Source organism: Mesorhizobium sp. M1312, assembly GCF_040318115.1.
Taxonomy (GTDB): Bacteria; Pseudomonadota; Alphaproteobacteria; order Rhizobiales; family Rhizobiaceae; genus Mesorhizobium.
Window position 1 is genome coordinate 281,990 of the sequence record NZ_JAMYLQ010000003.1, and the last position, 99,399, is coordinate 381,388.

Consider the following 99,399-nt stretch of genomic DNA (forward strand, 5'->3'; position numbering starts at 1 on the left):
GCGGGACTTGATGAAAAACTTCGGCAAAACCCGCGCGACGCGGAAGGATGGATGCAGCTTATTCGTTCCTATGTCGTGCTGGGCAAGGCCGATCAGGCGCGCGACGCGCTCAATCGCGGTATCGCCGTTTTTGGCTCCGATAGTGAGGAAGCGAAGAAATTCACCGCCTTTGCCGTCTCGCTCGGCCTGACGGCGACGGAGTAAAACATGACGCGCAAGCAGAAAAGACTGTCGGTGATCGCCGGAGGGTTGGCCTTTCTCGGTGCCGCCACCGGCCTGACCTTCTACGCGCTCGGCCAGAAGGCCTCCTACTTCTACATGCCCGCCGATCTGACCACCGCCAGCCTGCAGCCAGGGCAGCGTATCAGGCTCGGCGGCCTCGTCGAAAAAGGCACGATCGAGCGCGATCAGGGGGCCACTGTCGCCTTTTCGGTGACCGATAACCAGAAGCAGGTCAAGGTCACCTATACCGGCATTCTCCCCGATCTTTTCCGCGAAGAGCAGGGCGTCATCACTGAAGGCACGTTTCGCCCCGACGGCGTCTTCGTCGCCGACAGCGTGCTGGCCAAGCATGACGAGAACTACATGCCCAAGGAGGTGGCCGACGGCCTCAAGGCCAAGGGCGTGTGGCAGGAGAGCAAGAGTGACTAAGCAGGTTCCGCAAAAGTGTCCCACGTTTTTGCGGCAAGAAACTGCGGCAAAACAAAAACCTGGCGGGCTTGGCCACAATGGTTGAAACCGGACATTTCGCGCTGGTCCTGGCGTTCGCGCTGTCCCTGGTGCAGACACTGGTGCCGCTGTTCGGCGCGCGCATGAACAACCCCAAGATGATGGCCGTCGGCGGTCCGGTCGCGGTGACCGGCTTTGCCTTGACCGCTCTGTCCTTCGCGGCGCTGGCGATAGCCTATGCGACGTCGGATTTTTCGGTGGCCAATGTCTGGGACAACTCGCATTCGCTGCAGCCGCTGATCTACAAGGTCACCGGCACTTGGGGCAATCACGAGGGCTCGATGCTGCTCTGGGTGCTGATCCTGACCTTCTTTGGGGCGCTCGTCGCTGCTTTCGGCAGCAATCTTCCCGCGACCCTTCGAGCCAATGTGCTGGCCGTGCAAGGGGCGATCGGCGCCACCTTTTTCCTGTTCATCCTGGCGACGTCCAACCCGTTCGCCAGGCTCAATCCGGCGCCGATCGAGGGCCGCGATCTCAACCCGATCCTGCAGGATCTCGGCCTCGCCATCCATCCGCCGCTGCTCTATCTCGGCTACGTCGGCTTCTCGATCTGCTTTTCCTTCTCGGTCGCCGCCCTCATCGAAGGCCGCATCGACGCGTCCTGGGCGCGCTGGGTGCGGCCATGGACGCTGGTCGCCTGGATGTTCCTGACCGGCGGCATCGCCATGGGTTCCTACTGGGCCTATTACGAACTTGGCTGGGGCGGTTTCTGGTTCTGGGATCCGGTTGAGAACGCTTCCTTCATGCCTTGGCTGGCGGGCACGGCACTGCTCCATTCTGCGATCGTCATGGAAAAGCGCTCGGCCCTGAAGATATGGACACTGTTGCTGGCGATCCTGACCTTCTCGCTGTCGCTGCTCGGCACCTTCCTGGTGCGCTCAGGCGTGCTCACTTCCGTCCACGCCTTCGCCACCGATCCGACGCGCGGCGTGTTCATTCTCTGCATCCTGACGCTGTTCATCGGCGGATCGCTGGCGCTGTTTGCCTTCCGCGCCTCCAGCTTGACGGCCGGTGGCCTGTTCCATCCGATCTCGCGCGAAGGGGCGCTGGTCCTCAACAATCTGTTCCTGACCACGGCCACCGCCACCGTGTTGATCGGCACGCTTTATCCGCTGGCGGTCGAGGCCGTCTCAGCCGACAAGATTTCGGTTGGCGCGCCGTTCTTCAACCTGACATTCGGCCCGCTGATGGTGCCGCTACTGGTCGTGGTCCCGTTCGGGCCGTTGCTGGCCTGGAAGCGCGGCGACATTTTCGCGGTCGCCCAGCGCCTGATGGCGGCCTTCGCCGCAGCGCTTCTGGCCGTGCTGGTGACGGCCTTGTTCATCGACGGCGCGTCGGTGTTCGCGGCACTTGGCGTCGGCCTGGCCTTCTGGCTGATCTGCGGAGCGCTCACCGATATAGCCGTCAAATCCGGCTTTGGCAGTGTCGCGCCCGGCATCATGTTCAGGCGCTTCGCCGGCCTGCCACGTTCGGTCTTCGGCACTGCGCTCGCCCATCTCGGCCTCGGGCTGACGACGCTGGGCATCGTCGGCACGCTTTGCTTCGGCACCGAGAAGATATTGTCGATGCATACTGGCGAGACCGTGCAACTGTCTGGCCACACGCTGCGTTTCGAAGGGCTCTATCCGGCTCAGGGGCCCAATTACAGCGAGGATCGCGGCCGCTTCTCTCTGCTCGGCGCCGATGGAAGCACTACCGCCGTGATCACCTCGTCCAAGCGCTCCTATCCGGTCCGACAGATGACGACGACCGAGTCCGGTATCAGGACTATCGGTTTCAGCCAGCTCTATCTCTCGCTTGGCGACGAGGGGACCGACGGCTCCGTCGTGGTGCGGCTGTGGTGGAAGCCGCTGGTGACGCTGATCTGGGGGGGCAGCCTGGTCATGATGGCAGGTGCCGCGGTGTCGCTCATGGACCGGCGCCTGCGCGTCGGGGCACCGTCGCGCCGTCGCAAGTCAGCGGGCGCCGTGCCTTCCGCGAGCCTGTTATGACGGCGAGATTTTCACTGGCCTCCCTAGTCTTGCTGCTGACACTGTTGTTTGCAGGCGCCGCACTTGCGGTGAAGCCCGACGAGGTTCTGGCCGACCCGGCGCTCGAGGCGCGGGCGCGGACGCTTTCGGAGGAGCTGCGCTGCATGGTTTGCCAGAACCAGTCGATCGACGAATCGGATGCCGACCTTGCCCGCGACCTGCGCATGCTGGTGCGCCAGCGCCTCGTCGCCGGCGACACCGACCAGCAGGTGATCGACTACATCGTCTCCCGCTACGGCGAGTTCGTGCTCTTGAAGCCGCGCTTCAGCCTGCGCAATGCGCTGTTGTGGGGCACGCCGGTATTTCTGCTCCTTGTCGGCGGCGCCGTCATCGTGCTCGGCGCCCGCTCACGCCGCTCGGCGCCTGCGGCCATGCTCACCGCCGAGGAGAAAGCAGCGTTGGACAAGATGCTGGGTAACTAACTCGGCCATTCCTCCGGCGGCCAGTCCCGCGACGTGTGAATGACGTGTAAGATAACGACGCTCTCACGCCCGGCGATCGGCCGCAGCTCATAGGCAATGACGTAGGGCAGGCGGCTGATCGGCTTCTCATAGGTGCCTGTACCCGGCCAGGCCGGCCCGTCGCCATGTCGCCGAGATCGCGGCCCGCGTCACGAATGCGATCCGCAAGGCGTCTGGCGGCGGCTGGATTGTCCCGTGCGATGAAGGCGATTTGCTGTTTGATGTCGTCCAGCGCTTCTCGCGACCAGGTGACGAACCGCTTCACGCCTTGTCCGCGCGCTTGGCTTCCACTGCTTCGATGACGGCGTCGATTTCCTCCATGGCTTCGTCGTGGGGCACGACGCGGCCAGCTGCCGCGTCGCCCATGCCGCGTTTGATGCCTTCGATGATCTCAAGCTCGCGATCGACATAGGCCGATATCGCCTCGGCCGCGAGGAAGGATTTGCTGCGCTGAGTGTCGGCGGCGATCCTCTCCAGCTTCAGCTTGGTTTCGGACGAAACCCGAATCGTCATGGTGGCGCTTGCGGTCATAGTGAAAGCCTTGTGCTGAACTGTGTACAACATAAGGCAACGGGCGGGCGCAACCAAGGGTTTGTGCCGGTACATTACAAAAGTTTCATGCACCGGAAATGGCGCCGTAATGTGCGCGCCTCTATTTCTCTTGCCCGAGGATGCCGACCGAAGCGCATCCCTTGAAAGAGGATACGAGACCCATGAATATTGCCCCCAATTCATATCCCCGCACCCGCAAACGCCTGATGGCTGCCGCCGCTTCTGTGGCCGTTGCCGGCGCGATCGGCTTCGGCGCGGTTGCCACCGGGACAGCCCCGGTCCTGGCCGAGGCGGTCCGTGTCGAGGCACCGCAGGTCCCGAGCTTTGCCGACGTGGTCGAGCGCGTTTCGCCGGCGGTCGTCAGTGTCCGAGTCAAAGCCAAGATAGAATCGACCGCCGCCGACGGCTCCGACCTGCCCGACGCCTTCGGCAATCTTCCCGACGATCCGCAATTGCGCCGCTTCTTCAGGGAGTTCCGTGGCTTTGGCGATCAGGATGGCCGAGATGGAATGCGGCGTTTCGGACGCCGTGACCGCCAGCCGCGGCCGGTCGCCCAAGGATCCGGTTTCTTCATCTCCGAGGATGGCTACCTCGTCACCAACAACCATGTCGTCGGAGACGGCTCGTCCTTCACGGTGGTGATGCATGACGGCAAGGAACTCGACGCTAAGCTGGTCGGCACAGATCTGCGCACCGACCTCGCGGTGCTCAAGGTCGAAGGCGACGGCAAGTTCACCTATGTCGACTTCGCCGATGATTCCAAGGTTCGCGTCGGCGACTGGGTCGTGGCCGTCGGCAATCCGTTCGGCCTCGGCGGCACGGTCACCGCCGGCATCGTCTCGGCCCGTGGCCGAGATATCGGTACCGGCCCCTATGACGACTTCATCCAGATCGACGCCTCGGTGAACCGCGGCAATTCGGGTGGCCCGACCTTCAACCTCAACGGTCAAGTCGTCGGCATTAACACCGCGATCTTCTCGCCGTCCGGCGGCAGCGTGGGCATTGCCTTCGACATTCCCGCCTCGACCGCCAAACAGGTCGTGCAGGATCTGATGAAGGACGGCACCGTCCAGCGCGGCTGGCTTGGCGTCGAGATCCAGCCGGTCACCTCCGAAATCGCCGAATCGCTCGGGCTGAAGTCCGATAAGGGTGCGCTCGTTTCCAGCGCCCAGGACGATGGTCCCGGCAAGAAGGCCGGCATATCAGCTGGTGACGTCATCACTCAGGTGGACGGCAAGGATGTCGCGTCGCCGAAGGAACTCGCCCGTCTGATCGGCGCCTACCCGCCCGGCAAGCCGGTCGACGTCACGCTGTGGCGTGACGGCAAGAGTGAGACGGTCAAGGTCGATCTCGGCACGCTGCCTTCGAGTGACAAGCAGGCTTCGGCCGACCAGCAGCCTTCCGCTCCGCCAAAGGCCGACACGCTGGCCGATCTCGGCCTCACCGTCACCAGGTCCGACGATGGCAAAGGGCTTGTGGTGACCGACGTCGATCCCGATAGCGATGCCGCCGATCGCGGCATCCAGCCCGGCGACGTCATCACCTCGGTCAATTCGACGGAAGTCAATGGCACCGACGACGTCGCCAAGGCCATGGCCGATGCGGTGAAGTCGGGCCGTAAGGCGGTGCTGATGCAGATCACCCGCGACTACAGCAACCGCTTCGTCGCGCTGCCTGTCGCCAAGGGCTGACGTTCCAGACTTTCCGGTGCGGCGGTTTCAAACACCTGGGCCGCCGCATGGGAAAGCACGGGGCTTGAATACGTTAGTCAGTCATCGTGTTCCGCCCCAGCGGCAGCGGGCTCCCATCGCCCGCTGCCGCTCGAACAAAGCATGACGGCATGCTCAAACAACGAAGCATGTCGCCAAAGGTGTGAAGCGGTTTTGGGATGACGACATGCTCAAACAACAAAGCATGTCGCCCAAGCCGCCTCGGGCTTGATCCGAGGGTGCCGGCGGCTCGGGGTCAACGACATTCTAAAACAAAGACTTACTGCGTATCCTTGACTCACTTTGTTCGCGATACGCCCTGGTGAGGCCACGATACATATGCCGGCCACTCAATCTTCCAGCGAAATCGCGTATAACGGTCCCATGAAGATTCTCGTCATAGAAGACGATCGCGAAGCGGCCGATTATCTCCAGAAAGCCTTTACCGAGGCCGGCCACACCGCCCATGTCGCCGGCGACGGCGAAACCGGCTTCGCGCTCGCTGATTCCGGCGACTATGACGTGATGGTCGTCGACCGCATGCTGCCGCGCCGCGACGGCCTGTCGGTCATCGCCGGTCTGAGATCCAGAGGCAACACGACGCCGGTGCTGATCCTGTCGGCGCTTGGCGAAGTCGACGACCGGGTCACCGGCTTGCGCGCTGGCGGCGACGACTATCTGACCAAGCCCTATGCCTTTTCCGAGCTTCTGGCCCGGGTCGAGGTGCTGAACCGCCGCGCCAGCGCCAGGGAAGCCGAAACCGTCTACCGGGTCGGCGATCTCGAACTCGACAGGCTCTCGCATTCGGTGCGGCGCGCGGCGCGCGAGATTACGCTGCAGCCGCGCGAGTTCCGCCTGCTGGAATATCTGATGCGCCATGCCGGCCAGGTGGTGACGCGCACCATGCTGCTGGAAAATGTCTGGGACTATCATTTCGATCCGCAGACCAACGTCATCGACGTTCACGTCTCGCGGCTGCGCGGCAAGATCGAGAAGGGCTTCGACAAGCCGATCCTGCACACGGTTCGTGGCGCCGGCTATATGCTCAAGAGCGGGTAGCATGGCTCTTTCCATGCCGGCCATCATGAAGACGACGGCAGCGCGGCTTTCGGCGCTTTATCTCCTGCTGTTCGCCATCTGTGCGGTGTTGCTCGTCTTCTACATGACCTCGCTCTCGGCACGCATGCTGACCGGCCAGACGCAGGAGACCATCAACGACGAAGTGCTCGGCCTCGCCCGGGCCTACCAGCGCGGCGGCTTGCCGCTGCTGGTCCGCGTGGTCGAACAGCGCTCCCGCCAGCCCGGCGCCAATCTCTATTTGATCGCCGACACCAACGGCCAGATCCTAACCGGAAACGTGCAGAGTCTGGAGCCCGGCGTTCTCGAGGCAGAGGGCTGGACGACGGAGCCGTTTTCCTACCGGCGCTTCGGCGAGGGCGAGCTCGAGCGGCAGCGCAACCCGGTCGCCGACCCGAACGAACCCAGCCAGAGCGAAGTCCAGGTCGAAGGCGAGAAGGGCCACAACGCCATCGCGCTGGTGCTGCGCCTGCCAAACCAGATGATCATGCTCGTCGGCCGCGACCTTGGCGAGCCGGAGCGATTCCGGGCCGTCATCCGCCGCGCTTTGATGCTGGCGCTCGGCATGATGGCGCTCGGCGGCCTCCTGATCTGGTTCTTCGTCGGCCGCGCGGCGCTGAAGCGCATCGACAGCGTATCGGAGGCCAGCCGCCGCATCATGGGCGGTGATCTCTCCGGTCGGCTGCCGGTCACCGGGGCCGGCGACGAGTTCGACCGGCTCTCCGAAAATCTCAATTCCATGCTGGCCAGGATCGCGACGCTGAACGAAGGGCTGAAGCAGGTCTCAGACAACATCGCCCACGATCTGAAGACACCGCTGACCAGGCTGCGCAACCGCGCCGAGGCGACGCTTTCCCGCAAGCACAACCCCACCGACTACCGGCAGGCGCTGGAAGCGACCATCGCCGAGTCCGATCAGCTGATAAAGACCTTCAACGCCATCCTGATGATCTCCAGGCTGGAGGCGGGCTATTCCTCAGAAAGCACCAGCCGGGTCGATCTGGCTGCGTCCGTGCGCGATGTCGTCGAGCTCTACGAGCCGGTGGCGGAGGAGGCGGGTGTGACACTCGAGACCTCGGTGCGGGACGCCTTCGCCGTCGAAGGCAATCGCGAGCTGATCGGCCAGGCGCTATCGAACATCGTCGACAACGCGATCAAATATTCAACCGACTCGGCAGCCAAGCCGACCGTTCGCGTGGCGCTCGATCGCGTCGGGAGCGAAATCAGGCTTTCCGTCACAGACAACGGCCAGGGCATTCCCAACGATGCCGATCGCGCCAGGGCGACCGAGCGTTTCGTGAGGCTGGAGAAAAGCCGCTCGCAGCCGGGTTCCGGCCTGGGCCTCAGCCTCGCCAAGGCAATCATGACATTCCACAACGGACGGCTTGATCTTCTGCCCGCCGATCCCGGATTGTCCGTTGTCATGAGTTTTCCCGAACGGGAGGATCGCTGATGGCGGTGAGGGCGGCTGCGGAACAGACCCGCTGGCTTCTGAAGCCGGCGGCAATGCTCGTCCCCCTGGATCGGAACCGCGCCAGGCGGGAATTGTCGGAAACCGCTTCCGCTGCCCGGGAAGACGGGCTTCCCCGGCTCGCGAAATTTCTCGCCGGCAAGGGCACCGTCCGGGATTTCCTCGCCGCAGTGTTCGACCTGTCGCCGTTTCTCCGCGACACAGTACGCCGCCGCCCGCAGATCCTGGACGCGCTTTTCGGTGAGACGGTCGAGGCCCGGCTGGCGTCGATCGGCGCCGCGATCGACAAGGCCGCGCGGGCGGAAGCCATCTCTGAAAACAGCCTGATGATGGAGCTGCGGCAATGGAAAGCGGAAGCGCATGTTCTGATCGCGCTGGCCGACCTTGCAGGCGAGGCTGAAACTGCAATCACGGTACGGCGGCTGAGCGATCTTGCCGACGCCTGCACCCGCGCTGCTGTCGACTTCCTGCTTCGCGACGCGCACGGACAAGGCAAGCTCAAACTGCCGGACCTCGAGGATCCGGCGCGCCGGTCGGGCTGGATCCTGCTCGGCATGGGCAAGCTTGGCGCGCATGAGTTGAACTTCTCCTCCGACATCGACCTCGTCGTTTTCTTCGACCCGCAAGCGCCTGCCGTCGTCGATCCGCTCGATGCGACGGAGCTGTTTTCGCGCCTGACGCGCCGGCTGGTCCGCATTCTCCAGGATCGCACCGAACACGGCTATGTTTTCCGCACCGACCTCAGGCTTCGTCCCGATCCCGGTTCGACACCGCTGGCGATCCCGGTCGAGGCGGCACTACGCTACTACGAGGCGCGCGGCCAGAACTGGGAGCGCGCCGCCATGATCAAGGCGCGTCCGGTGGCCGGTGATCTCGCCGCCGGTGCTGCGTTCCTGAAGGACCTCCAGCCCTACATCTGGCGCAAATACATGGACTATGCGGCGATCGCCGACGTCCATTCGATCAAGCGCCAGATCCACGCCCACAAGGGCCTTGGTGAGATCGCGGTGAAGGGCCACAACGTCAAGCTCGGCCGCGGCGGCATCCGCGAAATCGAGTTCTTCGTCCAGACTCAGCAGCTCATCGCCGGCGGTCGCTTCCCCGAGCTGCGCGGCCGCGAGACCGTGCCGATGCTTGGCCAGCTTGCGGCACGCGGCTGGATCACGGCCGATGCTCGCGACGCGCTCGCCCGGCAATACTGGTTCCTGCGCCGCGTCGAGCATGCCGTCCAGATGGTCGCCGACGAGCAGATCCATATACTGCCGGACGATGACGAAGGGCTCGAACGCATTGCCCGCATGCTCGGTTTTGCCGATGCGGCGGTCTTTGCCGAGGCCTTCCGCGCCGCACTCCATCAGGTCGAACGTCACTACGCAGCGCTTTTCGAAACCGCGCCCGAGCTTTCGGCCGGCATCGGCAATCTGGTTTTTACCGGCGACGTCGATGATCCCGATACGTTGCAGACCCTGCAGAGATTGGGATTCCAGCGGGCGAGCGACATCTGCCGCGTCATCCGCGGCTGGCATTTCGGCCGCTATCGCGTCACCCAGTCGGCCGAGGCGCGCGAGCGGTTGACCGAACTGACGCCGGCGCTGCTGCAATCCTTCGGTCAGACGCGCCGGGCGGACGAGGCGTTGATACGCTTCGACGAATTCCTTGCCGGCCTGCCCGCCGGCATCCAGCTCTTCTCGCTGCTCCAGTCCAATCCGGCTCTGTTGAAGCTGTTGGCGACGATCATGGGCGCCGCTCCACGGCTGGCCGCTATCATCACGCGCCGGCCGCACGTGTTCGATGGCCTGTTGGATCCGGCCCTTCTGACCGAGCTGCCGGACCGCGCCTATCTGTCCGGCCGTCTCGCCGCCTTCCTCGAGGGCGACAGGGCCTATGAGGACGTGCTCGACCGCTTGCGCATCTTTGCGTCCGAGCAAAAATTCCTGATCGGTGTCAGGCTGCTTGCCGGCTCGATTGATCCGGCCCGCGCCGGCCGTGCCTTTTCCGATCTGGCCGATCTCACCATCGACGCGGCGCTGCGGGCGGTCATCGCTGAGTTCGCGCTGCGTCACGGTCGCATCGCCGGTGGCACCGTTGCGCTGCTCGGCATGGGCAAGCTCGGCAGCCGCGAATTGACGGCCGGCTCAGACGTCGACCTCATCCTGCTCTATGATCACGATGCGGATGCCGAAGAATCCGACGGCGACAAGCCGCTCGCCCCATCCCACTATTACTCCAGGATGACGCAGCGGCTGATATCAGCCGTGTCCGCGCCGACCGCCGAGGGCGTTCTCTACGAGCTCGACCTTCGCTTGCGGCCGTCCGGCAACAAGGGGCCGGTGGCGACCCATGTCGATGCCTTCAAGAAGTACCAGCGCAAGGACGCCTGGACATGGGAGCACATGGCGCTGTCCAGGGCCCGCGCGATCGGTGGCGATCAAGCGCTGTGCACCGAGGTCGAGGCCGAGGTGGCGGCGGTGCTTGCCCTGCCGCGCGACAGCGCCAAGGTGATGGCCGAGGCGGCCGAGATGCGCGCGATGATCGAGAAGGAGAAGCCGCCGCGCGATCTCTGGGACATCAAGCTGACCCCGGGCGGTCTCATCGATCTCGAATTCATCGCGCAGGTGGCGGTGATCACGGGAAAGATCGAAGCCGGCCGCCGGGTCACCGGGACGGCGGAAGTCCTGTCGAGGCTGGCGCCGGATTTCGCCGAGGCGCAGGTCAGGCAGCAGCTTTGCGATGCCTATGCGCTCTATCTGGCGCTGACCCAGATGACGCGGCTCTGCCTCACCGGCGTGTTCGAACGGGACGATGTTCCGCCGGGGCTTTTGGATCTGCTTCTGGCGGTCACCGACCTGCCGGATTTCGGTGTGCTGGAAGCGCACCTCAAGGAGACGTCGCAAAAGGTCAGGAAGGACTTCGACTATTTGCTTCGTGCGAAACGACCGTGACGGCGCAACGCCAATCGGCTGTTTCGAATGCATCGGGGGCGCTGTCCCTACGGCGTTTCCGAAAGTTCCGACCGCTTCACGACAACAGGGGGTCAGGCGGCGGCCCTGACCGGCTGCGTCGGCTTCCTGGTCGGAATGCGCACGGACACGATCGTGCCGGTGCCTTCGGTTGAGCGGATTTTCAAAGCGCCGCCCTGAAGCTCGGCCAACGAGCGTGAGATGGCAAGGCCAAGGCCGGAACCGGCATGGCTCTTGGAAAACTGGTTCTGCACCTGTTCGAACGGCCGCCCGAGCTTGCTCAGCGCCTCCTTCGGGATGCCGCAGCCATTGTCTTCGATCGTCAGGACCAGAGCGCTGGATGTGTTGCGGGCCCTTACCGCGATGCGGCCGCCCTGGCCGGTGAATTTCACCGCATTCGACAGCAGGTTGATGATGATCTGCTTGATCGCCCGGCGGTCGGCGAACAGTGTCAGCGAATCGGGGATGCGTGTTTCGACGGTGATCGACTTTTCCGCTGCCTGCAGCGAGATGACGCGCACCGTTTCGCGCATCAGCGGGCAGAGGTCGATTTCCTCCTGATCCATCGAGAACTGGCCGGCCTCGATCTTCGACATGTCGAGGATGTCGTTGATGACGCCCAGAAGATATTTGCCGCTGCCGTTGATGTCGGTAGCATATTCCTCATAGCGCGGCGAACCCAAGGGCCCGAACAGCGCCTGTTCCATCAGCTCCGAGAAGCCGATGATCGCGTTGAGCGGCGTGCGCAATTCATGCGACATGTTGGCCAGGAACTCGGATTTGGCCCGGTTCGCGGCCTCGGCGCGCTCGGTTTCCTTCATATATTTGTGATTGAGTTCGACCAGTTCGCGCGACCGCTCTTCCTCAGCCCGGCGGGCAAGGCTGAGATCGTGGATCGTCGCCATCAGCCGGCGTTCGCTGTCGACCAGCTTCTCCTGGTGCAGCTTGATCTGGGTGATGTCCGAGCCGACCGAAACGGTGCCGCCGTCCCTGGTCCGCAATTCGTTCACCTGCAGCCAGCGGCCATCGGCAAGCTGCCGCTCGAAAGTCACGCCGCCCTGCTGCCCGTTGGTGTTAGCAAGCCGGCGCTCCGAGGCGAAGGCAAGCATGAGATCTTCCAGAACGGCGCGCGAGGCGCCCGGCATCACGTCGCGGTCCGACAGGCCGTTGTCCTGCTGGTATTTGGAATTGCACATGATCAGGCGCTGGGCGGAATCCCAGAGCACGAAGGATTCGTTGATGTTTTCGATGGCCGTTCGCAGGCGAAGATCCGCGGCCTCGGAGCGCAGCGCCAGGTGCCGCTGCTCGGTGACGTCGACGGCGATGCCGATCAGCTGGATCTCCGGCGCTTCCGGGTCGATCACCTGCGCCCTTGCGCGCATCCACACCCATTGTCCGTCGGCATGGCGCATCCGGAACACCTGGTCGATGTGATCGATCTCGCGTGCGACGATCCTGTTGGCGAGCTGGAACAGGTCGCCGTCCTCGCGATGGATGATCTCGTCGACCTCGCCGAACGACAGCATCGTGTCGCAGGGCTCATAGCCCAGCATGTCGTACATCGAGCGCGACCAGTACATCTTGCCGCGCACCATGTCCCAGTCCCACAGGCCGCAGCGGCCGCGCACCAGCGCCTTGTCGATGCGCTGGTGCGCTTCGAGATAAATGCGGTCGGCGGCCTGGGCGCGCGCCGCCTGGCCGAAATAGGCGTAGAGGATGATGATCAGCACGCCGGCTGTCAGCACGAACAGCGTGACGTTGAGCGAAACGGTCTTGCGCCACGTGTCGAAGACCGCTTCCTGCGGAACGAGCGCTGCGGCAGCACCGTTCCTGCCGTTTGTCAGGCTCACTGCCGCATACCAGTCCTGGCCGCCGATTCTGACCTCCATCACCCCGGCGCGGTCGCCGAACATGAACAGCGGCTGACCGCCCTGCGCGATGGCGTCGAGCGACCGCCCTTCCCAGCCCGTCGATTGCGGTGTCACGGCAACGATCTTGAACGTGCTGTCGGTGACCGCAAGCACGTGGCTTCGGCCCATGGCGCCCTGCCGGCTGATGCCCTCCAACAGGTCCTGCGTCGCGCCAGGCGTTGGGGCCATGTTCGCATCGACGCTAATCGAACTGGCCAGTTGGCCCGCCGCGAGCGAGAGGATCGCCTTGGCGTCGCGTTCCACGTCGTCACGCTCGTTCATCAGCGACAAGAACCGCAGCGCCGCGATGACGAGCAGGAAAATGATGATGAGGGCCGGTATCGATCGGCGCAACAATGGCTCGGCTGCCAGGAGCCGTCGGTAGGCGGGTTCGGCGATGAGCCGCGCGTTGCCGGCGAGACCATCGCTTCTCGCCTCACGCCGCTCAAAAGCCGTCCCTCCGGGCGCGCGCCACGCGTCCGCCTTCGCCATAAATGGCTCTCCCCGATTTAAATCTGCTTGACGATCCGGTGACGCCGCACTTCCGAATCTTCAGCTAAAGAATCAAAGGTGATTCGCCTTGTCCAGAGGCGCGGCGAAAAAAGATTAAAAATCGACTAAAATAATGGTTTCCGCCCGATGATGGCGCTGCTTGCGATGAGCAGGGGAGGCTTGGGGCAAACTTACGCCAGCGTGCGCTCGACGATGTCGCGCAAATCGGCCGATAGGTTCTCGGCATTGGCAAGCGACAGCAGCGCTTCCCTTGCCTTGGCCTGCCGGGCAGGTTCGAGCGAGCGCCATGATCTGAGTGCCGTCGCCAGCCTGGCGGCCAGCTGCGGGTTGCGCTTTTCGACCTGCAGGACCGTTTCTACGAAAAACCGGTAGCCTTCGCCGTCGGCGCGATGGAAGCCGGTCTGGTTGGCGCTGGAAAACGTGCCGACGAGCGAGCGCACCCGGTTCGGATTGGCCATCGAGAAGGCCGGGTGGCCGGTCAGGGCGCGCACCGCATGAATGGTTTGAGGGCCGGGCACGCTGGCCTGGATCTGGAACCATTTGTCCATCACCAGCGGATCTGTCGCATATTTCGCTTCGAAGTCGGCCAGTGCCTTGACCGCCTCGGGCGAACCGCTGTGGCGGAGCGCAAGTACGGTCAATGCGGCGGCGCGGTCCGTCATGTTGGTCGCGGACTGGAAATGCCGGGCCGCAAGCGCCGCACCTCCCGGCAGCAGCGAGAGATAGTCGAGCAGGATGTTGCGCAGCGCCCGCCGCCCGGCGCTCGCCGCATCCGGACTGAAAACGTCCTTGTCGGCCAGTCGATCGTAGAGGTCGGAGAATACCTCGCGGTTGGCCTCGGCGATTGCAACCGTCAGCGCCTCGCGGGCTGAGAAGATGGCATCGGGGTCGATGTTCTTGCCGATGTCACGGGCGATATCGGCTTCGCTCGGAAGCGCCAGAGCCAGCGCTCGATAGGCCGGCTCAAGTGTCTCGTCGCCGGCTATTTTGCCGGCAAGCTCGGTCAACCGTGACGCGAAATCGGGCCGCTTGCCGCCAAGGACCTGGCGAAAGGCTGATATCAGGGCGTCGGTCAAGAGCGTGTTGAACGCCTGCCAGCGCGAGAAAGTATCGTCGTCGTGGCCGGCAAGAAAGAACTGATCGCCGGCCTTCTGCTCAACGGAAAGCGTCACCGGCGCCGAGAAGCCGCGGTTGAGCGACATCGCCGGGCGCTCGGCAACGCCCGAAAAGCGCACCATGTGCCGGCGCTTGCGGATGTGGATGACGCCGTCCTCGACGCTGGCGCCCTCGACGCCGCTATACGCTATCGCTTTGCCATCGGCGCCGACCAGGCTGAAGGCCAGCGGAATGTGCATCAGCCGCTTGCGGCTTTCGGACGGCGTCGGCGGCACCGACTGCTCGATCTCGAGCGTGAATTCCTGGGCCGCCGCATTGTGCGTCGAACTGATCGTCAGATTGGGCGTGCCCGCCTGATGGTACCAGAGCGAAAATTGCGACAGGTCGCGGCCGGACATATCCTCGAACACCTTGATGAAGTCCTCGATCGTCGCAGCCTCGCCGTCATGGCGCTCGAAATAGAGGTCCATGCCGGCCCGGAACGTCTCGGCGCCGAGAATGGTGCGGATCATGCGCACCACTTCCGAGCCCTTTTCGTAGACCGTCGCCGTGTAGAAATTGTTGATCTCGCGGTAGCGGCGCGGCCGCACCGGATGCGCCAGCGGTCCCTGGTCTTCGGGAAACTGATGCGCCCTGAGCGTACGCACTTCGGCAATGCGCTTCACCGCTCTCGAGCGCTGGTCGGCCGAGAATTCGTGATCGCGGAACACCGTCAGCCCTTCCTTCAGGCAAAGCTGGAACCAATCGCGGCAAGTGATTCTGTTGCCAGTCCAATTGTGGAAATACTCATGCGCGATGATCGCCTCGATATTGGCGAAATCGGCATCCGTCGCGGTCTCCTGGTCGGCCAGCACATATTTGTCGTTGAAGATGTTGAGGCCCTTGTTCTCCATCGCGCCCATGTTGAAGTCGGACACCGCGACGATGTTGAAAACGTCGAGGTCGTATTCGCGGCCGAACGCCTCCTCGTCCCATTTCATCGACCGTTTCAGGGCATCCATGGCGTAGCCGGCGAGCCTCTCCTTGCCCGGCTCGACATAGATGCCGAGTTCGACCTCGCGACCGGACAGCGTGACGAAGCTGTCTGCGACTTTGCCGAGAGCGCCCGCCACCAGTGCGAACAGATAGGACGGCTTGGGGAAGGGATCGTGCCAGACTGCATAGTGCCAGCCGTCGGCAAGTTCGCCGCTGCCAGCCGGATTGCCGTTGGAAAGAAGCAGTGGCGCCTCGTGGCGCCGCGCCTCGATGCGCACCGTATAGACGGACAGGATGTCGGGGCGATCGAGAAAATAGGTGATGCGGCGAAAGCCCTCGGCCTCGCATTGCGTGCAATAGACGTTGCTGGAGCGATAGAGGCCCATCAGGGCTTCGTTGTGTGCCGGCGCCAGCTCGGTCTCGATCAGGAGCTGGAAGCGGGGTGCTGCGGGCGGCGTGGCGATCGTCAGTTGATCGGGCGTGGCAAAAAAATCCGTCGGCCCGAGTGCACGGCCGTCGATTGTTATGCGGCTGAGCGTCAGGCCATCGCCGTCCAGCACCAGCGGCACTGACGCCGGTATGCCGTTGCGGCGTTCGACTGTCAGCACGGCGGTGACTCGCGTGGCTTCTGGCGAAAGGCGGAAAGTCAGGCTGGTTTCCGGAATGAGATAATCGTTGGGGCGATAGTCTTCGAGCTTGAAGACCTGGCCGGTGTCCGTGCGCATTCCGTGGGGTTCCTGTCGATTCCCGCAGCGGCAAGTGGGTCCGCTGGTCCAAGAAATTTGAAGCCCGCGCTCTTTACACGAAACCGTCACTCGACAAAACTGGCGCAGCGCCTATTTCAGGCACTCGTTCTCCAATCACCATCGCGAGGTATCCATGACCGTGGTCACACCGAAATTCGGCATGGGCGCCTCTGTGCTGCGTCGCGAGGACCTCGCCTTCCTCAAGGGTCTCGGTCGCTATACGGACGACATCCAACCGGCCGGCCTCCTGCACGGCTACGTCCTGCGCTCGCCGGTGGCCAAGGCAAGCTTCACCGTCGGTTCGACCGAGGCGGCCAAGGCGGCACCTGGCGTCCATCTGGTGCTGACCGGTGCGGATATTGCTCATCTCGGCAAGCTGAAATCCGGCGTCATGCAGAGGCAGCCGGACGGCACCAAGGCGCCGACCCGCGACATTCCTGTCCTTTGCCGCGACCGGGTCAATTATGTCGGCGACGCCGTCGCATTCGTCGTCGCCGACAGCCGCGCGCTGGCGCAGGACGCGGCCGAACTGATCGAGGTCGATTACGATGGCGAGGATGCCGCGTCCGGCACCGCCACGGCGCTTGACGAAGGCACGCCGCTGGTCTGGCCGGAACTCGGCTCCAACCGCGCCTTCAGCTATCACATCGGCGACAAGGCGAAGACCGCGGCGGCATTCGCCGGGGCCGCGCATGTCACCCGCATCGAATTCATCAACAACCGGCTGGTCTGCAACTACATGGAGCCGCGCTCGGCGATCGGCGAGTGGAACACGCAAGAGAACCGCTTTGTGCTGACCACGGGCTCGCAGGGCGTGCATTCGATGCAGTACATCCTGGCCGATGTGTTCAAGATCAAGAAGAACCAGCTGCGTGTCGTCACGCCGGATGTCGGCGGCGGCTTCGGACCGAAAAGCTTCGTCTATCGCGAGCATCCGCTGGTGCTCGAGGCTGCCAAGCGTCTTGGCCGGCCGGTGAAATGGGCCGGCGACCGCACCGAGCATTTCCTCACCGATGCGCAAGGCCGCGACAATGTCGTGACCGCCGAGATGGCAATGGACAAGGACGGCCGCTTCCTCGGCATGAAAGTCGATCTTCTCGCCAATATCGGCGCCTATATCTCGCAATACGGCCCGTTCATCCCCTATGTCGGCGTCACAATGTCGACCGGCGTCTACGACATCCAGGCGCTCGATGTATCAGTGACCGGCCTCTACACCAACACCTGCCCGGTCGATGCCTATCGGGGCGCCGGCCGCCCGGAAGCGGCATTCCTGCTGGAAAAGCTCGTCGACGCCTGCGCCCATGATCTCAGCCTTCCCGTCGAAGAGATCCGCCGGCGCAATTTCGTCAAGCCTGAGCAGTTTCCCTATCGCACCCAGACCGGCCGTCTCTACGACACCGGCGAATTCGAAAGACATATGAACCGCGCCATCGAGGAGGCGGAATGGCAGGCGTTCCCGGAGCGGCTGGCGCAGTCGACGGCTGAAGGAAAGATCCGCGGCATCGGCATGGCGACCTATATCGAGGCCTGTGCCTTTCCGGGTTCTGAACCGGCCTTTGTCGAACTGAACGGCGACGGCACGGTGACGCTGAAGATCGGCACCCAGACCAACGGGCAGGGACATGCGACCGCTTATGCGCAGTTCCTCTCGGAAAAACTTCATCTCGATATCGACAAGATCCAGGTCCGCCAGGGCGACACCGACGAGCTGAAGGCCGGCGGCGGCACCGGCGGCTCGCGTTCGATCCCGCTCGGCGGTGTATCAGCTTCTCGCGCGGGCGAGGATCTGGCCAACAAGATCAAGCGTATCGCCGCGGATGAACTGGAAGCCTCGGCCGGCGACATCGAATTGTCGAACGGCGTCGCCCGCATCGTCGGCACCGACCGCGCCATTGATTTTTCGAGTATCGCCAAAGCCGCCAAGAACCCGGACGATCTCAAGGGCTTTGGCGAGTTCGTTCAGGACGAATGCACCTATCCGAACGGCACCCACATCTGCGAGGTCGAGATCGATCCCGACACCGGCAAGACGGAGATTGTCCGCTATACGATCGTCGACGATTTCGGCGTCACCGTGAACCCGATATTACTGGCGGGCCAAGTGCATGGCGGCGTCGTCCAGGGCATCGGCCAGGCGCTGACCGAGAACACGGTCTATGACGAGGACGGACAGCTGTTGACGGCGAGCTTCATGGATTACGCCATGCCGCGCGCCGACGATTTCCCGTTCTTCCATTTCGAGACCCGCAACGTGCCCTCGACCACCAATGCACTCGGCATCAAGGGGGCAGGCGAGGCAGGCACGATCGGAGCGACGCCGGCCGCCCTCAACGCGGTGACGGATGCACTCTATCGCGCCTACGGCATCAAGCACATCGACATGCCGGCGACCCCGGCGCGCATCTGGGCAGCGATCCAGGAAGCAACTGCTAAGTGAGCCCTGCGGATCATTCCGGCGGGCACAACACGCTCACCGGGATCATGCTCAAGATCGTGTCGGTGGCGGTCTTTGTCGGCATGTCGTCTTGCATCAAGGCGGCGGGCACGGTGCCGGCAGGCCAGATCGTGTTCTTCCGCTCCTTCTTTGCCATCTTTCCGATCATCGTCTTCCTGGCCTTCCAGAAAAAGCTTGGCACTGCGTTTTCGACCAAGCGCCCGCTCAACCACATTGCGCGCGGCGTTGTCGGCGTCTGTGCCATGGGCCTCGGTTTCTTCGCGCTGACACGGCTGCCTCTGCCCGAGGCGATCACGCTGAACTACGCGCAGCCGCTGCTGGTGGTGGTGTTCAGTTCGATCTTCCTCGGCGAAGCGATCCGCGTCTATCGCTGGAGCGCGGTTGCGGTCGGATTGGTCGGCGTGCTGGTTATCTCATGGCCGGAACTGACCCTGCTAAGCTCGGGCGAGGCACTCGGCGATCAGGAGGTGCTCGGCGTCATCGCCGCTCTGGTCGCGGCCGCCATCTCGGCCGTCGCCATGCTGCTGGTGCGCAATCTCGTCCAGAGCGAGCCGACGGCAACCATCGTGCTGTGGTTTTCGGTGACGGCGAGCATACTGGCGTTGCTTTCGCTGCCGTTCGGCTGGCAGGCGCTGACACCGGTCCAGGCGGCTCTTCTGGTTGTGTCAGGCTTTTGCGGCGGGGTCGCTCAGATTCTGATGACGGCAGCCTATCGCCACGCCGAGGCCTCGGTCGTGGCGCCCTTCGAGTACACGTCTATGATACTCGGCATAGCCGTCGGCTATCTCGCTTTCGGCGACGTCCCGACGGTTCATATGCTCATCGGCGGCCTGATCGTCGTTGCCGCGGGCATCTTCATCATCTGGCGCGAGCGCCAGCTTGGCCTCGAACGTGCCCGCACCCGCCAGGCGACCCCGCCGCAAGGATGATCAGGGGGGCTCGGCACGCTCTTTCGCCAATCGCACCAGCACTGTCCGCGTTTGCTCATCGGCGGGGAAAAAAGATTCGATCGCCAGTTCCGACAGCGTCACGTCGAGCGGTGTGCCGAACACGGTGATGGTGCTGATGAACGACAGTACAGTATCGCCGTGGGCAAGCCGCAGCGGGTGCACGATCGCGTTGGGCTCGACCGGCACCGGCCGTGCGCCGTTCTGGCCAGACGGATAGGTCCGAAGCTCGCGTTCCAGTTCGACCAGAACCGGGTCGCCTGAGGCGTCGTTTTGGTGTTTCAGCCGGTCGAGAAGATGCGCGCGCCATTCGGCGAGGTTAACGATACGCGGCGCGACGCCACCCGGGTGCAGGCTGAGGCGTAGCACGTTGATCGGGGGCTTCAGCAAGGACGCCTCGGCGACGTTGGCAAGGAACGGGCCGATGGCGGCGTTCGCCGACACCAGGTTCCAGTGCCGGTCGACAGCGAGCGTCGGGAAGGGTTCGTGCCCCTTGAGCACCATCTCGACGGCCGCCATCGCCGGCGCCAGCGTCCTGTCGGTTAGCGAACGCTCGCTGAAACTAGGGGCAAAGCCCGCCGCGAGCAGGAGCTGGTTGCGCTGCCTGAGCGGGATCGAGAGCTGCTCGGCCAGATGCAGCACCATATCGCGCGAGGGCGCTGCACGGCCGCTTTCCACGAAGCTCAGATGCCGCTGTGAGATTTCGGCTTCCATGGCGAGATCGAGTTGGCTCATGCGCCGGCGCGTGCGCCATTCGCGAATGAGGCTGCCGGCGGAAGTCTGGGTTGCTGTCATGAGCGCATGACTAGGCCGGCAGCGGATGCATTTCAATTACCCGGGAGGTCATCGTGCGGCGCTTCCTTCTCCCACTTGTGGAGAAGGGAAGGTGCGCCTAGTCGTCAACCCAGCGTCCGCAGCTTCGCCTTCACCTCGAGAAAATCCCGCCACGCCAGCTTCTTGTGCGCGGGAGTTCTCAAGAGATAGGCAGGGTGGAGGGTCGGCATGGCGGGAATGGCAACGCCGGAGGAGGTCGTGTGGATGCGCCAATTGCCGCGCAGCCGCAGAATCCCCTCGGTGGTGTTGAGAAGCGTCTTTGCCGAAGGGCCGCCCAAATTGACCAGCACCTTCGGATTAACCAGCTCGATCTGCCGTTCGATGAACGGCCGGCAGATCTCCGTCTCGTGCGGTGTCGGCGTGCGATTGCCCGGCGGCCGCCAGGGGATGACATTGGCGATGTAGGCCGACGTCCGGTCGAGGCCGATCGCGGCAAGCATCCGGTCGAGCAGCCGGCCCGAGCGGCCGACGAACGGCAATCCCTCGATGTCCTCGTCGCGGCCGGGTGCCTCGCCGACCAGCATTACCGCGGCATTCGGATTGCCGTCGGCGAACACCAGGTTCTTGGCGGTGAATTTGAGGTTGCAACCGTCGAATGCCGCCATGTGCTGGCGAAGCTCGTCCAGGGTTGCCGCCGTCGTCGCCAATTGGCGCGCCAGGGTCGCTTGCGCTTCGTCGGGCACCGTCGCCGTGCCGGACGGCGCGCGCACCGCCGGTGCCGCAGCTTGCCTTTCGCCCATTTCAGCGCGTGAGACGCTGGTCGAGCGAGGCGGCGCGGCGTTTTCACCAGTTGGCGACGCAACCGTCGCTGGCGCCCGCTCAGGTGGCTTTGACGCCTCGGCAAACCTGTTCACCGGCTCATCTTCAAGCGCTTCATCGACGCCCGCGCTGGCGTAGAAGGCCAGAAGGTCGGCGATGTCAGGTCGGTTGTCTCGGGGAACGGCAGTCATGCCTTCACATTCGGCCGCGCGGCAGGAATTTGCAAGTTCAGCTCGACGGTATACGCGGATCCTGAACCAGATAGAACGTCCAGCGCGGTGTGTAGTCGGTGATCAGATAATCGAATTTTGCTGTCTTCAGCGGGTCGATCTTGCCGCTCTTGAACAGCAGCCGGTCATAGGGTTCGAAGTCGCGGTCGAAATCGGCAAAGCTGCTCGACCAGATGTTGTCAGGCGTCTTGTTGCGCTGGTCGAATGACAGGCCGTCGCCGAACACGCTCGGCCGGTGGAGCACCTCCTGGAGCTCGAACTGGAACTCGACCCAAGCCTGGCCGCTGTTGTTGAGCACGTCGATGCGCATATACATGAGGCCGTTGGCAAATTGGCCCGCGGTGCCGAACGGCTGGATCGGCTTTGTCGTGCGGATGGTCAGCGTCACCGGTGTTGCCGAATTCAGCTCTTCGGTGATGACAAGCGGGTCCTCCTTTGTCCCGACGCCCGAGGCGCTGGTGATGCGGAAGCCGCCGAGCTCATCGGAAAAGGAGTAGGCTCCGGCCGCCCAGACCTTTTGCGGCTCGGCATGGGCGCCAATGGGCATCAGCGGCAAAAGGGCCAAAACGAGCGCCCGGCAAATCCGTCCGGGCGAGGAAAAAAAGCGCGTCCATGAAAAGCCAGTTGGCCCGTATATGCGCATGGTGCGAAGTATGGACGATAAGCAAGCCGTCGAACAATTAAAAACGTGAGGGCGACGGCTCTCCTTGGAATGGGCTCGGCCCGGATCGATGTTCCGGTGGACCCCAAATCGCGATTTTGTAGTACGATGCGCGACTTTTTGACGAAATCAGCATTGTCACGTCAGCGCCGGTTTCGCGTCGCGAATTGATGCGCTATGCAGCGGATAAGCCAGCAAGATGCGCAAATGCGGCAGCCAGTGAGGGGTTGATGAGCGAGATCGAACGCGAAAGCATGGAATTCGACGTGGTCATCGTCGGCGCCGGTCCGGCCGGCCTCGCCGCCGCGATCCGTCTCAAGCAGGTCAATCCCGAGCTTTCCGTCGTCGTCCTGGAAAAGGGTGGCGAAGTCGGCGCCCACATCCTGTCCGGCGCCGTCGTCGATCCGATCGGCATCGACCGGCTGTTGCCGGGCTGGCGTGACGAAGAGGGACATCCGTTCAAGACGCCGGTCACGGCAGACCATTTCCTGGCCCTCGGCCCCGCCGGTTCGTTCCGTCTGCCTAACATCCTGATGCCGCCGCTGATGAACAATCACGGCAACTACATCGTTTCGCTCGGCAATGTCTGCCGCTGGCTGGCGACCAAGGCCGAGGCGCTGGGCGTCGAGATCTATCCGGGCTTTGCCGCCGTGGACCTCATTTACAGTGACGAGGGCGCGGTCACCGGCGTTGTCACCGGCGATATGGGCGTTGAGAAGGACGGCACGCATGGCCCGAGCTTCGCGCCGGGCATGGCGCTGATGGGTAAATACGTGCTGATCGGCGAGGGAGCGCGCGGCTCGCTGGCCAAGCAGCTGATCGCCAAATACCATCTTTCCGACGGCCGCGAGCCCGGAAAATATGGCATCGGCCTCAAGGAGCTCTGGCAGGTCAAGCCGGAGAACCACCGGCCGGGCCTTGTCCAGCATTCCTTCGGCTGGCCGCTCGACATGAAGACCGGCGGCGGCTCCTTCCTCTACCATCTGGAGGACAACCAGGTGGCGGTCGGCTTCGTCGTCCACCTCAACTACAAGAATCCCTATCTGTCGCCGTTCGACGAGTTCCAGCGCTTCAAGACCCATCCGGCGATCAAGGGCACATTCGAAGGCGGCAAGCGGCTGGGTTATGGCGCCCGCGCCATCACCGAGGGCGGCTGGCAGTCCGTGCCGAAACTGTCCTTCCCCGGTGGCGCGCTGATTGGGTGTGCTGCCGGCTTCGTCAACGTGCCGCGCATCAAGGGCTCGCACAATGCCGTGCTTTCCGGAATGCTGGTGGCCGAGCATGTCGCCGAGGCGATCGGTGCCGGTCGGGCCAATGACGAACTGGCTTCTTACGAGGCTGCATGGCGGGCGACCGACATCGGCAAGGATTTGAAGAAGGTGCGCAACGTCAAGCCATTGTGGTCGCGCTTCGGCACCGTCGTCGGCGTCGGCATTGGCGGCCTCGACATGTGGCTGAATTCGCTGTTCGGCTTTTCGCCCTTCGGCACGCTGAAGCACGGCAAGGCCGATTATGCGACGCTGGAACCGGCCGCCAAGCACAAGAAGATCGCCTATCCGAAGCCGGACGGCGTGCTCACCTTCGACCGCCTGTCCTCGGTGTTTCTCTCCAACACCAACCACGAGGAAAACGAGCCTGTCCACCTGCTGGTCGCGGATATGGATCTGCAGCAGCGTTCCGAACACGATGTCTTTGCCGGGCCCTCGACACGCTACTGCCCGGCCAGCGTCTACGAATGGGTCGACAAGGATGGCAACGCCGCCGCCGATCCCGCGGCGAAGGACGTGCGCTTCGTCATCAACGCGCAGAACTGCGTCCACTGCAAGACTTGCGACATCAAGGACCCGAACCGAAACATAACCTGGGTGCCGCCACAAGGTGGAGAGGGACCTGTCTACCAGAACATGTAGTCTGCCAGAACCGCGGTGCCGGCCGTCTCGACCGTCGACCAAACGAAACCGGGGAAAGCCCGTTATATTTGCGGCGTCTAAAAGAAGTTGAAGCCGCGCTGCGCTTGTGGTTCCCTTCTCTCCTGACCCGGAGAGATGACCATGCGCCTGGCGGTTCTGACGTGCCTTGCGGCGATTGGTGGCTTGTGCGGCTTCGCACCGTCGGCATCGGCTGACACGAAGGTGCTGGTCAAGACCAGGACCTACGACATATCAGGAACCACGGGCGCCGCCCTGATCGAGGCTATGGACCGCAACGGTCCGAAGCGGCACGGCTTCATGACGCACGCCATCGCGCTGACCGCGTACACCGTAAATTGGGACCTTGATGTCACCAGGGAGGGTGGTGTCTGCCGGCTGCGGCGGGCCAATGGGACACTCGATCTCACCTACACCTTACCCCGCATGGTCTCAGCCGCGACGCCGGCGCTTCAGAAGCGCTGGAAGCGGTTTTTCGCAGGCGTTCGTACCCATGAGCATAACCACGGCCGTATCGCCAGGACAATGATGCGGGCCACCGAGAAATCGATCACGGGACTGGAACTCGCCGACAACTGGGTTTGCAGCAAGACGCATCGCGAGGCGAGGCGCCGGATCAAGGCCGTCTATGCCCAATACGAGGCGAAACAGAACGCCTTCGACGCGCGCGAGCATCGCGCCGGCGGCCATGTCGAACACCTAATTGGTGCCCTGTTGCGCAAGCGCTAGGCGCTCAGCTTCGCGTCCTGCCGTTCTGTGTCACCGATGCGGTTGCGGTTTCATCTTCATCGACCGGCTTTTTCTGTTCCGGCCTGAGCGAGAATTCCACCATCAGCGGAAGATGGTCGGAGCCTGTGCCTTCCAGCCTCGACACCGAGTGGATGAGAACCGCGCCCTTGCTGAAAACCAGGTCGATCGGCAGTCCGGCGAAGCGCAAGAAATCCGGCAGCTCGATATAGAGCCAGGTCGGCCCCGGCGAAGGCGCTACGGTCAGCCTGCCAAGATCTGCGACGCGCCGGACGGCGGCGCTCCACGGCACTGCATTGCAGTCGCATGCCATGATCGATGTCTCGCCAAGCGAGGCGAGCTCCCCCGACAATCCGCCGATCTGCCGTGACTGGTTGCGCGGCCATGGCCAGGTCAGGTGCATGGCGGCGACGTCGACTTCGGTTCCGCCGAAATCGACCGTCGCGATGGCCATCGCACCGCGGCCATCGCAGCGCGGTTGCGTGCCGGCGGCAAACGGCCGTCTGGACAGCAGCGCAACGCCGAAAACGCCATTGGGGTAGGGGCAGAGGATCCGGTAAGGATAGGCACTGGCGAGAAGGCCAAGCTTCGCCTTCCACATGTCGGACACCTCATTGAGGGTGATTACATCAGGCTGGGTCCGGCCGATCAGCGACAGGACCTTTTCAGGCGTTGAATTGTTGAACCGCAGATTCATCTGCAGCAGGCGGTAGACCGCCTGGTCACCGAGGTAGACCGCCTGGTCGCCGGCCTCGGCTTCGTAGGCTGCCTGGACCGGCCTCAGGCGGGGCACCGACAGGGCGTTCGAGGTGGTGGCAAAGGCGGCCACCGCAAAGAGCAGCGCTGTGGCCGCCTCCAGGCGAAACGAGGTCGCCAGCAGCGGCAGCGCGCAAAGCGCCATCAGCACGGCAAGATGAGCGCGGAAATGAGAGAAGGAATCGAAGGCCGGATGCAGCGTTCCGAAAAACCCGGCCACCAGCGCGACCGAGAAGACGAGCATTGCTACGAATGCTGCCGAGGCCATCATGTTTCGAACGCGTGCCATCTCGTTTGCTTATCGGCAGAAATGCAGCCCAAATCAAGATTACGAAATGCCCTGCCGCGCGGTTACCAAGGTCCAGTCGATGCAAGCCGATCGGTGCTACTGGAACGCCGTCTCGGAAAAGCTTCTGAGCTTGCGCGAATGCAACCGTTCCATCGGCATCTCGGCGAGCTTTTCCATCGCCCTGATGCCGATGGTCAAATGCTGTGCCACCTGTCGCTTGTAGAACTCGGTCGCCATGCCGGGCAGCTTCAATTCGCCATGCAGGGGCTTGTCCGAGACGCAAAGCAGGGTGCCGTAGGGCACGCGGAAACGGAAGCCATTGGCTGCGATCGTCGCCGATTCCATGTCGAGCGCAATCGCCCTTGACTGCGACAGCCGCTGCACCGGCCCCCGCTGGTCGCGCAACTCCCAGTTGCGGTTGTCGATGGTGGCGACGGTGCCGGTGCGCATGATACGCTTGAGGTCGTAGCCGGAAAGGCCGGTGACTTCGGCGACCGCCTCCTGCAGCGCCACCTGGATTTCGGCCAGCGGCGGGATCGGCACCCAGACCGGAAGATCATCGTCCAGAACATGATCTTCCCGCACATAGGCATGCGCCAGCACATAGTCGCCCAGTGCCTGGGTGTTGCGCAGCCCGGCGCAATGGCCGAGCATCACCCAGGCATGCGGCCTGAGCACCGCAATGTGGTCGGTGATCGTCTTGGCGTTGGAGGGGCCGACGCCGATATTGACCATCGTGATGCCGCCGTGGTTCGGCTTCTTCAGATGATAGGCCGGCATCTGCGGCAGGCGCGGCGGCGCCACGCCATTGCCAGGCGCGCTTTGTCCAGCCTTGGTGACGACGTTTCCCGGCTCGACGAATTCGACGTATCCACCGCCGCCTTTCGCCATCAGCTCGTGCGCACGGGCGACGAATTCGTCGATGTAAAACTGGTAGTTGGTGAACAGCACGAAATTCTGGAAATGCTGGGGACTGGTCGCCGTATAGTGCGACATCCGGTGCAGCGAGTAGTCGATGCGTTGCGCCGTGAACGCCGCCAGCGGCCTGGCTTCGCCCAATGCCACTTCGAACGTGCCGTTGGCGATCTGGTCGTCGGTGCCGTCGAGATCCGGCACGTCGAACAGGTCACGAATCGGCCGCCTGATGCGCTCGGCCGCCGCGCCGTCGACATGGGAGCCTTCTAGGAACGCGAAATGCAGCGGGATGGGCGTCGTCGATTCCGAAACCGTGACCGGAACGCCGTGATTGCGCATGATCAGGCGAAGCTGTTCGATGAGATAGCGTTCGAAAAGGGCCGGCTGGGTTATGGTGGTCGAGAAATGCCCAGGCGTCGGCATGTGGCCGTAAGCCTGCCGCGAGTCGATCTGGGTGAATGAAGTCGTAGTGACGCCGACCTCGGGATAGAAGGCCCGGTAGCGCTTGTTGTTGTCGCCGCCCGCGGCGAGCGCCGTGAACGAATCGCGCAGAAATTTGGTGTTGCGGTCGTAGAGGACCTGCAAGGCCGCGACGGCCTTTCCGGCATCATTGAAGCTCTGCCGGCCAAACGGCTCCGGCATCACGACTGAGTCTATGGCTTGAGGATAGATTCGCTTTTCCATGACCCAATATAGAGGCTTGGCCATGCGGTTGGGAGGGGGCCAAGGGTCGTTTTTTATTTTGAATGGATTCGATGAAGGCCGATTGGCCTAGCCGCGCCGCAAGCTGACCAACAGCACAAAGCCGACGCCGTTCTTCTTCAACGCGGGCGCTTCGATCGTCGAGCCGGCATCGGCGCGCATCGTCGGCACGGCCAGTACCGGGGCCGCCAGAACCGTCAGGATGAGCGCCGCCCGCGGCAGCAACCGAAGGGTTTTGAGGGCATTGGCGGCGGTGCGGGTCATGGCTTTGCTTTTTCTCTCTCTCGGGTCTTTGTCGCTTCAGCGGCGAAATTGGTTCATGCAACCGAACCGGCAGGCGTTGGAGCTGGCTTCATCCCAGGCACGGGCCGGGCGGCCGGCCTCGGCAACCAGGATGGCGAACAACATGCCGAACAGGCTCATCAGCAGGCAGACGATGGTGAAGCGGCGGGCGAACATTGCGTGGTGTCTCCTTCAACACGCATGAGAATGCCCTGATGCAACTGAACCGGTTCTGATGCCGGCGTTCATCTGCGGTTCAAATTTATCGACGGAGTGTTGAGTGCGCCGCCACCGCGCGGTCGCCGGCCACGAGCGTCCCCCGATCTTGCTGCTGATAAGGACGAAGGATGCCCAAAAATTGCTGCTAAGTGCAGAAGGCTAAGTGCAGAAGGCGCGGCCCGCACGATCGATCCGGTGTCTCAAACAGACGGCGCAAGCAAAAACGGGGCCTTCGCAGCCCCGTTTTCAATCTGTGGCAGTCGAAACGATCAGAGCTTGTGCCAGATCTGGCTCCTGCAAATCAGCCCGCCAAGCACGCAGCCGCTCATCTTGAGCGAAGCGCCTGAGACCGAGGCCTTGCCCGAATAGGTCTTGTCGGTCTCCGGGTCGGTTATGGTCCCGGTATATTTGTTGGCGCCGGACACCTTGAACGAACCGATGCGCTTGCCGGCAAACTTGCCTGATTTGAGCGTGATGGAAAATGCACCGCCGCCGCTTGAGATGGCGGCAGTTGAACCGGCCTGCGTTTTCCAGTTGCCTTGGATCGGGTCGGCCCAAGCCGTGCCGGCCATGATCAATGTGGCCGCCAAGGCCATGCTGACTTTGCGAAACATGTTTGTCCTCCCTGTGGAACCCGGCCGGATGTTCCGCCTCCGGTCTGCCTCTTACGCAAACGTAAGCTAATTCACGTCCCGGCAAAACAAAAGCGGTGCCGCTGCGGAAGACTTCAGGATTTTCTGGTCGCCCGAAGCGGTCTCATCGGTGAGAAATGAAACGTTCGCAACTCCGTCTTTGTCTCCCGTGGTTAGCGGAGTCTTGATTTGCGCCTCGCAAATTTTCGTCAAATTTAGCCCAAAGCGGCGAAATTGCTGGCTTTGCATCGTTAATGAATTTCCGCGTTTACCTCTTGTTTTAGCTTTGTTTTCCTCAAATTAAGCACGCCACTTAACGACGGATTCAAGCCTCCGGCTCATTCTCGAAAGCATCGAAAGAGCGGCCACCCCCAAGGGTTATCAACAGATACCAAGGGACAGAACGAGGCAGCTCTCGGGAGCCTGACAGGGGCTAGAACAGGGGATTGAAATGGCACGTTTTGAAATGCCTGAAGCCGGGTTCGGCGCCATGGGGGCAACTGCCCAGGCCGACATTCTTTTCGAACTGGGCATGATGTATGCGACCGGCCGCGATTGCGAGACCGATGTCGTCGCCGCCCACAAATGGTTCAACATCGCGGCGATCAAGGGCTCGGTCCGCGCTGCGGAACTGCGCTCGGAATTGTCGGCCGCCATGTCGAAGGTCGAGATCGCCAGGGCGCTGCGCGAAGCCCGCGAATGGATGACGATGCACTAAGTTGGCCCTGAGCTCATCAGGCCCTGAATTCATCAGGCATTGAGATCACCGACACGGACGCTTCAGGTCAAGGCCGCTTAAGACGGCCGGACCGGCAAGAACAAGGCCGCGCAAGACGGTCGAACCAACAATGACAAGAACGCGGCAGGCCGGATACAGCCAGGCTGCGCGATGGACAGGGAAGGCGAGCGGTTTTCGGGCGCGGGAGCTTCCGGGGATGGTTCGATCGACAAAAGCCGCGACCGGCCGGTACAAGGCAGGCGCGGCTTTTGCGTCTTCGGACCATGATCCCAAAAAGTGGAAACCGATTTTTGGAAAAAGATCATGGTCAAACAGAAAGGCTGCAGGCCCAATTGAGTGCCGCCGATGCGCCTAGACAGGCTTGGCGAAGGGTGAGATTCTCCCGGCCACTCTGGAAGAGGCGCGGCCGGAGCGGACGCGCGAGAGTGGAGGAGTTGTATTACCATGAAAAAGTTGGGTATTTTGAGCGCGGCCATAGTCGGCCTGATGATGAGCGCGCCGGTTGCGTTCGCCGAAGACATCACCTTTTCGGTGGTCGGACCAATGACCGGGCAGCTTGCCACCATTGGCGACCAGTTCAAGCAGGGCGCGCAAGCCGCAGCCGACGCGATCAACGCCGCTGGAGGTGTCGACGGCCGCCAGATCAAGCTCGACGTCCAGGATGACCAGTGCGATCCGAAACAGGCGGTTTCGGTCGCCAACCGCATCGTTGCCAACGGTGTCAAGTTCGTCGATGGCCATGCCTGCTCGGGCTCGAGCATTCCGGCCTCCGCCGTCTACGCCGAAGCCGGTGCACTGATGATGAGCCCGGCTTCGTCGAACCCAGAGCTGACCGACGCGGCGGCGAAAGCCGGCTGGCCGACGATCATGCGCCTTTATACGCGCGACGATGCGCAGGGCGCTTTCATCGGCCCATGGATCGCCAAGAAATATGCCGGCAAGAACGTCGTTATCATGCACGACAAGAGCGCCTATGGGCAGGGCGTCGCCGACGCCGTCAAGGCAACGATGAACCAGAACGGTCTCAAAGAGATCCTTTACGAGGGCATCAACGCCGGTGAAAAAGACTACGCGGCGCTTGTCACCAAGCTCAAGGACCTGAAGGCGGATGTGGTCTATTTCGGCGGCTACCACCCCGAAGCCGGCCTCGTCCTGCGCCAGTCGGCGGAACAGAACCTCAAGTATCAGCTGATCATGCCGGACTCGATCGCCACGCCGGAATTCTGGCAGGTCGCCGGTCCGGCCGGCGAAGGCACCATGTTTGTCTTCCCGTCGGATCCGCAGGCGAAGCCCGAAGCCAAGGAAGCCATCGAAAAGATCAAGGCGGGCGGCTTCGTGCCTGAGGGCTTCACGCTGTTCTCCTATGCCGTGATCCAGGCCTTTGCCGAGGGCATTAAGCGCGCCGGCAGCGACGACCCGGCCAAGGTTGCCGAAGCGTTGAAGAACGGTGAGCCGATCAGCACGGTTGTCGGTCCTGTCACTTTCGATGAAAAGGGCGACCTCAAAAACGTCAGCTACGACATCAACCAGTGGCACGACGGCAAATACGCGCCGATCCAGCCGTAATGGCTAATGCATGTCGCGCAAAAGTGCGCAGCGGTTTTGCGATAACGACATGCATAAAAACAAGAACTAAAGCGCGTCACATGAGACGCGCTTTAGCGCCTAGCGACAATCGGAGATGGCCGGGACAGACCCGGCCATTTTCATTTTGGGCGCGCGTTTGTGACGCGTGTCTTCGACGTCGCCTGGTGGATGAACGGCGGTCAGCCGTGGGCTTCCTCGGCAAAACGCACCAGCACGGTCCCGTCGGTGACTTGTGCGCCTTCCGCTGCGATCTCGGCGATCGTCCCGTCATGAGTGGCGGAAATCGTGTGCTCCATCTTCATCGCTTCCAGGATCAACAGCGGCTGACCCTTGATGACGGCCTCGCCTCTTGCCGCGCGCACCAGCTTGACCAGACCCGGCATCGGCGCGCGCAGGCTGTCAGAGCCGGCGGCGATTTCGTCGGCCCTTGCCAACGGGTCCGGCACCGCGAAGCTGTAGCCGACGGCGCCCGAAAAGACAGTGACATGGCCCGGCCAGCGGGCAATCCGAGGGGCGGCGCGAAGATCAAGCGGATTGGCGCTGTCATAAGGTGCGTCCAGTGCCACTTGGAAGCGCTTGTCCGGCCGCACCGACACAAGCGCGAGAATATCATCCTCGCCATAGCGCAGCCGCGTGCGCCGCGGAATAGTGTGGAAATGCGCATAACCGGCAAGCGACGACCACGGATCGCCGGTCGGCGCTTGAGCCCCGGCGCCGGATGCCGCAAGTGCGGCCGCGGCGACGATCTCGCTGCTCGGCGGCGGGACTGCAGTCAGCGCTTGCTGATGCCTGCCGATCAGGCCGGTATCGACATCGCCTGCCGAAAAATCCGCGTCAGCGGCAAGAGCAGCGAGAAAGGCGGTGTTGACGGTCGAGCCGGCGATCTCGGTCTGCGAAAGGGCTGTGACTAGCGCCACGAGCGCCGCCTGCCTGCCCTTGCCGTGCACGATCAGTTTGGCGATCATTGGATCGTAGAAGGGCGAGATGGCATCGCCTGCCCGCACGCCGGTCTCGATTCGCATGCTAGCGCCCTCGGGCGCGGTATCCGGAAATTTCAGGTGATGCAGCGTGCCCGTCGCCGGCAAAAAACCCTTTGCCGCGTCCTCGGCATAGATGCGCGCCTCGAAGGCGTGACCGGAGAGCGCGATCTCGCTCTGCGTTTTCGGCAGCTTTTCGCCGGACGCCACCCGCAACTGCCACTCGACCAGATCGGTGCCGGTGACCATTTCGGTGACGGGGTGCTCGACCTGCAGACGGGTATTCATTTCCATAAACCAGAAGCGGTCGGCCTTCAGCCCTTGCGAGGCATCAACGATGAACTCGATCGTGCCAGCGCCGGAATAGTTGATTGCTTTGGCGGCCTTCACCGCCGCCTCCGTCATCGCCTTGCGCAGTGCCGGCGTCATCCCGGGGGCGGGGGCTTCCTCGACCACCTTCTGATGGCGGCGCTGCGCCGAGCAGTCGCGCTCGTAGAGATGCACGACATTGCCGAAGATATCCCCGAACACCTGAACCTCGATGTGGCGCGGCTTGTCGACATATTTCTCGACCAGCACGCGGTCGTCGCCGAAAGCGGCCTTGGCCTCGCGCCGCGCACCCGACAGCGCCTCGGAAAAGTCGTCGGGATGTTCGACGCGCCGCATGCCCTTGCCACCGCCACCGGCGCGCGCCTTGATCAGGACGGGATAACCGATCTCGCGCGCCTTGGAGGCGAGCAGCACAATCTCCTGCGCCTCGCCGTGATAGCCCGGCACGACAGGCACGCCGGCCTTCTCCATCAGCCGCTTGGCCGCGTCCTTCAGCCCCATGGCGCGGATCGAGGCCGCCGACGGGCCGATGAAGACGAGCCCCGCCGCTGTCACCTGATCGACGAACTCAGGGTTTTCCGACAGAAAACCGTAGCCGGGATGGACGGCCTCGGCGCCGGTAGCCAAAGCCGCCGCGACAATTTTGTCGCCGCTCAGATAGCTTTCGCCGACAGGCGAGGCGCCGATATGCACAGCTTCGTCGGCCATCCCGACATGCAAAGCCCCGGCGTCGGCGTCGGAATAGACGGCAACGCTGCGCACGCCCAGCTTGCGTGCCGTGCGGATCACCCGGCAAGCGATCTCGCCGCGGTTGGCGATCAGAATTTTGGCGAACATAGGACCTCCAAAGCCAGAGCTTGCCGCCAACGGCGCGAATGCTCTTCACGCGAGCTGTGGCAACACCCTGCTTTGCAGTCCGGCCATTGTCAAAGGATCGGTAAGCCAGCCTGCCTACTTGGAGGCAGCGATCTCGCAAGCTCCTCCGGTCGTGACCTTGTAGCGGCTGCGGGTGGCCTTGCAGGATTTCAACGCCGCCTCCTCGGCGGCCTTCTGTGACGGCGCATTCAGATGCGTGCCGCAGATGATGTACAGCGAAGTCACCCGCATATAAGGGGTCGTCGCATAGGCTGAATGGCCGTTGGCTGCCACATAGGCGTTGTAAGCTTTGGTGCAATCGGACTTCGGGTTTCCCGACAGGGCCGGCCAAAACCGGGTATCGCCCTTGCTTCCCGCCAGCGATTCTGCCGCGCCAAGCTCAGGCACCGCTTATATAAGCAGTCCCGCAAGTACCGACACAGTTGTTTTCTGAAAAAACTTCAGTCTCATCTTCGCCCAATCCCCATTGGTATTAGAAATGAGCAATAGCCGCGATTCTTTCGTCTGGCCAGATCGGTGAATGAAAATAAATAAATCTGAAAAGTATGGACGGGTTTAACTTACCTATGCAGGTCATGCGCTGCCAGGCGCAGCAACGCCTGTTGGTATAGGTCTGCCGTCTGCTGGTCGAAGCAGCAGAAGATGACGGTTTCCGGGACCGCGTGCTGGCCGATGAAGGCACTCACGGTGCTAACGGCGATCTCCGTCGCCTGGTCCTTTGGATATCGGTATACACCGGTTGAGATCGCCGGAAACGCCACCTTCCGGCAGTCCTTGGCGGCTGCGAGTTCGAGCGACCGGCGATAGCAGGAGGCGAGCAGCTCGGCTTCGCCTTTGCCGCCGCCTTGCCATACCGGACCGACCGTGTGGATGATGTAGCGCGCCTGCAGCCTGTAACCCCTGGTGAGTTTTGCGTCGCCGACCTTGCAGCCATTCAGCATCCGGCATTCGAACTCAAGCTCAGGACCGGCCGCACGGTGGATGGCGCCGTCGACGCCACCGCCACCCAAGAGCGAGGTGTTGGCGGCGTTGACGATGGCATCCACCGGCAGCTTGGTGATGTCGCCGATATGAACGCGAATTCTGTGGTCGATCTCGCTCATCTCACATCCTGAAGACGCCGAACTTTGTCTCCTCGATCCCGGCGTTCAGCGCGGCTGAGAGGCTGAGCGCCAGCACCTCGCGCGTCTTGGCCGGATCGATTATGCCGTCGTCCCAGAGGCGGGCTGACGAATAGAGCGGGTGGCCCTCATGCTCGTATTTCATCAGGATCGGCTTCTTGAATTTTGCCTCCTCCTCTGCGCTCCATTCCCCGCCTTTGCGCTCGATCCCCTCGCGCTTGACGACGGCCAGCACGGTGGCGGCCTGCTCGCCGCCCATCACCGAAATGCGGGCATTAGGCCACATCCAAAGAAAACGCGGCGAATAGGCGCGTCCACACATGCCGTAATTGCCGGCGCCGAACGAGCCGCCGATGATGATGGTCACCTTCGGCACGCGGGCCGTGGCGACGGCCATCACCAGCTTGGCGCCGTCCTTGGCGATGCCGCCGGCCTCGTATTTTCGCCCCACCATGAAGCCGGTGATGTTTTGCAGGAAGATCAGCGGGATCTTGCGCTGGCAGCACAGCTCGATGAAATGCGCGCCCTTCAGCGCGCTTTCGGAGAACAGCACGCCGTTGTTGGCGATGATGCCGACCGGCATGCCCTGAAGATGGGCAAAGCCGGTGACCAGCGTGGTGCCGTAATTCTGCTTGAACTCGTCGAACTCGGAGCCGTCGACGATCCGGGCGATCACTTCGCGCACGTCATAGGGCTGGCGCAGATCCGTCGGCACGATGCCGTAGAGCTCATCGGCTGCATGAAGCGGCGGAATCGGATCGCGAAGTGCCAGTTCGATCTCCTTCTTTCGATTCAGGTTCTTGACGATGCGGCGGGCGATCGCCAGCGCATGCTCGTCGTCCAGCGCATAATGGTCGGCAACGCCGGAAAGCCGCGTGTGCACATCGGCGCCACCCAGTTCCTCCGCGCTGACATCCTCGCCAGTGGCGGCCTTCACCAGCGGCGGGCCGCCGAGGAAGATGGTCGCCTGGTTGCGCACCATGATCGTCTCGTCCGACATCGCCGGCACATAGGCGCCACCCGCCGTGCACGAACCCATGACGCAGGCGATCTGCGGAATGCCGGCGGCCGACATTTTGGCCTGATTGTAGAAGATGCGGCCGAAATGGTCGCGGTCGGGAAACACCTCGTCCTGGTTGGGCAGATTGGCGCCGCCGCTGTCGACCAGATAGACGCAAGGCAGTTTGTTCTGCAGCGCGATCTCCTGGGCGCGCAGATGCTTCTTCACGGTCAGCGGATAATAGGTGCCGCCCTTCACCGTGGCGTCGTTGACGACGACCATGACTTCGGTGCCTTCGACCCGGCCGATGCCGGCGATGATGCCGGCCGACGAGATGTCCTCGCCATACATCGACCATGCGGCGAACTGGCCGATTTCGAGGAAGGGCGAGCCGGTGTCGAGTAGTTGGGCGAGGCGCTCACGCGGCAAAAGCTTGCCGCGGCTCTGGTGGCGTTCACGCGCTTCCTCCGAGCCGCCGCGCTCGACGGCGGCAGCTTTTTCCGCGATGTCTGCGACCAGCGCCCGCATGCGCTCGGCATTAGCGCGGAAGGTGTCGGAGGCGGGCGAGATCTGCGAGGTGAGGGTGGTCATGGCGCTACCGGATCAGTTCGATCTTGCAGCCGATATCCAGGTCACCCCAGTCGCGGTCGGCGGTGACGGCAATGGCATTCTCGCAAATTGCCAGTGCGAGGCAGGCCCGGTCGCCCAACGACAAGCCGCGATGTCGCGTCAGCTCGCGAAGCTGCCCGGCTGCGATGCCCATCGCTTCGTCGAAGACGGCGACCGGCATGCCGAGGCTGGCGAGGTCGTCCGCGGCCTCTTCCAGGCTGCGTCCCCTGTCGATCAGCTTGGCGATGATTTCGGCCGCATTGACGGAACTGCATTGTGCGTCCGGCGCGAAACCCAGGGCGATATCGGTGCCTTTCTCGTTGAGCAGGATCGCAAGCGCCGCCGAGCTGTCCATGACGTAGGGTTTCATTTCGCTCCCTTCCTCGCCGTCCCTTCGGCATGAAGCCGGTCCAAACGCTCATCGCTTCGGCGCTGTTCTTCCCGCCGCTCCTTCAGAAATTCATCGACGACACTTTCCTCAGGCTTTTTCAACGCCGACAATTCCGCCTGGACGCGCCGCAGATTCCGAAGCCACGACCTTACCCGCAGCTCGCCGTTCTCGACATGAAGGATCAAGTCTTCACCGGGCTTCACGCCCATTTCCTCGCGCATCGCAGCCGGGATGACGAAGCGTCCGCCCTCGCCAAGTCTGACGCGCTCGCGTTTCGCTGGAACCCGGAGCGGAGTTTTCCGAGCTCCGGCCTCGAATTGTGTTTGCGGATTTTCGTCAGACCCAGCCTTTCTCGTTCCGTTCGCCATAGTCTGCCTCGTTCTAGAAATGTGGCATATTCTAGGATTATGGCACGATTTTCTATATGTGGCAATTTTTTCGATAGCGCCGCTAGACCCCCTCTGCCATGATCTCCCGCCCGATCAACCAGCGGCGGATTTCGCTGGTGCCGGCGCCGATCTCGTAGAGCTTGGCGTCGCGCAAAACCCGGCCGGTCGGATAGTCGTTGATGTAGCCATTGCCGCCGAGCAACTGGATGGCGTCGAGCGCCATCTGTGTCGCCTTCTCGGCTGCGAACAGCACGCATGCGGCGGCGTCCTTGCGGCTCGTCTGACCGCGGTCGCAGGCGGCGGCGACGGCATAGACGTAGGCGCGCGCGGCGTTCATCAGCGTATACATGTCGGCGAGCTTGCCTTGCACCAGCTGGAACTCGCCGATAGGCTGGCCGAACTGCTTGCGTTCGTGCACATAGGGGACCGCCACATCGAGGCACGCCGCCATCAGCCCGATCGGGCCGCCGGCGAGCACGGTGCGCTCGTAATCGAGGCCCGACATCAGCACTTCGACGCCGCGGCCTTCCTCGTGCAGCACATTGTCGAACGGCACCTCGACGTTCTCGAACACCAGTTCGCCGGTGTTCGAGCCGCGCATGCCGAGCTTGTCGAGCTTTTGCGCGACGGAAAACCCGGCAAAAGCCTTTTCGACGATGAAGGCGGTGATGCCGCGCGAATGGAGCTCTGGATCGGTCTTGGCATAGACGACCAGTGTTTCGGCATCCGGGCCGTTGGTAATCCACATCTTGGTGCCGTTGAGCACGTAGCGGTCGTTGCGCTTTTCGGCGCGCAGTTTAAGCGACACGACGTCGGAGCCGGCGCCGGATTCCGACATTGCCAGCGCGCCGACCTTTTCGCCGCTGCACAGCGCAGGCAGATATTTTTCCTTCTGCGCCGGCGTCGCCCAGCGATTGATCTGGTTGACGCAGAGGTTGGAATGGGCGCCGTAGGAGAGGCCGACCGAGGCCGAGGCGCGCGAAATCTCTTCCATCGCAACCACATGGGCGAGATAGCCCATGCCGGTGCCGCCGAATTCCGGATCGGCGGTGATGCCGAGCAGGCCGAGCGCACCGAGCTCGGCCCACAGATGCGCCGGAAATTCATTCGAGCGGTCGATCTCGGCGGCGATCGTCGCGATCTTGTCTTGGGCGAAGCGCCGCACCAGGTCGCGCAGCGCCTCGATGTCTTCGTCAAGCCCGAAGTTAAGTGTGTGCGTGTACATGCCGTTCCTCCCGGCGCATGCCCCGAAATCGAATCGATTTTCGCGGTGGATCATGCGCAAAATCAAAGTGCTACAGCGTCCTTTGCTCGCCTGGCGCTGTAGGTCGTTGTCGCCCCGTGGGCCTTTGCTCCAACCAGGCGCATCGTCATTGAAAGATATGTGGCGGTTACCTCCGAGATCGATAGCCGCTCGCCCGGCCGGAACCAGACGATGACGCCGGTCATCATCTGGATCAGCGCCATGGCCGTCAGCCCTGTGTCTTCGACGCTGAAGTCGCCGACCTCTGCGCCGTCGCGCAGAATGGCGCGCAGCTCCTTTTCATAGATCGTGCGCATACGCAGGATCTGCGTCAGGCGGTCATGCGACAGGCTGCGCAATTCCATGTTCGAGACATGGGTGGAGTGGCGGCGTTCGATGTGGAATGCGATGTGGTTTTCGACATAGGCGGCGAGCCGCGTCGCCGGATCGGCCACGACAGGGCGCGCCGCATTCCATGCCTCAATCAGCCCTTCCATGTGCTCGCGCATCAACGTGAACAAGAGGTCTTCCTTGGTCGGAAAATAGCGGTAGAGCGCCGCGGCCTGCACGCCGACCTCGGCGGCCAGCTTGCGCATCGACATCGCCTCGTAGCCGAGACGTGCGATCAGGTTCACCGCCGCCTCGCGGACCGCTGCTTCGGTCTTTTCCCCGTCGGATCCGGTCGTGCGCGCCATGGTCGCCTCATGGAGAGGCCAAATAATAAAACGAACGTTCAATTAATTCAAGGAGTGGGTCGCATTTCCGAAACGATGGCGGTCCTTCGCGCCCCCTCTGTCCGGCAGGATGGAGGGGGCGCTGTCCCGCAGGCATCAAAAGATCCTGCAGGATCTCTGCCCGCTACGCTCCGCCCTGGATAACGACAGCGCGTTATTTTGCTCGTGCTACCGCCAGCGCGCCGGGCAACTCCTCGGCAAAAATGTCGAGCTCGTGGTCGAGGCCGACGCTGACCCGGATGCAGCGGTCGAGCACCGGCACCATCGGCTTGCGGATGAACACATCGCGCGACAGCAGCGCCTGCAGCACGTTCAGCGCGAAGGCGCCGTCGCGGCCGCAATCTATGGTGACGAAATTGGTTGCCGACGGCAGCGGCTTCAGCCCGTTCGCCTCGGCTATTTCAGCGATGCGCCGGCGGCCGGAAGCAACCCGCGTCACCACGCTTTGGAGATAGTCCTGATCGGCAAGCGCCTCGACGCCGTCGATCTGCGCCATGCGGCTGACGCCGTAATGGTTGCGGATCTTCTCGAAATCGCGGATCACCTGGGCGTCGGCCACTGCGTAGCCGCAGCGTATGCCGGCCAGCCCGTAGGCCTTCGAGAAGGTGCGCATGCGGATGACGTTCGGCCGCGCGACATCGATCGGCGGCAGCGCCGAGACCGGGCCCAGCTCGCCATAGGCCTCGTCGAGCACCAGCATGGTGGTCTCCGGCAGGACTTCGATGAAACGGATGAGCTCCGCCGCTTCCCACCAGCTGCCCATCGGATTGTCCGGGTTGGACAGGTAGACCAGCGGCGCATTTCCCCTGGCGACCGCAGCCAACAGGCCGTCGAGGTTTTCCCGGTCGTTCTCGTAGGGAACCGCGATCAGCCGGCCGCCGACGCCGGCAATATGGAAATTGAAGGTCGGATAGGCGCCGAGCGAGGTGACCACCGCGTCGCCCGGCGCCACATACATGCGCGCCACTAGGCTGAGCAATCCGTCTATGCCTTCGCCGACCACCACGTTTTCGGCGCTAACGCCGAGATGCGCGGCGACGGCCACCTTCAAATCGTGATTGTCGGGGTCGCAATACATCCACATGTCGCGGGCAATGCCGGCCATGCGGGCGATAACGCGCGGCGAGGGCCCGAAACTGCTCTCATTGGCGCCGATGCGGGCGCGAAAGGCGCGACCGCGATCGCGCTCCTGCGCCTCCGGGCCGACAAACGGCACCGTGGAAGGAAGCGCACTGATGATCGGCGTGAGGGGAGGGCGCTGGCGCATGGCAAAGGCTCGTTCGAAAAGGGCCTTCTTGCTAGCGCGGCGCAGTTGGCCGCGCAAGCTCCCGCCTTGGCTGCAACCAGCATGCTGGATTCCCCCCGCTCTTTTTGCTAGCGAGATATCTCTTTTTGCTAGCGAGATATCATGAACAATCGACTCCCACCTGCTTGGTCAAAGCACATCAAGCCCGGACCCACGCCGAAAGCGAACGTGCCGGTAGTGAAGCCTTTGGTGAACCCGCAGAAAGGAAACGCCCAATCGCGTGCGCAGGCCGACGACGCGCTGCTGAAACAGGCATATGCCTTTCAGCAGGCCAAGCGGCTCGACGAGGCTCAGGACCTATGCCTTCGGGTTCTGGCGCGCACGCCGAACCATCCGCTCGCCTTGTACATCTTGGGGACCTTATACCTTGGGTACGATGATGAGAGGGCCTTGCGATGTTTCGCACGGGCGGTCGGCGAAGAACCTAAAAACCCCTACTACCACCTCAGCCTGGGCGAGGCCTATGTGAAGGTCAGCGAGTATTCGCCAGCAATCAAGCATATGCAGTATGCCTTGGAACTGCAGCCCGGCCTTATCGAAGCACTTTGTGCATTGGGGCGCACTTACACGGCGTTTGACAAACCCGACATGGCTTTGCCGCTTTACGAGAAGGCGCTGAAAATCAACCGCGACCATCCTAAGGTGCGAGCCGGCCTGGCCGGCGCGCTCAGCGGCCTGGGGCGCATGGATGAAGCCGCCGTCTACCTGAAAGAAGCGATCGATCGCCGTATTGGTGTGCCGGCTGCCTACAACGACCTTGTACAGACGCGAAAGTTCACCGAGGAGCCCGAGGAGCTCCAATCCATCCTTCGCGAACTCGGCAATCAGAAACTTGGTTCGGAAGCCGCGCAGCAACTCCATCACGCCGCCGGCAAGGTGCTGAACGACCTCAAGCGCTATGATGAGGCATTCGACCACTTCAACCGGGCGAAACAGGCCTCAGGCCACAAGTTCGATATCGACTTGTATCGTCGGTGGATCGATTCGATGATTGAGACCTTCACGCCGGACTTTTTGGCTGCCCGGGCCGGCTATGGAAATCCTTCCGAAGTGCCTGTGTTCGTGGTCGGCATGCCCCGCTCGGGGACGACGCTCACGGAGCAGATCTGCGCCAGCCATCCCGATGTTCATGGGGCAGGGGAGCTTAGCAAACTAAGGCGGGTCGCGAATGCGATCGGCCTCAAGACATCATCGGCTGAAGATTTGAACCAGCCCACCACGTCGATCACAGAAGTCCTGTCCAAAACGCTGGCCGAAGAGCATCTGTCCTATTTGCGGGAGCGGGCGCCTGCCGCACTTCGCGTCGTGGATAAGATGCCGCACAATTTTGAACTGATCGGCCTTATCGGGCTTCTCTTCCCCAACGCACGCATCATTCATTGCCGTCGTGACGCCATCGACAATTGCGTCTCCTGCTTTGTCCTCAACTTCAGTGAGGCGCACAGCTACAACACCGACCTGAAAACACTGGGCCTGTACTATCGCGAGTATGACCGCCTGATGCGGCACTGGAACGAGGTCTTTCCGGGCCTTGTCTTCGAAAATCGCTACGAAACGCTGGTCGACGACCAGGAAGCCCAGTCACGCCGCCTGATAGATTATCTCGGGCTGCCCTGGGATGACGCCTGCCTGCGCTTTTTCGACAGGGATGGTTCGGTCAACACGCCCAGCCGCTGGCAGGTTCGTCAACCGATTTACAAATCGTCCGTCAAGCGCTGGAAGAATTATGAAAACGAAATTCAGCCGCTGATACAGTCGCTGGGCGATCTTGCCGAGATTTGACTTGAGGTCGGCAATCCACATTGCGTGGACCGCGAGACTCTGAATCGCATACGCGTGCGAACCGATTTTTAGCGTGCGGCCGGCACCGGTCAGCATCCCTCCCTTCGTCATCCCAGGGCGGAGCAAGGAGCGAAGCGACGCGCAGACCCTGGGACCCATGCCGTGACCTGAGGGCAGTGCTCCTGCGGACCAGAACCGAACGCCACCACCCTGTTCGCCAAAAACTCGAACCACTCCGGATTGGTCTTCTCCGTGGCGGAAACAAGCGCCATTCCGAACCGCTGCATTCTTCGGCTGATGTCACGGAATGGATCCCAGGGTCTGCGCTCCGCTTCGCGTCGCTTCGCCCTGGGATGACGAAGGCATGATGGCTGATGACAATCGCCGGCGTTTGAGATTTGGCAATTGAAGGCCGATTCGGCAGAGAACGACTGTGGCCGATATTGGCGGCGCCATGCATTACGCCTTTGACAGCCACGCCCATACGAAAAAACCCGGCGGTTGCCCGCCGGGTTCGAGTTCAGTCAGACGCTGCTGATTAGAACGAGCGCTGGAAGCGGAGCATGCCGCCGAGGCTGTCTTCGTCATCCGCACCGGTCCAGTTGCTGAAGCCGGCCTCGCCGAACTCGCCGGCGTGCAGGTAATCGACTTCGGCCGTGATCGTCAGGCCCGGAACGATATCATAGGCAATATTGGCAGCGATGCCGAGGTTTTCGCCTTCGTCATACGAGATCTGGGTGTTGAACGAGGTCTTCTCGTTGATGGTGTAAGTGCCACCGCCCCAGACCGCCCAGTTGCCGCTCCACAGCTTGTACATGCCGCGGCCGCCGGCGACGGGTGTTACGAAGCCGGCATCCTCGTAGTTGTCGTCAGTGCCGTAGCCGGCCATGATGAACAGCGACAGGTTCTCCATCGGGGTGACGTCGAGGCGGACCTTGCCGGAAACTTCTTCGTAGTTGGCGTCGTAAGCAATGACGCCGGTGATGGCGCCCCAGCCCTGCGTCCACTTCACGCCGCCTACGACATGCGGAACATAGCTGTCGATCGTGAAGTCGCCATAACCTTGTTCGAGCGAGACCACGGCCGAGAAGCCGTTGCCGGCGTCGAAATAGTACTGGACGACGTTGGTGTCGAAGCCGCCGTAGGGAACCAGCGTATCCTGGATGACGTTGCCGGCGTAGCCGATGAACGTATCGAAGGCCGATTCGTCTTTACCGACGCGCAGGCCACCGAGCTGGATCCAGGCGAAGTTCAGCGAAATGCCTTTGTTTTCGGCAGGGTTATTGACAATGACCGTTTCGCCTGGCAGCGGGGGCAGCGGACCCGGGCCGTCCGGATCGGGACCGGGGACGTATGTGCTGCTGACGTGTCGGTTCCGGTTGCCGAAGTTGAAGCGGGTTTCGGTGTAGGTCTTCAAGGTGCCGAGTTCGGTTTCCTGGCCGGTCCAGGTCTTCAGGTTAAAGCGGGCCTGCTTGTAGTAGGTGTCCTGAATGTCGCCGTCCTCGACGTCGAAGTTCTCAGCACCGTCGAACGAGCCGACGTCGCCGACGCCGATGTCGTAGCGGACATAGCCGCCGATGCGCAGGCAGGTCTCGGTGCCGGGGATGTAGAAGTAGCCAGCGCCGTAGACGTCACAGATGCGGACGTATTCAGCGGGTTCCGGCTCGGCAACGACGACGGCGTCGGCGGCGCGCGCACCGGAAACTGCGACCAGTGCCGCAGCGGAGCCAAGAAGAAGGCTCTTGATGTTCATTTTCTGACCTCCAGTCAAAAGTTAAAAAACGGGTCTGGGTATTCTTTGCTGAAGGACAGCGTTCCCTGCCCCATCCCCACTACCGAAAAAGATGCGCACCGCGCCGCTCCTTCGAATTCGACATTACCCATGAGGCGGCGGCGTTCAACCACCATCGCACCGGCGAAAGGTCTGTGCAGGCGCTATCCCCCTACCTTGTTGCACAAATGACACGATTTGGCCTCACTCGGAAAGCTCCCATTAATCATTGAGCCCCTTGTGAGCCCTTGCAATCCGGCCAATTCCGGCAATTGCCCCTCCCGGAATTGCGACGATGTCGTGAGTCGTCAGCCAAGGGATTGCCGCAGAATCGCCGCATGGCAAAATCGCGGTTTCGGCAGAAGCCGGTTTTTTCAACGATAATGGGTCAGGCTTGTTGATTGTGCCGGCGCTTTTCTTTATCCACCGGCGCAACGGAGAGGTGGCCGAGTGGTCGAAGGCGCTCCCCTGCTAAGGGCAAGCGGCCGACCGTTAATACCGCCAAAAATTCCATAAAATTCAATCGCTTATGTTCGGACGGCTTTGAGCCGTTTCGGCGCATTTTACGGATTTTTTACGAATCCGGTTTTCTCGCGAGCTGTTTCATGAAGATCTGAACCAGCCTCGCGAGAGCAAAACCTATCCTCAATATCGGTAGTTTGAAGGGGCCGGCGACCATGTCCGCTCGCAGCCAACAGCCGCGCACTGCTTCGCCTGCCAGGCTCTGCCAGGCACCGCTTGACCTTGTGGATTCCCTTTATCCTGATGATCACAAGTCCTGTGACGACATACGATTGCCTTCTCCTGCTCCCAGCGCGCACCAGATTCTGGGCTCGTCTTCGGAAGGTGGCAAGGGAGCGGTTCATTTATGGACGCTCGTTCCTCACAGGATGACGGCGCCCATGACTTCCTTGCTGACATCATCGACGAAGCCGGCGATGCCCCATCAAACCGACGAATAGGAGATCTCGCGGAGAAGCAGCCGCGCTGTTCCTATATTCGATGTCGCATCCCGTCATCGCCGGTCGGACGGAGAGGGTCCGCTTTTTGCAACTGCTCACCTGGACACGTCTGTTCGTTGTCAGCCCCAATGCTGCCTTGCGGCAATGTGCCTCGCTGCCGACTTTCAGCGCAAGACAATGAGCGGCCGGTTTGGGCGGTTAGCGGTCGGTCGGCTTGCGGTGCAGGGGATAACGATAGCGGACATTCAACCTGCAAGGCCCGATGTCGTGGCCTGACCCTAGGCAGACGCCTTGCGGCCGGCCGGCCAACGTCCGCTCTGGACGTGGAAGCTGACGTCGCGTTGCTCCCGCTCGAGACATAAGGCGGGAGACCGCAATCTGTTGCATCAAGCCGGCAGCGGCTCGTGGAAACGGCACCAGCCATTTGGGCTGATTGCACCGGCAACGATCTCGCACCCGTTTGGCTCGCGGAAGTGAGTACACCCACCGCAGCGTCGGCCATGATTTGGGGTGCCCTGGTAAAGCGCCAGCGCCTTGGTTGTCTTTCCGGCTGCCATCGGTCCAGTCATACAGGCTGAAAGGCCGCCGGCGCTGGCAATCGCCGCACCGGTCACAGAGACTTTCAGGAAATTGCGGCGAGACAGCACTCGACTTGAAGCTGCCGATCCGTGGTTCACATCATCATCTTTGCTCATGGTCTTTCTCCAAGAGCAGCCGCTATGAGGCCGCTCGGTTTCCGGCGGCGCATCGTCACTCGTCGCAAAAGGCTCAGGTGCTCTTGAGCGTGCCGTTCATCCCTTCCGGATAGAAGCCGCCCTTGCTCACTCCATCCCTGTCGGTGAGGTAGACGATCCGGAGCACCTCCCGCGGCGTTCTGGTGAACGCGATCGCATCGGGCGTCGACGGAACGATGTTGGCTTTGCCGTCCGCCTGGATACTCTGGTCCTTATCGTCCGATCCGTCGATTTTGTCTCGGGCATCGGAGACAGCATTGGCGGCCTTCCAGGCTTCCTCTCCCTTCCGGTATAGCGTAGATCGCGCCATTCCCATGTGGTAGGCCTCGACCGCCAGGATGCCTGCGGCGGCTGCGAGGAAGTCCTTGTTTTTCAGAACTGTCGCAGCACCGGCATAGGCGGTGACGCCGACATCCTCAAACAGCATCCCGCCGAGAACGAAGTTCGTTTCGTTGCCGAAGGGGTCGAAGTCCGCACCGAGACCAGCTGCCTCCGCAACCGCCTTGAACCCTGCATCGAAATCGATCGCCGGCCGGTCGACGGCGTTGGCTCCAAGCGTCTTGCGGTAGAAGCGAACGTGCGCGAGTTCGTTTTCCGCGACTTCCTGCATGAATTCGCCGATGGCCGGCGTCTCGAACGAGACTTGCTTTCCACCAACGACGTCGCCGGGTTTCGAACCGACATCGGCTGCTTCGATGCCCATTCCGGTGGTGCCGCGGAGGTAGTATTCAGCCTCCATGTATTCGAGGTTGAGCGCAAAGCGGAAAATGTCCTCGTCCGATATGTCTTGTGCCAATACCGGTGAAGGCCGTGCGATTCTGCCGAGTGCCGCTCCGGCACCGAGTACGACAAGTCCCTGAAGCGACTGACGCCGGGATAGGTGAAGTGCGCCCTGCATGGCGGTCTCCTATGTTTGTTGATTCAACACCGCTGTCAGCACCGCGGCGCCGAATGCATTTGCCTGACGATTAGATGGTCCGGGCCGCCAAAATATTCCCGCGTCCCGCTACAAGAGCTCCGCGAAAGAAGCCGGCGTAATCTCGGCGTGGACGGCGTCTACGTGCGCTCAGTCGCCGCGTTCAACTGATGAGTAGCCTTTCGAACCAGGCGGATTGCGAGCCGATCTAACACTGATTGCGCGAGGCGGTCACAACGGGCGCCAGCGAAGAGAAACGTATCCGTGAACACGGTGGCGAGCTCGTCCCGCAGCGCCTCGCGGAGCAGCCGGCGTGCTCGATAAAGGCGGGTGCTCACTGTCTGAGGTCGCAACTCCAAAAGAAAAGCCGTTTCCTCAATGCTCATTTCCTCAACGTCCCGCATGACAAAGACGATGCGAAAGGGCTCTGGCAAGCCACCGACGGCTCGCTCCAGAAGGCTGCGGATTTCAGCGAGAGCGGCCGCCTCTTCGGGATCAGGCTTGTGGGCGCTGAACGGAGCGACCATGCCTTCGATGGCTTTCACGTCGACGGTGGGCCGCCTTTTCCGGCGGCGTCCCAGCGCCTCATTCAGCGCGATCCGGGTGAGCCAGGTCGACAGCCGCGCCTCCGCGCGGAATTCGGCCAGATGGGTGAAGGCGTGGATATAGGTCTCCTGAAGTACGTCCTCCGCCTCGGTGTCGTCATTCAGGACGGCGCGAGCGACCCGGTGAAGCTGCTGATTGTGACGCTTGATGATTAACCAGAATGCGGCGGGGTCACGCTGTCGCGCGTGTTCAACCAGCCCCGCGTCGTCAAGGTCCTCGATCCTCACTGCCTCGGTGGATCCAGTCGGCTTCATCATAGGCGCTCCAGATGCATCAGCTTACTATGAGATAAGCGTTTTCCGGGTTTCGGTCTGCAGCCCGGTGGAGACTTGGAACTCTAGCGGACCAGAGGTCTGCTCACCAAGTAAATCGGACCTTGTTGTGGAGCAGTTCCATCTTCCGGTTTTGGCGCAACGTGCTCGTTCTGGTTGTTGAGCCGAATGGCAACTTCCCATCCATTTCGGCGTTGGCGGCGGCCAGCTGGTGGAGTTTTGACGCTGCACGTCGGCGTGCGAGATCGCCGCTGCCGGGACGGCCGGTCGCCGGCACGCGCACGGGCGGGGGTGGGGTCGAATGTGGGGCCCACCCGATATGCAGGCGGCTGGTTTCAGCGGCAGGCCCAGTCGACAGCTGGGGAGGTAATGATCACAAATACCCACCGCTCGCTTCAACAGAAGTGCCTGGTCTGCGGTCTCCCACTGCACTGATCGGCGGTGTGCGACCTGACGTGGAGCGCATCGCGTCAAGCCCTTGAGGCCGGTTCGGGGGCCGCCGCCCGCCACCTAGTTTACGCGGCGCGTCGTTTGGGCGAGGTGGAACCCCGAACGGGGTCGACGAGGATCGACGGCAGTAGCGATGCTGTGGTGGTGATCGCAATAGACGCGGTCCGGCGAGGTTGGCCCAGCACAAAAGCGGTGGCCGCCGGGCACTAACGGGTCTTCGCGAACCGGAAAGCGGCATTGACAGCAGCCCAGCCTAATGAGGGGGACGCCGCTCGTACTTACTTAGTCTGGCAATTTCAGGCATGATGTCTTTCAGGATCCTAGGGTTGGCAGTAGGCCATCGCCATGACGTACTAGTCTGCTTCCACCGTGAAGGGCAGCACGACCGTGTCGGGGCGAGCTTTCCTCGCCTTGGCTGGCTATGGACCACCATGTGGTATCGGGCGCTGCTTCAATGAAGTCCGAAGTTTGCTTTCAGAAGCCATTTGAATGCTGGAGGCCACAGCTGCTGATGGTAGGTGCGCTTGGACTTTCCAAGACAGGAAGACCGTCGGACCCGCTGCGGCTCCACCTTTGCCGTTTGTGTTTGCAGCTTCGCGGCGTTTGGCGACCATGTTGCGCCTTGCGACCGCCGAACCCGGCTGACGCGAGGTTTGGAGCTCCAATGCGTCGCTTCAACCAGCGGCGTCAGAGTCCGTGTTCCGGTACGGTGAACAGGCTCACAGGGTCAGGGATGCCGCGGATGGGGAAGTCGCCCAGTTCCTCGACGGGCTCTTCGATCAATTCAGCAACCCTGTCGGACAGGAGCAAGCGCCGCCCGGTCGTTTTCGATAGCGGTTCGATCCGCGCCGCCAGATTGACAGTGCGCCCAATGGCGGTGAAGTCGAGCCGATCCCTGGATCCGATATTGCCGAAGAATACGGGACCGCGATGCAGCGCAATTCCCATGCTGAGCGGCCGCCAGGAAAGGTCGCGCGACGGCTCGCCGGACTGAGCTTCGTTCAGGCTGTCCACCGCAACCAAACCGTTCCGAGCGGCGGCGAGTGCCGCAGCGGCGGCGGCCGGCGCCGACTGCATGCCGAAAATGGGAAAGGCCGCCAGCATGCCATCACCGACAAATTTCAGGACCTCACCGCCTTGTTCATGCACCGCATCCACGAGACCTTCGAAAAAGGCGTTCAGCAACTGGATCATCTCGGCGCTATCGATGCGATCCGAGAGGCTGGTGAAGTTGCGCATGTCGGATACCCAGATGACCGCCTCGATGGTCTCGCCAAATCCGCGCCTTATGTCGCCGGCGAGGACCCGCTTGCCAATGCGTCGGCCGAGATACGCATCGAGCACGTGCTCCGCGATCTTGCCACGCGAGACGATCTCGACATTGAGCGCCAGAGCCGGGCGCAACGCCTCGACGGCTTCGATGGTGGCGCGGGAAAAGCCCCCTGCTTGCCGTGTGGCAAGCGTCATCAGCGTAAACTGGCGGTCGTCCCGCTTCAGCGCGAAGCCCCAATAGTCCGTGTATCCGGCCTCCGCGAGGGTCTGCATGATCGGGTATGTCGACTGCGCCACTGAATCCTGGGGGTTCACCCGAATTGACCGGCCCTCCTCGATGATCGGCCTGAGGGGGCTGGTCAGGTAGTCGGTTGTTTCGCGGACATGCGCGTTGACTTCCACCTCATCACAGACACCGAGATCTCCGCGCCAGTGCGCCGTGATGCCCACAAGCTGCGGATGCAGCGTCGACATGTTGAGCGTTGCCCGCTCGATCGGCTGGCCTGCCGCGACCAGTCGGGCGATGACGCCGTCCAGCAGCTCTGCCGGTCCGGCGGATGCTGCCGTCCCCGACATCAGCCAGTCGAGCGCCGTGCCATCATCTGTCGTGACTAGCGAAATGGGTCGGCGCCGGACCAACTGGAGATCAGGCGGATATTCCAACCCCACCGGACCAGTCGACAGCGATGCTTCAGCGAGTTCGGATCGTTGAGCCGGCATCATTCCTCGCGGCGTCATTCAAACGACAGATAGGCTTCCGAGGGGCAATCGCCAAGCTCCTATCATACGGCCTTTGAGCCCATCACTGTCTACAAACGATCTTGCCGACTTCTGTTTCTCCCTACGTTCCTTTCGTAGACTTCCGTGATCGGGAGCATGAGGTAACAACATGTCCAAGCTGAAAATCGCGGTCATCATTGGTTTCACGCGCGATTCCCGTTTCGGGCCGGCGCCCGCACAGCGGATCTTCGAACTGGCCCGGAAGCGCGAAGAACTCGATGTGGAAATTCTCGACCTGAAGGCGAGAGATTGGCGGAAAGGTGACTGCAAAGCCCTGTGCCAGCAGGTGGATCTTCCGCCGAAGCAGGCGCCAGCAATGTCTGGCGCGACCTGCTCGCGCAGATGAGCCAAGGGCAACTTTTCGCTCTCTACGGTCATTCAGTTGCGAGTGTTGCATGACGCGATCTGACCCGAAGGCGACGCCCACACATCAGATTCTGAATGGCAGCTCTGCGCCGCATGGCGGCCAAAAGCGGACATCGCTATTGCGCTCCCGCCTCAACCAAATCGCTCTGACGCGATCAAAGACGATGTGTTAGGCTCTAGCGTAATTGCGAACGGATCAATGAGAGGGGAACGACGTGAGCTTCAGGATTGCGATTACCTCGGACCCACAATATCCGTGGTACGACGGCGACAAGGACGCCAACGGCAACATCACTCAACAGGGCTATCCGCCCGATTTATTCGACGAAGCGGCGTGGTCGCAAAGCTCGAAGGAGCAGATCCTAGGTCAGTACGCCGCGATTACCAGGGATGCGAATGCAGCGGGGAAAGATCCAATCGCTGCCGTCATCATCAACGGGGATCTCACGTCCACCGGCTTAGACACGGAACTGCAGGTATGGAGCGACGCCTTCGAAACGCTCCGCGTGCCCGCATACCCGGCGTTGGGGAACCACGACTACTGCAACTACGTCGATGACAGCTTCAACAACAATCGCGCCAGCCGCATGGTCGACTGGATGTGGGCATGGCTGCAGAACAACAGGACCAAGCTGCGGTCAGTCGATTTTTCGGAAACCGGCTTTGGCTTGCCGCTTGGAGCCAAGACGTTCACCGGCAGCCTGGCCTATTCCTTCAATCTCGGCTCAGTGCATTGTGTGATGCTGCACAATTATCCCTTCTACACGCGCAAATGGCACTACCAGATCGCGACGGGGGGACAGCGCAATTACATCATTACGTCCTCATGGGACTGGCTTGTCGAGGACCTTGCTCACGCGAGACAGCGCGGCGACGCAATCTTCGTTTTCACTCATGCCTACTCGGATGATCAGTTCAAGCCCGGTGCCGCTCTCGACCAGTTTAGGTCACTGATGTCGCAAACTGGCGTATCTGCAGTATTCGCGGGCCATATACATAAGGATTGCAAACTGATCGATACCATCGGACCTGGTGGCATCCCGGTGTTCCGTTCGGGTGCGGGTTCGCAGCAGAATTTCCTGATGTTGGATATCAGCTTCGAGCCGTCTCCAACCTTTACCGTTTCCGTGCTCGACTCCAAAACCGTCCCGCCTTCGAACGACAAGCAGAACTACGTCCCCACTCTAATCTACCCCCCCGGAACGCTGAATGTGGTCGTGGGCGAAATGGCAATCGTCGGTGGACGGATGAATGTCGGTGACAGCAACTACGCGCCGGGCAGTATACATGACGACCCTGAGTGCGCCTGGGGCATCCAAGGTACAGCAGAAAAAACGTTGGGGCACGGATTTGGCTTGAACTCCGCTGACAAGCGCGTTGTCGCAGATCCCTCAGATCCCTCCGGCAGCTGCTACCTCATGGCTCAGGTTCAGGCGGCCGACGCGGTACAGGACGGAACCATGGTGGTCACCGGCGGCTATGTAGCGGACACTAAGGGTGGCAGCGCTCTGGCGAACACCCAATGGGGGTCTCCAAGCGGCCGAACGCAGCTTGCAGCAAAGCTGTGGACTTGGATGAAAGACAAAGACCAGTACGCCTATCTGTATTTCTGGGTGGCGCCTTGGGGTGCCCCTGATTCAAAACCATTTGTGGTTACCGGCGGCGAACAGGTGTTATGGGAGGCAACCTCAACAAGAAAGCTTGGCCAAGACACGCCTTGGGGCTATCAAGGGCGCAACTCAAAAGCTGTGCAGATTGCGCACGCTCGCACGTTTATTGACGGCGTTCACAGGCCGATGTCTTATTTCACGCTTTATCCCGCTCAGCCTTAGTGGATCGCGAAAGCCATCTCGCAATGGAAGCAACAACGTGTCGTCGCTTTGGGCGGCCGAAGCTGCCGGACAGAATCGCACCGGATTTTGAACGACCGCATGCCGTCAATTTTGACCACAGAGCTGTCAAGCCGGTGTTGGCTAGAATGTCAAAATCAGAATGTGGATGGCAAATGCAGCGTGCTTCGAATGTCTGCATTTGGGCAATGTGACGTTGGAAGCTGCCAGTCCGCTTCCGGCCCCATTGCGGTCATTCAAGGGCTTGCTACGGAGTGACCGCTTCTGGCGCAACCGCGACCTCCGGCGTGGTCGCCGGTAACGTCCGCTTTCAGACGGTTGCAAAGGCGCCTTCAACGGCCGACATCGGCGCATTGCTGCCGTTCGTCTTCTGGCCAATACGGGCCGTGCATATATCCAGCAATCGACCGTTTCGCAGACATCAGCTCTGGTTGTATGGCGATGTCTCGTCTGCGCCGAACCCGCCTCTCACCGGAGCGAGTAGCGAACGTCCTGTTCGGGCCAGAGCGATTGTCAGTCTTCGCCGCTAGGATGGTCAAAGCGCACGTTCATCTCCACACAACCCGTGGATTATAACGTCCTGGATATCAACGATGTCTGGCGTGATCCGATGCCCCGCGTGGCAGCGTCTGAACATCGACTTACAGCAGAAGCATCGGAGCGATGATGAGGCATTTGACGCCGACCATGATGACGCCGACGATCTTGTTTCTGCTGGCGACGATAGCCTCGGTTTCATCGTGTGCGAGGGTCGCACGGCACTTTAGGATTTACGAAAGCTGAGTGAGAACCAGGAAGTATAACATGATGCGTGATCATTGGGTTTTAGGCATCTTAGCGCCGATATTAGATCAGGAGTCGTGTTAGCATTTAGAAAGTTGGAGCCAAGGTTGGAAACGAGTTCAACTGTCCAACTTTCGTAATCGATGATCCCGAACACATTTTAGGATTTTCTACTCTTGTGAGCATTTATAGAGGGAGCATGGTTCTCTTCTTGCTCCCTTCTCTGGATCCACTCAGCCGTCCTGGGATGGTCGTGTTGAGAGTCCTGTGCGGTCACTCCTTCGGATGCGGGCGAGGCGGTTACGAGCGTGCCGGTGAGCAGCGTTGCGAGATCTGTGTTGTATCCGTTGATATCCTGCGCGACGTTGGCGTCTTCGCTGATGTGGCAGAGCTTGATACAACATTGGGTAAATCCATTTCATCGCTCGGCTGACGTTTCGGATCGACGCTCTGCAGGCGTGACCAGATCGTTGCGTGCCGTCTCGGAGAACACCCTCTCGACGTTCTGATCGCGAACTTCTCGCTAGTCCCATCGTGTCAATACGCTTACCGATCGGCAGGCAGTCCAAGCGACTGTCGGTCTCGTGCCTATGTGTAGCCGCATTCTTGCCTTGTGGACGATCGGGCGTTTGATCACCGAAGATGAGGTTGCAGAAAAGGAACCGCAGCTGGGCTGTGGTGGAGCTCGGGTCTGAGAACTGGCTTCGTGCAAGAATTCTCATGGTGAGAGTACTTCCTATTGGTTCAGTGGGTGACGGTCGTTGGTTGCGCTCTGCGTTTTGACCGATCCGCGAGCCGAGGAAAGCGATGTGAGTTGGCTGCCACTCCGATCGCAGCCTTCCTGGCAGACTATCGTGCGTTCTTTCTCGACGGCATTGGAGCGCCCATTTCGAAGCCGAACGGCAGGGCCTGTGCCTGCCATCGAGGAAGTTGGCGTTGAGGGGACTGCCCATCTCCGAGGATTTCTAATTTTTGATTTGTCTATCTGAATACAAAAACCGTGATCCCACGTCCGATTTCTCCGGACTGGGATCCAGAGTTTTAGGACCAGTTTCGGTGATCAAGATTTCTGGTTAGGCTTTAGAACGGCTGAAACTGAAGACTGGATCACCGCAGATTTGCTGGCTGATCAGATCTTTCCCGCGAGCCTGCTCGGCTGAGAATACGAACTCGTTTCAACGATAAGCTGCATCTCGAGCTGGCCAAGTCGGCCTGGCGTTATCTTGCCAAAAAGGCGCGAAGCGCCGGAGCCAATGGAAAGGAACCAGGAGGATGGAACCAAGGAGAAGAAGAAGGTGGGGGAGGGTGTGTTGGTGTGAGAGGCAACACACCCCGGGGGGTATTTAAACACCGGGCAGGTGTGCCGGTGTGAATACCCCTCTAGGACATAGCTATGAGATTTCCCTCAATCCGATTATATAAATAATATTATCTACATAATACTATCTCTTTCTCTCTCTGTCCTTCAGTCTGGACCCAGAGCGAGCCAGCTGAGCCGAGCGTCCGGAGGAGGCGCAGCCGACGACGGTAACGCGGAAGGCGAATGCTGGCGAGCATAAAGAGGCAAATAAAAACAATATAAATATTATCTAGATAACACCGAGGATAACCCCGTGTGGGAACCAGTGATAATCGACCGCGATTATCATGTAAATTATCTATTAAAACCAATATAAAATGGCGAGGGATTATCTATATAATGATTATCAAATCACTGACTAATACATTAATTATTTATATTATATATGGGGGGGTTATAATCCCTTGATTTGGATCCCATAGGGATTCAAATATAGCCTCATCCGTCCGTCTTTTCCTCTATAGAAAGAGAGAAAGGCAGGGGTAGGCCGTTTTGCGGCAAATCAGGATATGGTACTAAGGTAGGAAGATAATCCTATCTTGTCAAGTCGCCAGGATTTCCAAGGGTTCCAGAAGAGACGTGTCTACCACTAATGGAAGGCAGGGCGAAGCCAGAAGCCCACGGCGATGTCGATCTCATACCAGTCGCGCTCGTGTGAGCCGGCGAGGACCTCAGTCTCACAAGGACCTGGTTTGGTTCCGGCAGTGGCTCGCCGTCTGCGCACTGAATGGCCATTCACCGCTAGCCGGCGCTGAATTATCTCGAAAATCAGAGAGGAAAAATCAGATAATATTATTCCAATAATACCATGGAAAAAGGACGTTTGATTATATCAAACCCAGAGGATGAGCGAGGGCATCCCGTGCATCGGCGGTGAAGTTGGTCGCCGCGGAATTGAGAGGCCAGGGTACGTCCGAACTGTTAGGTACGACTCAATAGCACCTGTGACCGCCGCTCGCTGGTGTTCCAACATTGCGATAGCAGCAAATTGATCACCTAACGGGCGCTTGGCAACACTGCAACGCTAGTACCGGTCGGGACGGTCGATTCCGGTCAAGTACAGAAATGGTCCAATTCCTGGCGGCATGTTGGGCGCCAAGTTCCCTGTCGCAAGCCCGGCTTTGGGAGTTGTGTCCAGAGCAAGGCGCCTACAGTGAGCGAAGATCGTCCCATCCCGCCCTGCGTGAACGGGCCGTACGGAAGAGGGGCTCATACAATAATAAAAAAGCTGGGTACTGCGATTATCTAAATAATATTATCTACATAATGGTGGCGATAATCTCCAACATGGGAACCAGTGTTAAGTGCCTGATAATATAAATTAATGATTATCTTGGAATGGTTGAAGGCTTGCCGGGAAAAGTCGATTTCCTTCCTTGGTTCGATTGCTTCAATCATCGACGCCGACACCGAATGCATAGTCGTTCTCTTGCTCCTGGTTGGAGAATGATCTTGAACGCCGTAATGGCCGCGCGTGAACCAGGGGGGATGGTAGCGTATGATTGGTGTGACACCGGGGGTATTTAGATAACGGGAGCCCTGGTATGTGTGTGAATACCATCCTGTACGTAGCTATCAGAGCGAGCCAGTTGAGCCGAGCGTCCGGAGGAGGCGCAGCCGACGACCAGTTAATGCGGAAGGCGAATGCTGGCGAGCATAAATAGAAACCAAGGAAATATTATAATATTATTTTGATAACGCTGGTGGATAATTCCTGTATCGGAGCCAGTGATTATAAACCGAGGATTACTACATAATATTATATACTAAATCTACATAAAAAGAGCGCGAGGAATGTCACAATCGTCCATGCCCCCGTGAAGCGAACGGTAGGTGGCCCCTACTTTACCGCGATGTTCACACCGCTCAGATCGGCGTTGGCAGCTTGCCTGAGAGCCCGCTGGGCATCTTGTCATTGTCTTGACGATCACCTGGGCACTTTCCTGAGCGTTCCGCAACAGACCGCCGCACCGCAGACCCCCTCACACTGGGACGCGACAAATGTGGCGAACGGTACCTTGGGAATAGCTGATAGATCCCGAAAGTGGAGCCGCCCAAGATGCCGCCGACCAGACTGGATAGTAGCGAGCGTGGACGGTCAGCTTGCCTTCGCCTCCGGATCCACCGACGAAGAAGGCCGCCTTGTAGATGGCGAAGGTGCCGCTGTTGGCATGCGAGGCATACTGCCTAACGAAAGCGGGACGGCAACAACCCGCGACCTGTGGGGGGTGGTGTTGCACAGTTCGCTGAGCATTCTAACCCTTTGCCTTGTCAGTCCGGCCTCGGTCTGCCGCGCCGCCGAAGGACAGACGGGGTTAGAGATTCCTTCCGCTCCGCAGTGCATGCCGCCCGCCTATCTCAGATCATGCCGATCATTGCCGGCTCTAGATCGCATGGGTTGCCCTCATTTCCGCAATTCCACCATTGGCCTTAAACCAGCGCAAGGTGCGCACGAGACCCTCTTCATAGGGCACTTTGCACGACCACCCCGGCAGGATTCTTCGGCACAGGGTCAGGTCAGGACGCCGGTTGGTCGGATCCTGCGGCGCCAGCTCACCATGAACAATTGTCGTTCCGGGAATGAGGCCCGCAACATATTTCGCGATCTCAAGCACCGAAATCTCCCGGTCGTTTCCTACGTTGACTGCTCCCACATGATTGAAGTTCTCAAGCCAGAACAGCCGTTCGAGCCCATCGACAATATCGTCGACATAACCCCAGCTGCGGGTTTGGAGACCATCACCATGAACGACGATCGGCTTGCCGGCCAACGCATTGGCGATAAAGTTGGAAACAGCACGCCCATCGTCGGCTCGGGTGCGCGGACCGTAGACGTTAAAGATTCTGGCAACCCGCACATCGACGCCACGGACACGGTTGCTCTCGAAGAGGAGCGCCTCGGTGCAGCGCTTGCCTTCGTCGTAGGAAGAGCGCGGGCCCGTACAGTCCACTGACCCCTGATACGTCTCGGGCAGCGGGTTGACCAACGGATTTCCATAAACCTCCGAGGACGACGCAAAGCAGATTCGCCCACCCTTTTTGAGCAGCTTCAAGAGCCGCATAGCGCCAATCAGATTTGCTGAGACGGTACGCTCGGGCTCGCGCATATAGACTGGCGGCGATGCGGGCGACGCAAGATGAAAAATCTCGTCGAATTGGAAATCGGATTTGAAATTCTCCACCTCGGAGCGGACCAGCACTAGGCGTTGATCTCGGATATGATCAATGTTTTCGGCCCTGCCGGTCCATAGGCTGTCGACCACAACCAGCATGTCCAAATCGTTTCTTTTGAGCAGCCGGTCGACCAGGTGCGACCCGATGAATCCTGCTCCTCCAGCCAGCAACAGCTTCTTCATCTCATGTCTCGAGGGGACGTAGTAGGCTGTCGGAGTTCGTGTCCTCGTTGGGCATTGTAAGCGTCCCTTGTTCAGGAAGCCGCGTCAAATAGGCTCCGGTTGGTCCAAGCTTCTCGTCCATTACTGCAAGGTTGCTGAGCCCCACGAGGTGGTTGGCATTCTCAGCGGAGTCCGCAAACTCATGAATGGAGTAGTTCCAAAAATTTCCTCCGATCTCAGAGCTGCGGTCCTGGCTTTCCGGGTGGGAAAGCGCTCGCTTCACCTTGCGCAGGAAAATGGCCGCGAAAGCGGCAACGAGTTTCGCGAACTGCACAGGTGATCGCCAGAGCATTTTGCTGCAGTGCCTGGCGACCGCAGCAAATCGGTACGTCATTAGCCCAAGCTTGGCAGTCTCGACATCGGTGAGGAACATCGCATCCAGCAGGACCGGCTTCACCGCCTCTGTGCAGCGGGCAAGTACGCTCTCGAGCACCAACCGACGCGAGATGAGCATTCGCACGAAATCTGCCGACATATTCCCTGGCGTTCGGCGATATCCGACAAGATGCTCCTCAACGACGCCGAAACGGTATTTCGAGGCAATGCTCTGTTGGACGAAGAAGTCCTCGCAACCCTCTGCACCGCTCTCGCGCAGTCGCGAGGAGTAGCCTCCCATTTCGAAGAGAACATCGCGCCGAAACATCGCCGAACTGCCGTTGCCGATGAAATTTTCTCCGAGATGCTGCATGAACACCCATCCATTCGGGTGCGTCCGCTTCGGCGTCATGATCACCATATCATCGCCATCAATCGTCCGGTAAAGTGTATAGACAAGCCCGAGATCACTGCCAGCCGCAGCGAAAACACGCAGTTGCTTTTCGAGCTTGGTCGGGTGCCAGAGGTCATCGGCGTCTACGGGCGCTATAAAGATGCCTTTGCTTGCCCGCATCCCCGCATTCCGCGCCGACGCGACGCCACCATTCTTCTGTTGGAGCAACTTGATGCGCCCGTCGTCATCAGCCAGTCGTCGAACGATCGATGCTGTTCCGTCGGTCGAACCATCGTCAACGACTATTATTTCGATATTCCTATGCGTTTGGGCGAGCACGGACGCCAAGGTACGCGCGATGAATGGCTCTGCGTTGTAGGCAGGGATGATAACCGCCACGAGCGCGTGGGCAGAGTGTTGTGAATTGCCCGGCAACTCCGCCATCCCCTGGTCGCGCCCGAACGAAGAGAACTGCGATCGCCCCCAGATTGGCCAGAAATGATTTTCGGACGATATATTAATAAGATAATCAAGCAGCCTGAAATTCGCAAAGACCTGACGAGAGATTGACGGACAGAGTGTCATCTAAACCCTTCTCCGCTGGTGTGTGCAGGCCATGCTGAAAACCAAAGAGATTCAGTGGTTTTTGCGGATGCTTCGGTTGCTGCTATCCGCCCGCAATGCTAGGCACAGAGTTGCTGGCATGGGTCGTTCACTGCACATATTAGCCGAAACTACTGTTCGCGCCAAGGAGCTGTATAGCGACGGCGGTGGGCTCCATCTCCGCGTAAGCAAAGGCGGAACCAAGTCCTGGGCCGTCGTCCACTCCAAGGGCTCTGGCGCCGGCCGCGTCTGGAAGGAAGCCGGACTCGCTCCAAGGCCCGGTGCCAAGACATGAGGGCAGCAGCTTGCAGGCTTCGTCCGAACCCCGTAGCGCCTCGCCGACCCAGCATTACGGCGACCGATCTAGGTTGAGATTGAACCGGCAAACTTGCCGACCTAAATCCGCTGCCTCACGTGGCGGGCTTCATCGTTTGTGGGCGTTAGGCACCAGGTTAGGCACTGGATTGCCAGAGCTTTGATCTCGAGAACCACTCAGGGGGGAATACCGGAAAAGCGGGCTGGTCGCCCGCTGCGCTGCTTCTCTTCGAGACCGGCCAGTCACTTGCTGATGATCTAACGCGGCGTATCCAGGCACGCGGCAATCACGTCGTTGCCCAGACCCTGAGCGGCCACCAGAATTCTCTTGGCCCGGATCACATCTCGATAGGACACCGTGTAACTGCGCGCCGCCTCTAATACAAAATTTAGTTAGTTAGTTCGCGACTGCCGCTCCTGGTGGTGCCTCCAGCGTAATTGTGATGGTGTCACCCGGAGCAAGCAGAGTATCTTCAGTCGCCTCGGTCGTCGCTGCCTGTCCGTCAGTGGAGCGGGTTACACCGATCGTAATTCCGTCCCCTTCGCCTACAAGGTCGCTGCGCATCTGCATCACGTAGGCGATTTGTTTGGTCAATGAATCCATCTCAGCGCGCATTTGCGTCATCGCCGCGCGTTCAGTCTGCAGGTCAGCCAACAGATCAATTCGACCCTGGTCGATAAGCTTATCAAGACTGCGCTGCAAATCCCCTTGGTCGCGTTCAAGTCGAGCGATCTCAGCGTTGGTTTGCAAAGCGCGGGTCGCTGACAAGAGCACTGCGCGTTGGGCGTCGTTGACCCTCGTGATCTGGATCAGACCTTTTTCGAAGAGCTTCTTGAGGCGATCAAGTTCCGCCGCATCTGCGGCAGCGCCCGCTTGATCCGCCTTCTGCTGCTCCTTCAGGAAGCCCATTCGTTCCGCCGCCTTGGTTGTGGCCAACTTAATCGAAGCGCGCTCCTTCTCCTGATCCGCATAGACAGCTTCAAGATGCTTCCCCTCCTGCTGCAAGGCTTCGTCGCGACGAGGTTGGAGGCTCGGGTCACGTTCTGCGTCCGGAAGCTCAATCGCTCTGGCGCCGCTCAGCTGCGCCTCTATGCGAGCAGCCTTGATTTCGCTTTCCTGGTACTTGATGCGCAGAATGTGGAGGCGGCCGCCAAGGTCCGCTGCTGTCATTTCAGGGTTTTCAAGCTCACCGCGACCGAGCTTGTAGCCGCCGCCAGCCGCCACAGCTTGTCGGACAGTCATTCCTGGTCTGAAGGGCTGAATCCCAGGAGAGGCAATGTCCCCGTCAATATAGACGGGTCGGTATTCCTCAATATCAACAATAATCTGATCTTGGTAAAAACCAGTCCAAGTCTCAGTGCCGTCGGCGGATCGTTGCGGAAGGGATTTTGGTTTTAAAACCTCAATTACCTCCTTGCGAACATCCTCTATTGTCTTCCCGAGAACGTTTAGGGGGCCTAGGACCGGCAACACAATTACCCCGCTTTGGTCGATCACAGCTCGCTTTTGCATCTCGGGATAGCCTATGACAGCGAAGCCGATCACGTCGCCAGTCTGCAGACGGTACTCGTCGACATTGTACTCCTCTGCTAGGGCAAGGCCATTCGACAGATTCGCGTATGCGAACAACAGAAACATACATGCAAGCAAAGCGCAGCTGCCTGCCCGCATCAAGCGCATCGATCTATTCGACATTCGCGATCACCCCGCAATGCTTGAGCATGACATCGACGCAGACCTTCTCAAACTAATTCAGCCCCTTGTCGCAACCCATTCAATGGATGGAGCAGTTACGGATCGAGCTGCATATCAGCTGCTCCAATCTGTCACGAAAATATCGAGTTCACTGTGTCCGCGGTCACAGCGCCTGTCGCCGATATGCCTCACTTATCCTAGGTAAAGCTCGGTGTCGTCGCACAAGCGGAAGAGTTGGACGGGATCGGCACAATGAACCAAATAGTCAGCGTCCTTCCCGCAGGGCCATGGCTGAAGTTCTGCCGTGTGGCGGCAGGTGAGACGGACACCTATCTCCGGCCAGGCAGAACCATGGAGCGGGACACGGCGGCTGGCGACGCAGTCCTTCGAGTTGCTGGAGGCATCGTCGTTGATCTCGACGGACACCCTCTGGTCTACAATCAGGGGGGCCAACGATCAGATGTCGATTTCGCAAACAGGCACCTTGTTGCTTACAGCGACGCAGAATTTCTGAGGTCGGAAAAAATCGGGCGCTGAGGCTCACTGTGGTCCCCGGTTGCTCCACGAGCACGCCGCGGATGGAAGCACGCCACGCTCTGTCGATGGGGGATCGTGAAGAGGGAAGCGCGAGATGCTGCACGATATGGTGGCCACGAAAGGAATCCCTTTCCTCTCCAGCGGAAGATTGACCGACCTAAGCGACTTGAGGCAGAGTCAATCCACATTTTCGGCGAGGTGGCGGCGGAGTTTCATAACCCGGTAATGCTCTATTCGATCGGCAAAGACTCGTCGGTAATGTTGCATTTGGCGCTCAAGGCGTTCTTTCCGTCGCGCCCGCCCTTTCCGCTACTTCACATCGATACGACCTGGAAGTTCAAGCAGATGATCCAGTTCCGTGACGATGCTGCCGAGTGCGCGGGCATGGATTTGATCGTCCATACCAACGTGCAGGGCTTGAAGGAGGGGATCAACCCAGGGATCAACCCATTCACTTAAGGCGCTTCCATTTACACAAACGTTATGAAGACCGACGCACTCAAGCAGGCGTTGACCAAGTATAAATTCGACGCAGCGTTTGGCGGGGCTCGACGCGATGAGAAGCCGAGCCAAGGAGCGCATCTTTTCCTTTCGAACGGAAAATCACAGCTGGGATCCGAAGACCCAGCGCCCGGAACTCTGGAACGTTTTCAACGGGTGGATTCGTCATGGGGAGTCGATCCGTGTGTTCCCTCTCTCCAATTGGACCGAGCTCGACATTTGGCAGTACATCCTGAAGGAAAACATTCCCGTCGTTCCGCTCTATTTCGCGGCCAAGCGTCCGGTCGTGTGGCGCCAGGACGTGCTGATAATGGTCGATGATGACCGGCTGCCGCTTGAGCCCGGCGAAATACCGGAAATGAGAATGGTGCGCTTTCGCACTTTGGGTTGCTACCCGCTGACCGCCGCAATTGAATCGGATGCGTCGACGGTTGCGGAGATCGCCTATGAGATGCTGTTTGCTCGAACGTCCGAGCGCTCCGGACGTCTGATCGATCATGACTAGTCAGAGGCGATGGAAAAAAGAGGCGGGAGGGATACTTCTGATGAACGCGATACGGATAGACCCCGCCGCGATCACCCAGTACCTGGAACGCCATGAAAGGAAGGACCTGCTTCGCTTCCTGACGTGCGGAAGCGTCGATGACGGTAAATCGACACTGATCGGACGCCTGCTTTACGATGCCAAGCTGCTTTTTGAGGATCAGCTCGCGGGTCTGAGACGCGGTTCTCGTAAGCACGGAACAACTGGAGATGACATCGATTTCGCGCGTCTCGTGGACGGTCTGGAAGCGGAGCGTGAACAAGGCATCACCATCGATGTCGCTTATCGATTCTTTTCGACCCATCGCCGCAAGTTCATTGTCGCTGACACGCCTGGCCATGAGCAATATACGCGCAACATGGCGACCGGCGCGTCGAATGCCGACCTTGCCGTCATTCTCATGACGCGCGGAAGGGGGTTCTCACGCAGACACGCCGCCATACTTTCATCGCGTCGCTGCTTGGGATCAAGCACCTCGTTGCCGCAATCAACAAGATCGACCTGGTGGATTACTCCCAGAAGACCTTTGATCGGATCGGCGCTGACTATCAGACCTTCGCCGCGGACCTTGGCTTCAAAATGATGGTCTCCATTCCGATGTCCGCACGCTTTGGCGACAACGTGACGGAGCGGAGCGCCAGGTTGGCGTGGTATGAAGGGCCGACGCTCATCGAGCCCCTCGAAACCGAAGCGATTACCTTGGTTCTGGAACACGAAATTGATGTTTCGCGTGGTGACGTCGTCTGTGCAGCTGCCGTCCAGGGTCAAGTCGATCATCACCTATGACGGCCAGCACGAATGGGCGGCGCCTCGTCTCAATGGGGCGGCACACATATCTTCTCGACGGTGACAACGTTCGCCACGACCTCAACCGTGACCTTGGTTTCACGGATGCGGACCGTGTCGAGAACCTGCGGCGCGCCAATGAGGTGGCGAAATTGATGGTCGACGCCGGCTTGATCGTCTTGGCGTCGTTCATATCGCCGTTCCGGGCCGAGCGCAAAATGGCCCGAGAGCTGTTTGCTGCGGGAGAGTATGTCGAGATTTTCGTGGATACACCTCTCCACATCGCTGAGAAACGGGATCCAAAGGGACTGTACAAGAGAGCGCGTCTAGGTCGGCTTAAAAATTTCACTTGCATCGACAGCCCCTATGAGGAGCCAGAGTTGCCGGAAATTGTTCTGGCGGCAGGGGTGAGCGCGCCCGAGGAGCTGGCCGAACAGGTTATCAACTATCTCGCACACCACGGCTACATCGACCGATGAACCAGGCTTTTCAGCCAAGTGCCACAAGTCCAGCGCTATCAGGAAGGCATCTTCGACCAGATCTGCAAGCCGGCAATAGGCAAAAGGGTGTCATGACGATCGCTCCCACCGTCGCTGCGCGGTGGCAATTCAGACAGCCATTCCGGGTTTCGGTTTGACGCTCGGCTTCTCGCTTGCCTACCTCAGGCTCATCATCCTCATCCCCTCGTCAGGGCTGATCTGGCGCTCGGCCGCGCTCGGCTGGGCCGATTTCTGGGCGGTCGCCACCGATCGCCGCACCATCAACGCGCTTGAAATCAGTTTTGGCACCGCCTTCGTTGCCGCCGCGGTCAATGTCTTCTTCGGCACGATCGTCGCCTGGGTGCTGGTGCGATACCGCTTTCCCGGCCGCCGTATCGTCGATGCCATGGTCGACCTGCCCTTCGCGCTGCCGACGGCGGTGGCCGGCATCGCGCTGACCACGCTCTACGCACCAAATGGCTGGCTCGGCAAATTGCTGACGCCACTCGGCATCAAGGTCGCCTACACGCCGCTCGGCATCGTCATCGCGCTGGTCTTCATCGGCCTGCCTTTCGTCGTGCGCACCGTCCAGCCGATCATGGAGGAAATCGACAACGAGGTGGAGGAGGCCGCCGCCACGCTTGGCGCCAGCCGTTTCCAGATCATCACCCACATCCTGTTTCCGGCCTCGCGCCCGCGATCATCACCGCTTCTCGCTCGCCTTTGCCCGCGGCGTCGGCGAGTACGGTTCCGTCATCTTCATCGCCGGCAACCTGCCGTTCAAGTCCGAGATCGCGCCGCTTCTGATCGTCATCCGGCTGGAAGAATACAACTATCCGGCGACCGCCGCGATCGCGGCGATCATGGTTTTGCCATCGTTCGCGATGCTCCTGGTCGTCAATCTGGTGCAGTCGTGGAGCCGCAAACGCTATGACGTCACCATCGTGTCGCGATCGGAAGCGACACCGCCGGCCAGCGAGCAGCCGGTCGCGCGCTACCTGCCTGATGGCAGTCGCGTCCTGTGGCCTGGGCGGCATTGGCCGCCTGACGCGGGGCCGCCATGTCCGCCGCTCCGCTAAACACGGAAGTTGCGCGGCGGACACACCAACGTCGAAGCCATCCCATTTTGCTCAACTTGGCGCACACACCTCGACTCAGCCTATGCCTAATCCAGATCGCATGGCATGGCCAATCCGCGTGGCAAACCTCTTCAGGCCGCCGAACGGGAGTTGGTCGCCTGGAAGCAAGCGTCCTGGCACAGGTTGGGGCGTCTTTATTCGCATATGCTAATATACTGGTCGCTCTGACCCGTTCCGATATGTTATAATGGTTAATGCGCTGAGGCCTGGATAGCCAAGGAGCGCGTCACGCCAGCGGCTGCGAGTGGGACGGCGATGTCCTTTTTGCTTTTTTTGCGAGGCCTTATCATAGTACTGTTGGCATTCGCCATCAGTATATATTTACTCACCGACTCCCTCTGGGGCACGATTGTCCAAACGTTAATTTGTGGGATCTTGATACAGACTGGGTACTTTGTTGCTGTCATGCTGCTAGTGTGGCGCTCTGTCTCCAAGGAATCCAAGGAATCGGTGACTCCGAAGTCACACATCGCGCGATGAGTCCGAAAGGGAGCAACTGCCGAGCCGCTTAGTAAGTGAGGCGGGCCATTCTCCGCCTTTAGGCTCTGGCGGCTAGAGCAGGACGATCAGCAAGATGACACCCCACACCACGAAACAAAATGTGACTGCAGCCTGTCTTATTCGGGCAGCGGAGAGGCTTTCCGCGAGGCGCCAGATGCGCGCAGGACCCTTGCCGTGATCGTTATCGCGCGTCAGTGATCGACGAGCCATTCCTATTTCCCGCAGGACAGGCTCAACCTGAGCCCGGAATCTCTGCTCAGATGTTTTGCCATTTGGCAATACGACTCAATTTCTTCCTTCAATTGGAGCTTACGACATGCAGCGGAATTGCGGCAGGCGGAAATGGGCCGTGTGAGGTCTCGTCTATTGCATCGAGGTTAGGAGTTGCGCCTTTGGCGAAGAGCGGGCTGATGCCCGCCCGAGCGGTGTGCCTGTGCTCCGTGGGCGTCGATATCTGAATTTGCAGACATTTAGTCAAATAATGTGATATGGTGTTTGTCACTACCAATGCGCTGCCAGTCTCATCCGACAGGTTTGAAGGCTTATGCTCCGCGAAGTTGAAAAACACCCGGATTCTGCCTTCACATTCGGCGATCCCCAGTGGGGAACGATTGATCTCGAAACACTCGTGGCGGCAGCGCAACGGCAGGTGAGGTTCGTCCTTACATGCGCGCTCGCGGGACTTGTGCTGGGGCTGGCGTATCTTTGGGCCGAGGTGCCCTTGTACGAGTCGACTGCCAGAATCCTGATCGACAAGAACCAGCCATCCGTCGTGACGAAGTTAACAGAGAGCGGAAGCTCCGCACAGCTTGACCCGATGATGCTGAGTCAGGTCGAATTGTTGCGTTCCGACCGCATCGGGCTAAAGGTCGTTGACAGCCTCGGTCTTGCTACCGATCGCTCTTTCTTGTCAGCGCCATATTCATTGCTCAACAGTCTCACAGGATCGGTCGCTCGGTTGGTGTGGCCATTCATCGGCAGTTCCGAAGCAAGCGGAGCACCCGTGAAATCGAGTTCCGCGCGAGGATCCGATCCTCGATGGCAGGCATTTGGCATTCTGGCTGAGAATATAACGGTAGCTCGTGTAGGGGATTCTTACATTCTGCAAGTCCAATTTCGGTCGCCTAGCGCCGAAATGGCGCAAAAAATAGCCAGTAAGTATGCAGAAATCTATATCTCTGACCAAGTCGGAGCCAAAGACGAGTCGATTATCCGAGCTCGCAGCGCACTGGCGGAAGAGCTCGAGACGGTGCGGAAGCGATCGGTCGATGCCGAGCTCGCAATCCACAGGTTCCGAACAGACAATACGCTGACCAAGGAAACGCTGGTTACCTTGCGCCAGCTCGAACTTGAGGCGTCCTCTCTCAAGTCGCAATATGAACAGGTCCTGCAGCAGTACCAAGCGAGCCTGCAGAACCTTTCGATGGCGTTGACGGAGGCGCGGACTATCTCGGAGGCACCATACCCCAGCAGACCGAGTTCTCCGAACAGCAGTCTTACGTTGGCGTTCTGCGTCGTGCTCGCCGGCATGGTTGGCGCCGGTGTGGGCGGAATTCGGGAGTACCGGGAGCGCTTTTTCCGCACGACGGCTCAAGTGCGCGATGAGCTCGGACTTCAGACGCTCGGAATGATCGCTTTGCTGGACGGGAAGCCAATTCGCCGAAACAAGCACGATCGTGCGGCCGGAGAGCCGTCATTCATCGAGGTGGGGAACAGCGCTTTCAACTGGGTAGAGCAACATCCGCGCTCGGAATTCGCTGAAGCGATGCGAACTGTGAAAGTCGCTGTTGACGTCGAGTTACCAAGGAAGAGCACCAAGGCGCTCGGCATCGTTTCTTGCCTCCCGGGAGAAGGGAAGTCTCTGGTCGCCGCTAATTTAGCGATGGTTCTTGCTATGCAGCGTTGTAAGACGTTGTTGATCGATGCCGATATCCACAATCCTGGCTTGTCCCCTATGTTAGCCAACGGCTGGGAACGAGGCCTGGCCAACTTGTTGGCTGGAGAACTCAATCCGAGAGACTTGCTGGCCCATCAGTCATTGCCATTGAGGTTCCTGCCCGGCGTGAACCAGAGCCAACAAAAGCTCACAAACACCGTGCAGCCTATCGAGAAAATGGGCGACTTTTTGCTCAAGGTGGGCCCTATGTTCAATTACGTCGTCGTCGATTTGCCCCCGTTGGCTCCAGTCGCGGACGTGAGGTCCTTTGTCCAGCACCTCGACGGCCTTGTTCTGGTTGTTGAATGGGGTGTGACCGCTCGTACGTTCGTGCGCGAAATTCTCAACAACAACCCGATCCTGGCGGATAAATGCATCGGCGTTCTGCTCAACAAGGTCGATATCAAAAGAATGAAGCGGTACCAAAAATTCGGCAGTGCCGAATTTTACAGTGAACGTTATCATCAGTATTACCAGGCCTAGTTGTGGAGAAGGCATTTTTTGTCTTGAGCAGATAGCCCAAGGAGGGCTTTGACGAACAAGCTCCGTCCGGGCCTATCCGCGCAAGACGCAGGAGATGGTGTTCGTCGGCAAGGACCGGCGATACATCGTCGCTTCCTCCAGCCGGTGGGTTGCACGCTGGCATCGGACTGTGAGAAGGGGCCAGGTCGAGAACCATGTCGGCTAGGTGGGATGCCGATCAGTCAGAATTCCCGATCGGCCTGGCTATCCTGATCGCCAGCCTTTGCCGGTCGTTACATTCCGCCTCCCAACACCGCCGTAGCGCGGACACGCAAAGCATCCTGCGAATAGGCCTCCAGCATATCGTGTCGTGCCTGTATTCCGATCTCTTTGCGAAGCGTTTCATCGCCCGCGAGCACTAACACTTGGGTCACCGCCATCTCCGCTGAGGGCACAGTAAGCTTCAGCATATTCTCTCCATGCTTGCCGTAATCCCGAATACCGCCGACGTCGGTCGCGATAATCGGAAGACCGGCAAGCATCGCCTCGGCGACGACGATGCAGAACCCTTCGGTGTCGGACAGATTGATGAACATGTCACGATCACAGGCCAGCTCGAACCAGCGTGCGACATAGCCATGGAAATGCACGCGATCTCCAACGCCGAGCTCATCTGCCTTCCGCGAAAGCGCCTGCCGTTCCGGCCCATCGCCGTAAAGATCGAGGCTTGCAGAAACGCCGCGGTCTTGGAGCATTCGGACGGCCTCGATCAGGCGGTCAAAGTTCTTTAGCGCGATAAGCCGTCCGGCAGCAGCAAGGCGCAAGGGTGTGTGAAGCGCGTAATCGCGCTTGTGGCTGGAAGCCTCATCGGCGCAAAACAAAGGCACGATATGCGAGCGGCGCCTGCGCGGCAGGAAGTATGCTTGCGTCTCCTGCAGCGTACTTTCGCAATCAGCCCAGATTTCGTCAACGCGCCAGGACAGGGCCTTGAGCACAGGGCCATAGATACCTGCGGCGCGCCGGGAGCGGTAGCGGGTTGTGTGTTCGAATGAAACGCAGTGCAGCCGAGGAGCAAACATCGCAACTAGCCGTCCCAGGAGATTGGCCTGCTTGAGCGACAACGCAACCATATCCGGCCGCCACTCCCGGATGAGGCGCAACATTACAAAGAACGTGCCCACGAAGGTGCGCAAGGAAGGCTCTTCACTCTGCGACGTCAGGATAAGATTGTGCTCTCCGATCTTTGCGGCGATTTCATCGGCAAGAGCCCCGCGACCACGGCAAAAGGCGAGAATCTTCAGCTCGTGGCCGCTGAAAAATCCTGCTTGCAGCAAGGTCAGTAGCCCATGCTCGGCGCCACCGGGATCGAATCCGTTGATGAAGTAAAGAATTCGCATGTGATAGTGAAGCACTCCGATTCTCTTGCACCTCGTATTTACTGTCGCAACTAACTGCCCGATCTTGTATGAAATTCTCCTGCGCTTGTGGTGAGGGCCCAGTGGTGGGGTCTGGAGACCTTTCAAGTTCTTACCCGCGTTAAGAGAGACTTGGCGACCCCTTTAATGCCTCCCACCAGGGGCCCATGTTTGGACCGGAGACATCGCGAACAAGTGTTCGGGGACATCGCGAACAGTTTGCCATTCTATCGAGAGAAGCCATTGAAGTCGATGGTTTCTATTTTCTGATGTCTGAACCAGGCGCCGAAGACGCCATCTGTTGCCGCCGGGCCAAGGGCGACAGACTTGCCGATGACAGCCTCGCACAGGCGTATGGAACGGCCGAGGACAGAGCTGCTGAACGCGGGGGGACGAGATCGCCGTTCCCGGTACTAGCGTTGAGCGCCCCGATATTCGTCGACAATGCTGTTTAATGAGATACTGGTTCCGGTGAGCCTTCCCAGGAAATAGGCTCCATTGCTGCCGTCAATCTTGTGATCCTCTCGGATCATGCCGTCCATGAGCGCGGCCAGCGCGAAGGGAAGACTCAAGACGTCACTAACCAGCCGGCTCCGGGTAAGGCCACGCAGGAAATATTTCGCCGCCCAGTAGAGTGACAAACCGGGTCCACCGAGCGCTCCACGACTGATCGTTTCGAAATTCCGGAACAGCCATCGATGTCCGAGCTCAGTGAAGCGCGTGAAATCATAAGCGCCCTCATGCACTTGCTGCATGAACGGCGTCTCGGCGTAGACGAGACCGCCGGGCTTGAGCACGCGAGATATCTCTGAAACGACCTGTTCCGGGTTAATCACATGCTCGAGGACCGCCTGAATGCAGACGCCGTCCACCGAGCCGCTGGCAAGCGGAATCTGATGAGCGTCCGCGATGAAATGCGTGTATGCGGACGGGTAGATGTCGAATGCAATCTGTCGAACGGTTTCGGTTTCATAAAGGCCATCGGTCCCCGCCCCCTTAGTTGCGGCGCCGATCATGAGCACGAGGGGGCGCTCAATCCCATGGGAGAGAACGTGATCGCGAAAGCTGACAACGTTGCGCGCGCTGAGATTCGCAGTTCCGAAGAGCCACCCCTTGGTGATCCTCAGCCAGTTCGGCCGCCTCTTTATGGCTGAGATGCCACTTGCCGTCAGCACATCGGCACGCACGAGACTGCAAGAGAAATCGATCAGTGCCGGCTGACCATGCACAACCGGATACTCGGCAGCTCGCGCGCCAGAGAGCTCTGATTTCGCCTCCGTGATGGTCGCGCCGCGGCGGTACAGAATAATCGGTACGGAAGGATTCCCCGGCTGCCGCATGAGATGCTCGACCTCTCGCCATTCCGCCAGCATCTTTAAGAGCCATCAGCAAAGCCGTTCCGCACGGCCCGGTAGAACAATAGCTTGGCTGCGCGGCGCACCTGTGGATCCATGCCCCTCGGGATGGCGCAAAGGAAAATGCAAACGTATATCCGCCAGGACAATGGATCGTGCCGCATCGCGCGAATGAGCAAGCGCGCTCCGCGTTTCTTTTCCCCTTTAACCACGCAATCATTGCCGGCCTTCGCGTACAAACGCGCGTTGCGCCGGCGCGCGAGGTGCGCAAGCTCCGGCCGTCGCATGATCCATTCTCGCGTGAGGCGTTCGGCTGCCGGCAGAAGCGTGTCGATTCTGCGGGTAGCGTTCGAGTCATGGCGCCGTTTATAGACGAGTGCTCCGGCTACATATTGAAATGTCCAACGCTCGGCTACGCGCATACAAAACTCTGTATCTTCGCCAAGCCATAAAGCCTCGTTGAACAACCCGATATCTTCGACAATCTGCCGCCGCATAAGGATACTGGAGGGAACAATCGGCCCATCAAGCAGAAAATATGTCGGCAGCGTATCACATTGGTCCCCACGATAGCGGCGCACGGCGACGTGTAGAGCATCGGAAATATTCGGGTCGGAAAAATCGACAAAATCACCATAGACAAGACCTGCCTTGCAGCCATTGCCAAAGACGGCCAATTGGCGCTCAAGCTTGTCCTCAGCCCAGAAGTCATCGCCGTCGAGAAATGCAATAAAATCACCGGTAGCATGTCTGATGGCAAGATTCCTCGCCGATGAAGGCCCGACACCCGCTGCTGTCAGCACATGTATGCGCGGCTCCCTGCGAGCCAGCGCCGCGATGACCTCCGCCGAGCCGTCGATCGAGCCGTCGTTGACAATGATGATCTCTTTGATTCGGCTCGACGCGGTCTGATTGATCACGCTTTCCACTGCCTGCACAATGAAGCGTTCTTCATTGTGGCATGTCAGGATAACCGAAACACTCATCTTGTGCTTCCTAGTAAGGGGCGCCTAAGAAGTCGAGGATGCCTCGTGCTCGTGGGGTAGACCCTCCGCGCCCTGTGTAATGATAGGCAAAGCCCGTGCCGCGTCAATTCAGGCAGGAGCGAGACAAGGATTAGCGTGACGAAAGCTCGTGTGCCGGAGGCTTCTGTTCCAACGTAAAAGGCGCAAGGAACAAGGAGCACGAGGGGCAGAAGCCGTGCCTGGGCCGCTCCGATCAATCCGTGAGAAAGGGCCCAGCTTAGAGTACGGCTTAAGCGAAACCATGCAGCAATCCATATGAGAATATAGAGGCTGAGCCCAATGATGCCGTTCTCGGTGAGGATGCGTTGAAACTCGCCATGTATCCCCAGCCGCAACTCGTCAGGAAGTCCGCTGAAATCCGTATCGATAATATTATTGAATTGGTTCGTTCCGACGCCCACCAGTGGATGTTCGGAGATGAGTTGTCTGGACAGAGTGAAAGCAAACGCGCGCTGGACATTGCTCGGCGTGTCACCAGGGGCATATTTCCCCGTCGCGGCCAAATATTCGTGTTGCCCCATGCTCAGCGGATTGACGATGGTCTGCAATTGCTTTTCGACATAGGCGTTGCCTACCATGATCGATAACGTGAAAAGACCCACGAAGCCGGCGGCGATCGCTGGTACCATCGCAGCGAGCCGTCCGCGCATAAGAAGCGCAGCGGTCAGAAAGAGATAGATCAAAAACGCCTTGCGTTCCCCAGATAGCACGAGCAGGGGAAGTATCCCCGCCCATACAAACCAGAGGGTGCGCCGCTTGGCCCGGTTTTCGAAGAGGAGGAGCCCCGCGAGCGCAATTGGAACGAAGGTGAACACGAGCCTCGGATCGAACAGATGCTTCCAACCGACCAAGTAGCCATGGGCGACATGCCAGGTGATCGTATAGGCGAGGATCAGCACCATGCCGAAAAGCAAGATGTTGACGGTCTTGTGCGTGTCGACCCGGCTGGCCTCCTGTGCGAAGGCGAACGCAAAGGCACCCACAGCGGACATCTGCAATAGCTCGCGCAGGCCGTTCTCCGCGTCCACGCTGAAGGCCGAGACCATGTGCCAGCCCAAAAAGGGTAGGAGCAGTAGAAAACCGGCTGAAAAAGCCAACTTTCGCCAACGCCCCGTCGCCAGGCCAATCACGAGCGCCAGCAATGTGATCAGCTCAAACGGACGCAGCAATACAAGACCTGTCTCAAGCCTGATTGGCAGGAAGAGGCTTAGTATCGCGAATGTGAGGAGATAACGCATCACAGCCCCTTCACGGCGCGATATTCTTTTAGCATGTTCTCTTTCCCGGAAACAGAACTTGTTGGATGTATCAATGCCAGCGGGCGGAGAAACACTTCACCCTGCTCCAGCCGACGACCTCATCGTTCCGCCCGCTGTGGCATCGCATATCGAAGAGGTTTCCGCCTGTTGGGAAAACTCACCCTCCTCGGCTGCGGGGAGGCTTACTGGTGGCAGAGCTCATCAGCAGTCCGACGAGAGTGATGACGCATCCTGGCGTCGCGCAGTCGATGCGTTCTAGCCGACGGTTTCGCTCTCCGGGGTCCAGGCTTCTGGCTGGTCGAGCACAGAGACCGCGCGAACATGGCAGCGAATCTTATGCCCGACATCCCGCGAGCTCAGCTCATAGCTTGTGCCGGTTTCGCCCACGATCGGAACGCCGTCACGATACCATAGACACTCTATTTGCGACGCAATAACGTTCGGTACGATGGTCAGCGCCTGGCCCGGTGAAGCCTGGCCCGAGAAGGCCGGCAATGCGCTGAAGCCCGTCGGGACCCTAGCCAGATCCGTTTCCGTCTGCCGGACCCTTACATAGTCAATAACCATGTCATACGTCTGCGACGGGTCCGGTTGAGCGCGACCTTTTTTTCCATCGTAAGCGAAATCCACGATGATGTATTTTTTTGCTGCGAGTTCCGGTGTCGTCGGAACGCGCGCCACTTCATAGCCGTCGATCACGAAATAGGTATAATCATCCTCGATCTGCGCATACCAAGTATGAAATTCGCCATCGTATACGTCGATCGTCCCCGGAAAGCCATTTGATGGATCGACTTGATAGCCGGCGATTTTCCGGTGCACGCCACGTGGCGTGATATGTGGATCTGCATAGCCGAGTCTGGGTTTGTGCACGTGCTGACTGATGTTGATATAAGCTCCATTGAGACCGTCATATTCCCAAAAGTCCGTCTCAAGACGATTGCGCGTCCGCCAGAATAGATGCTCCACGCCATACGCCCAAAACGCAGGAAAAAATCCAGGGCGCGGCGCTGCGATCTTCGGCAGTCTAGCGCGGATCTCAAAGATCCCCTTTCCCCAACACCGCCCCTGGCCATTGTTGTTCACGGAAGAGAATGCACCTGTTCTCCAACGGCGCTTATGCAAGAGCCGAAGCGCCAGCGTGTGGCTGGCGGGGTCGTGCACATATGACGAAGGCGACCCCGAGATCCGCTGGGCATTGGCGTCAACACCGACGTCCGACAGATGGCTCGGCGCATACCAGATGCTGCTTTGCGCGCCTTTGGAATCATCGACAACCGTATTGGAATTGAAGTCGTCAAGAAAAACGGTTGTGTAATCGCGGATCGGCGGCGCCGCCTCACCACGATGAGCATATCGCTCATCGCCGATGGCTGCCCAGGACGCCCACGAGGCTGAATCGAACGCATAACGTTCCGGTTTGTCGTTCGCATCCACAGCTGAAGGAGGGCTCTGGCGATAGGGATGATCGCCGGGCAGGGCGGATTGCCGGCCGACGCGCCACATGCCCCATCCCATCAGCATGTCGATCTGGGAGTCATTTAGTTCGCCTTGTCCGATGATGACGCAGTCGATCGCGACATCGGCCCTCATCGGATTGTTCACATCGCCCATGAAGCTCTGCGATTTCATCCGGTTGGGTGCCAATGCATAAATCGTCTGGCCGGCCGTCTTGACCCCATTCACCACGGCCTGCATCACGAATCCGCGGCGGTACCCGACCATGACATTCCAGTCGCCAAAATCCGTCGAGCATAGCCCTTCCTCGCTCTTGAGCTTGCCGTCATGGAGCCGCGAAACGAATGTGCCGGCCGAGGGCTTGAAACAGACCTGGGGCTGGCGATGCACCGGGCCACCCTCTGCGCCATTGACGCAAAGAACGGAAACGTTATTCGCGTCGGCGTTGACTGCCGAATTGCACCGGGCGATCACCAACCACCAGCGGTGAAGATACGGGGCATCGTTATCGGCGGGCCAAGTCAATGCCTGTTTCGTGCCCTTCTTGAAGAGAACGCCGCCGTTATTCGGAAGCTTTGTCGGGCGCAGGGAGGGCTCGGCTTGCATCGCAGCCACCGGCTTCACGCCGCCCGATTGCCACGAGGAGACTTCGCCTTCGGCCAGATCCTCCTGAAACCAGGATTTCACAATCATTTCCGGGAACAGACCAGGATGCCAGGAGTGAGCTTTCGGCTGCGAGCCTTGCGCCGGACCGGCGGCGCGAGCATCCCGTCCTGGGCGACCGGCGGCCGCCAGCACAAGGGCGGCGCATGCGGCCCGCGCCAGGTCCCGGCGAGAAAGGCGATGGGTCATTATAGTGTGCCTTACCTATCTCACATCGCGCCAATATCCGCTGGTTTCGAGCACCACGACGCCCGTTACCGACTATTGCGCTTCTCCTCGCAAAAACAATTCGCCGCTTTAGTTTGGCTTTTCAATGACGCTCTGCGGCGCCGAAGGGCAACAGAATCCTTCGAAACGGGAGTGGTCTGCGAGGATCGAGATACTATGGAACGAGCCGTTATCGTCATTCGTCGGTCGAGGAGGCTCGAACACACGGGTCAACATGATCGCTGCCTCTCTCTCGACGTAAGATGGCCGCAGACAAGTTCTGGCAATTCTGCTACAAGGGGCTTAGCTTGCTCCGAAGATCTATCCGCGCGCCGGATCCTACTTGGTCAGGTCGTCTCCCGCGAGTTCAATGTGATAAACTTCGCCCGTCCTAGTACCTCCTTTCAGAAATCGGATTTCCCATGCGTTTTCGTGTGGTACGAGTAACGCTTGCAGTGCTGTCCGGCACGCGGCGATGAAGCGGGCGCGCTCCTGACGATGGTCGACAACCAAAAACAGGCGCGCTACGGGTACAGTGACACGAGCCTTTACGACGCGAGGGTTAGGAAATACTATCGTCCAATACACTCAGACAGGTCAAATAGCGCACCGAACCGCAATCCCTGGACCCCAGAATGGATCGAGCCATTGTCATAAATTCCTTCGGCCGCGGCGGGTCGAACATTCTGGCGAATATGATCGGGTCTTCGCCCGGCGTCCTCATGACCTTCGATGAATTTTGGCAGTTCTACTACAACGGCGGCTGGAATCTTCCTCCAAAGGTCTATCGACGTCTGGGAGTCCGGGCGGGCAAGCTTGCCTCCAGGTCAGTGTTCTACGCGAAGCGATTTCAGAAGCGTCTGGAAAGAAGCATTCAAGCGTCGATCGCCGCTGACTACCAGCTGCGGAAGGAAAGGGGGCTCGATCTTGCGCTCGCGCGCCACGTCCTCTTCAAGGTGACTGAGTACGACATCTTCCTGAACTCTGAAATCGAGAAGCAGTTCGAAGAGACGATCTTCGTCGGGCTGGTGAGGAACGGCTACGGCCTTTGCGATTCATGGAAGCGCCGAGGGGTGCCGGCCATGATGGCGGGTCGAGTCTACAGCCACATTGCCGGCAAGATGCTTGAGGAACAGGCTGCCAGAGACAACTACTTGCTTGTCAGGTTCGAGGATATGGTTGCCCATCCTCTCCGCTTTCTGGATCGCCTGTACGGGCGCCTGGCGCTGCCGCGGCCCCGTGAGGACGGCTATATTCACAAGCCAAAGAGCTATGGGCCCGGTCAGGAGGCCGCCGCGTCTGCAAGTCGCACCATGCGCATAGTGGACAAAAGCTACTGGGCGTCACTCCTGGCCGAGAACATAAACGCTGCTGCGATCGAGCGACTGACGAGCGAGGACCTGAAGGACTTCAACAGGTACGGCTCCGGCGTCATGGAAACCCTGTACGAGGTTCGGTGGAGCAGCCCGGGCCCCTGAATTCGCAGAGGGTGGAGCAAACGACGAGGCCAACGGTGATAACGATGCGGGCCTGTGGCGACAGGCCCTCGCACACTGTAACTAGCGGATGGGAAATGCTCGCCGATGCGTCCGAATGAAGCCAAGCACGTTCAGACGATCTTGGCTTCGCTTCCGAGCGATCGGCTCCTCGACCGCCCACTTCCGGACGGTGGAACAGCCCCACGTCGACCTACTCGTGTTTCGGCCGCTTCGCGAGCGCGGGGTACGTATCCTCCATATCGATATGAAGGAAGAGGAGGGAGTGGACTTGGTTGGAGATGTATTGGATCTGGCCTTCCAGGCGCAACTGAGGACGCTCCATCCCAGGCTCGTCATGTGCTGCAACCTGCTCGAGCATCTGGTTGATCCGGGCGCATTTGCCGATGCTTGCGCCAGTATCGTGGAGCCTGAGGGTCTCCTGCTGGTCACCGGCCCGTACAGCTACCCCTATCACCTCGACCCCATCGATACGCTCTACCGGCCAGCCCCCGACGAAATCCGTCGCCTCTTTCCTGATTTCACCTGCCTGCAAGAGGCCGTCGTTTCGGACAGCACCTATCTGGACGATCTTTTGAGCCAGCATACATTACGGGAGCTGATCCGGCTGCTTACCCGGCATGTTCTAAGTTTTCCGTATCTCCTTCTTGCTGACTTTGAGCGTTTCAAAGCTCGCTATCATAGATACTTCTGGCTCTTTCGACCCTATTCGTCGACCGTGGTCTTACTGCGGCGCCCCGCTTGCGTTGATCAATAGATGATTGGTATCACCACGTAGAAGACCCCTTCAATCTTAGAGGACTAATATACAACGCGCTTGAATCCGTGATGACCACATCGGCAAAGTATTTTGACAAGAAGAATACCAACCGAAAAAGCTTCTATCCCCCCGCGACTCAGACCCGTGACAAACCAGAGCTGCAGATGAATATTGTTCTCATTGCATAACCGACGTGCGCCCGACTGCGCGATGTCATCGTTAAAAAAAATCTCCCGATCCCGCGAACGAAGTTATCCGGAAAGACTTGTGCTAGTCACTGCGCGATCGCCTCAAAGGTGTTTTCTAACTTGGTTTTTCCTATCACACAGGATTGGAACACGACCCATGCGCAACGCCTTAAGTAGGCAGTGATCGGCGAGAAACCTTGCAGGGGCTCGAGGTGATCCCGGCGCAGTACCGGGTGATGGTGACGCGCCGTCCCAAATATGCCTGCCGAGCCTGCGAGCAGGTGGTGGTGCAAAATTCGCGCATCTCAGACTCACATCGAGAAGGTGAGAGGAAGATCTTCGTATTCGCACGGTGGGGCGCCCCCGCACCGCGTCGCTGACCGAAACCTGGAAATTGGAAGGCGGCGATCCACGAGCCTACCTCGCCGACGTACTCACCAGGTTCGTCAACCTCTGGCCACCTCGCGTCTCGACGAGCTAATGCCTGAGCGCCCCGAGAATTCACGCAATAAACTAAACTCGCGGGCTGACACCAGCTCCGATCCAACTTCAAGACGCCGGCGCCGGGGCAAAAGAGCGCTTACTCAGGTCTTCTCGCCGATCACCTGCATAGGTGCCCGACAACAGGTGGAACGCGCCCAACCTATGCAAGCGCAAACAACGGTGCGTACGCCACTTCTATCCTTCTCAGCTGTTGGGAAATTGCGTTTGCACCAGCCGATGAAATCGAAGATCGCTCCTCCGATAGACACCGTGCTAGCTTGGCAAGGACCCGATCAGACCAACCAGCCTGCTGCATTCTTTCAGTTTCGAGCGGATAATCCAATTGGCGAAAGATCGCTGATAGTTTGAAGACCGACGGTTCGATGCTAACGACCGGGACACCCTCGCAAAGCGCCAAAATCGAAGCATGCAGGCGGCTGCTGATGACGGCATCGCATTTTCGGTAGATGGACCGAAGCTGCTGATATCGAGGCTGGTAGTTGATGACCGTGGATTTATCGATCATTCGACTCAAGCGTCTGGCGAAAGCCAAATCGCGATGCATTGCATTCGACACAAGAACGATGGGACGCCCGGTCTTATTCAGACCTTCTGCCAGGCGCGTCCATTCATCCACGCCCTGCATAGCCCCCAAGCCATTAACTGCAAGCCCGATCGCCCTGCGGGGTATGGCGCTTGCAGCCTCCGGCACCGATATCTGTGAGGCCAGAAATACCATATCCGGTGCCTCATGAATAATCGAATTCCGCACGCCAAGATCTATCGCAACTTCAACCGATTTTGCGTCGCGCACGCTCAAATAGCACAGATTCTTGTATACGTGAGCAATCAAGGCACCGAGAGCATTGTTCCCGATCTCGAGGCTGTGGTTGATTGCGACAGTCTTCTTTCCGCTTAACTGAGCGATTCGAAGCAACAAAAGCAACCGCATCACTTGATGAGGATCACCGGTTGGACAAATTTCCCCTGCGGGATTCCAAACGACTAAATCAGAAGTACAACAAGCTGTTACAGCGGTTACAGGAACTGATCTCTCGATTAGTCCCATGCCGGCCAATTTCCTACGCAACGCCAGCTTACGCTTTACTCTTTGGAAGGGACCACGAAGCTCCTTTCCCGTCTCGTCAAGCTTGACCAAATTTAACTCAGCTTTCGCTGGCAAAGGCGCGTCCTCCCTGCGAAAGCGCAATGTCAGCGCGTGAGCTAGTGCGTCAAACTCCTTGATCGAACCTCCACCGATGCTCCTCAGATCAAATTGTTCGAAAAAGCGTGGGTAACGATCAATAGCTCGAACATCCGCAGTAGGAAAACGGGATGTTACGTACCGTATGAACTCTGTAGAGAGTCCCTCATTGCCCGCATTTTGCGTATGAAGACGCGTTATAAGAAGAACACGAGGTCTCATATCAGTCCCGATCACATAGAGTAACGAGCCAACCGGCGAAAAGCAAACCTTAGCGACGGCAGCGTTCGAACTCCTTCTACACCAAACCACACCAAAGTTTTCTCTGGCAAGAGGTAGAGTAGCGCGAGCACTGAGTTCATAACAGCAATAGTGCCGATTGCGACAATGACAATGCTCGATTGCCCAACAAGCATAGCCTTTGTACCTACGCCGATGGCAACAACCACCAAGGCGAGAGACATTGGCATAACGTGAGCCCTAAGAATGGCACCGATACTCATTTCCATAACTCTGGAGACGAGTCGGACGGTGATCACAAAAGCAGCGCCGAAAGCCAGTAGCACCACCGTGCAAATGCTGGCGAGGCCATGATCGGAAGTCGTCAGGATGCCGAGTGCGAGGATAGCAACGACAGCGCAGTTATTCTTGATGATGCGATAGGGCTGCCCCAGCGCCTGAAGGACTGCGTAACTAACCCTGTTACCAAGCCGAAAATATAGGCTGGTCGCAAGAAGGGCAAAGGGCAAGACGGCCTCGTCCCATCGTGGACCAAGCATAATGTCGACAAGCTCTGGCGCGAAAACGATAGAAAATGCACTGGTCGGGATGGTGGCCAGAGCCGTTAAAGATAGGCCCTTCAGGAATCCGCTGCGCAGGCGTTCTCGGTCATTCTGAAGCTGAGCCATGGCAGGAAATGCAACAGTTCGGACGATGCCGTTGAAGAGATGCCCTGCATTTTCGCTGAGGAAAGCCGCGCGCGTGAAAAGACCGAGCGCCTCGGCGCCCATGAGCCGTGCGATAAGAAACTTGGGGGTATTGTTCACCAGGTATCCGAAGGGCTGCGTGAGCGAGAACCCAAGGCTCATCGGCCACAATTCGCGAAACGCTCGAGCTGAAAAGCCGGGCAGCACGAGAAGCTTGCGAGCAGCAACTCCGAAGGCAAGCGCACCAACAGACACTTCTGCAATCTGCATGGCGACGAGCGACCAATAGCCGAATCCGGCGAATGCCATGGGAACAGCAACGACGAAGACCGCTACGGAGAAGCTGAAGAGCGGGCGGAGAGAAACCGCCCTTATCCTCATGTTGCGCACAAGGAGCGCCTCGCAGATCAAGTTGAAGGCACCCAGCGGAGTCGTGAATGCGAGCAGTTTCACGACATCGGTTAGAGCTTCGATACGCATCAATGCTGCGACAAACGGCGCTGCAAGCCACAAGGCGGCACCGATCACGCAAGATAGAGTAAGAGAGACACCGAGCGCAGTTGCTATGTGATCTCGCTCGACGACCTTGCGCTGGACGAGCGCCTGGGCCAGGCCCAAACCATAGAGCATCGCCGCAAGCTCCACGGCGATGAGTGCGCCGCCGACGACGCCGTAATCCCGCGGCGAAAGCAGCCGCGCCAATATCGCAACCGAAATGATTTTCAGCCCCAGGCGAACGATCGAGGTTACGCCGGACCAAGCAGCGCCCTTCAGCATGCGCTCTGTCAGTTTGCGCGGTTTAGTTGTCGAGTTGCTGTCCTCAGTGTTTACCATGCACGATGCGCCGTTTGGGTCACCGGTAGCGTCTCCGCCGTCGTTTGCTGATCCAGCCATGAACATAATCCTGTTGGCGCCATCGATGACCGCGCCATTCCAGCTTGATGAAGGTTGTCGCCAATACATCCCCCTTCCGTACGAAGAGCCTCTGCTTGACTGCATTTCTGCCGGGAGCCGCCTCGACCAGCTCGCCACCGGCAACATTCAAGCGACGCCGCCCTAGGACGGAGTAAACCGCCCTTTCTGCTTTCCGTCCACTGGCCAAATATGAGCGCTCGCCTGGCAAAAGCAGCTACCAGAGGAATCTCCTCTTTGTACCGAGCATGTTGCTCTCAGACGTCACATGCTGCCGCATAAGAGTGGAGTATAGCTCCATTTGGAGCAGGGCGACGCTCTCCATGCTGAACCGCGCGGCGATTGTCTGTACTGCGTGCTGCGCCATCGCATTGCGCTCGGCTTCCGATAGGCCCAGCGCGCGAAGCAGGAGCCGGCTATACTCCACATGCGAGCGAGCCAAAAAGCCGCTGCGCTCATGCTCCACAATATCGGACGCACCGCTGACATCGGTGATGATCGGGACAACACCGCAACTCATGGCCTCGAGCAGGGCGTTCGACATACCTTCCGACACCGAGGTGGAAAGATAGAAGTCAGCCTTCCACAGGAATGGAAAGACATCTTCGACCGCGCCGGCGAATTTGACCCTGCCGGAAAGGCCCAACCGCACCGTCTGTTCCTCGAGGGCGGCGCGACACTGGCCATCGCCTAAGACGGTGAGTTGCGCCTGCGCCTCGGCGGGAAGGGCCGCGAACGCATCGATCATGTGCTCGAGGCATTTCTCCGGCTCGAGACGGCCAAGGCAGATAAAGCGTCGGGTGTCATCTGTGCTCGGCTGGCGGCGCGGCTTGTGGGGCAGATCAATCCCATTTGGAATCATGTGAATTCGATCCGCCTCGATGCCATGTCTCTTCAGGTCACCTGCGATTTGGCGGCTATTGGCGATGAAGGCCGAGACGTGCCGTTTGATCACGGACGACGCCCAGCGACCGACAATTTTCTTCTCGCGCACAACGTCGAGATCGCAACATCGTCCGCCGCGGCCCATTTTTGCGATAATGGGCTTGCGCAGGAGAGCCCCTGCCAATGCCGCCGGAAGGGCGTGAAGTCGGGCATGGATGATATGCACAACATCGAATTCGTCGCGACGCCGCAGCATCCAGATCACAAGCTGGACACACCACGACAGGAACGACAGCATATGCCGCCCGCCCAAATTCGGCGCGGCATGCAAGCGAAGGCGCTCGATGGGCACTCCGTCGATGGCGGACCGTTTCGGCGTCGAGTGTGACAATCTGGGTGCCAAAATGGTTACGGAGACGCCCCTTTCGATCAGAGCCCGAGCAAATCGCCGCGTCTGTTGTTCGCCGCCGCCATATGACTCAGGAAAATAGGTTGGGAGCACGAGCAGAACACGTGTGCTGGGAAGAGCTTCGGCTCGCGGGGTCTTCATCGGATTAGCGGCGGGAATTTCTGCTGCAATCATATCAATCCGCCGTATAGCGTTCCTGGAGCCAAGGCGGCCACCAAGGTTACAACCCCGTCCCATGTGCAAAAAAGAAGATGCCTTCTTTGGCATCTTACCGCCTTCCAGCGCGTCGATCCTCCTATCGTCTAGATCAACGCACTCCACTTCATGCCCGAAATCGGTAAAGCATGCATCGCTAACCCATCCGACAACCTGCCCGATCACTGTCAAACGCATAGGTCACACCCGTTCATCGCGGAAGCGCCACATTTCGGACAGGAGGCCTTGTTGACACTCCCTTGCTTGCCCGATGCTGGTCAAGAGCCTCGCGGTAAATGGCACCAATGCGCTTGCCCATCAGCTTGACGTCCCAGTTCGAAAGATCCGTCGCCGTGGCACCTTGGGCAAGGCAAGCCAGTCTTTCACGATCCTCCAGGAGGGCGGCCATGGCGTCGGCCATGGCTGCCAAATCGTCCGCGGGTGTAATCACACCGTTGATACCAGGGCGGAGCACTTCGCGAAGACCTGGCAGATCGCAAGCGACGCAGGGTTTGCCGCCGGCGAGATATTGCATGACCACGCGGGGCAATCCCTCCCGCATGGAACAGAGCAGGCAGAGATCCGCGAGTGCGATCAGCCGCTCGGGGTCGTCCCGATAACCGGCAAAGACCACTTGTCGCTCGAGCCCAAGCCGCTTGGCCCGCGATTCGACGGTCGAGCGAAGCGGCCCGTCGCCCGCGAGCACAAGCACCGCGTCGGGCAACCGGACGGCGACTTTGTTGAAAGCGTCCAGAAATTCCGTGTGTCGCTTGCGTGGCTCGAATGCCGCGATCATCAAGAGTACAGGCGGGCGCGGCGCGGCCGGCGTCAAGCGCAACAAATCGCGCCAATCGTCGGGCGGACCGGCGTTGCGAAAACGATCGAGATCGAATCCGGAACGGACGATATGATGTTTGTCTGGATGTCCCACTCCTGCGCTCAAGCACAAGTCACGGATGCCCTCGCTCACGCTGATGAACGCACTGGTGACTGGCGCTGCCAGCCTTTCCAAGGCGAGATAGGCAAACCGCTCGGCGACGCCGACATTGACAAAAGGCACGATATGCACGCCATGAACGATCGCTGGAACTCCCGCCCCCCATGCTGCGCAACGCCCGAGAATGCCTGCCTTGCTGGTGTGCGTATGCACGATGTCGGCATTCAACGCGCGGAATTTCTGGGTAAGCGCCAACAATGCCCGCATGTCGGAGACAGGCGAAATGGACCGAGTCAGGCCCGGGACGCCAATGAGTTCCACCCGCGGGTCCACTTTAGCTATGATTTCCGGCTGGACCGTCTCGCCATGTAGCAGGACAACATCATGCCCCCCTTGCGCGGCCCAATTGCAGGAATGGACAGTATTCTCATCAGCACCACCATTGATGAGACGGGTGATGACATGCGCGATACGCAGTCGACGCCCCAAGTCAATCTTGCCTTCCTCATCCCGTGCTTTCATATCGCCGCACCGATCGCGCTGAATTTATCCGTTGGGTGCGTTCCCACGCCCAGCCGCGCTTTTGGTCCATGCGTCCCGATATCGGTGCTACTGCATTGGAGTGACATGCCACGCCTCGGTGGGTGCATGCCGTATGGAGATGAACCCCGAATCCTAAGTGTGCCCTTCCTTCTTGGGCCATGGCACATGCAGTCCGTAGGGAGGTATTCCAACGGCTTCCAGTCGATCAGATCTAACTTGTTGGATTTAAACGTCTCAGAGAACTGCCGCTGTTACCCCGGGCACAGCGGAGTGATTATTTTGTGGTATACCTTGTACCAATACTTCTGCCTCACCGCGTTTGCGCGAAATCGGATCAGAACCGGACTCGTTCAAAAAAGTAGTGGAGGCAACGCTTTAAGGGACAACGCAGATAGAGCGTCGGCTGCCATCGACGTTCGGCTCGTGGCGCGGATTGCGCGGCAGATCGATCCCATTCGGAATCGGCTTCCAATCGGTCAGATTAGCTTGTTGGATTTAAGCGTCTTAGAGACGGTTCGCTGTTACCTCGGGCACAGCGGTGCGATTTTCTTCTGATATACGTATGTACTGGTACTTCTGCGTTTGCGCAGGAACCGGACTCAAAGAAGTCAAGGCAACGCTCTAAGGGACCGGGCGCTTTACCCGTCAGGGATGGGAGCCATGGGAGGGGGGCACCAACAGCTTGCGGATCTTTCGCGTGCCCCAAAGCTCCTTCTCGTCGATGTCCTCCGCCGGCAACTGCTTGAGGCGCGCGAGCGTGCATTGGATCAAGACATTGTCTCTTCCCTGGTCGGCGGATCCTACGGGGACTGAGTCGAGAAGCATCCTGGCTTGGTTCGCCATAGCCGGCCAGCTGGCCCTCTTCATCGCGCTGGTCTATCTCCTCAGGCTCGAGACTACTGCGCTTGTCCGCGTCCTGCTCGTTGCCCTCGCCGGCTGGTGCGTGCACTACTTCCTGCCACAGCGTTACCGGCTGCCGTTTTTCGTGCTGCTCTCGTTCGCGGCTATCGCCGCAGTCTTCGCGAACCTTGGGCCCAACTGGCACCACTGGAGATTTGAGGGCCTCATCGATGCCGCCTGGATCGCCGCCATTGGGCTCGTACTGATCGGAATTGTCCACCTACCCATCGCTTTTGGATGGAGAGTGCTGGCGCTGGTTGGCGCCGGCTGCGGGCTCGCCGCCGCACGAATGGACTGGATTGCGACCCCGTGGACGCGCGCCGTCTGGCCCGTGCTCGCTTCCATGTTCATGTTCCGTCTCATTGTCTATGCGTACGAAATGCGGCGCGACCAGAGGATGGCGACGGTTTCGGAACGTCTCGCGTATTTTTTCATGTTGCCGAACGTGTGCTTCCCGCTCTTTCCGGTCGTAGATTTTAGAACTTTCCGTAGCAGCTACTACAATGCTGACCGGCACTACATCTATCAAACGGGCATTCAGTGGATGTTCCGCGGCGCTTTCCATTTGATATGCTACCGTATCGTGTACCAGCGGTTTGTGATCGATGCTGCGGACGTACACAGTCAGATTGAGCTTTTGCAATTTATCATATGGCCATTTTTACTTTACCTGAAGGTTTCAGGAACTTTTCACATAATTACCGGAATTTTGCATTTATTTGGATTTAACCTTCCAGAAACCCACAATCTGTACTTTCTTTCCTCAAGTTTCACAGATTTCTGGCGTCGAATAAATATTTACTGGAAGGACTTCATAATGAAAATTGTATACTATCCATTGTATTTTCGTTTTCGACGCTGGGGAGAGAGCGTAGCGCTGGTCAGCGCGACCCTCCTCGCGTTCCTCGCGACTTGGCTGCTGCACAACTATCAGTGGTTCTGGCTACGTGGCACCTGGGTATTCACCTGGAACGACTTCCTCTTCTGGATGATCCTGGCCGTACTTGTGACGATCAACGCCCACTATGAAATGCGGCACGGTCGCACGCGGCGCCTGCGTGGCGGGGCACTAAGCTGGAACGGTGCGCTGCAGACTGCGAGCCGGACCATTGGCGTATTCGTCGTCATCTGCCTCCTTTGGTCGTTTTGGAGCGCGAGCTCGGTCCCGCAATGGTTCTCGGTCTTCGACACTGTGGGCGTGGAAGTCCCTGGCAAAATGACGCCCGCCCTCGTATTGGTCGCGGTGGCAGCTATCATCGGCATTCCTGCGCTTGCGCTCGCGCGCGGCGGCGCCGACCGCCAGTACAGTTTCCGACGGTCGGTTGCGTCGGTCGGTGTATGCGGGTTAATCGCGGTTTGCATCTCGCTCCCCGTGGTTCACGATCGCCTCGGGGAGACGGTCAGTACCGCAATGGCCGACATTAGAGTGCCGAACCTCAACAGCCGCGACAACGCGAACCTGGAGCGCGGGTACTACGAGAACCTCGTCAATGTCGGCGCATTTAACCCAGAACTGTGGATTGTCTACGGCCAACGACGAGACGAGGGATGGGGCAATTTACACAAGACGCCGCTGAGTGAGTTTACGGGTGCGCTTCCCACGATCTATCTGCGTCCACTCTCCCAAGCAGACTATAAGGGAAAGCGGGTCCATATCAACCGCTGGGGCATGCGAGATCAGGACTACGAGAAGATTCCTTATCCCGGCACCCTACGAATTGCAATCGTCGGCTCTTCGCACGTTTTCGGCGAGGGAGTCGCGGATGAAGAGATTTTCGAGGGCTTGTTGGAGCGGCGGCTGAATGAGCAGGCGGCCGACAGCGGGTATCGAGATTACGAGGTGCTGAACTTCGCCGTCGGGGGCTATGTTCCCCTGGACGTTCTGGCCATCACCGAGGATCGGGTGCTCGCATTCAAACCACAGTACATTTTTTACTTCGAGCACACCGCGCTTATTCCACGAATGCTAAAGCGTCTCGCGACAGCAATCCAGAATGGCTCCGCATATCGCTACGACTTCGTGAGCGACATTGTACGCGAGAGCGGGATCGATCCCAGCGCCGACCTCGAGGTGCTTCAAAGAAAGCTCACGCCCTACGGAGACAGACTTCTGCGTGCAATCTATTCTCGAATCGTGGAAGCTGCGAAGCGAGAAGGTGTCGGGGTCTTTTGGATCTATCTACCCAGACCAGACGAGAGGACCAGTCCCGAGCTGGAGAGGCGCATCGCTTCCGAGGCTGGATTCAACGTTCTCGATCTTTCGAACGTGTATGACGGGCACGACTGGCGGACCCTTCTTGTAGCACCTTGGGACGATCACCCAAACGCCGCCGGCCATCGGCTCATCGCCGACAAGCTTTACGAGGTGCTGCAGCAACACCGGGATCTAATTCCCCTGAACCTTGTGGTTGCTCCGCAAAAGGAGGAACAATGAACGCGATCCAGATCAGGACGATGGCCAGGGACTTCATATTGAAGGAATTCCTGCCTGGCGAAAGGCCGGAGAATCTGACGGATTCAACGGAGCTGATAACTGACGGCATTCTCGACTCGCTGGCGACGCTTAAGCTCGTTGCCTACCTGGAAAAATCCTGCGGTATCGAAATCGCCCCTGACGAACTCGTGCCGGAGAACCTGAACTCTATCGCCCAAATTGCCAATTTCGTTCAGTCGAAGCAGGCGTCCAGATAGAGCCCGCCATGACGGTCGCTGCCTTACACGAGTATCTGGAACAGAGCGCGAGGCGGTATCCCCAGACGTGCGCCGCTGTCGAGGTGAGCTCTGGGCGGCAGATCACCTACGGCGAGCTCGACGCGCTGTCGGACCAAGTCCGCGACCATCTGCGTCGGATCGGCGTCCGGCCGGCGGACCGCGTCGGTATTTGCCTTCCAAAATCGATCGCCTCGCTCGCTGTTCTGTTCGGCATCTTGAAGGTGGGCGCGGCCTATGTGCCCGTCGACTCTCTGGCACCGCCTGCGCGTAACGCGTTCATATTTAACGACTGCGGCGTGCGCGCGATTTTCGTGGAGGCGTCTCGAGCCGAAACTTTGCACTGTGAGTTGGCGCGCTTGGCTGCGGAACCTTGTCTCTTACCGCTCGACTGGTCTGACGGTCCCTCACCGCTCGCGACGTACCTGGCTCGCGTAGAGGCCGGCGGCTTGGCGGTGGAGGACGAATCGGCGCGGCCGGGGCCGGACAACCTCGCTTACGTGCTCTACACTTCGGGCTCGACCGGCCAGCCGAAGGGCGTGATGCTGACGCATCGTAATGGCTCGAGCTACGTGGACTGGTGCTCCGAGATCCTCGCCCCTGACGAGAATGACCGCTTCTCCTCCCATGCGCCTTTCCACTTCGACCTGTCTATCCTCGACATCTTCGTACCGCTGAAGCACGGCGCGACCGTATTCCTCATCGGTGAGGAGCTCGGCAAGAATCCAACCCGGATGGCGTCGGTTATCGCCGAGCGGCGGTTGACCGTCTGGTATTCCACGCCCTCCGTACTCACGCTTCTGGTCGAGCACGGCAGCCTTGATGCTCGCGACGACCACGCTCTTCGGTTCATTCTATTTGCCGGCGAGGTTTTTCCGGTCAAGCATCTGCGCAGGCTGAAGGCTGAGGTCCCACGCGCACGCTACCTGAATCTTTATGGCCCAACCGAAACCAACGTCTGTACCTACTACGAAATCCCGCAGACGATCGCCGAAGACCGCACGGCGCCGTTTCCGATCGGGCGCGCCTGCTCGCATGTTAAGGCACGCGTGATCGATGCGAATGGTCGCAACGTGCCGCGAGGCCAGGAAGGCGAGCTCGCAATCAGCGGTGCTCCCGTGATGCTGGGCTATTGGAACATGCCTGAGCGAACAAGCGCCGCTTTTCATGTCGATTCAAGCGGTCGCTGGTACCGTACTGGCGATGTAGTGATCGAAGGCGAGGGCGGAGTCTACACCTTCCGCGGTCGACGCGACCGGATGGTGAAGAGACGGGGATATCGGATCGAACTCGGCGAGATCGAGACGGCGCTCTATCGCCATCCAGCGATCTCCGAGGTGGCGGCGATCGCTCGCTCGGAGGAGTCGGGCGTCTCCATAAAGGTGTTCTATGCCTCGCGCGACGGCCATGCGCTGTCGCTCATCGAGCTGAAGCGGTTCTGCGCCCACAACTTGCCGGCCTACATGGCCCCGGACTGGTTCTCGCATCAGCAGTTACTTCCCAAGACATCGACAGATAAAATCGACTACCAGCATCTGATGAGGATGGAGTAGTGGATTTCGCGCTGAACGAGGAGCAGCGTATCCTGCGTGGCCAGATCCTTCGCTTCGCGCAAGATAAGCTCAATAAAAATGTCAGGCAGCGCGACCGAGACCAAGTGTTCCAGCGCGAGTTGTGGGGGGCTTGCGCGCAGATGGGCCTGACCGGCCTGCCAGTCCCCCAGGCCTACGGGGGACCCGGTCTCAATTCCCTGTCCACGGCCATTGCAATCGACGCGCTTGGCTATGGCTGCGAGGATTCCGGCTTGGTCTTCTCGATCTGCGCCCACCTTCTGGCCTGCGTGGTGCCGATTTGGAAGTTCGGCACTGAAGAGCAGAAGAATCGATATCTTCCGGGGCTCTGTGATGGCACTTTGATTGCAGCCAATGCGATGAGCGAACCGGAGTCGGGCTCCGATGCATTTGCGATGCAAACCCGGGCGGAGCCTCATGGCGACGGCTTTCTAATCAACGGCACGAAGACCTTCGTGAGCAACGGGCCGGTGGCGGATGTTGCCGTCGTCTTTGCTGTCACTGACCGCGCCAAGGGGTATTTCGGCGGCATCACGAGTTTCCTCGTGGACCGCGCGCTGCCCGGCTATCTGGTCGCGCAAAAGTTCGAAAAAATGGGACTGCGGACGTCTCCGATCGGGGAGCTTGTCTTCGAGGACGTATTTGTTTCGAAGGACGCTGTTCTCGGTGGAGTGGGCGGCGGCTCCAGGCTGTTCGCTCATAGCATGGACTGGGAGCGGGCGTGCCTATTCGCCAGTCATGTAGGCACGATGGAGCGGCTTCTGGAAAAGGCAGTGACCTATACGCGCACCCGGCGTCAGTCCGGCCAGGCCATCTCCAAGCACCAGGCGGTCGCCCATAAGATTGCCGACATGAAGATGCAGGTGGAGGCGGCCCGATTGCTCGTCTACAAGGCGGCATGGGGCCTTGAGCGCTCCCAGTCCGTATCCCTCGACGCCGCCGTTTCGAAGCTCTTTGTGAGCGAATCGCTAGTCCGCACTACGCTCGATGTCGTCCAGGTCTTCGGCGGCTATGGTTTCTTGAGTGAATTCGACGTCGAACGTGCCGTGCGTGATGCCATCGGCAGCAAACTCTATTCCGGAACTTCTGAGATACAGCGCAACATTATTGCTGGCTGGCTGGGGCTTTGATGACGGCTGTGGTCAGAATCTGTCCGTGAAGGGCGGCGTGTGCTGTCGCTGGGCCTGCCCTCCGTTCGCGAAAAAGGGCGACGCTCGATTTTGGTGAGGCAACCGCAGGGTGGTACTATCGCAACCCAAGGAGCCACCGTGGCGGAGGGGGCTTTTGTCGTTCGACTTGGGTGCGTCTGCCCGGCCCGTGGTCTCCGAACTTGCGGCTCAGAGGCGAAGAGCCAGACCAGCCGCGACGCGTGAAAGATAGGCTTTGTGGATGCGGCTTCTCTATATACATTCTGCGCACGTCCCGGCGCCGGCCGCCAATGCGGTACAAGTCGCGAAGATGTGCCACGCATTTCGGGTTGCCGGAGCGGAGGTCCTGCTAGCGCTCCCACGCGCCTCCATGAACGGGATCATTATGAAAAGATCGCGCGCGAATACGGATTCGGAACCGAGTTCCCATTCCGCGTTCTCCCTATACCCTTTTGGCCTGTGCCGGCCGGGAGCTTTTTTTGCTGTGTTGGCGCTTCTTGCTGCGGTCTGGCTGCGGCCGCATGTCGTCTTTACACGCTCGGCTACTGTAGCGCTTGTTTCTGCCGGACTTTTCGGGTTCACGACCGTTTTTGAGCTTCACGACCCGATTGGCAGTTTGAGCAGACGTCAGCGTCAGCGCCTTGCCAAAGTAATAGGCCTAGATGCATTCCGTATGCTGGTCGTCACGTCGCAACGTCTGCGGGACGACAGCATCCGCCTCTTTCCTCAACATGCGGGAAAATTTCTCATCGCGCCCAATGGCGCGGATCCTGTTCCGCCGAATGTCGAGCCATGCAGCCTCAGCGGCACGTTCAAGGTTGGTTATGTCGGACATCTGTATAAGGGAAAAGGCATGGAGATAATAAGCGCTATTGCTCCTCGATGCGGCTGGGCGACATTTCATATCGTCGGGGAACACCAGGCGATATAGAGTATTGGACATCGAAGCTGGCCAAATGCCCGAACACAGTGTTTCACGGCTACGTTCCTCACGCCGCGACATGTGCCTACCTGGCCGAAATGGACGTTGTGCTCGCGCCCTATCTTAGAAATGTAGAGGGCCAGGGCGGCGATCGAAATATCGCCGAGGGAATGTCGCCGCTCAAGCTCTTCGAATATATGGCGCATGGCAAACCCATAGTGTCCTCCGACCTGTCGGTTATACGAGAAGTTTTGAGGGATAGCGTCAACAGCGTTCTGGTGTCGCCAGACAATGCGTCCGACTGGGTCAAAGCTCTTCAGCGCCTGCGCGAAAACAACGCGCTTCGGGATCAGATTGGTCAGCAGGCGAAGGCAGACTTTCTGGCCAGGTACAGCCGCATCGCACGCGCAACCAACATTCTAGAGGAAATCAAGAGCCGGATGCCGTCGAGCGGAAGCTCATAGGACTGCACAATTTCTCGTGTTGAAGGCGGCTGCGCCGCCAAGCAAGCCTGCTTTCCGTTCGCCGCAATGAGCCCGTGGTCCGTCCTGAACCGTTGAATGGCAAGATCCGACCGCCCCCGGTTTTTTGCTGAGGTTCCGTCATGTGTTGCTCCGACCATCTCCCCGCGTCGCGTTGATATTCGCATTTGAGCCAAATTTAGCCTGCGAAATGCGCCACTGTCCGGCGACTGAACGGGCGCGAACCCGATTGCGGCGGGATCGCCCGAAGCATCAGAATCAAAATTATCCGTTCAATCGGTCGGAGGATGGACTACATATATCCACTCAGCTTCTTGAGAAGCTGGTATACATCAATAAGCGTTGCGATCCGCAAACATCAGTAGAGCAGTTTTCCAAATTATCTTAATGTCGAGAAGCATGCTCCAGGATTTTATATACCAGAGGTCGTGCTCAACGCGTTTTTCCATCCTCCAGAGTTCCTTCGTTTCCCCTCGAAAGCCGTTTATCTGTGCCCAGCCTGTTAGACCGGGTTTTACATGATGGCGATAAGCATAGCTCGCAATGGTCAAAGTATAGGTGTCGTCATGAGCGACGGCGTGAGGTCGGGGCCCAACCAGGGACATCTCCCCCCGAAGCACGTTGAATAATTGCGGCAGCTCGTCGATGTTTGACCGGCGCAATATTCGGCCAAGTCGGGTAACCCGCGCATCATTACGCTGAGCCTGGCGAATTTGTGTACCATTCTCCTGCACCGTCATCGATCGGAATTTGTAAATATTGAACGGCTTACCACCAAAACCTCGTCGCATCTGCCGGAACAGCACAGGGCCACCGCTCTCGAGCGCTATGGCACATGCGACCAAGGCCATCAACGGACACAGGAACAGCAGTAGCAGGGATGCAACAGCAATGTCGAACAACCGCTTGAGCAGGCGTTCGGCAGGCCTCAACGGCACACGCTGGACTTCGAAGGCTCGCTGCCAGCCGGTGTGCAGCGGGCTTCCAGCCAGAATTCTATCTATGTAGGCGTCGGCGAAAAGATAAATCGGCAGCGGGAGGCGGGACATTTCCTCCAGGATGCGTTCGATCAACTTCCGCTGGTCCCAAGAGCAAAAGAGATAAACTGCCCCATACGAGCCACTACGGAACGCAGCCTGTGCAGCTGCGACGGCGGCATGCACCGATCGTGCTGCGATCGTGCCATCATCGTTCTCGATGTTCGAAACACCCCAAACCGCGATGCCCTGTTGCCCAAGCTTATTAATTATCCCCTGTTCCTTTCCAGGAACGCCAGAGTAAAACAGATAAACTGTGCGCAACACGAGTTTCTCAGCCGCCAGAAGCCGTTTCAGCCCACGCGCTAGAACCGCGTGGCCAGGCAGCAGGATTGGGAATCCGACCGCAAACGCCAGCGTCAAGGAGCCGCGCGAGAACGTCGACGTCGTCTTCGTGAGAAAGGCGAGCCAGAGAATTGAAAAGAAAACAAACAGCCAGCCGCCAAAGAGTGTTTTGATCCTGCAGTGGTCGTCCAGGATGCCACTAACCGTGTAGGCGCCCCTGGCGGTCATGAATGCGACCAGCAACAGGCCGGCGGTAACACTTAGGCAGATCGAATCCCAGATATCTGGCGGCCTCACGCCGAAGGCCCTATGGTAGAACTCAATTGACGCAAGAAGTATTGTCTGTCCAAGGAGGAAATCAGCAGTTGCGAGAAACACGCAAACTGCTCCCACGGGAAGCCGTAGCGGCTCTACGCTCCGCTTCCAGAGTGCACGCGACGCCTCGGTTGGTGCATGCCGCATAGAGACGAACCCCCGAATCCTGTTGCATCCCTTCTCCTTCTTGGGTCATGGCACACGCCATCCCATAAGGAGGGGTTCTCCCAACGGCTTCCAGTCGGTCAGATTTGATTTAAACTCTCTCAGAGAGATTTAAACTCTCTCAGAGACATGTCGCTGTTACTCCGGGCACAGAGGGGTGACTATTTTCGTGGTAGCTAATGTGCTAACATTTCTGGCTTAGCGCGTTTGCGCGAGAACGGCCCGGAATCGGACTCGTTCTAACAGGTAGTCAAGGCAACGCTTTAGGGACCGGGGCGCTTTACCCTATCAGGGGGGCAGGAGCCATGGCAGTGAGTGGCGTTGAGGTTCGGGTCAAACAGCTCGGTAAAATACGCTTATTTCGGCAATTTGGGCAAGATATTCTAAGTGAACTGGCGAAAGTGGCCACTCTACGAAGGGTTCCGAAGAATAAAATTGTAACTCACGTTGGTGATATACCAAGTTATATTTACTACATAATTCAAGGAAAAGTTCGGCTTAGTGCTCCCCTGTCGGAAGGTCGAGAATTCATCTTTTCCGATCTTGGACCTGGTGACACTTTCGACCTGACTAGATTGTTCATCACGCGATGCAGTAATATGAACGCTGCTTCAGTTGTGGACAGCGAATTGCTGCAAATCGAAGTAGCTCTCATGGCTAGGATCTTCGACAAACACCCCGATCTCGCACTAAAGGTGATCCCGTATTTGTGCGAAGCAACGCACGACGCGCAAGAGCGAGTGATCCACAGTGCGGCCAGTGCCCTATCCACTCGATTGGCGAGCACGGTCTTGCGATTGACAGAGAGGCTGCGCAGCATGGCTACCGTGGATAGAGCTCTGAGCATCCACATTTCGCAGACCGACCTCGCGGCAATGGTCCCGGCTTCTCGAGCGAAAGTGAATCGTTGCCTGAGAGAATGGGAACGGCAGTATCTGACCCAATACGACCACGGCTCGCTGACGATCCTCAATCGCGCCGCGTTAGAGTCTGTTGCTCTTGGCGAGATCGCCTTTGATCGTTCAACGATGCATATCTCACGTGCTCGGGCATCTCCATGGCATGCTCCGGGGAGACAATGAACCGGTCGTCCTCGCATCCCTCGGTAAAGTCCTTCTCGTCGGCGTCGTAAGTCGCCGCACCGGACATATGCGCCTTCTCACCGTCTCGGGCACGGGGAAGATAAGTTAGGTGTCGAACCAGCGGCGTCTCCGGCGTCAGCGCCAATGAGACAGAATTGGGTTAATTGAGAGCGGAGGATTCTGAGTCGGAAACCATTGTGACCTCGACGCGGCCGCGGCGGCGTGGCGCACCCAGCGTTCAGACTGCCACGCCTGCACGCGCGTTTTGCCGGATCACCTGATGTTGGCTGCCTGAAGGCGCGCAGGAAGGCAAATCGTGCATGAAGAATTCGTCTGAGAACGAGACGTCTTACAACCGTTAGATTGCAGTCAGAAAAATCCCTGCAGGCGCCAGAAAAATTCCCTGTTGGCAGGCGTAGGGAACTACACACTAAGGCGCTGAATCTCTGTAAGGATTTCGTGCGAAAAATCCCATTCGAGGGCTCAAACATCCCAAATTCGCTGTTTTCTGGCGGTTATCAGGGAAAATCGAGCAGAGACTGGTTCGCGGTGGACCGCCAGCACCACCATTCACTCCACCCGATTTTCGGGTTTTTCACGCGTTTCAGAATAGACTCGACATATCCGTGGGTTAGCACCGTGTAGCTGACAACACTTGGCTGAGACGTCGTAGTGAGCGCCCAAGATACCTGACTTTTGGCCATCCGTCTCTGTCGGGCGAATTCCGTAGCCAAGTGTTTGGCAAAGCGATGGTTGGCTGATCCGCCAGATGCACGCCGGATTGTGTCAGAACCCCAGGGGCGTAGCTTGGCTGGTCCAGGCATGGGGCAAGTCCGATATCCGTGAGAGCCTATGCGCCGATAGTTCGACAGGTTGATCACCTGCAACAATGCTGGCCGCAATTTTCGGGGCGAGGAAAGCGAAGGGTAGGAGGCGGCTAACTCGGACGTATCGGTGCCGTTGAGCATGGCAACGTCGGTGAGGCTGCGGTGGGCTCCGTCCGTAAGTTGGTCTAGGTACAAGTGGGCTCGACGCAAAAGGTCGATCAAGCCACCATCGGGTTCTCGGCTGCTGTTAGATCCGTCTGTAAGCACGATCCGCGTTTTGACGCCGCGCCGCTTCGTGCCGATTGGACATTCGATGGAAGTTACGTGCGCGCCATCGCCGGGTGGCAGAACCCTGTCCAGAAGCAATTCCGATAGCGAGTGGCGATCCAGTTCGATAATGAATGACCCCGGCTTGAGGGTGATCCTGCGAAAACTTCTGAAGCAGAGATCGCTTCGCGTCCGCAGTGCCTGATGCCCAGGACGACCGCATCTCGCCGGCTCGCCGCATCGCCGACTGGATTTCGCCAGCGTCGACCCATTGCCGAATCCAATCAGACAGTTGAGCATGATCGCTGAGAATCCGATTCAGGCGATTCTCAACAGCCGACTCCACAGCCTGGGCGGGAAGACGCCAGCCCTCGAACCCGTTTCGCCGCCGGTCGGCGAATTGCTTTGAAACATAGTATCGGTATCGGACGCCTTGCTTGTTGGCATGGACCGATCGTAGTTTCTCGCCCGCTTCATCAAAGAGCAGACCGGTGAGCAGATGAGGTTGCGTGATATTGGCCTGGCTTCGCCGCCGCGGTGCCTGAGAGGCGTAAGTGTCTGGGCCTCTTCGAACGTGGTCGACGTAACGATCGGCTCGTGCTCACCAGAAAGAAGGTGGTAAAGGTTGCCGCGACCAAACGGCATGGTGACGGCAACTGATCCGTCCTTACGTCGTCGCGACCGTGTCGAGAGCCCGTCACTCGCAACTCGTCGACAAGATCCCGTATACTTCAGGGTGAGATAGCGGGCGAACAGGTGTTCGACTGTTTGCGCTTCAGAACCACCAGCTTACGATTCTCGACGCGATAGCCCAGCGGCACGACGCCGCCCATCCACATGCCTTTCTTCTTCGACGCGGCGATCTTGTCGCGGATACGCTCGGCTGTGACCTCTCGCTCGAACTGAGCAAAGGACAAAAGTACGTTGAGGGTAAGTCTGCCCATTGAGGTCGTGGTGTTGAACTGCTGGGTGACCTAGACAACGAGACGGAACTGGCATCGAAGATCTCGACGATCTTGGAGAAATCCATCAGCGATCGGGTGAGGCGGTCGATCTTGTAAACAACCATTCGTTTTTTTTGTCCCGGATGTGCTGCAGGAGACGCTGCAGGGCAGGGCGCTCCATCGTGCCGCCCGAAATGCCGTCGTCGTCGTAGTGATCTGGCACCAGCTTCCAGCCAAGACCTACTTGCGATGCGATGAAGGCTGCACAGGCTTCGCGTTGTGCATCGAGCGAATTGAATTCCTGCTCCAAGCCCTCTTCGGTCGATTTGCGGGTGTAGATGGCACAGTTGAGGCGAGGGGTCATCGTCATAGCCCAAAGAACCTCGGACCAGACCAATCGGCGCCGGTGATGCGGCGGGCGACAGCCGACAGCGATCCGTATGTTTTGCCGTCAAGCACGAAGCCGTTGTTGACCACTTCGACAACGTGCATCCGACCATTCCACCCTCGCATAAGGCGGGAGCCGACATTTGGCGGAAGAGATCGTGGCGACGGCTGCAATGCCCTGTCGGATAGCGCTGGCCGGAGTGATTGAACTCCGTCCTGGAGACCCGGCCCAGCATTGCTTAGTTGGATAGCATTCACGTTGCTTCGACGCGCGTTGCCTGTCCCGAGAGCTTTCTTGACGGTCAAAGGCAAGCCACCCAAGCGCTTGGCCTGGAGATGCCAGGCGGCCGACCGTTCAGGCAACCCACGTTTGACCCCTTTGGGCGGCGGGCAGCCATAGGCCTTTGTCCAGGCCGCTGTGAGTTTCCGGCGCCTGTACTGACTCCAGCCCGCTATCTCAGCGGGCTGGAGATTCTGTTGAGCGGTTCCCTGCGCCTGTTATTCTGCGGCGCTGCACCTACCAATGCTTCGTTCTGGGATGAAATCCACTCGATGTCGCTAGAATTTTCGATTGTTTCAGGACGGACTGGTTGCAGGAAGGGCGCCTGGGTGAAGGGGCTCGGCCGGCCGAACATATTTGCAGTGGTTAGAGACAAATCTCAGATCGAGAAATGAGAGTTAGTCTCGCTGCCGACGCAAAGACTGCCAATGAGCAGTAAGAGTATCTACAGCGTCTCGGCCGCATCGGGCCAGGAGTGAAATTGCCATAGGCTCTAGCGGATCAGCTGACTCCCCGAACGTCTTGAGAGCCGCCACGACGCCCGCAAGCGTTCTAAGTGCGGGTTCCATGTCCAACAGAGTGGTATCTACAGACCCGCTCGAAGTTGGGGGATGTTGGACGATCGAACGCAGTTTTCTGTTTTCACTCTTTGCTATAGCACCACGAATGCTTCCTTTGGCAAGGAAGTTCAGTCCCACTCCCAGGATAGAATGGCCGCTTTGCGCCCATCTTGGTCACTCGAAGCAATTTCGCTGTTACTCGAAAGCGGACATCGGCAGCGCGAAGCTATTGGTCGTGGTTGCGCCATAGGCGGACCTCCCTCAACACGGAACTTAGGGCCGCTTTGTCTGCTGTAGCCGGACCTTCAATGGTGCGGGCATAAGCTGCGTGTGCGGCGGGTAGCTGCAAAGGTCCTCGGCGGTTCAAATCGGCACTAGCTCTTGCGAGCCGTCGCCAACTAGCGGAGCTCCTTCCACCTCGGCAGGTCATTTCAGGTCGCGACAGCCTAACGCTGAACGCGCACGCAAGTGCAGTTCTCTCGGTGGCTGCTCTCCACAAGTACCCTATAGATCGGCCGCGGGCGGGGATCGTTTCCGTGCGTGTCTTGCGCATTCAGGCAGCGGCGACGCGGTGGTACGACCTGCTGTAGTGAGGGAATAGATGAACAAGCCCCGCATTTTCCTTGGCTCGTCGGGAGCGCAGATGAAGCTGGTGCAGGCGCTGACGCGCGGCCTCGAAGACGTCGCGCATGTCGATCCCTGGACGACATCCTTCAATCCGGGCACGACCCCGCTGACCCGTCTCCTCGAGCTTACGCGTGAGGTGGACTTCGCGGCGTTCGTGTTTGCCCGCGTGGACGACGGCCAGCCTGCCCGCTTCCCCTCCCGCTGGTTCCGGCCAGGCTTCTCCGCGCGACAATGTCGTCTTCGAAGCGGCCTTTTCAGCAGCGTCCTCGGCTTGCCCCGAACCTTCATACTGCATGCGAGCGGTTCGAAGCTTCCGAACGATCTCCTCGGATTGACGTGCGTACGACGCGGCGAAGCGACAAACGCTGCCGAGATGAGGACCATCAACCAGAAGCTTCGAAAGGCGATCGACAGCGAGGGCCGCGTCGCACGCATTGAGGGCCTGTGGTGGCAATTCTCCCTGTCAGCGCGCGGCCCTCGGGAGCCTTCCGCCGTATGCCTCCTGCGCATCTCGCGAGCCCTCGACGGTACGCTGGAGCTGCGTGGCCGCTCATGGCAGGAGGAACGGCACTCTGTCCGCCAGATACTGGAGCGAAAGCCCTGAAGGAGAGGAAGGAGCCTGCCGGCGTATTCTACGACTGGAACGGAGAACGGCCCCGCGACCCGAACGCACCGCAATTGTACGGAACGGGAGAGATCCTGCTGGAGTCCGTCGATCGCGCCGCCGGGTATTTTACGACCCGTTCGGATTTGCCCGAGGGCGTGAACGCGCGGACGTCCGGTGTCTACCTGCGCGCCGATCCGGCGGATTTGGCCATCCTGGACGGAAACGACGATCGCCAGCGCGCGGAGGTGATCGCAGAGCGGCTGGCGCGCTGAAAGTCGATCGCGAACGCCTGAAATCAGGCGTTCGGCATCTCCTTCGCCCACCACGGGACAAGCCACCAGCGGCCTTGCCGGAGCTTATGGGCGCTGTTCTCGCTAGAGCGGGATGAATTGAGTCTGAATCGAAAGGGGATTCCCAAAGGCGAGCAAATCTGATTCAACCTGCTGGCTGGGTCAGGAGGCTGGCATGGATGGGCAAGCCTTACTCGATGGATCTTCGCACGCGGGTGGTAGCGTCGGTTGAGCAGGAGGGCCTGTCGCGACGTCAG

General features: G+C 59.7%; 74 protein-coding genes and 6 pseudogenes (1 of these 80 running past the window's edge). 36 read left to right on the forward strand and 44 right to left on the reverse strand.

Features of this window, described 5'->3' with window-relative positions; genetic code table 11:
• The 4 genes from ccmI to NKH36_RS06590 all read left to right on the forward strand — a co-directional run.
• Positions 1–204 carry the end of a c-type cytochrome biogenesis protein CcmI gene (gene ccmI / locus NKH36_RS06575; protein WP_352958624.1) on the forward strand. The gene continues 930 nt to the left of window position 1, outside the view, so only the last 204 of its 1,134 coding nucleotides appear in the window; the start codon falls outside the window, past its left edge; it ends in the stop codon at positions 202–204.
• A gap of 3 nt (positions 205–207) precedes the next feature.
• Complete coding sequence (gene ccmE / locus NKH36_RS06580; RefSeq protein ID WP_352954053.1) at positions 208–651, forward strand: cytochrome c maturation protein CcmE; 444 nt, start codon at positions 208–210, stop codon at positions 649–651.
• Between the two features lie 77 nt (positions 652–728).
• Entirely contained in the window at positions 729–2,720 is a 1,992-nt protein-coding gene (locus NKH36_RS06585) for a heme lyase CcmF/NrfE family subunit (RefSeq protein WP_352958623.1), read from the forward strand.
• Positions 2,717–3,181 carry a cytochrome c-type biogenesis protein gene (locus NKH36_RS06590; protein ID WP_352958622.1) on the forward strand — a complete coding sequence of 155 codons (465 nt, stop codon included), beginning with the start codon at positions 2,717–2,719 and terminating at the stop codon, positions 3,179–3,181. Before NKH36_RS06585 ends, NKH36_RS06590 begins: the two co-directional genes overlap by 4 nt.
• On the opposite strand, the pseudogene NKH36_RS06595 reads toward NKH36_RS06590, so the two are convergent.
• Together NKH36_RS06595 and NKH36_RS06600 are read right to left on the reverse strand one after the other, a co-directional pair.
• Positions 3,178–3,485 (reverse strand): annotated as a pseudogene (locus NKH36_RS06595) (type II toxin-antitoxin system RelE/ParE family toxin). The gene NKH36_RS06590 and the pseudogene NKH36_RS06595 overlap by 4 nt on opposite strands.
• Positions 3,482–3,751, reverse strand: a complete 270-nt coding sequence (locus NKH36_RS06600) for a CopG family ribbon-helix-helix protein (protein WP_352958621.1) — start codon at positions 3,749–3,751, stop codon at positions 3,482–3,484. Before NKH36_RS06600 ends, NKH36_RS06595 begins: the two are co-directional and overlap by 4 nt.
• A 182-nt stretch (positions 3,752–3,933) precedes the next feature.
• Here NKH36_RS06600 and NKH36_RS06605 point away from each other — a divergent pair, with 182 nt between their 5' ends.
• The 4 genes from NKH36_RS06605 to NKH36_RS06620 all read left to right on the forward strand — a co-directional run bounded on the left by NKH36_RS06605 (position 3,934) and on the right by NKH36_RS06620 (position 10,971).
• Positions 3,934–5,463: a Do family serine endopeptidase gene (locus NKH36_RS06605; RefSeq protein ID WP_352960791.1), complete on the forward strand. Its 1,530-nt coding sequence runs from the start codon at positions 3,934–3,936 to the stop codon at positions 5,461–5,463.
• A 402-nt stretch (positions 5,464–5,865) separates the two neighbouring features.
• A complete protein-coding gene (locus tag NKH36_RS06610) occupies positions 5,866–6,540 on the forward strand; it encodes a response regulator transcription factor (RefSeq protein ID WP_164547000.1) in 675 nt (224 codons plus the stop codon).
• A 1-nt stretch (position 6,541) separates the two neighbouring features.
• Positions 6,542–8,011: a sensor histidine kinase gene (locus NKH36_RS06615; RefSeq protein ID WP_352960793.1), complete on the forward strand. Its 1,470-nt coding sequence runs from the start codon at positions 6,542–6,544 to the stop codon at positions 8,009–8,011.
• Positions 8,011–10,971 carry a bifunctional [glutamine synthetase] adenylyltransferase/[glutamine synthetase]-adenylyl-L-tyrosine phosphorylase gene (locus NKH36_RS06620; RefSeq protein ID WP_352960795.1) on the forward strand — a complete coding sequence of 987 codons (2,961 nt, stop codon included), beginning with the start codon at positions 8,011–8,013 and terminating at the stop codon, positions 10,969–10,971. The genes NKH36_RS06615 and NKH36_RS06620 overlap by 1 nt, the downstream gene beginning before the upstream one ends.
• Before the next feature lie 92 nt (positions 10,972–11,063).
• Here NKH36_RS06620 and NKH36_RS06625 read toward each other — a convergent pair whose 3' ends face one another.
• Together NKH36_RS06625 and pepN are read right to left on the reverse strand one after the other, a co-directional pair.
• Complete coding sequence (locus NKH36_RS06625) at positions 11,064–13,391, reverse strand: PAS domain-containing sensor histidine kinase (protein WP_352960797.1); 2,328 nt, start codon at positions 13,389–13,391, stop codon at positions 11,064–11,066.
• A gap of 191 nt (positions 13,392–13,582) precedes the next feature.
• Complete coding sequence (gene pepN / locus NKH36_RS06630; protein ID WP_352960799.1) at positions 13,583–16,228, reverse strand: aminopeptidase N; 2,646 nt, start codon at positions 16,226–16,228, stop codon at positions 13,583–13,585.
• A gap of 154 nt (positions 16,229–16,382) precedes the next feature.
• On the opposite strand from pepN, the gene NKH36_RS06635 reads away from it, so the two are divergent.
• Together NKH36_RS06635 and NKH36_RS06640 are read left to right on the forward strand one after the other, a co-directional pair.
• Positions 16,383–18,689, forward strand: coding sequence for a xanthine dehydrogenase family protein molybdopterin-binding subunit (locus tag NKH36_RS06635; RefSeq protein WP_352960801.1), 2,307 nt, complete (start codon positions 16,383–16,385; stop codon positions 18,687–18,689).
• Between the two features lie 44 nt (positions 18,690–18,733).
• Positions 18,734–19,636, forward strand: a complete 903-nt coding sequence (locus tag NKH36_RS06640) for a DMT family transporter (RefSeq protein WP_352960919.1) — start codon at positions 18,734–18,736, stop codon at positions 19,634–19,636.
• Here the strand turns inward: NKH36_RS06640 and NKH36_RS06645 are convergent, their stop codons facing one another.
• The 3 genes from NKH36_RS06645 to NKH36_RS06655 form a co-directional block, all read right to left on the reverse strand.
• Entirely contained in the window at positions 19,637–20,449 is an 813-nt protein-coding gene (locus tag NKH36_RS06645) for a helix-turn-helix domain-containing protein (protein ID WP_352960803.1), read from the reverse strand.
• Positions 20,450–20,553: 104 nt separating this feature from the next.
• Positions 20,554–21,438: a uracil-DNA glycosylase gene (locus tag NKH36_RS06650; protein WP_352960805.1), complete on the reverse strand. Its 885-nt coding sequence runs from the start codon at positions 21,436–21,438 to the stop codon at positions 20,554–20,556.
• Between the two features lie 37 nt (positions 21,439–21,475).
• Positions 21,476–22,120: a hypothetical protein gene (locus NKH36_RS06655; protein ID WP_352960807.1), complete on the reverse strand. Its 645-nt coding sequence runs from the start codon at positions 22,118–22,120 to the stop codon at positions 21,476–21,478.
• 248 nt (positions 22,121–22,368) lie between these two features.
• Here NKH36_RS06655 and NKH36_RS06660 point away from each other — a divergent pair, with 248 nt between their 5' ends.
• A complete protein-coding gene (locus tag NKH36_RS06660; RefSeq protein WP_352960809.1) occupies positions 22,369–24,048 on the forward strand; it encodes an electron transfer flavoprotein-ubiquinone oxidoreductase in 1,680 nt (559 codons plus the stop codon).
• A 141-nt stretch (positions 24,049–24,189) separates the two neighbouring features.
• Entirely contained in the window at positions 24,190–24,795 is a 606-nt protein-coding gene (locus NKH36_RS06665) for a DUF922 domain-containing protein (RefSeq protein WP_352960811.1), read from the forward strand.
• A gap of 4 nt (positions 24,796–24,799) precedes the next feature.
• On the opposite strand, the gene NKH36_RS06670 is transcribed toward NKH36_RS06665, so the two are convergent.
• From NKH36_RS06670 to NKH36_RS06690, 5 genes are all read right to left on the reverse strand, one after another.
• The gene (locus NKH36_RS06670) at positions 24,800–25,858 is read right to left on the reverse strand and encodes an endonuclease/exonuclease/phosphatase family protein (protein WP_352960813.1); all 1,059 of its coding nucleotides are present in this window, start codon (positions 25,856–25,858) and stop codon (positions 24,800–24,802) included.
• A gap of 96 nt (positions 25,859–25,954) precedes the next feature.
• Entirely contained in the window at positions 25,955–27,415 is a 1,461-nt protein-coding gene (locus NKH36_RS06675) for an AMP nucleosidase (protein ID WP_352960815.1), read from the reverse strand.
• A 129-nt stretch (positions 27,416–27,544) separates the two neighbouring features.
• Complete coding sequence (locus NKH36_RS06680; protein WP_352960817.1) at positions 27,545–27,739, reverse strand: hypothetical protein; 195 nt, start codon at positions 27,737–27,739, stop codon at positions 27,545–27,547.
• Positions 27,740–27,775: 36 nt separating this feature from the next.
• On the reverse strand, positions 27,776–27,934 hold the full coding sequence (locus NKH36_RS06685) for a hypothetical protein (RefSeq protein ID WP_164783594.1): 159 nt from the start codon (positions 27,932–27,934) through the stop codon (positions 27,776–27,778).
• Between the two features lie 311 nt (positions 27,935–28,245).
• Positions 28,246–28,590 (reverse strand): DUF2147 domain-containing protein, encoded by a 345-nt coding sequence (locus NKH36_RS06690; protein WP_352960819.1) that lies wholly within the window; start codon positions 28,588–28,590, stop codon positions 28,246–28,248.
• Between the two features lie 469 nt (positions 28,591–29,059).
• On the opposite strand from NKH36_RS06690, the gene NKH36_RS06695 reads away from it, so the two are divergent.
• Positions 29,060–29,326, forward strand: coding sequence for an SEL1-like repeat protein (locus tag NKH36_RS06695; RefSeq protein ID WP_027152750.1), 267 nt, complete (start codon positions 29,060–29,062; stop codon positions 29,324–29,326).
• Between the two features lie 465 nt (positions 29,327–29,791).
• Positions 29,792–30,913 carry a branched-chain amino acid ABC transporter substrate-binding protein gene (locus NKH36_RS06700; RefSeq protein WP_352960822.1) on the forward strand — a complete coding sequence of 374 codons (1,122 nt, stop codon included), beginning with the start codon at positions 29,792–29,794 and terminating at the stop codon, positions 30,911–30,913.
• Positions 30,914–31,113: 200 nt separating this feature from the next.
• On the opposite strand, the gene NKH36_RS06705 is transcribed toward NKH36_RS06700, so the two are convergent.
• The 9 genes from NKH36_RS06705 to NKH36_RS06745 all read right to left on the reverse strand — a co-directional run bounded on the left by NKH36_RS06705 (position 31,114) and on the right by NKH36_RS06745 (position 39,871).
• Positions 31,114–33,078, reverse strand: a complete 1,965-nt coding sequence (locus tag NKH36_RS06705) for an acetyl/propionyl/methylcrotonyl-CoA carboxylase subunit alpha (RefSeq protein WP_352960824.1) — start codon at positions 33,076–33,078, stop codon at positions 31,114–31,116.
• Positions 33,079–33,192: 114 nt separating this feature from the next.
• Positions 33,193–33,504 (reverse strand): hypothetical protein, encoded by a 312-nt coding sequence (locus NKH36_RS06710; protein WP_352960826.1) that lies wholly within the window; start codon positions 33,502–33,504, stop codon positions 33,193–33,195.
• A gap of 173 nt (positions 33,505–33,677) precedes the next feature.
• Positions 33,678–34,220 (reverse strand): O-acetyl-ADP-ribose deacetylase, encoded by a 543-nt coding sequence (locus tag NKH36_RS06715; RefSeq protein WP_352960828.1) that lies wholly within the window; start codon positions 34,218–34,220, stop codon positions 33,678–33,680.
• 1 nt (position 34,221) lies between these two features.
• The gene (locus NKH36_RS06720) at positions 34,222–35,829 is read right to left on the reverse strand and encodes a carboxyl transferase domain-containing protein (protein ID WP_352960830.1); all 1,608 of its coding nucleotides are present in this window, start codon (positions 35,827–35,829) and stop codon (positions 34,222–34,224) included.
• 4 nt (positions 35,830–35,833) lie between these two features.
• Positions 35,834–36,217, reverse strand: coding sequence for a type II toxin-antitoxin system VapC family toxin (locus tag NKH36_RS06725; RefSeq protein WP_352960832.1), 384 nt, complete (start codon positions 36,215–36,217; stop codon positions 35,834–35,836).
• Positions 36,214–36,606 carry an AbrB/MazE/SpoVT family DNA-binding domain-containing protein gene (locus NKH36_RS06730; RefSeq protein ID WP_352960834.1) on the reverse strand — a complete coding sequence of 131 codons (393 nt, stop codon included), beginning with the start codon at positions 36,604–36,606 and terminating at the stop codon, positions 36,214–36,216. Before NKH36_RS06730 ends, NKH36_RS06725 begins: the two co-directional genes overlap by 4 nt.
• Positions 36,607–36,688: 82 nt before the next feature.
• Positions 36,689–37,852, reverse strand: coding sequence for an isovaleryl-CoA dehydrogenase (locus tag NKH36_RS06735; RefSeq protein WP_352960836.1), 1,164 nt, complete (start codon positions 37,850–37,852; stop codon positions 36,689–36,691).
• A gap of 62 nt (positions 37,853–37,914) precedes the next feature.
• Positions 37,915–38,565 carry a TetR/AcrR family transcriptional regulator gene (locus NKH36_RS06740; protein ID WP_352960838.1) on the reverse strand — a complete coding sequence of 217 codons (651 nt, stop codon included), beginning with the start codon at positions 38,563–38,565 and terminating at the stop codon, positions 37,915–37,917.
• Positions 38,566–38,758: 193 nt separating this feature from the next.
• Positions 38,759–39,871, reverse strand: a complete 1,113-nt coding sequence (locus NKH36_RS06745) for a pyridoxal phosphate-dependent aminotransferase (protein ID WP_352960840.1) — start codon at positions 39,869–39,871, stop codon at positions 38,759–38,761.
• Positions 39,872–40,012: 141 nt separating this feature from the next.
• Between NKH36_RS06745 and NKH36_RS06750 the strand changes: the two genes are divergently transcribed.
• On the forward strand, positions 40,013–41,692 hold the full coding sequence (locus tag NKH36_RS06750) for a tetratricopeptide repeat-containing sulfotransferase family protein (protein WP_352960842.1): 1,680 nt from the start codon (positions 40,013–40,015) through the stop codon (positions 41,690–41,692).
• A gap of 538 nt (positions 41,693–42,230) precedes the next feature.
• Here the strand turns inward: NKH36_RS06750 and NKH36_RS06755 are convergent.
• From NKH36_RS06755 to NKH36_RS06775, 5 genes are all read right to left on the reverse strand, one after another.
• Positions 42,231–43,445 (reverse strand): porin, encoded by a 1,215-nt coding sequence (locus NKH36_RS06755; protein ID WP_352960844.1) that lies wholly within the window; start codon positions 43,443–43,445, stop codon positions 42,231–42,233.
• A 1,366-nt stretch (positions 43,446–44,811) separates the two neighbouring features.
• Positions 44,812–45,120: a twin-arginine translocation signal domain-containing protein gene (locus NKH36_RS06760; RefSeq protein WP_352960846.1), complete on the reverse strand. Its 309-nt coding sequence runs from the start codon at positions 45,118–45,120 to the stop codon at positions 44,812–44,814.
• 73 nt (positions 45,121–45,193) lie between these two features.
• Positions 45,194–46,057 carry a ferritin-like domain-containing protein gene (locus NKH36_RS06765; protein WP_432612833.1) on the reverse strand — a complete coding sequence of 288 codons (864 nt, stop codon included), beginning with the start codon at positions 46,055–46,057 and terminating at the stop codon, positions 45,194–45,196.
• 158 nt (positions 46,058–46,215) lie between these two features.
• Positions 46,216–46,938 carry an RNA polymerase sigma factor gene (locus NKH36_RS06770; RefSeq protein WP_352960848.1) on the reverse strand — a complete coding sequence of 241 codons (723 nt, stop codon included), beginning with the start codon at positions 46,936–46,938 and terminating at the stop codon, positions 46,216–46,218.
• A 1,152-nt stretch (positions 46,939–48,090) separates the two neighbouring features.
• Positions 48,091–49,395 (reverse strand): adenylate/guanylate cyclase domain-containing protein, encoded by a 1,305-nt coding sequence (locus NKH36_RS06775; RefSeq protein WP_352960850.1) that lies wholly within the window; start codon positions 49,393–49,395, stop codon positions 48,091–48,093.
• 169 nt (positions 49,396–49,564) lie between these two features.
• Here NKH36_RS06775 and NKH36_RS06780 point away from each other — a divergent pair, with 169 nt between their 5' ends.
• The 3 genes from NKH36_RS06780 (at position 49,565) to NKH36_RS06790 (ending at position 52,438) form a co-directional block, all read left to right on the forward strand.
• Entirely contained in the window at positions 49,565–49,801 is a 237-nt protein-coding gene (locus NKH36_RS06780) for a hypothetical protein (RefSeq protein WP_352960852.1), read from the forward strand.
• A 235-nt stretch (positions 49,802–50,036) separates the two neighbouring features.
• Positions 50,037–51,653, forward strand: coding sequence for a metallophosphoesterase family protein (locus NKH36_RS06785; protein ID WP_352960854.1), 1,617 nt, complete (start codon positions 50,037–50,039; stop codon positions 51,651–51,653).
• Between the two features lie 611 nt (positions 51,654–52,264).
• Positions 52,265–52,438: a hypothetical protein gene (locus NKH36_RS06790; RefSeq protein ID WP_352960856.1), complete on the forward strand. Its 174-nt coding sequence runs from the start codon at positions 52,265–52,267 to the stop codon at positions 52,436–52,438.
• A 3,760-nt stretch (positions 52,439–56,198) separates the two neighbouring features.
• Here NKH36_RS06790 and NKH36_RS06795 read toward each other — a convergent pair.
• The 3 genes from NKH36_RS06795 to NKH36_RS06805 all read right to left on the reverse strand — a co-directional run bounded on the left by NKH36_RS06795 (position 56,199) and on the right by NKH36_RS06805 (position 60,532).
• Positions 56,199–57,170 (reverse strand): NAD-dependent epimerase/dehydratase family protein, encoded by a 972-nt coding sequence (locus NKH36_RS06795; RefSeq protein ID WP_352960858.1) that lies wholly within the window; start codon positions 57,168–57,170, stop codon positions 56,199–56,201.
• A 1-nt stretch (position 57,171) separates the two neighbouring features.
• On the reverse strand, positions 57,172–58,503 hold the full coding sequence (locus tag NKH36_RS06800) for a glycosyltransferase family 2 protein (protein ID WP_352960860.1): 1,332 nt from the start codon (positions 58,501–58,503) through the stop codon (positions 57,172–57,174).
• A 730-nt stretch (positions 58,504–59,233) separates the two neighbouring features.
• Positions 59,234–60,532, reverse strand: a complete 1,299-nt coding sequence (locus NKH36_RS06805) for a polysaccharide biosynthesis/export family protein (RefSeq protein ID WP_352960862.1) — start codon at positions 60,530–60,532, stop codon at positions 59,234–59,236.
• Positions 60,533–60,784: 252 nt separating this feature from the next.
• Between NKH36_RS06805 and NKH36_RS06810 the strand changes: the two genes are divergently transcribed.
• From NKH36_RS06810 to NKH36_RS06830, 5 genes and pseudogenes are all read left to right on the forward strand, one after another.
• Positions 60,785–61,069: an inositol monophosphatase family protein gene (locus tag NKH36_RS06810; protein WP_352960922.1), complete on the forward strand. Its 285-nt coding sequence runs from the start codon at positions 60,785–60,787 to the stop codon at positions 61,067–61,069.
• Between the two features lie 225 nt (positions 61,070–61,294).
• A pseudogene (gene cysD, locus NKH36_RS06815) lies at positions 61,295–62,116 on the forward strand (sulfate adenylyltransferase subunit CysD).
• Positions 62,116–63,379, forward strand: a pseudogene (gene cysC, locus NKH36_RS06820) (adenylyl-sulfate kinase). Before cysD ends, cysC begins: the two co-directional pseudogenes overlap by 1 nt.
• Positions 63,380–63,500: 121 nt before the next feature.
• Positions 63,501–64,311, forward strand: a pseudogene (gene cysT / locus NKH36_RS06825) (sulfate ABC transporter permease subunit CysT); the annotation flags it as partial.
• Between the two features lie 462 nt (positions 64,312–64,773).
• Entirely contained in the window at positions 64,774–64,998 is a 225-nt protein-coding gene (locus NKH36_RS06830) for an exopolysaccharide production repressor protein (RefSeq protein ID WP_352960864.1), read from the forward strand.
• 72 nt (positions 64,999–65,070) lie between these two features.
• Here the strand turns inward: NKH36_RS06830 and NKH36_RS06835 are convergent, their stop codons facing one another.
• On the reverse strand, positions 65,071–65,229 hold the full coding sequence (locus NKH36_RS06835) for a hypothetical protein (protein ID WP_352960866.1): 159 nt from the start codon (positions 65,227–65,229) through the stop codon (positions 65,071–65,073).
• A gap of 334 nt (positions 65,230–65,563) precedes the next feature.
• On the opposite strand from NKH36_RS06835, the gene NKH36_RS06840 reads away from it, so the two are divergent.
• Positions 65,564–67,438, forward strand: coding sequence for a Wzz/FepE/Etk N-terminal domain-containing protein (locus tag NKH36_RS06840; protein WP_352960868.1), 1,875 nt, complete (start codon positions 65,564–65,566; stop codon positions 67,436–67,438).
• 272 nt (positions 67,439–67,710) lie between these two features.
• Here the strand turns inward: NKH36_RS06840 and NKH36_RS06845 are convergent, their stop codons facing one another.
• The 6 genes and pseudogenes from NKH36_RS06845 to NKH36_RS06865 all read right to left on the reverse strand — a co-directional run bounded on the left by NKH36_RS06845 (position 67,711) and on the right by NKH36_RS06865 (position 74,781).
• On the reverse strand, positions 67,711–68,829 hold the full coding sequence (locus NKH36_RS06845) for a glycosyltransferase (RefSeq protein ID WP_352960870.1): 1,119 nt from the start codon (positions 68,827–68,829) through the stop codon (positions 67,711–67,713).
• A 230-nt stretch (positions 68,830–69,059) separates the two neighbouring features.
• A pseudogene (locus tag NKH36_RS34780) lies at positions 69,060–69,194 on the reverse strand (hypothetical protein); the annotation flags it as partial.
• A 51-nt stretch (positions 69,195–69,245) separates the two neighbouring features.
• Positions 69,246–70,205 (reverse strand): class I SAM-dependent methyltransferase, encoded by a 960-nt coding sequence (locus NKH36_RS06850; protein WP_352960872.1) that lies wholly within the window; start codon positions 70,203–70,205, stop codon positions 69,246–69,248.
• Positions 70,206–70,207: 2 nt separating this feature from the next.
• Positions 70,208–71,173: a glycosyltransferase family 2 protein gene (locus NKH36_RS06855; RefSeq protein ID WP_352960874.1), complete on the reverse strand. Its 966-nt coding sequence runs from the start codon at positions 71,171–71,173 to the stop codon at positions 70,208–70,210.
• Positions 71,170–72,450, reverse strand: a complete 1,281-nt coding sequence (locus NKH36_RS06860; RefSeq protein ID WP_352960876.1) for an O-antigen ligase family protein — start codon at positions 72,448–72,450, stop codon at positions 71,170–71,172. Before NKH36_RS06860 ends, NKH36_RS06855 begins: the two co-directional genes overlap by 4 nt.
• 276 nt (positions 72,451–72,726) lie before the next feature.
• Complete coding sequence (locus tag NKH36_RS06865) at positions 72,727–74,781, reverse strand: hypothetical protein (RefSeq protein ID WP_352960878.1); 2,055 nt, start codon at positions 74,779–74,781, stop codon at positions 72,727–72,729.
• Between the two features lie 653 nt (positions 74,782–75,434).
• Between NKH36_RS06865 and NKH36_RS06870 the strand changes: the two genes are divergently transcribed.
• The 3 genes and pseudogenes from NKH36_RS06870 to NKH36_RS06880 form a co-directional block, all read left to right on the forward strand.
• The gene (locus NKH36_RS06870; RefSeq protein ID WP_352960880.1) at positions 75,435–76,277 is read left to right on the forward strand and encodes a hypothetical protein; all 843 of its coding nucleotides are present in this window, start codon (positions 75,435–75,437) and stop codon (positions 76,275–76,277) included.
• 304 nt (positions 76,278–76,581) lie between these two features.
• Complete coding sequence (locus NKH36_RS06875; protein ID WP_352960882.1) at positions 76,582–77,052, forward strand: class I SAM-dependent methyltransferase; 471 nt, start codon at positions 76,582–76,584, stop codon at positions 77,050–77,052.
• Positions 77,053–77,416: 364 nt separating this feature from the next.
• A pseudogene (locus tag NKH36_RS06880) lies at positions 77,417–77,536 on the forward strand (IS66 family transposase zinc-finger binding domain-containing protein); the annotation flags it as partial.
• Positions 77,537–77,886: 350 nt separating this feature from the next.
• Here NKH36_RS06880 and NKH36_RS06890 read toward each other — a convergent pair.
• The 4 genes from NKH36_RS06890 to NKH36_RS06905 form a co-directional block, all read right to left on the reverse strand.
• On the reverse strand, positions 77,887–78,909 hold the full coding sequence (locus NKH36_RS06890; RefSeq protein WP_352960924.1) for a polysaccharide pyruvyl transferase family protein: 1,023 nt from the start codon (positions 78,907–78,909) through the stop codon (positions 77,887–77,889).
• Positions 78,910–79,163: 254 nt separating this feature from the next.
• Complete coding sequence (locus tag NKH36_RS06895) at positions 79,164–80,750, reverse strand: lipopolysaccharide biosynthesis protein (RefSeq protein WP_352960884.1); 1,587 nt, start codon at positions 80,748–80,750, stop codon at positions 79,164–79,166.
• Positions 80,751–80,985: 235 nt separating this feature from the next.
• The gene (locus NKH36_RS06900; RefSeq protein WP_352960886.1) at positions 80,986–82,236 is read right to left on the reverse strand and encodes a glycosyltransferase; all 1,251 of its coding nucleotides are present in this window, start codon (positions 82,234–82,236) and stop codon (positions 80,986–80,988) included.
• Between the two features lie 232 nt (positions 82,237–82,468).
• The gene (locus NKH36_RS06905) at positions 82,469–83,716 is read right to left on the reverse strand and encodes a glycosyltransferase (RefSeq protein WP_352960888.1); all 1,248 of its coding nucleotides are present in this window, start codon (positions 83,714–83,716) and stop codon (positions 82,469–82,471) included.
• Between the two features lie 778 nt (positions 83,717–84,494).
• On the opposite strand from NKH36_RS06905, the gene NKH36_RS06910 reads away from it, so the two are divergent.
• The 6 genes from NKH36_RS06910 to NKH36_RS06935 all read left to right on the forward strand — a co-directional run bounded on the left by NKH36_RS06910 (position 84,495) and on the right by NKH36_RS06935 (position 91,451).
• Complete coding sequence (locus tag NKH36_RS06910) at positions 84,495–87,071, forward strand: SGNH/GDSL hydrolase family protein (protein ID WP_352960890.1); 2,577 nt, start codon at positions 84,495–84,497, stop codon at positions 87,069–87,071.
• Positions 87,068–87,328, forward strand: a complete 261-nt coding sequence (locus NKH36_RS06915) for an acyl carrier protein (protein WP_352960892.1) — start codon at positions 87,068–87,070, stop codon at positions 87,326–87,328. Before NKH36_RS06910 ends, NKH36_RS06915 begins: the two co-directional genes overlap by 4 nt.
• 8 nt (positions 87,329–87,336) lie before the next feature.
• Positions 87,337–88,899: an amino acid adenylation domain-containing protein gene (locus NKH36_RS06920; protein WP_352960894.1), complete on the forward strand. Its 1,563-nt coding sequence runs from the start codon at positions 87,337–87,339 to the stop codon at positions 88,897–88,899.
• The gene (locus NKH36_RS06925) at positions 88,899–90,047 is read left to right on the forward strand and encodes an acyl-CoA dehydrogenase family protein (RefSeq protein WP_352960896.1); all 1,149 of its coding nucleotides are present in this window, start codon (positions 88,899–88,901) and stop codon (positions 90,045–90,047) included. The genes NKH36_RS06920 and NKH36_RS06925 overlap by 1 nt, the downstream gene beginning before the upstream one ends.
• A gap of 388 nt (positions 90,048–90,435) precedes the next feature.
• Positions 90,436–90,996: a glycosyltransferase family protein gene (locus NKH36_RS06930; RefSeq protein WP_352960897.1), complete on the forward strand. Its 561-nt coding sequence runs from the start codon at positions 90,436–90,438 to the stop codon at positions 90,994–90,996.
• Entirely contained in the window at positions 90,948–91,451 is a 504-nt protein-coding gene (locus NKH36_RS06935) for a glycosyltransferase (protein ID WP_352960899.1), read from the forward strand. Before NKH36_RS06930 ends, NKH36_RS06935 begins: the two co-directional genes overlap by 49 nt.
• 350 nt (positions 91,452–91,801) lie before the next feature.
• Here NKH36_RS06935 and NKH36_RS06940 read toward each other — a convergent pair whose 3' ends face one another.
• A complete protein-coding gene (locus NKH36_RS06940; RefSeq protein ID WP_352960901.1) occupies positions 91,802–93,169 on the reverse strand; it encodes an undecaprenyl-phosphate glucose phosphotransferase in 1,368 nt (455 codons plus the stop codon).
• Positions 93,170–93,582: 413 nt separating this feature from the next.
• Between NKH36_RS06940 and NKH36_RS06945 the strand changes: the two genes are divergently transcribed.
• Positions 93,583–94,353 (forward strand): Crp/Fnr family transcriptional regulator, encoded by a 771-nt coding sequence (locus tag NKH36_RS06945; RefSeq protein ID WP_352960903.1) that lies wholly within the window; start codon positions 93,583–93,585, stop codon positions 94,351–94,353.
• Between the two features lie 1,825 nt (positions 94,354–96,178).
• Here the strand turns inward: NKH36_RS06945 and NKH36_RS34785 are convergent.
• The 3 genes from NKH36_RS34785 to NKH36_RS06955 all read right to left on the reverse strand — a co-directional run bounded on the left by NKH36_RS34785 (position 96,179) and on the right by NKH36_RS06955 (position 97,234).
• Complete coding sequence (locus NKH36_RS34785; RefSeq protein WP_502911976.1) at positions 96,179–96,391, reverse strand: recombinase family protein; 213 nt, start codon at positions 96,389–96,391, stop codon at positions 96,179–96,181.
• A gap of 85 nt (positions 96,392–96,476) precedes the next feature.
• Entirely contained in the window at positions 96,477–96,755 is a 279-nt protein-coding gene (locus tag NKH36_RS34790; protein WP_502911978.1) for a recombinase family protein, read from the reverse strand.
• A 2-nt stretch (positions 96,756–96,757) separates the two neighbouring features.
• Entirely contained in the window at positions 96,758–97,234 is a 477-nt protein-coding gene (locus NKH36_RS06955; protein ID WP_352960926.1) for a DUF2924 domain-containing protein, read from the reverse strand.
• A gap of 985 nt (positions 97,235–98,219) precedes the next feature.
• On the opposite strand from NKH36_RS06955, the gene NKH36_RS06960 reads away from it, so the two are divergent.
• On the forward strand, positions 98,220–98,849 hold the full coding sequence (locus tag NKH36_RS06960; protein ID WP_352960905.1) for a TIR domain-containing protein: 630 nt from the start codon (positions 98,220–98,222) through the stop codon (positions 98,847–98,849).
• 74 nt (positions 98,850–98,923) lie between these two features.
• Positions 98,924–99,124, forward strand: a complete 201-nt coding sequence (locus NKH36_RS06965; RefSeq protein WP_352960907.1) for a hypothetical protein — start codon at positions 98,924–98,926, stop codon at positions 99,122–99,124.
• Positions 99,125–99,399: the final 275 nt, after the last annotated feature.

Coding starts and splice junctions, on each gene's coding strand:
- ccmE (WP_352954053.1), top strand. CDS start 208: ATGACGCGCAAGCAGAAAAGACTGTCGGTGATCGCCGGAGGGTTGGCC.
- NKH36_RS06585 (WP_352958623.1), top strand. CDS start 729: ATGGTTGAAACCGGACATTTCGCGCTGGTCCTGGCGTTCGCGCTGTCC.
- NKH36_RS06590 (WP_352958622.1), top strand. CDS start 2,717: ATGACGGCGAGATTTTCACTGGCCTCCCTAGTCTTGCTGCTGACACTG.
- NKH36_RS06600 (WP_352958621.1), bottom strand. CDS start 3,751: ATGACCGCAAGCGCCACCATGACGATTCGGGTTTCGTCCGAAACCAAG.
- NKH36_RS06605 (WP_352960791.1), top strand. CDS start 3,934: ATGAATATTGCCCCCAATTCATATCCCCGCACCCGCAAACGCCTGATG.
- NKH36_RS06610 (WP_164547000.1), top strand. CDS start 5,866: ATGAAGATTCTCGTCATAGAAGACGATCGCGAAGCGGCCGATTATCTC.
- NKH36_RS06615 (WP_352960793.1), top strand. CDS start 6,542: ATGGCTCTTTCCATGCCGGCCATCATGAAGACGACGGCAGCGCGGCTT.
- NKH36_RS06620 (WP_352960795.1), top strand. CDS start 8,011: ATGGCGGTGAGGGCGGCTGCGGAACAGACCCGCTGGCTTCTGAAGCCG.
- NKH36_RS06625 (WP_352960797.1), bottom strand. CDS start 13,391: ATGGCGAAGGCGGACGCGTGGCGCGCGCCCGGAGGGACGGCTTTTGAG.
- pepN (WP_352960799.1), bottom strand. CDS start 16,228: ATGCGCACGGACACCGGCCAGGTCTTCAAGCTCGAAGACTATCGCCCC.
- NKH36_RS06635 (WP_352960801.1), top strand. CDS start 16,383: ATGACCGTGGTCACACCGAAATTCGGCATGGGCGCCTCTGTGCTGCGT.
- NKH36_RS06640 (WP_352960919.1), top strand. CDS start 18,734: ATGCTCAAGATCGTGTCGGTGGCGGTCTTTGTCGGCATGTCGTCTTGC.
- NKH36_RS06645 (WP_352960803.1), bottom strand. CDS start 20,449: ATGACAGCAACCCAGACTTCCGCCGGCAGCCTCATTCGCGAATGGCGC.
- NKH36_RS06650 (WP_352960805.1), bottom strand. CDS start 21,438: ATGACTGCCGTTCCCCGAGACAACCGACCTGACATCGCCGACCTTCTG.
- NKH36_RS06655 (WP_352960807.1), bottom strand. CDS start 22,120: ATGCGCATATACGGGCCAACTGGCTTTTCATGGACGCGCTTTTTTTCC.
- NKH36_RS06660 (WP_352960809.1), top strand. CDS start 22,369: ATGAGCGAGATCGAACGCGAAAGCATGGAATTCGACGTGGTCATCGTC.
- NKH36_RS06665 (WP_352960811.1), top strand. CDS start 24,190: ATGCGCCTGGCGGTTCTGACGTGCCTTGCGGCGATTGGTGGCTTGTGC.
- NKH36_RS06670 (WP_352960813.1), bottom strand. CDS start 25,858: ATGGCACGCGTTCGAAACATGATGGCCTCGGCAGCATTCGTAGCAATG.
- NKH36_RS06675 (WP_352960815.1), bottom strand. CDS start 27,415: ATGCCGGAGCCGTTTGGCCGGCAGAGCTTCAATGATGCCGGAAAGGCC.
- NKH36_RS06680 (WP_352960817.1), bottom strand. CDS start 27,739: ATGACCCGCACCGCCGCCAATGCCCTCAAAACCCTTCGGTTGCTGCCG.
- NKH36_RS06685 (WP_164783594.1), bottom strand. CDS start 27,934: ATGTTCGCCCGCCGCTTCACCATCGTCTGCCTGCTGATGAGCCTGTTC.
- NKH36_RS06690 (WP_352960819.1), bottom strand. CDS start 28,590: ATGTTTCGCAAAGTCAGCATGGCCTTGGCGGCCACATTGATCATGGCC.
- NKH36_RS06695 (WP_027152750.1), top strand. CDS start 29,060: ATGGCACGTTTTGAAATGCCTGAAGCCGGGTTCGGCGCCATGGGGGCA.
- NKH36_RS06700 (WP_352960822.1), top strand. CDS start 29,792: ATGAAAAAGTTGGGTATTTTGAGCGCGGCCATAGTCGGCCTGATGATG.
- NKH36_RS06705 (WP_352960824.1), bottom strand. CDS start 33,078: ATGTTCGCCAAAATTCTGATCGCCAACCGCGGCGAGATCGCTTGCCGG.
- NKH36_RS06715 (WP_352960828.1), bottom strand. CDS start 34,220: ATGAGCGAGATCGACCACAGAATTCGCGTTCATATCGGCGACATCACC.
- NKH36_RS06720 (WP_352960830.1), bottom strand. CDS start 35,829: ATGACCACCCTCACCTCGCAGATCTCGCCCGCCTCCGACACCTTCCGC.
- NKH36_RS06725 (WP_352960832.1), bottom strand. CDS start 36,217: ATGAAACCCTACGTCATGGACAGCTCGGCGGCGCTTGCGATCCTGCTC.
- NKH36_RS06730 (WP_352960834.1), bottom strand. CDS start 36,606: ATGGCGAACGGAACGAGAAAGGCTGGGTCTGACGAAAATCCGCAAACA.
- NKH36_RS06735 (WP_352960836.1), bottom strand. CDS start 37,852: ATGTACACGCACACACTTAACTTCGGGCTTGACGAAGACATCGAGGCG.
- NKH36_RS06740 (WP_352960838.1), bottom strand. CDS start 38,565: ATGGCGCGCACGACCGGATCCGACGGGGAAAAGACCGAAGCAGCGGTC.
- NKH36_RS06745 (WP_352960840.1), bottom strand. CDS start 39,871: ATGCGCCAGCGCCCTCCCCTCACGCCGATCATCAGTGCGCTTCCTTCC.
- NKH36_RS06750 (WP_352960842.1), top strand. CDS start 40,013: ATGAACAATCGACTCCCACCTGCTTGGTCAAAGCACATCAAGCCCGGA.
- NKH36_RS06755 (WP_352960844.1), bottom strand. CDS start 43,445: ATGAACATCAAGAGCCTTCTTCTTGGCTCCGCTGCGGCACTGGTCGCA.
- NKH36_RS06760 (WP_352960846.1), bottom strand. CDS start 45,120: ATGAGCAAAGATGATGATGTGAACCACGGATCGGCAGCTTCAAGTCGA.
- NKH36_RS06765 (WP_432612833.1), bottom strand. CDS start 46,057: ATGCAGGGCGCACTTCACCTATCCCGGCGTCAGTCGCTTCAGGGACTT.
- NKH36_RS06770 (WP_352960848.1), bottom strand. CDS start 46,938: ATGATGAAGCCGACTGGATCCACCGAGGCAGTGAGGATCGAGGACCTT.
- NKH36_RS06775 (WP_352960850.1), bottom strand. CDS start 49,395: ATGCCGGCTCAACGATCCGAACTCGCTGAAGCATCGCTGTCGACTGGT.
- NKH36_RS06780 (WP_352960852.1), top strand. CDS start 49,565: ATGTCCAAGCTGAAAATCGCGGTCATCATTGGTTTCACGCGCGATTCC.
- NKH36_RS06790 (WP_352960856.1), top strand. CDS start 52,265: ATGTCTGGCGTGATCCGATGCCCCGCGTGGCAGCGTCTGAACATCGAC.
- NKH36_RS06795 (WP_352960858.1), bottom strand. CDS start 57,170: ATGAAGAAGCTGTTGCTGGCTGGAGGAGCAGGATTCATCGGGTCGCAC.
- NKH36_RS06800 (WP_352960860.1), bottom strand. CDS start 58,503: ATGACACTCTGTCCGTCAATCTCTCGTCAGGTCTTTGCGAATTTCAGG.
- NKH36_RS06805 (WP_352960862.1), bottom strand. CDS start 60,532: ATGTCGAATAGATCGATGCGCTTGATGCGGGCAGGCAGCTGCGCTTTG.
- NKH36_RS06810 (WP_352960922.1), top strand. CDS start 60,785: ATGAACCAAATAGTCAGCGTCCTTCCCGCAGGGCCATGGCTGAAGTTC.
- NKH36_RS06830 (WP_352960864.1), top strand. CDS start 64,774: ATGTCCTTTTTGCTTTTTTTGCGAGGCCTTATCATAGTACTGTTGGCA.
- NKH36_RS06835 (WP_352960866.1), bottom strand. CDS start 65,229: ATGGCTCGTCGATCACTGACGCGCGATAACGATCACGGCAAGGGTCCT.
- NKH36_RS06840 (WP_352960868.1), top strand. CDS start 65,564: ATGCTCCGCGAAGTTGAAAAACACCCGGATTCTGCCTTCACATTCGGC.
- NKH36_RS06850 (WP_352960872.1), bottom strand. CDS start 70,205: ATGCTGGCGGAATGGCGAGAGGTCGAGCATCTCATGCGGCAGCCGGGG.
- NKH36_RS06855 (WP_352960874.1), bottom strand. CDS start 71,173: ATGAGTGTTTCGGTTATCCTGACATGCCACAATGAAGAACGCTTCATT.
- NKH36_RS06860 (WP_352960876.1), bottom strand. CDS start 72,450: ATGCGTTATCTCCTCACATTCGCGATACTAAGCCTCTTCCTGCCAATC.
- NKH36_RS06865 (WP_352960878.1), bottom strand. CDS start 74,781: ATGACCCATCGCCTTTCTCGCCGGGACCTGGCGCGGGCCGCATGCGCC.
- NKH36_RS06870 (WP_352960880.1), top strand. CDS start 75,435: ATGGATCGAGCCATTGTCATAAATTCCTTCGGCCGCGGCGGGTCGAAC.
- NKH36_RS06895 (WP_352960884.1), bottom strand. CDS start 80,750: ATGGCTGGATCAGCAAACGACGGCGGAGACGCTACCGGTGACCCAAAC.
- NKH36_RS06900 (WP_352960886.1), bottom strand. CDS start 82,236: ATGATTGCAGCAGAAATTCCCGCCGCTAATCCGATGAAGACCCCGCGA.
- NKH36_RS06905 (WP_352960888.1), bottom strand. CDS start 83,716: ATGAAAGCACGGGATGAGGAAGGCAAGATTGACTTGGGGCGTCGACTG.
- NKH36_RS06915 (WP_352960892.1), top strand. CDS start 87,068: ATGAACGCGATCCAGATCAGGACGATGGCCAGGGACTTCATATTGAAG.
- NKH36_RS06920 (WP_352960894.1), top strand. CDS start 87,337: ATGACGGTCGCTGCCTTACACGAGTATCTGGAACAGAGCGCGAGGCGG.
- NKH36_RS06930 (WP_352960897.1), top strand. CDS start 90,436: ATGAACGGGATCATTATGAAAAGATCGCGCGCGAATACGGATTCGGAA.
- NKH36_RS06935 (WP_352960899.1), top strand. CDS start 90,948: ATGCGGCTGGGCGACATTTCATATCGTCGGGGAACACCAGGCGATATA.
- NKH36_RS34785 (WP_502911976.1), bottom strand. CDS start 96,391: ATGGGCAGACTTACCCTCAACGTACTTTTGTCCTTTGCTCAGTTCGAG.
- NKH36_RS34790 (WP_502911978.1), bottom strand. CDS start 96,755: ATGACCCCTCGCCTCAACTGTGCCATCTACACCCGCAAATCGACCGAA.
- NKH36_RS06960 (WP_352960905.1), top strand. CDS start 98,220: ATGAACAAGCCCCGCATTTTCCTTGGCTCGTCGGGAGCGCAGATGAAG.